Raw genomic sequence first — 112,841 nt, 5'->3', positions numbered from 1 at the left:
GGCCTGCTGCACGGCCAGCGGCACGGCCGGCACCAGCCGCTGGGTCACCTTGAGCGCATCGCGCGCGCCGCTCACCGTATCGCGCGCCTCGATCTCCCACAGCAGCGCCTGGGCGCGCGTCTGGGCCAGCTGCGCGGGCGCGGTGACGGACCACGCCACCTCGCGCGACTCGCCCGCGGGGATCTCCACGGTCTGCTGGTTCAGCTGCAGCAGCGTGGCACGCGGCGTGACCTCGACCTTCATCGCCGCCTTGGTGGTGTTGCGCAGCGTGAGCTGGGCGCGGAACTGGTCCTCCTCGCGCACCAGCGGTGGCAGGCCGCTGATGATCTGCAGGTCCTGCGTGGCGCGGATCTGCGTGGCACCGGTGCCGAACAGGCCCGTTCCCGCATCCGCCACCGCTACCACCTTGAAGGTGGTGAGCGCGTCGTTAAGCGGCACGGTCACCTGCGCCCGGCCGTTCGCGTCCAGCTGAATGGCGGGCCGCCACAGCAGCAGCGTGTCCAGCAGCTCGCGCGTGGCCGTGTGGCCGCCGCCGCCGCCCGCGGGCACGGCCTTCTTGCCGTAGTGGCGCCGGCCGATGATCTCCATCTGCGCGGTGGAAGTCTCCACGCCCCACGCCCGGCGCTGCAGCATGGCCTCCAGCAGGTTCCAGCTGGTGTTGGGCATCAGTTCCAGCAGCGCCTGGTCCACGGCGGCCAGCGCCACCTCGGCGCCGGCAGCGGGCTTGCCGTCCGGCAGCGTGGCGGTGATGGTGACCTGCGCCTTGCCGCGCACCGGGTAGCTGTCCTTATCGGCCTTGACCTGCACCGCGATCTGGTGCGCGGCATGGCCCACACGCAGCTCGGCCACGCCCAGCCGGTAGGCGGGCTTGGACAGGTCCACCATGGCCGTGGGGGCGACGTACTCGCGGCCCTCGTACCAGAAGGCGTTCCACCATTCGCGCGGCGCCTTGAAGCCCCAGGTGAAGAAGCTGTACCAGGGCACCTCGCGCAGACGCCCGCGCAGCGCCAGCACGCTCACGTAGACATTGGGGCTCCAGTCCTGCCCGATCTGTACCTGCACCGTGGGGTCCTGGCCATTGAGCTGCACCACGCGCGTGTCGATGACGCCCTCGCGTTCCACGCTGACCAGCGCCGTGGCATGGCGAAACGGCATGCGCACCTGCAGCCGCGCGGTCTCGCCGGGCTGGTAGCTCTTTTTCTCGGGCAGCACGTCGATGCGGTCATGGTCCTCGCCGCCAAACCACAGCTCGCCGCGCCGCGTGACCCAGACGGAGGACGCGGCCTGGGCCTCGTTGCCGTCCTTGTCGCGCGCGGTGACCACCAGCTCCACCTCGCCGGGCTCGTCCAGCTTGGCGTCGCACAGCAGCAGGCCGCGGCTGTCGCTTTTGCCGGTGCACACGGTGCCCAGGTCCTTGGTCTCGGTCTTGTTGTCGTAGCTGTAAAAGCCTCCCACCATGCGCTTGCGGCTGGTGGTGGTGACATGCGCGATGGCCTGCACGGCCAGTGGCACTCCGGCCTGGGGCTGGCCCTGCAGCGACAGCGCCAACGCCTGGAAGCGCACGCGGCTCGCAGCCGATGCCCAGCCCTCGGTCTTCACGCCCGCCACCACGGCGGCCGGCCACAGCGTGTGCGTGCTGCGGACCGTCTGCACCTCGCCATTGGGGTCGGCATAGGTGGCCTCCAGCACCAGGTCCTGCGCCTGGCGGGCCTGGGGCAGTTCTTCGATGGTCACGCGGCCCGCGCCGCTCTTGTCCAGCGTGAGCGCCAGCTTGTCGGCCACCACGCGCGCGTCCTGCCGCGCCGCGGGCTCCTCGTCGTCATCGCCCGCCTGCGCGCCGCGCTTGCGGGGCGGCTGGAAGCTGAAGGCGTCGAAGTCGCCGAACTGCAGGAACTTGCCGCGCACCATGGCCGACACCCGCACCGGCAACTGGCCGGCAGGGCCGCCAGACACGTAGCCCACCCGCACGTCGGCCGGCACCGAGCGCACGCGCACCAGCGGCTTGCTGTCCGCGGGCGCGATACGCCCTTCCAGCACCGGCAGGCGGAACTCCTCCACGCGGAAGCTTCCGGACTCGAACGAGCGCTCGCCCCCATTGACGTCAGCGCCGCGCAGTTCCACCTGGTACAGGCCCAGCTTGGCGGCCGGCGGCACCGCGAACTCGCTGGTGGCCGACAGGCCGCCCGTGCCAGTCTTGCGCCACTGCAGCGGCTGGGTGAACTGCTGGCCGCTGCCGACGTGGGTGATCGCCAGTTCCGACGGCCGCTCCTGCGGCAGCGCAAAGCCCTGGCGGTTCTGCAGGCGCAGCACGTGCTTCATGGACACGGTCTCGCCCGCGCGCAGCAGCGTGCGGTCGAAGATGGTGTGGGCCACGGTATCCGGGCGCGGGTCGCTGCTGGTGGGCAGGTTGAAGCGCCAGGGCTCGATGCCGCGCTGCCAGTCGCTCCAGGCAAAGGCCAGATCCTCCACCCCGTCCGCGCCGCCGTGGCGCGCGCTCACGAAGTAGGCCTGCGAGCCATCGCCGTAGTCGTCGTAGCCGTCTGCGTCGCCGCAGCGCGGCGGCTCGGGCGACAGTCCGTCAAAGCGCGCAATACCCTGCGCATCGGTCTGCGCCTGGGCCAGCAGGCGGCCCCGGCAATCGGACACGCGCACGCTCGCGCCCGGCACGGGCTGCCCCTTGTCCAGCGTGGTCACCCAGGCCAGCGCGTTCTCGCGGCCCAGCTTGAAATGCACGCCCAGGTTGGTCACCAGCGCCGCCGTGCGCACATACATGGTGCGGCCGGCGCCGTGGCGCTCGTCCAGCAGCGCGCCGCCCAGCGCCTGCGACGCCACCTCTACCACATGGAAACCCGGCGCCAGCGGTATGCCCACGACCTCGAACGGCCGCGGGTCCGCTGCCGCGGCGCGGGGCAGCTCCAGCGCCTTGGCGCCGCTCTGGCCGGCCAGCAGCGACAGCATGCGGGTCTGCACGTACTCCTTGTTCTCCTGCCCCTGCAGCGGCTGGGGCAGGGTGCTCACGCCGTCCCTGCGGGCCTGCCCACGCTCCACCAGCGCGCCGTGGTAGCGGCGCACCTTGCGCATCCAGGCGATGATCTCCGCATCGCCGCCGGGCTGCAGCGTGCGCACCCGGCCTGCCGGCGCCTCGGGGGTGGACGCGGGTTGCAGGCCCTGCACGCGCAGCGCGGGTTCCACCTTGCGCAGCGTCACGGGCAGCAGCGCGGGCGGGTGGTCCTCGGCCGGGCCTTCGGCAAAGCGCTCGACGATGCCAAAAGGCGCCGCCGCAAACTTGGCCAGCGGCGGCATGCCGCCCGTGGCCACCTTGAGCGGGAAGCTCGCCACATTGCGCGGCGCGCGCCCCGCGGCATCGCGAAAGTCCGCCGGCAGCTCCACCGTGAAGGACGTGCTCTCGGCCAGCGGCACGCCGAAGCGCACGGCATTCACCAGCGTGTCGCCCGGCTGCGCGGCCGTGCCCTCCCCTTCGCCCTCAAAGCGCGGCAGCAGCGTTTCGTAGCTGGACTTCAGACGTATGCCCGCCGCCACCTTGCGCGACACGGGTGCGTTGAACGACAGCACCATGGGACGGATCGGCAGGCACGCGGCCTGGGCGTTCTCGCGCTCGCACTGGAACTCCACGGCAAAGGGCTCGCGCACCTGGAAGGCAAAGCGCTTTTCCACCGTGTTCGCCACGCCGCTGGGCGTGGCCACGCCCTTGCCGAAGACGAGCTGCATGCGCGTGCCCGAGGTCAGGCGGCGGTTGCATGCCAGCGTGGCGTATTGCAGCGGCGCCTGCGCGGCGCGCTTGTCCAGCCCGAGGGCCTTGAGGATGTCGCCGCGCTGCGCACCTTCGACCAGGCGCACAGGCACGCGCTCGCCCACGCCGTCCAGCGCGCACCAGGCATGGCTGCGCAGGCTGTCCTGCGTGGCCGCGCCGTTCAGCTGCAGCACGAACACCTGCTCCTCGTCGATGGACTGGTAGGTGCCGGGCAGGATGCGCTGGACAAACGGGCCGCCACTATTGAATTGATAGCTTTTTGCGCCCGACAGCTCTGCGCCGGAGGCCGATTTGAACCCCGACCTGGCGGTGGCCGTGCAGCGCACGCCCGGCGGCAGGTCGCGCGCGAAGTCGAACACCCATTCGCGCTCGCCCGTCCAGCGGCCCGTGCCCTTGGCTGCATCGGCGTCGCTGCACTGCACCGTGAAGGGAGCCGGCGCCTGTGGATCGCCAAAGCGCACGGCGGCCGCGTCAAACCGCGCCACCACCTGGCGCACCTGCGCCACCTCGCCCTGGGGCGAAAAGCTGCTCACCTGCAGCGCCTGCGCGCCGCCCGCCAGCAGTGCGCCACCCGCGGCAACCCACCGTATCCATGTATTCAAGAGATCCCCCCTGCAGTGCTTTGGCCGAGCGTATCAAAGCGCTCCATGCGCCACGCGGCTGTTGCATGCGCTTACAGCCTGGGCAGACCCCGTCCCGTGCGGTGGCGCATGACGACGCGCAAAGGGGCGCAAGTCCTACCCAGGCGCCGCAAAACCGCGCGAAACATGGCGACTCGCCGCAGCGCGGCACCGTGCAACACCCACCGCCATTTCGCCCAAGGAGCGTCCATGCCACGAACCCCCGCCACCAAGCAACCCCTACCCGCCCGCCAGGCCGCGGCCCATGCGGACAGCTACCGCGGCCATGCCGGAGAACTGCAGCAGCAGGCCGCCGGCCAGCACCCGGTGCTGACCACCCAGCAGGGCATTGCGGTGCCCGACAACCAGAACACCCTGCGCCCCTCGCCGCACGGGCCGGCGCTGCTGGAAGACTTCATACTGCGCGAGAAGATCACCCACTTCGACCACGAGCGCATTCCCGAGCGCGTGGTGCACGCGCGCGGCTCCGCAGCGCACGGTTTCTTCGAGCTCACGCACTCCCTCGCGGACTACACCACGGCACGGGTACTGACCGAAGTCGGCACGCGCACGCCCGTGTTCACGCGCTTTTCCACGGTGGCCGGCGGCGCTGGATCGGTGGACACGCCGCGCGACGTGCGGGGCTTTGCCGTGAAGTTCTACACGCCCGAGGGCAACTGGGACCTGGTGGGCAACAACATCCCGGTGTTCTTCATCCAGGACGCGATGAAGTTCCCCGACCTCGTGCACGCCGTGAAGATGGAGCCCGACCGCGCCTTCCCGCAGGCCGCCAGCGCGCACGACACGTTCTGGGACTTCATCTCGCTCATGCCCGAATCCATGCACATGGTGATGTGGATCATGAGCGACCGCACCATTCCGCGCAGCCTGCGCATGATCGAGGGCTTTGGCGTGCACAGCTTCCGGCTGGTGAATGCCGCGGGCGAAAGCACCTTCGTCAAGTTCCACTGGCGGCCCAAGCTGGGCATCCAGTCCACCGTGTGGGACGAGGCGATGAAGCTGCAGGCGGCGGACAACGACTTCCACCGCCGCGACCTGTTCGAGGCCATCGAGGCGGGCGACTACCCCGAGTGGGAGCTGTCCGTGCAGCTGTTCACCGAGGAAGAGGCCGGCACGTTCCCCTTCGACCACCTGGACGCGACCAAGCTCATCCCCGAAGAGCTGGTGCCGCTGCGACCCATCGGGCGCATGGTGCTCAACCGCTGGCCCGACAACTTCTTCGCCGAGACCGAGCAAGTCGCCTTCTGCCCGGCCAACCTGCCGCCGGGCATCGACTTCAGCAACGACCCGCTGCTACAGGGGCGCCTGTTCAGCTACCTGGACACGCAACTGCTGCGCCTGGGCGGCCCCAACTTCGTGCAGATCCCCATCAACGCGCCCAAGTGCCCCTTCGCCCACAACCAGCGCGACGGCCACATGCAGATGCTCGTGCCGCAGGGCCGCGTGAACTACGAGCCCAGCAGCCTGCAGGCCGACTCGCCCCGCGCGTCGCAGGCGGCAGGCTTTCGGCACGTGGCGCAGACCGACGAAGGCAGCGGCAAGGGGCGCATTCGCCCCGAGAGCTTTGCCGACCACTACAGCCAGGCGCGCATGTTCTACCGCAGCCAGAGCCCGCTGGAGCAGGCGCACCTGGCGTCGGCGCTGGTGTTCGAGCTGTCCAAGGTACAGACGCTGCATGTGCGCGAGGGCGTGGTGGGCCATCTGCTGCACATCGACCCGCAGCTGGCCCAGCGCGTGGCCGATGGCCTGGCGCTGCCGCAGCTGCCACCCGCCCCCCCGCTGGCCGTGCCGGTGCAGGACCTGCCGCCCTCGCCCGCCCTGCGGATCATCGACCGCATGAAGCCCACGCTGCAGGGCCGCTGCGTGGGCATTCTGGTGGCCGACGGCTCCAACGGCACCACCGTGGCCAACCTGCGCAAGGCGCTGGAGAAGGCGGGCGCGCAGGTGAAGATCGTCGCGCCCAAGGTGGGTGGCGCGCTGCTCAAGGACGGCACGCAGTTGCCTGCCGACGGGCAGCTGGCAGGCACGCCCTCGGCGGTGTTCGACGCGGTGGCCTCGGTGCTGTCGCCGGAGATGGGCGCGCAGCTGGCGCGCGAGGCCGTGGCGGTGGACTGGTTCCGCGACGCCTTCGGCCACCTCAAGGCCATCGCTGCCTGCAAGGGCACGCAGGCCATCCTGCAGGCCGGCGGCATCGAACCCGACGCGGGCGTGGTGGACCCGGCCGACGCGCAGGGCTTCATCGCCGCCGCGCAGACGCGCCAGTGGGCGCGCGAGCCGCAGGTGCGCACGCTGGCGTGAACGCGGGCCTGCGCTGGCCTGCGGGGCAGCGGCCGGGGTGCGCCCCTACCGCGCCCCTACCGCGCGGCTACTGCACGCCTACTGCGCCGTGAAGCCGCTGTTGCGGATGATGCGCGCCCAGGCTGCGGTGTAGGCCTTCTGGCGCGCGGCCAGTTGCCCGGGCGCCATGTGGCCCACGGTGAGGCCCAGGGTGGTGAGCTGCTCATGCACCGCGGGCTGCGCCAGCACCTGCGCCAGTGCGGCGGAGAACTGCGCGATGAAAGCGCCGGGCGTGCCGGCCGGCGCGTAGATGCCGTAGTACGGCAGGTCCTCGAAGCCCTTGAGGCCCAGTTCGTCGAACGTGGGCACATCGGGCAGCGCGGCCTGGCGCTGCGTGCCCAGCACGCCCACCACGCGCAGCTTGCCGCCGCGGTGGTGCTCGATGAAGTCCTGCACCGATCCCACGCCCGCCGCGATCTGGTTGCCCAGCATGTCGCCGATCATGGGCGCGCTGCCGCGGTAGGGCGCGGCCACCAGGTCCAGCCGGTACTTGCGGCCTAGCAGCTTGACCAGAAACTCCGGCGTGGACGCCGGCGCCGGCACGCCCACCGCGCCCTGGCCACCCCGCGCGGCCTGGAGCCACTGCACATATTCGTTGAACGAACGCGCGGGCGTGCCACCCGAAACGGCAAACGCGTTCACGAAGGTGGCAAAGCCCGCCACCGGCACGAAGTCGCTCACCGGGTCGAAGCCGGGGTTCTTCACCACCAGCGGCAGGATGGAGAGGGTGTGGTCGTGCGTGAGGAACAGCGTGGTCCCGTCGGCCGGCGCGGCCTTGAGCACCTGCGCCGCGATCTGCCCGCCCGCGCCGGGGCGGTTGTCCACGACCACGGGGATGCCCAGCACGTCCTTGAGCTTGTCGGCCAGCAGGCGGGCGATGGCATCCGAGCCGCCTCCGGGCGGAAAGCCCACCAGGATGCGCACCGGCTTGGTGCCGTCGGCCCAGGCGGGCAACGCCGGCAGCACGCTGGCGGCAAGGGCGCGGGCCAGCAGGTGGCGGCGGTGCAGGTTCATGGTGGCTCTCCTGGGGCGGCAGGGCGATACAAATTCAGGAGCTGTTCGCGCTTGCCAGTAAAGCATTTCAGCATCAAAACATGCTAAAAACCGCTTACATCAAGCGCTGCCAGCTCCTATTCTTGACGGGCAATCAGGCGGACAGCCGCGCACGGTGGCGCGCCAGCTGCGTGCGCACCTGCGCGGGCGCGGTGCCGCCCAGGGTGTTGCGCGCGTTCAGCGAGCCCTGCAGGCTCAGGGCATCGAACACGTCCTTCTCGATCGCCGGGTGAAAGCCCTGCAGCACGGCCAGCGGCAGCTCCGACAGGTCCACGCTGTGCGACACCGCGGCCTTCACCGCGTGGGCCACGGTCTCGTGCGCGTCGCGGAACGGCAGGCCCTTCTTGACGAGGTAGTCAGCCAGGTCGGTCGCCGTGGCGTAGCCCTTGAGCGCCGCGGCGCGCATGGCCTCGGCGTTCACGGTGATGCCGCCGTCCTTGCAGCCGGTGGCGGGGTTCATCTGGCCGCCGATCATCTCGGCGAAGATGCGCAGCGTGTCCTTCAGCGTGTCCACTGTGTCGAACAGCGGCTCCTTGTCTTCCTGGTTGTCCTTGTTGTAGGCCAGGGGCTGGCCCTTCATCAGCGTGATCAGGCCCATCAGGTGGCCGACCACGCGGCCGGTCTTGCCGCGCGCCAGTTCGGGCACGTCGGGGTTCTTCTTCTGCGGCATGATCGACGAGCCGGTGGTGAAGCGGTCGGCGATCTTGATGAAGCCGAAGTTCTGGCTCATCCAGATGATGAGTTCCTCGGACAGGCGGCTCACGTGCACCATGCACAGGCTGGCGGCGGCCGTGAACTCGATGGCGAAGTCGCGGTCGCTCACGCCGTCCAGGCTGTTCTGGCACACGCCCTCCATGCCCAGCGTCTTGGCCACGCGCTCGCGGTCCAGCGGGTAGGTAGTGCCGGCCAGCGCGGCGGAGCCCAGCGGCAGCACGTTCACCCGGCGGCGCACGTCGCGCATGCGCTCGGCATCGCGTGCAAACATCTCCACGTAAGCCAGCAGGTGGTGCGCAAAGCTCACGGGCTGCGCCACCTGCAGGTGGGTGAAGCCGGGCAGGATCACCTCGACGTTCTGCTCGGCCACCTCGACCAGCGACAGCTGCAGCTCGCTCAGCAGGCCCTCGATCAGGTCGATCTCGCCGCGCAGCCACAGGCGCACGTCGGTGGCCACCTGGTCGTTGCGGCTGCGGCCGGTGTGCAGGCGCTTGCCGGCGTCGCCCACCAGCTGGGTCAGGCGCGCCTCGATGTTCAGGTGCACGTCCTCCAGGTCCAGCTTCCACTCGAACGCGCCGGACGCGATCTCCTGCGTGATCTGGGCCATGCCCTTCTGAATGTCGGCGTGGTCCTGCGCGCTGATGATGCCTTGCGCGGCCAGCATCTCGGCATGGGCCAGGCTGCCCGCGATGTCGGCCTGCCACAGGCGCTTGTCGAAGAACACGCTCGACGTATAGCGCTTGACCAGATCGCTCATGGGCTCGGAGAACAAGGCCGACCAGGCCTGGGCCTTGGTGGCGAGCTGGTCGTGGGATGGTTGCGAGGCGGAAGAAGAGGACATGGGGGCAATAATCCGGGGGTTTCGACACCCGGAACGCCCGGATGCCGCAATGCAAGAGACGCAAATTTTATCGACCCGCCCCGCTGCCCTGCCCGAAGCCGCACCGCGCAGTGCGGTACGCGGCCGCGCGCTGGTGTTCGACGCCTGCCAGGTGGGCGTGGTGCTGCGCGCCGTGCTGTTCGTGGAACTGGTGCTGGGCGTGGGCGCCTTGTTCGGCGCGGGCAGCCTGGCCGAATGGCTGGCGCGCCTGGCGCTGCTCACGGGCGGCGCGCTGCCGGCCACCCTCGCCTGGCTGATCACGGCCTGCAGCCTCAAGACGGCGCTGCAGCGCCTGCAGGAGCCGTTGCAGTACGCCGCCGGCGTGCTGCTGGGCGCACTGGCCGGCCTGCTGGCCTGCGCCATGCTGGCCCTGGCCAGCGGCCCCGCGGGCGCCCCGCCGCCGTGGCTGGCCAGCGCCGCCAGCGGCGCGCTGCTGGCGGCGCTGCTGGTCACCGCGCTGAAAATGCGCGCACGCGCGCGCACGCCCGCCGCCACTACCGCGCGCCTGACCGAGTTGCAGGCGCGCATCCGCCCGCACTTCCTGTTCAACACGCTCAACAGCGCCATTGCCCTGGTGCGCGACGAACCCGCCAAGGCCGAGGCGCTGCTGGAAGACCTGAGCGACCTGTTCCGCCACGCCCTGGTGGAGCAGGGCGAGTCCGCCACGCTGGAGGAAGAGATCGTGCTGGCGCGCCGCTACCTGGACATCGAGCAGGTGCGCTTTGGCGAACGCATGCGCGTGCAATGGGTGCTGGATGCGCGCGCCAACGCCGCGCGCCTGCCGCCGCTCTTGCTGCAGCCGCTGGTGGAAAACGCGGTCAAGCACGGCGTGGAGCCCAGCGCGCGCGGGGGCAAGCTGCGCATCGCCACCGAGCGGCGCGGCGGCCGCGTGGTGCTGACCATCACCAACACCCTGCCCGCCGATCGCCCCGCGGCCGAGGACGCGCCACGCGGCCATGGCATCGCCCAGGCGAACGTGCGCGACCGCCTGCGCCTGCTGCACGACGTGGACTGCGACTTCAGCGCCGGCGTACAGGGCGGCCTGTACCAGGTGCGCATCTCGCTGCCCGCGCCCTGAGCCCCGGGCCGCAGCACGCCACATCCACTACAGTCGACGCCCCATGCACATCCTGATCGTGGACGACGAACTCCTGGCCCGCAGCCGCCTGCGCACGCTGCTGGCCGACTGCGCCCCCCGCCACAGCGTGACGGAGGCCGCGCACGCCGCGGACGCACTGGCACAGCTCGAGGCCAGCGGCGGCCGCGCGGTGGACGTGGTGCTGCTGGACATCCACATGCCCGGCCAGGACGGCCTGGGACTGGCGCACCACATCCAGCGCCTGCCGCACCCGCCGGCCATCGTGTTCGTGACCGCCCACGCGGACCATGCGCTGTCAGCCTTCGAACTGGATGCCGTGGACTACCTGACCAAGCCCGTGCGCCTGCAGCGCCTGCAGCAGGCACTGGCCAAGGCGCAGCGCGCCGCGGCCCCCAGCGCCGCTCCCACGCGCTCGCCGCTGCCGGCACCCAGCTGCGAGGTGCTACTGATCCAGGAGCGCGGGCGCACCGAGCGCGTGCCGCTGGACGACGTGCTGTTCCTGCGCGCCGAGCAGAAATACGTGACGGTGCGCACCCTCACGCGCAGCTTCGTCATCGACAGCGCGCTGTCCGACCTGGAGGCGCGCCACGCGGGCCACTTTCTGCGCGTGCACCGCAGCACGCTGGTGGCCCGCCGCGCCATGCGCGCGCTGGAGCGCTATTACGACGCCGAGGAGGGCGAAGGCTGGGCCGTGCGCCTGCACGGGCTCACCGAGCCCCTGCCGGTCTCGCGCCGCCAGGTGGCCGGGGTGCGCGAGGCGCTGGCCACGGGTTGATACGGCTGCGGCGTTCACGGCGTTCCAGGCGCCCACACGCCCGCACCCTCTAAACGGCTGCACCCTCTGCGCGGCCGCCGGCCCTTGGACTGGCGCCGCGGTCCTCCCCGGGCAGGCATGCGCGGCGCGCACACCGGCGAACGCCCTGCCGTGCTCAATGCGCGTGCGCCAGCCCGCTCACAAAGGTCACCACCGCGATGCCGGCCGCCAGCCAGGCGATCTGCGCCAGCGTCTGCGCGGCCGAGAGGCGTTTTTGCAGCTGCGGGATCAGGTCGGCCAGCGCCACGTACACGAAGCTGCTGGAGGCGATGGCCAGGAAATACGGCAGCCCGCCGTCCCACAGCCCCACCAGGTAGTAGCCCACCAGGCCGCCCAGCGCCGTCAGCGCGCCCGCCAGCGAGACCTTGAGCAGCGCCGCGTTGCGGTGGCGGGTGCTGTGGCGCAGCACCACTAGGTCTCCGATATGGTGCGGCACCTCGTGCGCCAGCACCGACAGCGCGGCCACCACGCCCAGCCGCATGTCCGCCATGAAGGCCGAGGCGATCAACACCCCATCGCCAAAGCAGTGCACGCTGTCGCCGGTCAGCAGCGCCCAGCCGCCATGCCCGTGCTGGCCCGGGCCATGGTGGTGGTCGTGCGCGTGGTCAGGGTGGTGGTCGTGGTGGCCCTGGCCATGGATGTGCCGCTCGGACGGGCTGTGTTCATGGCCGTGGTGCCACAGCTCGGCCTTGTCCAGCAGGAAGAAGAACACCAGCCCCAGCAGCAGCGTGGCAAACAGGTCGTGCGCACTGGCCTGGCTCTCGAACGCCTCGGGCAGCAGATGCATGAAGGCGGTGGCCAGCAGCGCGCCCGCGGCCAGGCTCAGCAGGTGCTGCGGCCCCACGCGCTGGCGCGTGCCCATGCCCAGGCGCAGCAGCGCCGCCGCCACCCACACACTGCCAATGCCCGCGGCCAACGTGGCCAGGATGATCGCTATCAATGTCATAGCTGCTTGCGCTTTCTCTTATTGGCCTAGGTGCCAATTTCATTCAAAACCAAACCCTCGCCGCGCCATCAAAAAAAGCCCCGAAGGGCTTGTGTGCGTGCTGGCTGCCGCGGCTCACGCCACGCCGTGCTGCTTGAACCAGGCCAGCGTGCGCTTCCAGCCGTCCTGCGCGGCTTCCTTGCGAAAGCTCGGGCGGTAGTCGGCATGGAAGGCATGCGGCGCGTCCGGGTAGACCACGAACCGCGAGGCTTTCGCTGCGGCAGACCCTTCTGACAGGGCGCTTTTCATCTTATCAATCGTGTCAAGAGGTATGCCGGCATCTTTTTCACCATACAGACCCAGCACGGGTGCCTTGAGGATGGGCGCCAGGTCCACGGGGTGCTTGGGATTCAGGGCGCTGGCCTGCCCCACCAGACGGCCATACCAGGCCACCCCGGCCTTCACCGGGCCATGCGCGGCGTAGAGCCAGGTGATGCGGCCGCCCCAGCAAAAGCCGGTGATGCCCACGCGCTGGAGGTCACCGCCATGGGCTCCGGCCCATTGCACGGCGCCATCCAGGTCGGCCATGACCTGGGCATCGGGCACCTTGGACACCAGCTCGCTCATGAGCTTGGCGACTTCACTGTAGGCGCGCGGGTCGCCCTGGCGCGCGAACAGGTCGGGGGCAACGGCAAGGTAGCCCTCGTGCGCCAGGCGGCGGCAAACGTCGGCAATGTACTCGTGCACGCCGAAGATCTCTGAAATCACCAGCACCACGGGCAGCCCCGTCTTGCCCTGCGGCGCCGCGCGGTAGGCGCGCACGTCAAAGCCGTTCACCGCAAAGTGCACCTCCCCCGCCGTGAGCCCGTCGGCCGGGGTGGAGACCGCTGTCTGCGCCATCACCGGCGCGGCCGCGGCGGCATAGCCGGCCCCCAGCATGACGCCCAGCGCGGTGCGGCGGCTGGCGCCCGCTGCAGTGCTACGGCCGGGGACGAGTGCATCGAAGTCGTTCTGGAGATCGCTGTGCATGACGGAGGCTCCTGGCAAGGGGTGGCAAGGGTTGGGGGACGGACGCCCCCCGGCGCTGGCCAGGAGGCATGGCGTGCCAATGTAGCGGCAATGGCCGTTTTGCGCATGCGACCCGCCCGCGCCACCGCGCCAACGGGCTACAAGCGTTATCAGTGCGCCTTGTCCCAGTCGGGCCCTACGCCCACTTCGGCCAGCAGCGGTACCTGCAGCGCGGCCACGCCGGCCATCAGGCGCGGGATCTCACGGCGCAGCCAGTCCACCTCGCCCTCGGGCAGCTCGAACACCAGTTCGTCATGCACCTGCATGATCATGAGCACCTCGGGCTTGCGCGCGTCCAGCTCGCCCTGCACGGCCACCATGGCCTTCTTGATGAGGTCGGCCGCCGTGCCCTGCATGGGCGCGTTGATGGCGGCGCGCTCGGCCGCGCCGCGGCGCGGGCCGTTGGGCGAGTTGATCTCCGGCAGGTACAGGCGCCGGCCGAACACGGTCTCCACGTAGCCGCGCGCCTTGGCCTGGGCCTTGGTCTCTTCCATGTACTGCTTCACGCCGGGGTAGCGCTGGAAGTAGCGGTCGATATAGGCCGCCGCCGCCTTGGTCTCGATGCCCAGGTTCTTGGCCAGGCCGAAGCTGCTCATGCCGTAGATCAGGCCGAAGTTGATGACCTTGGCGTAGCGGCGCTGCTCGCTGCTCACCTGGTCCAGCGCCACGCCGAACACCTCGGCCGCCGTGGCGCGGTGCACGTCCAGGCCCTCGCGGAAGGCGTGCAGCAGCGCCTCGTCGCCGCTGATGTGCGCCATGATGCGCAGCTCGATCTGGCTGTAGTCGGCACTGGCAATCACGCGGCCCGCGGGTGCCACGAAGGCCTCGCGCACGCGCCGGCCCTCCGGCGTGCGGATGGGGATGTTCTGCAGGTTGGGCTCGTTGCTGGACAGCCGCCCGGTGACGGCCACGGCCTGCGCGTAGTGGGTGTGGACGCGGCCGGTGCGCGGGTCCGCCAGCGTGCTGAGCTTGTCGGTGTAGGTGCCCTTGAGCTTGCACAGGCTGCGGTGTTCCAGCAGTTTGGCGGGCAGCGGGTAGTCCTCGGCCAGCTTCTCCAGCACCTCTTCGTCGGTGCTGCGCGCGCCGGTGGCGGTCTTCTTCACCACGGGCATGCCCAGCTTGTCGAAGAAGATTTCACCCAATTGCTTGGGCGAGCCCAGGTTGAAGGGCTGGCCGGCGATGGCGTACGCCTCCTGCTCCAGCTGCAGGATGCGCTGGCCCAGCGCGTGGCTCTGGGCGGCCAGCTTGCCCGCGTCGATCAGCACGCCATTGCGCTCGATGCGAAACAAGGTCTCGCTGCAGGCCATCTCGAGCTCGTAGATGCCGCGCAGCTTGTCGTCGGCCTGCAGCTGGGGCCATAGCACGCGGTGCACATCCAGCGTCTGGTCGGAGTCCTCGCACGAGTAGGCCGCAGCCTTGTCCACCGGGACCTGGGCAAACGGGATCTGCTTGGCCCCCTTGCCGCACAGGTCTTCGTAGCTGATGCCGGTGCGGCCCGTGTGGCGCTCGGCCAGGCTGGTCAGGCCATGGGGCTTGTGCACTTCCAGCACGTAGCTTTGCAGCATGGTGTCGTGCGCATAGCCGCGCACCTGGATGCCATGGTTGGCGAACACATGCCGGTCGTACTTCACGTGCTGGCCCAGCTTGGGGCAGGCCGGATCTTCCAGCCAGGGGCGCAGGCGCTCCAGCACCTCGGCCAAGGGCAGCTGCGGCGGCGCGTCAGGGCCGTTGTGCGCCAGCGGGATGTAAGCGGCGGCTCCGGGCTCGACGCTGAAGGACACGCCCACGATCTCGGCGCGCAACTCGTCCAGCGACGTGGTCTCGGTGTCCAGCGCCGCCAGCGGCGCGGCCTTCAGGCGCGCGAGCCAGCCGTCGAGCTGCTCCCAGGTGAGGATGGTGTCGTAGGTCACCTCGCGCTGCTGCGCCTGCACGGCGACGGCGCTGGCGTCGGGCGTGGCGAAGAGGTCTCCGCTGGCGCCAGCATCCGGCACCACCGCGGACGGCAGCGCGCGTGCCAGGCTCTTGAAGCCATACTTTTGATAAAAATCGCGCAACGCGTCCGCCTGCTCAGCGCCAACAGCTATCGCATCGATAGCAGGCAGGCCATCGAGGTGCCCCGCCAAGTCGCAGTCGGTCTTGATGGTGACCAGCGTGCGCGCGGTGGGCAGCCAGTCCAGCGCCCCGCGCAGGTTCTCGCCGGCCACGCCCTTGATGGCGCCCGCGTTGGCCAGCAGCGCATCCAGCGAACCGTATTCCGTGAGCCATTTGGCGGCGGTCTTGGGGCCGACCTTGGGCACGCCGGGCACGTTGTCCACGGCATCGCCCACCAGGGCCTGGTAGTCCACCATGAGCGTCGGGGGCACGCCGAACTCGGCGGTCACGCCGGCCACGTCCCGCTTCTTGCCGTTCATGGTGTCGATGATGGTGATGTGTTCGTTCACCAGCTGGCTCAGGTCCTTGTCGCCGCTGGAGATCACCACCTGCATGCCCTGGCCGGCCGCGGTAGCAGCCAGCGTGCCGATCACGTCGTCGGCCTCCACGCCGGGGATACACAGCACCGGCCAGCCCAGCAGCCGCACCACCTCGTGGATGGGCTCGATCTGCGCACGCAGGTCATCGGGCATGGGCGCGCGGTGCTGCTTGTACTCGGGGTACAGCGCATCGCGAAAAGTGGGGCCGCTGGCATCGAAAACGCAGGCGGCGTAGTCGGCCGGGACTTCTTTCTTGAGCGCCTGCAGCATGTTGATCATGCCGCGGATGGCCCCCGTGGGTGCGCTGGCGGGATCGCCCGGCACGGCGCGCAGGTCGGGCATGGCATGGAATGCGCGGTACAGGTAGCTGGAGCCATCCACCAGCACCAGGGTCTTGGGGCGTGTCATCGGTGAATTCTCCCACGCTCATCGGCCGTGGCCGCCATCGCAATCAGCACCCCGCGCACGGGCAGGTGCAGTGGAAAGCGGCACAATCCGTCGCCATGGCCCGGCGGTGCGCCGCGCCCTCCCCTCTCCCCAAGGCTGCCCCATGAAACACCACCTGCTCGCACTCGTCGCCTGCGCCACCACCACCCTGGCGTGGGCCAACCCGGACTTCAAGAACGTGCCGCCTTCGATGCAGAAGTCGCTGCACGGCATCAGTGCCGCACAGTTTGACGGCGGCGTGCTGCGCGCGCAGATGAACAAGCCCGAGGTCACCGAGCTGGTGTACAACACCTTCGTCTTCCACAACATCTGCGCGCAGCAGTGGCACGACCCTGCGCAGTTCGCGCGCCTGGGCCTCACGCGCGTGGAGCTGTTCAACGCCGCCGGCACGCAGGGCTTTGCCTTCGATGCGCGTGGCGATGTGTGCGAGGAGATGGGCAAGCTCGGCAAGAACTTCCGCACCTTCATCGGCAAGTACACGCAGGCCTGCAGCGCCAGCACCTGCCCGCCGCAGCGCTGAGCGCGCACGCCGGCGCACGGCGCCTACAATCGCGCCATGCGCGCTCTCCACTCCACCTTCCTGCTGCTGGCCCTGGCCAGTGCTCCCGCCCTGGCTCAGAATGCAAGCCAAAATGCCATTCAGCCCAGTACGGACGGGCGCGGCCAGCTATTGGAAAGAGAGCAACAGACCGAAGGGCGCCATAACCAGCGCGTAGAGCACATCGTGGTGGAGGACGCCGGCAGCCGCGTGCAAGAGTTGCGCGTGGGCGGGCAGACGCAGAGTATCACCGTGCAACCCAAGACCGGCACGCCGCTGCCCGCGTACGAAGTGCGCTCCAACGACGGAGCCCGCGCACGCCCCGGCAACTTCAACGAGTCGGACACCGTGACCGCACCGCGCGTGTGGAACTTGCGTAATTTCTGACCGCTGCCAACGCGGCATTCTTGGGCGGCCCGTATCGCCCGCTCCTTCCCCCCGCTTTTTTCAGCACGCCGAGTGCACTGACGTACTGACCGATGGCCGTTTTCACCGAAGTCTCCACCAAAGAGGCGCGCGAATTGCTGCGCCGGCTGCAGCTGGGCAAGCTGCTTGAGCTGCGCGGCATCGAGGGCGGCATCGAGAACACCAACTACTTCCTCACCTGCGAGCAGGGCGAGTACGTACTCACGCTGTTCGAGCGCCTCACCGCAGAGCAGCTGCCTTTCTACCTGCACCTGATGAAGCATCTGGCGCACGCGGGCATCCCCGTGCCGGACCCGCAGGCCGACAAGCATGGCGAGATCCTGCACCAGGTGTGCGGCAAGCCCGCTGCGCTGGCCACCAAGCTGCGCGGCAAGAGCCAGCTCAGCCCCCAGGAAGCGCACTGCGCGGCCGTGGGCACCATGCTGGCGCGCATGCACCTGGCCGCAAGCGGCTATGAACGCCAGCAGCCCAACCTGCGCGGCCTGCCGTGGTGGAACGAGACCGTGCCGGTGGTGCTGCCGCACATCGGCGCCGAGCCGGCGGCGCTGCTGCAGTCCGAACTGGCCTACCAGAACCATGTGGCGGCCTCCAGCGCCTACGCGGCGCTGCCGCGCGGCCCCATCCATGCCGATCTGTTCCGCGACAACGTGATGTTCGAAGGCGAGGAACTCACGGGCCTCTTCGACTTCTATTTCGCGGGCGTGGACACCTTCCTCTTCGACCTGGCCGTGTGCCTGAACGACTGGTGCATCGACCTGCCCACCGGCGCGCACGCCGCACCGCGCGCCCAGGCCATGATCGACGCCTACCAGGCCGTGCGCCCGCTCACCGCGCATGAACGCGCCCTGCTGCCCGCCATGCTGCGCGCCGGGGCGCTGCGCTTCTGGATCTCGCGCCTGTGGGACTTCTACCTGCCGCGCGAGGCCGCCATGCTCAAGCCCCACGACCCCACACACTTTGAGCGCGTGCTGCGCCAGCGAGCGGCCCACCCGGTGACTCTGTAGCCGCCATGGTGCGCCGCGCGCCCCACAACAGCCACTCCACACATAACCGTTGGTTTCATCCACCGCTGCGGCCTGTGCAGCGGCAACTGGGGTAAATTCCCCCATGCGCCCGCACCGCTGCCGCGGCGCTCCACCTTCGATTTCCAATCCATGAAACTGCACATCGTCCCCGCGCGCACGGGCCTGGAATGGGTACGCCTGGGCATTCGCGTGTTCTGGCGCCAGCCCATGGCGCTGGCCGCGCTGTTTTTCATGACCATGGCGGCGATGTCGCTGGCCACCATGCTGCCGCTGATCGGCCCCGCCGTGGCGCTGGGCCTGCTGCCCTCGGCCACGCTGGCCATGATGGTGGCCGCGGCCGAGGCCAGCCAGGACCGCGTACCCACGCCCGCACTGCTGCTGGTGGCGTTTCGCACCGGCAAGCAGCGGCTGAACCACATGCTGACCCTGGGCGCGCTCTACGCCGTGGGCTTCCTCGGCCTGATGGGGCTGTCGGCCCTCGTGGACGGCGGGCAGTTCGCACGCGTGTACCTGGGCGGCGAGCCGCTGACGCGCGAGATGGCCGAGTCGGGCAGCTTCCAGGCGGCCATGTGGCTGTCGCTGCTGCTGTACGTGCCGCTGTCGCTGCTGTTCTGGCACGCGCCTGGCCTGGTGCACTGGCACAACGTGCCGCCCGTGAAGGCGCTGTTTTTCAGCATCGTCGCCTGCCTGCGCAACTTCGGGGCCTTCACGGTGTATGGGCTGTCGTGGATGGGCGTGTTCCTCGGCGCAGGCGTGGTCATCAGCCTGCTGGTCACGATGCTGAGCGCCATCGGCCTGGGCGCCGGCATGGCCGGCGGCATCATGGTGGCGACGGCGATGATGTTGGCCGCCATGTTCTTCTCGTCGGTGGTGTTCACATTCCGCGACAGCTTCGACGCGCCCCACCACGACCACGGCGACTCGTCCGCGGCAGCGTCACCCGAGCAGGATTCATAAAGCTGCGCCAGCGGAGTCGCCAGGGCGCTCCGCCCGGTCCCGTGCTTCCAGATAGTCGGACGGAGCGGGCCGAGTCCCCGCGCGCTTCGGCGCACCCGGGCGTGCCCCGAGCCAAACAGTGCGCTTGGGGTGTCTGCTCCTCGAACAAGACTCCACCCGTACCTTCGCCCTGAACAGGCAAGAAAAAACCCGCCAGAGGCGGGTTGGAAGTGCCGCGGAGCCGTCCTGCGCGCAAGGCGAGAGACGGCTCCCGTGCAAGCCGGTTAGATACCGATCGTGCCGCCGTCCTTGCGCGTCACCACCACGGTGGCCGAGCGCGGACGCTTGAGGCCCTTGTGGCTGCTGGTGATCCCAGGCTGGTTGCCGGGCCAGTAGCTGGTGAAGGTGCTGGTGGCGAAGTTGGCCTTCTCAGCATCCTCGCCCGGGTGCTGCACGTTGAAGAACAGCGTCTTGCCGTCGGGCGTGACCACCACGCCCGTGATCTCGCAGTCGAACGGGCCGACCAGGAAGCGGCGCACCGTGGCCTCGGTGGGCTTGGAGCCCATGATCGTGGCCTGGCCCTCCTTGGTGGTGACCTTGCCGCCGTCACCGACCTTGCCGGGAATAGCGGCCAGCATCATGCAGTTGGTCACATCGGTGTAGGAACCGTCGTCGGTCTGGATCCACAGCAGGCCGCCGGCATTGGCGCTGCGCTGGTCGAAATGCAGGCCATCGGGGCTGGAGAAATCGTTCACGGCGGTCAGGCCCGACAGGTTCTCGCTCTGCTTGTTGTCGCTGCGCGCGCCGAACAGGTACACGTCCCACTGGAACTTGGTACCCGCCTGGCCGCCCTCTTCCTTCCAGCGGATGATGTGGCCATTGGTGTTGCCCACGCGCGGGTTGGCGGCGTTCAGCGTGGCGGCCGTGCGCTGCGAGTTGTTGGTCATGGTCATGTACACCTCGTTGTTCAACGGGTTCACGCCACCCCACTCGGGACGGTCCATCTTGGTCGCGCCGCGGGCGTCGGCCGCCAGTCGGCAGTGCATGACCACATCGGCCTGGTCGGCGAACGGGTACAGCGCGTTGGTGGCGTCGATGCCGTTCTTGCCGAACGTCAGTTCCAGCCACTCGCCGCTGCCATCGTTGTTGAACTTGGCGGCGTACAGCGTGCCCTTGTCCAGGTACTTGGCACCGGCAGCCACGCCGCCGTTGATGTCCTTGGGGTCCCACTTGGCATCGGACACGAACTTGAACACGTACTCGTTGCGCGCATCGTCACCAGAGTAGATGACGATCGGCTCGCCGGCCTTGGCGGGTGCCGGCCATGCTCCTTCATGGTTGAAGCGGCCCAGCGCCGTGCGCTTGACGGGCTTGTTGTCGGGGCGGAAGGGGTCGATCTCCACCACCCAGCCGAAGGTGTTGAAGATGTTGCGATAGTCCTCCGCGGCGCTGGCGGCGCTCACCTTGCTGTTCCAGCGCTGGTACTGCTCGCCCTCGGCGGTGTCCCACAGGTAAGGGCTCTTGCGGTTCTCGGGCAAGCCATAGCGCTTCAGGGCCACGATTTCGGTGGCGGAGCGTTGGGCGTCGTCGCCGGCGGCACGGCCGATGACGTTCAGGAAATTCTCCTCGCACGTCAGGTAGGTGCCCCAGGGCGTGTAGCCGTTGGCGCAGTTGTTGTTCATCCCGAAGGCTTGCTTCCCGTCCGGCGAGAGCTTGTTGAACAGCTTGGCGTTGCCGGCGGCGGGGCCGCCAAAGTCCATCGGCGTGGCCGAGGTGATGCGGCGGTTGTATTTGGAGCCGCGCACCATCTCCATCTCGTTGCTGCCGCTCTTGCGCTTGACTTCCACCACGCTGGCACCGTGGGCGCGGATTTCCTTGTCCACCTGCTCGGCCGGGCGCTTTCCGTCCACCGTGATGCGCCCCGTGGGATGCAGGCCATAAGGCGCAACCACATACTCATGGTTCACGCACAGCAGGCCGCGGTCGGAGCGGCTGGGGTCGAACTTGCCGTCGTCGGACATGCCGAAGTAGTACATGCCGTCGTGGCCGTCGCCGATGCGGCGGTCATAGGACTCGGCCGTCTCGGAGCCATCGTCCTTCCAGGACTCGTCGCCATAGTGGATCGGGTCGCCCAGGGCGTGCAGGATGCTGACCTGGTAACCCTCGGGTACCGTTACCAGGTCGGCGTTGCTCTTGGCGACGGCATTGAAGTTGAGGCGGATCGGCTCGGGTGCGGGTGTTTCGTCATCGTCGCTGCCACCGCCGCAGGCGCTCAGGCTCACGCCGCCCAGCAGAGCCGCAGTAGTGGCGCCGACACCGCCCTTGAGGGCGCTGCGACGGCTCAGGCGCGCGGCCAGGACGCTGTCGATGTGCTGGTTGGACGAATGGTTGACGATTTCATTGTCGTCGTACTCGGAAACGATCGTGGTGTTCATGGGTCGTTGGACTCGGTAGTGGCAATCAAGGTCCCGCGATCCTGGAGTACGTCTGTTGCGCCCGCATGACGTGTACATGACATCTTCAAGACACCGCTTCGCACGCCGGGCCTTCCGTGCACGCGCGAGGGACACACAGGCCCACAGCGCCTGAGCGACGCGCGGGCCCGGGTCCCATCCCCTACCGCACCGGCAATGCCCCGATCACGATCTGCACGCGCCGGTTGCGCTGGCGCCCATCAGGATCGTCCCGCCCATCCGGCGTGGTATTGGGCGCGACAGGCTGGCGTTTGCCCATGCCGCGCGTGGCGATCGGCCGCCCCGTGCGCGACTGCAGCGCGGCGGCGACGGCGGCGGCGCGGCGCTGCGACAAGGCGTCGTTGTAGGCATCGCCCCCCTTGCCGTCTGTGTGTCCCACCACGTCGATGGGCGCCTGGGGGTAGCTCTTGAGCAGCTCGGCCGCCTTGTCAAGCGAGCGCGCGGCATCGGCCCGCAACTCGGCCTTGTCAAAGTCAAACAACACATCGGCAGGCAGGTCGATGGAGATGGCCTGCTCGGGCGTGGGCTGGGCCTGCAGTTCCACCAACAGCGCGCGGGTCTGCTCCAGCCGCTGCGGCGGCACCTCGGCCGCGCGCAGCAGCGTGGCCGGCCCCGCCGCCGCCTGCAGCCGGGTTTCGGTCTCGCGCGGCACCAGGCCGCCGTGCGTCACGTGCGGCTGCAATTGGGTCAGCGGGGCAGCGTCCGCTGGTTGCAAATGGGTGGGCGTCGCCGCGAGCGACTGGCTGCTGCGCCGCACTTCCAATGTCTGCGCCGCAGAGGCCACGGCGGCGCAGCACGCGGCCCACAGGACAGCCCGCCAGGCTGGCGAACACCGCACCGCCATCAGCCCGCCTGCAGCGGCAGGTCCATGGACAGCCCCGGCGCCACGATGTTGTCGCCATCGTTGCCGTCATTGAAGACCAGCTTGAGCGTGCGCGCGGTGGGCAGCACGCGGCCCAGGAAAACCAGTTGCCCATCCAGGGTCTGGCCTTCGCGGATGGTGATGTCCCGGTTGTGGTCCGGCCGCTTGACGTGCAGGCGCGCGCCGCTTTCGTCCTGCAGGTAGGTATCGGCCAGCGCCAGCATGGTGGAGTCGGTGATGCGGTTGGCAAAGGAGATGCTCACATCCAGCACCGTGGCGTCCCCCCCGATCTGCACACTCTTGACGCGCACCGTCACCCCCGCCGGTGCCACGCCTTGCACGCCCAGCGGCAAGGTGCGTGGCGCGGCCGGAGCAGCACCAGGGGGAGCCGCAACCACCGCTGCTGCGGCAGGCGCCGCCGTGGTTGTTGCCGCCGGCGCCGCAGCCGTGGCGGGGGGTGGAGCCGTGGCCGGAGTCGGTGTGGAGGCCTGCACCGCCGCCGTGCCCGCCGGATCCTTGCAGCCCACGAGCCACAACGTCGCCATGGCCACCGCCATCCAACCCAGGGTTCCTCTGTGTTCCATCCCCATCTCTACTCCTTGCGTGGTGCTTGACAGTGAACGCGCATCACAGGGGCGCTGGCGGCGTTCATTCCCAAGGAGCAATTTATTCGCGGCAATGCGTGCTACCGGGGCTTCTTGTAATCAAAAGTTATCCCGAAAAATCGATGAGGGACATGCGCTGGCCCCGTACGTCTCCAGCCCCACGCGGCATTCCCTGGGCGTGAAGCCCGCGCTGCCTCCCGATGTCGGGGAAATTTCAAGTTACTTTTGAATAAGCAAGACAGAAGGCCGCGATCTCTGGGCGAGCACTTATTCGACGATGGTGAGCTTGGCCACCGACAGCGCCAGCCACTTGGTGCCGTGGCGCGGAAAGTGCACCTGCGCCCGCGCGTCGGCGTCCGCGCCCTCGATGGCCAGCACCTTGCCCTCGCCGAACTTGGTGTGGAACACCGCCAGCCCCACGCGCAGGCCATGGCCCGGCGCCGCCTTGACCGGGGGTACGGCGGGGCTGGCGAACACTTCGGTCTTGAAGCCAAATTGACCTCTAGCGCCCGACTGGTAAGCGCGAGCAGCTCCTGAATCAGGAGCAAAAGATCCAAACCCTGCCTGGCGCGGTGTGATCCATTTGAGCGCCTCCTCGGGTAGCTCATCAAAAAAGCGGCTCTTGACGTTGTAGCGCGTCTGCCCGTGCAGCATGCGCGTCTGCGAATGGCTCAGGTACAGACGCTTGCGCGCGCGGGTGATGGCCACGTACATCAGGCGGCGTTCTTCCTCCAGGCCGTCGCGGTCGCTCATGGAGTTCTCATGCGGGAACAGCCCTTCCTCCATGCCGCCGATGAACACGCAGTCGAATTCCAACCCCTTGCTGGCATGCACGGTCATGAGCTGCACCGCATCCTGCCCCGCCTGGGCCTGGTTGTCCCCCGCCTCCAATGCGGCGTGGGTCAGGAAGGCCGCCAGCGGCGACAGCGTTTCGCCGGTGTCGGCATCCACGTTGCCAGGGGCATTCAGCATCGGCGCGTCGGGGTCCAGCCCCTGGCTGGCCGGGCTTTGCGTGAGGGCGTTGCCGTGCTCGTCCAGCGGCAGCGCGACCGCATCGCGGCCAAAGCCCTCCTGGGTGACGAAGCTCTCGGCCGCGTTGATGAGCTCGTCCAGGTTCTCCAGCCGGTCCGCGCCTTCCTTTTCGTGGCGGTAATGCTCCAGCAGGCCGCTGGATTCCAGCACCTGGCCGATGATGCCGCGCAGGTTCTGGCCCTGCGTCTGCTCGCGCAGCACTTGAACCAGGGCCACGAAGGCCCCCAGGTTGGTGCCGGCCTTGCCAGGCACCGCACTCACCGCGTCGTGCAGCGAGCAGCCACTGCTGCGCGCCGCATCCTGCAGCACCTCCAGCGTGCGCGCACCAATGCCGCGCGGCGGGAAGTTCACCACGCGCAGAAAGCTGGTGTCGTCGTGCGGGTTCTCCAGCAGGCGCAGGTAGGCCAGCGCGTGCTTGATCTCGGCGCGCTCGAAAAAGCGCAACCCGCCGTACACGCGGTAGGGCACGCTGGCGTTGAACAGGGCCGATTCGATCACCCGGCTCTGCGCATTGCTGCGGTAGAGCACAGCGATCTCCTTGCGCGGCATCTCGCCGTCCCGCACGAGCTGCTTGATCTCATCGACCATCCACTGCGCCTCGGCCAGGTCGCTGTTGGCCTCGTAGATGCGCACGGGCTCGCCCGGGCCCTGCGTGGTGCGCAGGTTTTTTCCCAAGCGCCGGCTGTTGTGGCTGATCAGCGCGTTGGCCGAGTCCAGGATGTTGCTGTAGCTGCGGTAGTTCTGCTCCAGCTTGATCTGGTGCTGCACGTCGAACTCGCGCACAAAGTCCTGCATGTTGCCCACGCGTGCCCCGCGAAAGGCGTAGATGCTCTGGTCGTCGTCACCCACGGCCAGCACGCTGCCCTGCGTGTGCAGGCGTCCGTCCACCACGTCGCCCGCCATCTGCTTGAGCCAGGCGTATTGCAGCTTGTTGGTGTCCTGGAACTCGTCCACCAAAATGTGCGCAAAGCGCCGCTGGTAATGCGCCCGCACGGGGTCGTTGTCGCGCAGCAGCTCAAAGCTGCGCAGCATCAGCTCGCCAAAGTCCACCACGCCCTCGCGCTGGCACTGCTCCTCGTACAACTGGTACAGCTCCACCTTCTTGCGCGTGTCGGCATCGTGCGCCGGCACGTCGCGCGGGCGCATGCCCTCTTCCTTGCAGCCTGCGATGAAGTAGGCCAGTTGCTTGGGTGGGAAGCGCTCCTCGTCCACATTGAACTGCTTGCACAGCCGCTTGATGGCCGAGAGCTGGTCCTGCGTGTCCAGGATCTGGAAGGCTTGCGGCAGGCCTGCCAGCTTGTGGTGCGCGCGCAGCAGGCGGTTGCACAGCCCGTGAAACGTGCCGATCCACATGCCCCGCACGTTGATGGGCAGCATGGCTGAGAGGCGCGTCAGCATCTCCTTGGCCGCCTTGTTGGTGAAGGTCACGGCCAGGATGCCGCCCGGAGTGGCCAGACCGTTCTGCAGCAGCCAGGCAATGCGCGTGGTGAGCACCCGGGTCTTGCCGGAGCCGGCGCCCGCCAGGATGAGCGCATGGCCGGCAGGCAGCGTCACGGCGGCCAGTTGCTCGGGGTTGAGGTTTTGCAGCAGCGGCTGCACCGCCTGGGACGAAACCCCGGTAGCGCCGGCACCATTGCCAGTGCCAAAAGGCGCTGGCGCGCCGGAAAACAGGTCGTGTGGGAGCATTCCGCCATTGTAGGAACGCGGCTGGCGCATGCAGCCGCTCGGGCTTTGTGGAACCATGGCACCCATGCGCTATCCACTGCTCACCCTGCTTGCCTGTCTCGCCATGCCCCTGGCGATGGCGCAGCCGCGCGCCTCCTGCTCCAGCGACGCCCAGCCCAAGCCCACGGTGCTGGTGGAGCGCTTTCTCAACGCCGACTGCGCCAGCTGCTGGGCGGAGCCACCGGCGGTCGCGGCCACCGGCCGGGATGCGCTGGTGCTCGACTGGATCGTGCCCGGCACGCAGGGCGAAGATGCACCGCTGTCTGCCGCGGCCACGCCCGATGCATTGGAACGTCTGCGGTCACTGGAACGCGAGGTGCCGCAGCGCAGCGACACCTTCGTGAGCAGCCTGCCCACGCTGCCCACCACCGCCCTGCTGCGCGTGGCCCACGGGCCCGCAGTGGCAGACTACGTGGGCGCGCATCTGCGCTTCATTCCCCCGCATGGCAAGACCCCGCGCCGCCTTCAGGTCACGCTGCTCATGCTGGAGGAAATACCCCCAGGCGCCGAGGGCAGCCCGGTCACGCGCCACCTGGTGCGCAATGTCTTTCACGGCGTGTGGGACGCGCGCGGACAGCGCCCCTCACAGGAGCGGGGCGGCTGGCTGGAGATACGCCCCATGCGCATACCCGATGGAGCGCAGCCCGAGCGCCTGCGCATGGCGGCCTGGGTGCAAGGCGATGGTGGCGACTGGGTAGGCGCCGCACACACCTACTGCGGCACGGGTCATTAAAGCGAAGGCAGCGCGGCGGGTAGAATCAATCACCGGGCCCAAGTTTCTTGCGCCCGGTTTTTTTGTGCCTGCGCACTGCAGGGACCGGCCCGGCCATCACGCCTGCGGCCCGCAAAAGCCGGAAAGCAAGCCAAGCGCCCCATCGCCCGCGAAATCCCTCGCGCGCGACCTCTACAGGAGCTTGGAACCTCATGGAAATCTTCGACTACGACAACATCCTGCTGCTGCCGCGCAAGTGCCGCGTGGAAAGCCGCTCGGAGTGCGACACCAGCGTGGAGCTGGGCGGGCGCCGCTTTCGCCTGCCCGTGGTGCCCGCCAACATGAAGACGGTGGTCGACGAGAAGATCTGCACCTGGCTGGCGCAGAACGGCTACTTCTACGTCATGCACCGCTTTGACCTGGACAACGTGCAATTCGTCAAGGACATGCATGCGCAAGGGTGCTTCGCATCGATCTCGCTCGGGGTGAAGCAGCCCGACTACGACACGGTGGAGCGCTTTGTGGCCGAGGGCATCTGCCCCGAGTACATCACCATCGACATCGCGCACGGCCACGCCGACAGCGTGAAGAACATGATCACGTACCTGAAGGCCAAAATCCCCGCGGCCTTCGTGATCGCCGGCAACGTGGGCACGCCCGAGGCCGTGATCGACCTGGAGAACTGGGGCGCGGACGCGACCAAGGTAGGTATCGGCCCTGGCAAGGTGTGCATCACCAAGCTCAAGACCGGCTTCGGCACGGGCGGCTGGCAGTTGTCGGCGCTGAAGTGGTGCGCGCGCGTGGCCACCAAACCCATCATTGCCGACGGCGGCATCCGCAGCCACGGCGATATTGCCAAAAGCGTGCGCTTTGGCGCCACGATGGTGATGGTGGGCTCGCTGTTCGCGGGCCACGAAGAATCGCCCGGCAAGACCGTGGAAGTGGATGGCGAGCTGTACAAGGAGTACTACGGCTCGGCGTCCGACTTCAACAAGGGCGAGTACAAGCACGTCGAGGGCAAGCGCATCCTGGAGCCCATCAAGGGCAAGCTGGCGGACACCCTGACCGAGATGGAACAGGACATCCAGAGCTCCATCAGCTATTCGGGCGGCAAAAAGCTCATGGACATCCGCAAGGTGAATTACGTGATCCTGGGCGGCGACAACGCTGGCGAGCACCTGTTGATGTAAATTTTTCGGCCGATGTCGCAGCGAGGCGAAAAAAATGGTGCATAATCCATGGCTGTGCTGCAACGCGGCACCTCTGAAAAGAGAGGGCTCTTAGCTCAGTTGGTAGAGCAGCGGACTCTTAATCCGTTGGTCGAGTGTTCGAGTCACTCAGGGCCCACCAAAGACAGCCAAGCCGAATCCGCAGCGCGGATTCGGCTTTTTTCATGGCGATCTGGGCTCCACGCCAGCCCGGCTCTCCCGCCCCTTCGCCCGCTTGATGCGGGCTTTCTCCTCCCCACCTATTCAGGCCCATCGCACCCCTGGCGCCCATCGCTGCGCGGCCGCCACAGCGGCGGGCCGATGCGCCACAGAACCGCCAGGAAGGCCAGGCACCAACCTGCAGCCGCCAGGGCCAGCCAACCACCTCCCCCGCCCATCCCGCCAGCGGCCGCACGCACGGCCGTCGCCGCCAGCAGCGCGGCCGCGCCCAGGGGCACCCACCGCCCGGGGTCCGGCGCGAGTCCGGCGTGGGCACGCCCAGCAATGGCGATCACCACGTAAATGCCCAGCCCCACGGCGCCCATGCCCATCAGGTGCCGGCCTGCAGCGGTACCGGGAAGGACACCCAGATGCGCCAGCCCCAGCGCGCCATAGCCCAGGGCCATGCAGGCGTACATCGCGTAGAGCAGCAGCGGAAACCGCCGGCGCCACAAGGCGGCACCGACATGCCAGTCGCCCATCAGGTGAAAGACCGCCGCCGAGGCAGCCAGCGCCAGCCAGCCCGCCAGCGCGCTCGCCGGGCGCAGGAACTCGGCCGCGGTGTACAACGTGATGCACAGTGCCGCCAGGTGGCGCCGCGGCGGGCGGGCCACGTAGGGAGCGGCACCCGGCGTGACCTCCTCGATGGCGCGGTTCACGATGCGCATCGAAATGCGGCTGGCCGCCACCACGATGAGCAACATGAGCACGCCCAGCGCCGCATGCAGCCACCGCAGCCCCGCCATGCCGCGCAGCGCATCGGCGTAGAAGCCCGCCGCCGTTCCTGCCAGAGCCAGCAGCAGCACGCCAAACGACCCGTGCCGTCGCCCTTGCGGGCTGCGCAGCGCGGGCGCCAACACCGCCAGCAGCGCCAGCGGCAGGCCCACCTGCGCCGCGGCCGCCAGCCACAACGCTGCATCGCCGGCATGGCCTGACACCCAAAACCCCAGCCGGCCACACAGCCACAGCAGCACCAGCGCGCGCAACTGGCTTCGCGTGGCGCCAGGCCCGCCGGTGAACTCCGGCAGCGCCGTCAACGCAAAGCCCGCCACCGCCGCCATGGCAAAGCCGTAGACCAGTTCATGCACATGCCACACCAGCGGCCCGCCGACCACCCCGGGCACGGGCCAGCCCAGCGCCAGCACGAAGGCCCACCAGCCCAGCAGGCCGATGGCCGCCCCCATGGTCAATACAAAGAAGGGGCGCATGCCGCACATCCAGATGGGATGGCCGCTGCGCAGCAGGTTCGCGGGGTGATTCATTTCAAAAAAAGGAGCTGCTCGCGCTTGCCCTGCAATGGCTGGCGGCATTTTTCATATCAAATTCAACAACCACTGCGCTGCGGCCCACCGACCATGGCGGCGGTGGCGTGCCACGTGCCCGCAGCCGCCACGCTGTCGTCCGCGTCCGTGGCGGAGCCCGCCCTGTCGGGCAACCCGAACGCGGTACGCACCGCGGGATGCTGCTGCAACTCCGCCGCGCAGCGGTGCACCAGCGCATCGCCACGCGCTACCGCCGCGCCGGGCGGGTGGTAGCGCGCCACGATGCGGCCCGGCGATGCGGCCATCACCAGCACCTCGTCCGCCAGCCGAACGGCTTCCATCAGGTCGTGGGTGATCAGCAGCACGGCCATGCCCGTGTGCGCCTGCCGGGCCAGCAGCAACTGGTGCAACTGGCTGCGCAGGCCCACATCCAGCGCGGCAAAGGGCTCGTCCATCAGCAGCAGCGCGGGTGCCAGTACCAGCGCGCGCGCCAGCGCGGCACGGCTTTGCATGCCGCCCGACAACTCGGCCGGGTACTGCGCCAGCGCCGCAACCGGCAGGCCCAGGGCCTGCGCCATCTCGGCGGCCTGGCGATGGCGCTCGGCTCGCGCGGCCCCTCGGGCCTTCAGGCCCAGTGCAATGTTGTCGCGGGTGGTCATCCACGGCAGCAGCCGCGGCTGCTGGAACATCACCGCGGTGGGCTGCAGGGGCTGCTCGATGCGGCCCTGCTGCGACGCCAGCAAGCCGGCGCACAGGTGCAGCAGCGTGGTCTTGCCGCAGCCCGAGGGGCCCACCAGCGCAACGATGCGCCCTGGTGGCACCTGCAAATCGATGCCTTGCAACACCATCGCCGGCCCGTAGGCGTGGTGCAGCGCCTCAATCTGCAGGCCGCTCATGTGCCGGCTCCCCGCCAACGCTCCAGCTCGCGCTTGATGGGCTCCAGCAGCGCGTACTCCAGCACCAGCAGGCTGCCCACGACGGCGCAGATCCAGGCCAGCGATGCGCCCGTGTCCAGGTGCGAGCGCGTCACCGCCAGCGCCGCGCCCACGCCGTCGCTGGTGGCCAGCAGTTCGGCCATCACGGCCACTTTCCACGACGAGCCCAGCGCCGTGATCCACGCGGGGAAGAGGTACGCCGCCACATGCGGCAGGTACAGATCGGTGAGGCGCATGCGCCAGGGCAGGCGATAGGCGCGCGCCATGTCCTTGAGGTGGTGGTCCAGCGTGCGCGTGCCCTGCAGCGCGCCGATGAACACCACCGGCAGGCAGGCCACGAACACCGTGAACACCGGCGTGCCATCCCCCGCGCCGAACCACAGCATGGCCAGCACCAGCCAGGCGATGGGCGGCATGCCCAGCAGCAGCGTGACCCAGGGCCGCGCCATCATCGAGGCCGTCATCGACAGCCCCGCCAGCAGCCCCAGCGCACTGCCCACGGTCACCGCCAGCAGCAGGCCGGCAAGCGCTCGCCGCGCGGTCACGGCCAGCTCGGGCCAGGCAACGCCCGATTGCACCAGGCCCCAGAGGGTGGCGAAGGTGGTCATCGGGTCGGGAAGGATCAGCGGGCCATACAAGCCCGCGCCCAGCTCCCACAGCGCCACGAACAGCAGCAGGCTGGCAGCCGCGCCCCAGCCGCTCCAGAGGTACGCGGGAATGCCGCGCAGCCAGCGCCAGGCAAGGCCCATGTCAGCCGCCCTCCCCCGGCTCGGGCACGTAGACCATGGAGCCGTCCTTGAGCCGGTAGGCCACGCCGGCCTTGGCGCCCTCGCCCTCCCCGATCTCGCCGCTGGCGCGGTAGCGGTCGATCTTGCGGCCGTCCTTCACGATCACCTCCATGCTGGGCTGGCCGGGGTTCTTGATGACGGTGACCGATTCGCTGCCAAAGGGATTGACCGCACTGTTGGCCACCGCCAGCAGCAGCGCCGCGATGATGACCAGGAACACATCGATGAGGTTGACGACCGAGAGGATGGGGTCATCCGTCTCCGTGTCGTCCAGCAGGCGCAGGCGGCTCATTGCACCCCCTCCATCGCCAGCGCGGCCACGGGGTCGTGCACGGGCGCCGGCGCGGGCGGCAGCACCGGCGCACCCTGTTCGATGACGGCCAGGTCCACGGCATACCAGCGCCGGCGCACGTTGACCACGGCATAACTGATGGCCGCCGCCAGCAGCGCGAGGATCACCGCCGAGAACGCCACCATGAGGTTGCGCGAGACGTCGGCCAGTTGCCCGTCGGCCAGTGCCATGAGCGCAGGCCCCATGGGGATCATGGTGGCCACCAGACCCAGCATGGGCGCCACGCGGGTGGCAATGCGGGCGAACTCCAGCCGCTTCGTGGCCAGCGCCTCCAGGTCGATCAGCGAAAGCGCCGGATTGCGCGCCCGCGCGGTGGCCAGTTCAAACCCGCCGGGCTGGCCCCGGTGGCGCTGCCACGCCTGCCATGCGAAAGCCCCCAGCGCATAGAACGCATGCACGAACAGCAGCGCGATGGCGATGAGCACGGGATAGAGGAAAAGCTGGCTGGCGACGTACATCGCCGATTCGATCGGATTGGTCATGGTGTATCGAGGTTCAATGGGATGGAACAAGGGCGCGCCGGCGCTGGCGCAGGGCGCCCGCCGCGGTGATGGCCACAAGCAGCAGCCCCAGCGCGGCCGTGGCCAGCGTGGGTCGGGGGGGCTGCACCGGCTCCACGGGTGCCAGGCGCATGCCAGTTACCGTGGGCGGCGGCGGCACGGGTTCGGGGGCCGGTTCGGGCGGGGCCTGCGGCTCTGGCACCGTCGCCGCTTGCGGGGCCAAGGCTGGCGTTGCCGTGGGACGCGCGGCGCGCGCAGGCGAGTGCAGGCCGAAGCCCATCGCGGCGGCCTGCGGCGCCCCCTCGGCAACGAAGGACGCAAAGTGCGCGTTGTCGCTGCGCACGTCGAAGCGCCGCGACAGGTCGCGCCAGCGGCTCTTGAGGGTCTGCAGCGTTTGCGCATCGGCCTGCCAGTAGCCCTGGCGCGCGGCCTCCAGCATGCGCTCGATGGTCTGCGCCAGGGCGTGCGGGTTGTGCTGCTCGAACCACGCATCCAGGCCCAGGCGGTGCTTGTCGCGCACGTAGACGTCGGCCATCTCCTGCCACTGGTCGTCGCGCACGATCTCACGCGCCACGGCCGTCCAGCCCCAGAAGTTGTTGGTGGCGTCCAGCACCTGCAGCGTGCCCGCGTAGCCTTCCTTCATCAGGCCCTGGATGTAGCCGGGGTGGAACTGGCGCGTCGCCAGCTCCTTGGCGAGAAACTGCGCCGCGCCTTCCACGCGCCCGCTGCCCGGCCCGCGCAGATTGCTGATGAGCAGCTGCGGAGCCTTGCCGTCGAGGTGGCGCACGGCCAGCGCAATGCCGCCCAGATACTGGAACGGGTCGTCGGTGGTCAGCATGCCGTAGGTATTGGAGCTGCGCGAGAGCACGGCGGCCTGCGTGCCGCGCAGGTGCTCGGCATAGAGATTGCCCGTCCCGTCCTTGCCGCCGCGTTGCGCGGCAGGCAGGCTGCCCCACTCGGACTCGTCGGGCCCGTAGGCGTACTGCATGCGCGAGAGATAGAGCTGCGCGAGCTTGCGGTCGCCCTCGGCCTTGCCCTGCCAGGTGTCGGTGGCCAGCACCGCGTCGTCCAGCCCCGTGCCGTAGCGGCCCGACTCGGAAGAGAAGATGCGTGTCTGGCCCGCGCGCAGCGCCGCGCCCTCCGCCATGCCGCGCGCGCGCAGCCGCTGGGCGATGGCGCGGGCATTGGCCGCCACGGGGTTGTCGGGCTCGTCGGCCTGCGTGGCCAGCTGCGCGGCGCGCGCAAGCTGCTGCATGGCGTTGGGGAAATGGTCGCGGTACAGGCCGGTGGCCGACAGCACCACGTCCACCCGCGCACGGGCGAGCTGCTTGCGCGGCACCAGCCGCACGCCGGTGACGCGCCCGCCCTGGTCCCACACCGGCTCCACCCCCATGAGCCACAGCGCCTGCGCCTCCAGCATGCCCTGGTGGCGCATGGTTTCCACCGACCAGAGCGAGAAGGTGACCTTGGTGGGCGCGGTGCCGCCATGCTGTTCGCGGTAGACGGCAATGAGCTGCTCGGCGGCCCGCTTGCCGGCCTCCCAGGCCTGCGGGGTAGGCACGCGCGAAGGGTCGAAGCCATACAGGTTGCGGCCCGTCGGGTAGGCGTCGGGGTTCTTGAGCGGATCGCCGCCGTAGGACGTGGGCAGGTGCCGCCCCGCCAGCACGGCGAGCAGCGCCGGCAGTTCGTTCTGTGCGCCGATGGCCTGCCACCACTGCCGCGCCTGGGCCATGTGGTCTCGCAGCGGCGCGGGCAGCGCGTCGTCGGCTTCGCCCTCCAGCAGATGGCGCGCCAGCAGGCGGTAGGGCACGGTCTGCGCCATGCGCTCGTAGTCGCCCACCAGGGCTTCGTCGATGTCCTCGGCCGGTGTGCCCGCATGGCGCGCGGCCGCCTCCCAGTAGGGGCGGCCCAGCATCAGCAGCACGGTGCCCAGGCGGTGCGCGTCGGCCGGCGCGGTGCCCAGCGTGTGCAAGCCCAGGGGCTGGGCGGTCTCGGCCAGTTCGTGCAGGTGCGCATGCAACTGGTTGACGAAGCCCGCGAAGTCGGCGCGCGCCTGCGCGGCGGTGAGGCCCATGTCGGCCACGATGCGCTGCTTCTCGGCGCCCGCCAGCAGATCGGCGGCGATGCGCTCCTTCACCGCACCCTCGTCCTGCGCCACCCAGGCGTGCAGCAGGTCGTGCAGCGCGGTGAGCCGCGCATGCAGCCCCGCGGGCTGAAACGGCGGCGTCTGGTGGCTCACGATCACCGCGCGCCCGCGCCGGCGCGCCTGCTGCGCCTCGCCGATGTTGTCGGCGATGTAGGGGTAGGCCACGGGCACGTCACCCACGGCCAGCATGCCGGGGTCGGTCACGGCCAGGCCGCGCTCCTTGCCCGGCAGCCATTCCTGGCTGCCGTGCGTGCCGAAGTGCACGAAGGCATCGCCCGCGTTCCGCCGCGCCCACAGGTACACGGCCAGGTAGTGGTGGGAAGGCCAGGCGCTGGTGGAGTGGTAGAGCGACTTCTCCTTGTCTGCCCACTTTTCGCCGCGCGGCGGCTGCGGCAGCAGCGCCACTTTGCCCAGCATGAGGCGCGGGATGACGAAGAACGCCTGGCTGCCTTCGCGCACCACCATCGACGAGTCCTCGGGCGCCCCCCAGCTCTTGTGCAGCGCATTGCGCGTGGCCGCGGGCAGCGTGGCGAGCCAGGCGCGGTATTCCTGCATCGGCAGGCGGTCGGCCAGACCATCGCGCAGCAAGGGCGCCAACATACCGTCGCGGTAGGCGGGCGCGAGCAGGCGCTGCAGCTGCGCGATCAGCGGCTGCTCGTCCGCGGCCTGGGTGTCGTAGCCCGCGCCGCGCAGCGCGGCCAGCGTGGCCTGCAGGCTGCGCGGCACGTTGAGGAACGAGGCCGACAGGTTCTTCTCCCCCGGCGGGTAATTCCAGAAGAACACGGCGATGCGCTTGTCGGCGTTCGCCTTGCGCTGCAGCGCCACCAGGTTGATCGCCTTGCCGACGACGGCGGCGGCCTGCGCGGCGATGGGCACGACCTGCTCGTCCCCCGCGCGCGTGGCGGCGGCCACTTGGATGTCCACCACGCCCGCGTACTCGGCCTGGGCCAGGTAGAAGGGCACGTCCATGAGGGCCACGCCCTGCGGGCTGGCGGCCCACGCGGCCTCGTCGCCCCGCCGGTAGGGCATGGCCTGCAGCACGGGCATGCCCAGCCGCGTGAACTCGGCGCGCCGCTCGTCGGCGTTCAACATGATCTGCGTGTTGATGAGCACGTCGGCCAGCACCGGCGTGCCCGCGCCGCCGGGCTGCAGCACGCGCGTGACGCCGCCCGGGTCGAGCATGGGCGTGTAGAACGCCAGCGCCGTGGCGCCGGCGGCTTCGATGCGCGCGATGAGGTCGTCGATAAATGCCGTCTGCATCGAGGCGATGTACTGCTGGTGCAGGGCGATGGCGATCACGGGGCGGCGCTGGCCGTCCGTGGGATCGACACCCTGCGTGCGCAGGTAGGCGGCGGGGTCGGCCGTCACCAGACCCGGCGTGCGCGGGTGGTAAATGCCGGTCTTGGGGAACACCACGGGCGCCTGCGCCGCCCCCAGCGCGTCGCGCCCCTGCAGCTGCGCCGCCAGCGTGGCGAAGAACCCCTCGAAGTTCTGGCGCCCGCCGCTGGCGTAGTAGCGCACGAGCCGCTGCGCCACGGCCTCGGGCAGGCCGCCGCCCCAGGCGGGACGCGCGTCGTACAGCCAGGCATGCGGCAGCGCCAGGGCGGGCAGCGCGCGCGTGAGCCGCGCGCGCACCTCGTCCTGCAGGTAGCTGTCGAAGAACACCGCGTCATGCCCACGCCACAGCCCGCCGTCCACGTCGGCGGGCAGGCTGCCCAGGAAGCGCACCTCCACGGTCAGCCCGTGCGGGCGCGCGATCTCGGCCAACTGATGGAACTTGCCAGCCGGTACGTTGCCCGTGGCAATGAACAGCACCGATGCCGCCTGCGCCGCGCCCGTAAGCAGCAGCATCAGGCCCATCAACCATTTTTTAAGCAAATCGGCCTCCAGCCCTTGTGTATCAAGCGCGAACAGCTATCAAAACAATACCGCCCGCGCAAAGCGTTCAGAAATCCAGCCGCGCACTCACGAAGACGCGGCGGCCCTGCTCGGCATAGCCGAACGCGGGGGACTTCTCCGCCAGGCGCAGATCGCCCAGGTTCTCCAGGCCGGCGCGCAGGTTCAGCCGCTGGTGCGCGCCAAGCGCCCAGGCGCGCCCCACGCTCGCGTTCCACAGCGTGTAAGCGGGCAGGCGCTGGCCGGAACTGGTCTGGCTGCCCGTGTACTCGGCGCCCAGCTGCGCGTCCCAGCCCGCCACGCGCCATGCCAGGCGCGAGGCCACGCTGGTGTCCGGCCGGTCGGACAGGCGCTCGCCCGTGGCCTTGTCACGGGTGCGCAGCAGCGTGGCGTCCATGCTCCAGCGCAGCGCGTCGGTGATGGCCCAGGTGAAGCCGGCCTCCAGGCCCTGGATGCGCGCCGCGTCCACGTTGTCGTAGAGGTAGGTGCGGCGCGTGCCCACCTGCTGGATCAGGCGGTAGGTGATGAGCTGCTTGACCTCGGTATGGAACGCGGTGGCGCGCAGCGACCAGGCCGGGCTGACCTGCCAGTCGGCCCCGATCTCGAAGGAGTTGGAGGTCTCCGGCTGGATGTCGGCGTTGCCCCGGAAGGTGTGCGGCCCCTCGGCGCCCACATAGTTCGGCGAGATCTGCTTGAGCGTGGGCGCCTTGAAGGCATGTCCCAGGCCACCCTTGACCACCAGCGCGGGGCTGGCCTCCCACACCAGGTAGGCGCGGGGGCTCAGCTCGGACCCGAAGATGCCGTGGTGGTCCGCGCGCAGGCCCAGCGTGGCCAGCAGGTTCGTGCCCAGCGCGAACTCGTCCTGCACGAACAGGGCCTTGTGCGACACGTCGTCGCGGCCGTTCAGCAGGCCGGAATTCACCAGCTCTTCATTGCGCCACTCGCCGCCCACGGTGACCTGGTGGCCACCCCAGCGGGTGGTGGCGTGGCCGTCCACCACATCGTCCGTCATGTCCTGCGCCCGCGTGGGGCTGACGCCGTTGGTGCGGCTGTTGCGCACGCTGATCTCGCTGCGGTAGGCGCGTGCCTGCGCCTTCCAGGCGCCTATCTCGCCCTTCCACCCCACGTGCGTCTGGCGGCGGTCGAGGTCATAGCGGTTGGCATAGGGGCGCGTGCCGCTCACGTCGTCGTAGAAGCGCCGCTCCTCGCCATCGGTCACGCCGGCCTCCAGCCGGTGGCCGGGCGCCAGGTCCAGCTCGGCGTTCAGCCCCAGGCTGCGCGGCTTGCGGCCTTCGATCTCGCTGTAGCGCGGGTCCTCGCGCTGCGCCACGGCGTCGCGGTGGGCGTACTCGGCATTCACCGACAGGCGCAGCCGGTCGTTCAGTGGGCCCGCCGCAAACAGCGAGGCGCCCCCTTCGGCCGCGGCCTCGCCGCCGGCGGGGAAGGCGGCGTTGAAGCCCAGCGAGCCGATCCAGCGGTCGCCCGGCTTGCGCGTGATGATGTTGACCACGCCGCCCAGCGCCTCGGACCCGTACAGCGCCGACATCGGCCCGCGGATGATTTCCACACGCTCGATGGCCGACACCGGCAGCCAGCCGTACTGGTAGTCGGAATGGCCGATCACGTCGTCGCTCGCGCTGATGCGCCGCCCGTCGATGAGTGTGAGCGTGTGCTTGCCCTCCAGCCCGCGCAGCGCGAGCGTCTTGCGCCCCCCCACCTGGCGCGCGCTGAAGGTGATGCCCGGCGCGCCGCGCACGGCGTCCAGCAGGTCGGCCGCGTTGCGCTCGGCGAGGTCCTGCGCGGTGATCACGGTGACGCTGGCGGGCGCCGTGCGGGCGTCCTGCTCGGTCAGTGTGGCGGTCACGGTGACGGGCGCCAGGGCGGTGGCGGCCGGGGCCTCGGCCGCGGCCTGGGCACGCGCGGCGCCCGACAGGCACAGCAAGGCGGCCAGGGCCAGCGGATGGCGACGGCAAAGGGTCACATGGATCAAGTGGTGTGGCATGAACGTCCTGAGGAAAGACCGCAGTGGCTGGACGCTGGCGCCGCATTGCTGGCGTGGGGCTGGGCGGGAGAGTGGAAAAAACCGGAGTCGGGCAGCCGCCCGCCCAGCAGCGCGGCGTCGCGCGCGAGCAGTTGCTGGAAGAAGAAGTCGACCTCGGCGCGCGCCCGCTGCGCCGGCACCGCGTCCAGCTGGCTGGTGGCCAGCGCGTCGGCCACGGCGTCGGGGGTCAGCAGGTCGATGCGTGCGGCCACCATGCGGCCGCACTCCTGGGGATGGGCGCGGCACCAGGCGACGGAGCGCGCATAGGCTGCGTCCACGGCCGCGAGCGCGGCGCCTTGCCCGCGCAGGGCGCCCACAGCGGCAATACCCGCCTGCGGGATGCGCGGCGCGCGCTGGAACACACGGCCCCATTCCTGCTGTAGATCGGCGCCGCGGTGCAGCTCGGGCGCCACCAGCCCGAGGGGAAAGGACTGCGTCTTGCGCAGCGCCAGGGACACGGCGGGCTCCGACAGCAGCGCATGGCGCACCCGGCGTGTGATGAGCAACTGCATGGCTTCCATGGGCGTGGGCACGTAGCGCACGCGGAAGTCGCGCCGCACGTCCAGCCCCTGCCGGGCGGTAAGCAGTTGCAGCATCAGATCCGGCATGTCGCCGCGGAAAGGCACGGCGATTTCCTCGCCGCGAAAATCCGCCAGCGTGCGCCGCGCGCCATCACGCGTGACGATCCACAGCGCGCCCCAGGTGGAGATGCTCAGCAGCGTGACGCCCGCGCCACGGTTGTAGAGGTTGGCCGCCACGTTGCTGGGCATGGCCAGCACATCCGCCTTGCGGCCCAAGGCCATCACGCGCAGCTGGTCGGGGTCGCGCCAGGGGGTGAACTCCACACGCTCGGCCACGCCCGCCAGCGCCTGAGTCTCGGCCATGTGGATCAGGGGCGCCGAGACGATGGCTGGCGGCCCGGCCAGCACCAGGCGGGCCAGCGGCGCGGCAGGAGCGGCAGGCGCAGCGGGAGCCGCCGCGCCCCATGCCGGCAACCCGGCGAGCGCGAACGCACCCGAGGTCTGCAGCAGGCGGCGGCGGCCCTGGTCAACGGACTGCACAGGGTTCGTCAGCATCGCATCTCCCTCAGAACTGGTAGCTCACGCCCGCCGCCACGTTGCGGCCCAGGCCCGGCAGGTAGCCCGGCTGCGCGGCCGTGGCCTGGTTGCGAATGGCATAGCTGCTGGCGTAGCGCCGGTCGGTGAGGTTGTCGGCCTGCAGGTAGGCCGTCCAGGGGCCGCTCTTCCATTCCAGCTTGAAGCCCAGCAGCGCGTAGGCGTCCTGCTCGCTGCCGGCGGTGTTGGCGTGGTCGGTGGGCGTGTCAGTGGGCATCCAGCGCAGGCTGGGACCCATGCGCCAGACACCCGCACCCGTGGCGACGCGCCACAGCACCTCGGCATTGATCAGGTGGCGCGGCACGCCGGCGATGCGGTTGCCGGCGTAGATGCCGTCTTTGAAGCGGAAGTCGCTGTACGTCCAGGAGCCACGCCAGTCGAGTGCGCCCATGCCCAGCGGCCAACTGCCCGACAGCCCTGCCTCCACGCCCTGGTGGCGCGTGCCGCCGGCGTAGTTGTAGGTGCCCACCTTGATGCCGTTGGCATCGGTGGTGCTCATGAGTTCGCCGGCCACCTGGCTGCGGTACACGGCGGCCGTCCAGTGCAGGGCACGGGCACCCTCGCCCCAGCGGCCTTGCCCACCGACCTCGAAGGTGGTGGCGCGCTGCAGGTCCAGCCGCACCAGCTCGCTGGTGGCCGCCGCGGGGGCGTTGGGCGCTACGGTGGCGGAGACGATCTCCCAGAATGTGGGCGCCTCCTGGCTGCGGCTCAAGTTGGCCCACCAGCGCACGGCCGGCGTGGGCGTCCAGTTCACCCCCACCTTGGGCGTGGAAAAGCTCCACTGCTGCTGCAGCGTGCGGCCGTCCAGGCGGCTGGCGGCGTCGCGTGTCTGGTGGCTCCAGCCCCACTGGCCGACCAGCGTCCATGCCGGCGCCAGGCGCCAGTCGGCCGCCAGCAGCGCCTGCAGGTTGTCGGCCGTGAGGTCATAGGCGCCAAAGCGCTGCAGCGCTGCCCCGTTCACGGGGCTGGTGGCGTCCAGATCGCGGTCCATGCGGCTGCGCGACCAGCCCAGCGCCGCGCGCCAGGCCAGGGGACCGGCCGTCTGCCCGCCGGCCTGCCACTGCGCACCTGCCGTGCGGCTGCGGGTGATGGTGTAGCTGGTCTGGTTGTTGAACAGGTCGTCCGTGTCCTGCCAGTAGACGCCCAGCTCCTGGCGCAGCGCATCGTCACCCCAGCGCGAGCGGTTGGCCAGGCGCAGCTGCGTGGCTTCACGGCGCGGGTCGCGGCGGTAGACGTTGAGCAACTGGTCCTGCGGCGTGGCGCCGTCGCCCATCACACCGCGCGGCTGGGTGCGCACGCGGTCCTTGGGCACGACGGTGGGGATGTCGAAGTCCAGATCGGTCCACGACAGGTAGGTGCGGTTCTCGAACCCGCCGGCGGCCTGGAACCCCACGTTGGCATGCAGCGCATCGCGCTGCGACGCCGAATGGTGGCGGTAGCCGTCGTAGCGGTCGCCGCTCACGCTGATGCGCCCATCCCACTGCGCGCCCTGCAGGCCCACGGCGCCCTGCAGCGCCTGGCGGCCAAAGCTGCCCACCTCGGTGCGCACGCGGCCCCGCTCGTCGGCGCCCGTGAGCGACTGGAAGTCCAGCTCGCCCCCGAGCGTGGTCGCGCCCGGGGTGAGCGTGTTGGCACCGCGTCGCACGCTGACCAACGCGGCGTTGCGCGGCTCCACCAGGCCGATGATGAAGGAGCCATCGGCGTCGTTCAGCGGCAGTCCGTCCTGCAACAGCAGCACGCCGCGGTTCAGCGGGTTGCTCTGGATGCCCGACCCGCGTATGGACAGGCGCGGCTGGTCCATGGCACCAAAGAAGTCCTGGATCACGATGCCCGGCTGGTAGTCCAGGGCGTCGCGCAGCGTGGCCAGGCGCGTCTCCTGCTGCGGAGTGGCCAGGTTGGTACCGCCGGGAACGCGGTCCAGGCGCTGCTGCTCCGCCGCCACGGAGGGGCGCAGCGGCGCGGCCGCTTCGGCATCGCCCTCGGCACGCACGGTCACCGTGGGCAGTTGCGCCGGAGCAGGCTCGGCCGCCATCGCCAGCGGGCACAGCAGCGCCAGGGCGGGGGCCGTCGTGCGGGTCCATGCACGAAGACTGGAACAAAGGGAAGGAAGGTGGTGCGGCGGCATGAAAGTGAGAGAATTTGAAATAAATGCGATTCATTCGTATTCTCAAAGCATGCCACCACATAACCGGAATATGAAATGACTTTTATCAACACGGCCCCGGGCGGCGCGGCGGACGCGCAACAGAGGGGCTTCAGAGAGGCGAGCAGCCTGTTGGGCGCGAACGCGCTGCTGCAGGGCTTGCCGGCGCCGGCATTGCAGGATCTGGCCCAGCATGCCCTCGCGCGCACGCACCCCGATGGGGAAACGCTGTTCCACGAAGGCGAAGCCGCTTGCCACTGCCTGCTGGTGGCGCAAGGTGCCGTGGAAGTGCTGCGCTATGACGCCACGGGCGAGGAGCGCATGCTGCACTGTTTCACCCCCGGGCAGTGGGTGGCCGAGGCGGCCATGTTCATGCCGCACGGGCTCTATCCGATGACGGCGCGCGCGCAAGGCGCCACGCGGGTCTGGCGCATTCCCCGGCAGGCGTTGCGCACGGCGTGCGAGCGCCACCCGTCGCTGGCGCTGCGGCTGCTGGAATCGCTGAGCCTGCGCCTGTACCACTGCGTGAACGAGGTGGACTGGCTCACCAGCAGCAATGCGCAGCAGCGCCTGGCCGCCTACTTGGTGGCGCGGTGCAGCGAGGGCGGCGAGCCGGTCGAGCTGCCCACCAGCCAGCGGCACCTGGCGGCGCGCCTGGGCATCCGCGCCGAGACGCTGAACCGCCTGCTTGCCCAGTGGCAGGCCAAAGGCTGGATCCGCGGCGGGCGGCGCACCTGGCGCCTGTGCGATGCGCACCAGTTGCGACAACTCGCCGCGCCCGGCACGCGCACGTTCTGACGCCCTGGCCACAGTGCCGCAACTCGGGTGGCTGGCGGCTGGCCGGAGCGCCCTCACCCACCGATAATGCGCCCACCATGCACATCCTGCGCAACGCCCGTCACCTGGCACGCCTGTTGTTGGCGTGCTTTGCCGTGTCGCTGGGCGTGGCGACGGCAGCGCCCTTCGTGCAGGCAGGCCATTTAGAGCGCGTCTGCACTGCCTCGGGCGAGGAGCGCTGGGTTGCCGCCGGCGGCAACAGCGCGGTGGGCACCAACGATGCCTCCCACCCCGCGCATGCGCTGGACTGCGCCCTGTGCCTGCCGCCCCTGCTGCCCGCTCTGGATGCACCCCCGTGGCGCGGCCTGCAGCAGCTCCCGCATGTCCCATCTGCGGATGTGGTGCGCCAGACCCATGTACCGGCGCTCAGCCGCGCGCCTTTCCCGCCGCGCGCCCCGCCTGCGGCGCCACTCGCCCTCGCACCGTTTTGAAAACGGCGGGCACGGGCCACCGTGCACCCGCACTCTTCTCGCATACCACGGCAGCGCTGACCGCCTGCCCCATCGTTTATTCAAGGATTTTTCATGTTCTCCCAATCGCTCGTCTCCCGCTTCGCCATCGCCGCCACCCTGCTCGTGGCCGGCGCAGCCCACGCCCAGGTCACCGTGCAGGACGCCTGGGTGCGCGCCACGGTGCCGCAACAGAAGGCCACCGGCGCCTTCATGCGCCTGACGGCCGCGCAGGATGCCCGCCTGGTCAGCGCCAGCAGCCCGGTGGCCGGCGTCACCGAAGTCCATGAAATGAAGCTCGTGGACAACGTGATGAAGATGCGCCCGCTGCCCGCGCTGGATCTGCCAGCCGGCCAAGCCGTGGAACTCAAGCCCGGCGGCTACCACATCATGCTGCTGGACCTGAAGCAGCCCGTCGCCCAAGGCTCAACCGTGCCCCTGACGCTGGTTTTCGAAGCCAAGGATGGCCAACGCACGACACAGGAGTTGCAGGCGCCCGTGCGCGCCGTCAGCGCCACGGCCGCGCCGGCCATGGGCCATGGCAAGCCGCACGGCGGCCATTGAGGCTCATCCGGTACGGCTGAAGGTTTTTTAGACCTCTAGCGCTTGCACAGCAAGCGCTGACAGCTATCAATAGCATAGCTTCCACACGCGCCCATCGCGGGCGCGGACGAGGGGGTTGGCCGATAATGCGGCGCTTTGCACGGCGCCTGCGTTGCGCGCCCTCCCCCGATTTCCCACACCATGCACTCTGACGCGGAACACCTGTGGCGCGCGCCGCGCTGGGCACTGGCCATCCTGCTGGCTCTGCTGGGCATGGTGGGGCCGTTCGCCATCGACACGTACCTGCCCGCCTTCCCCGCCATCGCGGGCGCGCTGCAGGCCACACCGGTGCAGATGCAGCAGACGCTGTCGGCCTACCTGTTCGCGTTCGCCTTCATGACGTTGTTCCATGGCTCCCTGTCCGACAGCTTCGGGCGTCGGCCCGTGGTGCTGTGCGGCCTGGCCGTTTTCACGCTCGCTTCCCTGGGCTGCGCGCTGTCGCAGAGCATCGGACAGTTGGTAGCGTTTCGGGCGCTGCAGGGCCTGTCGGCCGGCGCGGGCATTGTGGTGTCGCGCGCCGTGATCCGCGACATGTTCCCGCCCACGCAGGCGCAGCGCGTCATGGCGCAGGTGACGATTTTCTTCGGCGTGGCGCCGGCCATCGCGCCCATCGTAGGCGGCTGGCTGTCGGTGCACCTGGGCTGGCACAGCGTGTTCTGGTTTTTGACGGGCGTGGGCGTGCTGCTGTGGGTGGCCAACTGGCGCCTGCTGCCCGAGTCGCTGCCCGCGCACAAGCGCCAGCCGATCCACATGGGCCACCTGCTGCGCGGCTACTGGGAACTGGGCACCAGCCCACGCTTCATCCTGCTGGCGCTGGCCAGCGGCGTGCCGTTCAACGGCATGTTCCTCTACGTGCTGTCGGCCCCGGCCTTCCTGGGCGAGCTGCTGGGCCTGGGGCCCACGGAGTTCTTCTGGTTCTTCGTGATCAACATCGCCGGCATCATGGGCGGCGCCTGGGCCAGCGGCCGGCTGGCCGGTCGCATCCCGCCCAAGCGCCAGATCCGCCACGGCTTCGTGATCATGCTGGCGATGGCGCTGCTCAACCTGGGCGCCAACCTGGCGCTGGCGCCGCATGTGTCGTGGGCGCTGTGGCCCATCGGCATCTTCTCGTTCGGCTGGGCCCTGATGGTGCCCGTGGTCACGCTGCTGGTGCTGGACCTGTACCCGCAGCGCCGGGGCATGGCCTCGTCGCTGCAGGCATTCGTGGGCGCCACGGCCAACGGCCTGGTGGCGGGCGTAGTGGCGCCGCTGGTCATGCATTCAGCCCTGGCGCTGGCGGCGGCCTCACTGCTGCTGATGCTGGTGGGGCTGGTGTCCTGGATCTACCTGCACCACCGCTGGCCAGACATCGGCCGCCACACCATGCACGTGGGCTGAGAGCGGCGCGCGGCCCCGTGTGCCGCGGCGACCGGCGCCCCTGGCGCCGCAGTCGTGCAGCTTCTGCATCTACTCGCCGGGCCGGCTCGGTGCACCCAGCAACTCGCCCCTCAAGCCGCAATAGCCTGCCCTCCGAGAGGTCCACGGCCCCGGCCCGGACGAACGGGTTGTTGATCTCCTGCGCGGCCCCGGTGCGCTTCGCGGGGAGTTGGCGCGCAATAAAAAAGCCAGCCCTGGACGAGAGGGCTGGCTTGTCATGTGTTCCGCGCCGCCGGCTTAGCGGTCGTTGCGCGCCGGGCGCTTGCCGGCGCCGTGGGGTACGAACGGCTTGCCCGCGCCCTGCGGCTTGGCAAACGCGGGCTTGCGGCCAAAGTCTGCGCGGGGTGCTGCAGCGTCACCGCGGCCACCACCATGGCGGCCGGCGTCGCCAAACCGGGAGGCTTCGCCAAACCCGCTCTTGCGGCCATAGCCTTCACCGTCGCGGCGGCCGCCGAAGCTGTTGCCACGATCGCCACCGCGCGGTGCGCCATAGCCCTCGCCAGAGCGAGGGGCTGCGCCGCGCGGGCCGCGGTCGGCAAAGCCGCCACGGTCATTGAAGCCGCCACGGTCGCCGAAGCTGCCACGTGGGTCACGGTCGCCATAGCCACCACGATCACCAAAGCCGCGCTCGCTGCCGCCGCGGCCAAAGCGCTGCTCGCGCGGGCCACGGTGACCATCACGCCCGCCACGACCGCCGAAGTCGGCACGGCCACCTTGCGGGAAGCGCTGGGTAGGCTCCAGGCCTGCGACCACCTCGGCCTTGAACTGCTGGCGGCTGTAGCCCTCGATGTCGAAGATCTTGCGGCGGTCGCGGAACTCGGCAAAGGTCACGGCCAAACCGTCGCGGCCGGCGCGGCCCGTACGGCCGATGCGGTGCGTGTAGTCCTCGGCCTTCATGGGCAGGCCGAAGTTGAAGACGTGGGTGATGGTCGGCACGTCGATGCCGCGCGCGGCCACGTCGGTCGCCACCAGGATCTGCACCTGGCCATTGCGCAACGCCATCAGGCGGCGGTTGCGCAGGCCTTGGCTCAGGGCGCCGTGCAAAGCCACGGCACTGAAACCTTCCTGCTGCAGGTCATTGGCCAGACCATCGCACTCCACCTGGGTGCTGGCGAACACGATGGCCTGGTCGATGGAGGCATCGCGCAGCCAGTGGTCCAGCAGCTTGCGCTTGTGCTGCGCGTTGTCGGCCCAGTACAGCATCTGCTTGATGTTGGCGTGCTTTTCCTGCGGCGTGTCGATCTGGATCTTCTTCACCGACGCGCCGTTGTCGTGCATCACCCGCATGGCGAGCTGCTGGATGCGCGGCGCGAAGGTGGCGCTGAACATCATGGTCTGCTTGCGCTGGGCGGTGAGCTGGTTGATCTCGGCCAGGTCGTCCGAGAAACCCAGATCCAGCATGCGGTCGGCCTCATCGACCACCAGGAACTGCACCTGGTCCAGCTTGATCTGCTGCGAACGCTGCAGGTCCAGCAGGCGGCCCGGCGTCGCCACCACCAGGTTGGCATTCTGCAGCTTGGCGATCTGCAACTGGTAGGGCATGCCACCCACCACGTTGGCGATGCGCAGGCCCTTGCAGTGCTTGACCAAATCGATGGCATCGTGCGCCACCTGTTGCGCCAGTTCGCGCGTGGGGCACAGCACCAGCGCGCCGGGCGTCGCCGCCTTGAAGTTGCGCGCCTGCGTGGGGTTCTTGCGCTTGGGTCGCTTCGGGGGAGCCTCGCCACGCGCGGCCGCCTCGGCGGCGGCGCGCTCGAAGGCGGCGCGCTCAGCGACTTCGGCCTCGGCCTGTTGGCGGATCAGCGTGTGCAGCACGGGCAGCAGGAAGGCCGCAGTCTTGCCGCTGCCAGTCTGGCTGGAGACCATCAGATCGATGAAGCTCGCGTCATCGCCCGAGCCCATGGCCAAGGGAATCGCGCGAGTCTGCACCTGCGTGGGCTCGGTGTAGCCGAGGTCGGCCACAGCCTGCACCAGTTCGGGCGCAAGGCCCAGTTCGATGAAGCCGGCGGGCAGAGCGGGCGCGGCGGTGGTAGGAGAAACAGGCGCCTCAATCGAAGCGGCCATAGGGGATTGGGCAGGCGCGATCTCGCCCTGCACGTGCATGGTGTCTGTCATGTCGTATGTATGAAGCGCGCGGGTGCAACCCGCGGCGGCTTCGTCAGTGGTTCATCAAAACATCAACCATCCAACGAAACCTGCACCAGCAGTGAGAGCTGGGCGGGTGGGTCATTGACGCAGGCACTGGAACGCTGGAAACCGTTCAAGGCCCGCAACCCATTGTGAGAAGGGAGATGCGCAAGGGCTGCGCGATGCGGCCAAACCTTCAGTCGGGTTTGGGGGTCGTTTTCACGCAAGCCTGTAATTGTCGCACGATTCGGGTTTTCCCGCAAACGGGGATCAAACGGCCAGCAGATGCGTGCGGTAGTGCAGTAGTTCGTCGATGGATTCGTGCACATCGGCCAGGGCCGTATGGCGCTGCGCCTTCTTGAACGAGCTGTAGGCCTCGGGCTTCCAGCGCTTGGCCAGCTCCTTCAGTGTGCTCACGTCCACATTGCGGTAGTGGAAGAACGCCTCCAGCTTGGGCATGTACTTCACCAGGAAGCGCCGGTCCTGCCCAATGCTGTTGCCGCACATCGGCACCACGCCCTTGGGTACATAGCGCGACAGGAAGGCGAGCAGCTCGCGCTCGGCATCGGCCTCGGTGATCGTGGAGGCCCGCACCTTGTCGATGAGGCCGCTGCGGCCATGCGTGCCCTTGTTCCAGGCGTCCATGCCGTCCAGCACCGCGTCCGCCTGGTGGATGGCGAAGACCGGCCCTTCGACGCGCAGCGTGAGGTCGGCACTGGTGACGACCACGGCGATCTCCAGCAGGCGTTCGGTTTCGGGGTTGAGGCCGCTCATTTCACAGTCCAGCCAGACGAGGTTCTGGTCGGACTTGGCAAGCGCGGGAACAGTAGGGTTGGCAGTGTCAGACATGCCGGGAATTGTCGCCGATGGCCTAAACTCGCGCGCAGATGCAGCCTCCTTCCGCCTCCCTCCTCTCGCCATCTCACCTGACCACACTGGTGTTCGCCGGACTGCTGCTCGCAGGCCTTGCCTTGCGCCTGTGGCTGGCCACACGCCAGATCCGCCACGTGGCGCAGCACCGCGGCGCCGTGCCCACGGCCTTCGCCCACCGCATTCCGCTCGCCGCGCACCAGAAGGCGGCCGACTACACCATTGCCAAGGCGCGCTTCGGCCTGCTGGAAATGGCGCTGGCTACCGCCGTGGTGCTGGGCTGGACGCTGCTGGGTGGGCTGGATGCGCTGAACCAGGCGCTGCTGTCCTGGCTGGGCGGTGGCATGCTGCAGCAGTTGGCACTGCTGGCCTGCTTCGTGCTCATCGGTGGTGCCATCGACCTGCCCGTCGCGCTGTACCAGACCTTCGTGATCGAGCAGCGCTTCGGCTTCAACCAGATGACCCCGCGCCTGTGGCTGGCCGACCTGCTCAAGTCCACGCTGCTGGGCGCGGTGATCGGCCTACCGATCGCGGCGCTGATCCTGTGGCTCATGGGCGCCGCCGGACCGCTGTGGTGGCTGTGGGCCTGGGGCACGTGGATGGGCTTCAATCTGCTGCTGATGGTGGTTTTCCCGCTGTTCATCGCGCCGCTGTTCAACAAGTTCCAGCCACTGGAGGACGAATCGCTCAAGGCGCGCGTCACCGCGCTGATGCAGCGCTGCGGCTTCGCAGCCAAGGGCCTGTTCGTGATGGACGGCAGCCGCCGCAGCGCGCACGCCAACGCCTATTTCACCGGCGTGGGCAAGGCCAAGCGCGTGGTGTTCTACGACACGCTGCTCAAACAGCTGTCGCCCGGCGAAGTGGAAGCCGTGCTCGCGCACGAACTGGGCCACTTCAAGCACAAGCACATCACGCGGCGCCTGGTCGGCATGTTCGCCATCAGCCTGGCGGGCTTTGCGTTGCTGGGCTGGCTGTCCACGCGCGCGTGGTTCTACACGGGCCTGGGCGTGCAACCCAACCTGATGCTGCCGGGCGTGCCCGGCGCCGCGCCCAACGACGCGCTGGCGCTGCTGCTGTTCCTGCTTGCAGCGCCCGTGTTCACGCTGTTCGTCACACCCGTACTGGCACAGCTCTCGCGGCGCCATGAGTTCCAGGCCGATGCCTACGCCGCGGCCCAGAGCAGCGGCGGCGACCTGGCGTCCGCCCTGCTCAAGCTCTACGAAGACAACGCCTCCACGCTCACGCCCGATCCGGTGTTTGCGAAGTTCTACTACTCCCACCCTCCCGCCACGGAGCGCCTGGCGCGTCTGCCCGTGGCCTTGCAGCCATGAATTCGATGTTCCCCAAGAAAGACTGGTCCACACAAACCAGGCGCGCGCTGACAGCTACTGAAATAGTAGCAAAACTGGTCGATCTGCCGGGCTGGCAACTGTCCGGCGACGGCGCCGATGTCGCCATCGAGAAGACCTACCGCTTCGCCAATTACCACGAGACCATGGCCTTCGTGAATGCCGTGGCCTTCATTGCCCATGTGCAGGACCACCACCCCGATCTGTCGGTGCACTACGGCCGCTGCGTGGTGCGCCTGAATACGCATGATGTGGCCGGCATTTCGGCGACCGACATCGATTGCGCGACGCGCATCGATGCACTGCTCGCACCCTGAGCCCATGGCCCAAGCCCCTGCGCGCCTTGAAGGCCTGGTGGTCGCCAGCCACGGCCGCCATTGCGTGGTGGAGAGCGCGGGCGGCGAGCGCCGCATCTGCCACCCGCGCGGCAAGAAGAGCCAGGCCGTGGTGGGCGACCGCGTGCTGTGGCAGCCCGCCGCGCCCGGCCAAGGCCGCGGCCATGGCGACGAGGGCACCATCGAAAAGGTGCTGGAGCGGCGCAACCTGCTGTACCGCCAGGACGAGGTGCGCACCAAGTCGTTCGCCGCCAACCTGGACCAGGTGCTGATCCTGATCGCGGCCGAGCCTGTGTTCTCCGAAAGCCAACTCGCGCGCGCCCTCATCGCCGCAGAAGCGGCGCGCATCACGCCGTTGATCGCGCTCAACAAGAGCGACCTGGTCGAGCCGTTCGCGCGCGCCTGGGAGCGCCTGTGGCCCTACCGCCATATGGGGGGCGAGCAGGACACGCAGCACCACTACCGCGTGCTGCCGCTGTCACTCAGCGAATCGGGGGCGGTGGACCGCGACATGCTGATGCACCTGCTGGCCGGCAAGACCACGCTGGTGCTGGGCCCCTCGGGCGCCGGCAAGAGCACGCTGGTCAACCTGCTGGTGCCCGGCGCCTCGGCACAGACGGGCGAGATCTCGCAGGCCCTCAATTCGGGCCGCCACACCACCACCACCACCACGCTGTACTGGATCGACCCGCAGCGCACTACGGCGCTCATCGATTCGCCTGGCTTTCAGGAATTTGGACTGCGCCACCTCGCGCCCACCGACCTGGCGCGCTACATGCCCGACATCGCAGCCCATGCCGAGGGTTGTCGCTTCTACAACTGCACCCACCTGCACGAGCCCGGGTGCGCGGTGCAGGCCCAGGTGCGCGACGAACAAGACGCGCAGGCCATTAGCCCCCAGCGCTACCGCATCTATGGCGAGTTGTTTGCGGAGTTGAGCGAGAGCCCCTACTGAGTTTGAAGCAAAAAGTGGCTATCGCGCTTATCCAGCAAGCGCTAACAGCTATCAAATAAGGAGCATCACCCCAGCAACCGTGCGAAGGTGAGCAAGGCCAGCAGCAGCATCCACACCACGACCGAGCGCCACACCAGCCCCACCACGCTGCGCAGGTGGCCTACCTCGGGCTCGCGGCCAGGAGTACTGTCGCTGTCGCCAATGTCGGCGTCCACCTCGAAGCCCGGCTGCACCTGCGCACCTGCGCGGCTGCGCAGCGCCTCGCCGCCCAGGCGCACATTGATGGCCCCGGCGGTTGCCGCCAGCACCACGCCATCGTTGTCGTTGGGGAAGCGCTGTGCGTGGAAGCGCCAGCCCTCGATGGCCTCCTCGAAGCTGCCCACCACGGCAAAAGACAACGCCGTCAGCCGTGCGGGAAGCCAGTCGATCACCGTCCATGCCTGGGCCGCGGCCTGCTGCAGCGACTCGCTGGGCGGCTGCGTCGTCTCGCGCGCACGCGCGCCCCAGTAGCGCGACACGAACTCCGCCAGGCGGTAGAGCACCGCCCCGGTCGGGCCCAACCCCAGCGCCGCAAGGATGGAGAACCACGCCAGCACGCCAAACACATGACGGTGCGCCGCAATCACCGAGTACTCGATCACGTGGCGCACGATCTCACTGCGTGGCAGCTCGCTCACCTCCACCTGCTTCCACTGCGCCAGACGCGCCCGCGCATCGGCCGCGTCGCCCTCCTCCAGCGCGTCGCGTATACCCGTGAAATGGTGGCTGAACTGGCGAAAGCCCAGCGTCACGTAGAGCACGGCCACGTTCCAGACCAGGGCGAACGGCCACGCCAGCCAGTGCAGTAGCGCCAAGTGCACCGCCAACACCACCAGCGGCGGCACCAGCACGGCCAGTCCCCAGGCCACCCAGCCGTGGTGCGACTGCCCCGCGTCGAAGTTGCGGTTCACCGACACCGCCCAGGCACGCAGTCCGGCATGGATGGGGTTGCTGCGCGCGAGCGGTCTCGCCTGCTCGATCAGCAATGCGAACAGGATGGCAAAGAAACTCATGCGGCAATCATACTGGCGCTTGTTACAAGGCCCAACACCACGGGCGACAGCGCGGCAGCCTCGCTGCGGCGCCCCCCTTCAGGCCATCATGAAGCGGTAGAAGTTGCGCAGCATGCCAGCCGTGGCACCCCAGATGTAGCGCGTCGTCGCGCCGTCCTGGTAGGGCATGGCGAACCATTCGCGCTGCGCGCCTTGCCACTGCAGTCGGTGACGCTCGTGGTGCGCGGGGTTGAGCAGGAAGTCCAGCGGCACCTCGAACACGTCGGCCACCTCGTACGGGTTGGGCTGGAGCGCGAAGCCCGGCCGCACCAGCGCGACCACCGGCGTGACGAGGAACGAGGTGCCCGTCACATACATCGACAGGTTGCCCAGCACCTCGACCCAGTGCGGCTCCAGGCCTACCTCCTCCTGCGCCTCGCGCAGCGCGGTGGCGGCGGCATCGCGGTCTTCGGGATCGGTGCGCCCCCCCGGGAAGGCCACCTGGCCGGAATGCGTGGACAGGTGCGCCGTGCGCTCGGTGAGCAATACCGTGGGCCGATCGCGCAGCACGATCGGCACGAGGACGGCGGCGTGCGCGGGCTCGCGTTCCGCGAACTTCTTCTCGCGCTGCACCTCAGGCGTCCAGGGCGGCGGCGCGGCAAAGCGCAGGCGCAGTGCCTCCGGCGTCTGTGCATGCGGGGGCACGGCGGGTAAATGGTCGTCCACCCCTACGAGCGGCACGGTGCGCGGATCGAAGTGAGGCAGCGAGGACAGCGAAGGCAGGGCCGCCGCAGAGGACGCGCCGACAGGACGATGAGAACTCACGGGGGTTCAAAAAGAAAAAACCGCTACAGGCTTTCGCACTGTAGCGGTTTCGAGTCGCGCGGGAAGCGCAGCCGTATTTATGCGGCCACTGCAGCTGCCTTGACGCGCGAAGGCAGCTTTTCCTTGATACGCGCCGACTTGCCGCTGCGCTCGCGCAGGTAGTACAGCTTGGCGCGGCGCACGTCGCCGCGGCGCTTCACTTCGATGCTGGCGATCAGCGGGCTGTAGGTCTGGAACGTGCGCTCCACGCCTTCGCCGCTGGAGATCTTGCGCACGGTGAAGCCGCTGTTCAGGCCACGGTTGCGCTTGGCGATCACGACGCCTTCGTAGGCCTGCACGCGCTTGCGGGTGCCTTCCACCACGTTCACGTTCACGATGACGGTATCGCCAGGCGCGAACGAGGGAATGGTCTTGTTCAAGCGGGCGATTTCTTCCTGCTCGAGGATCTGGATCAGGTTCATGGTTGGTTTCCGACGATCATGTCCGCGCCAGGATTGGCAGGGCGCCCCTATTGGCGCCTTTGTGGCTATGGTTCAGGCCCACAGCGGCCGGCCAGAGGATCGAGAACAGATGATTATAGCAAGCTTGCGTTTTGCGCCAAGAGGGCCTCGTCCGCGCGCGTGAGCTGCCCGCGCTCGCGCGCGGCCTGCAGCAGGTCCGGGCGGTGGCGCGCGGTGATGAGCAGGCGCTGATCGCGCCGCCAGCGCTCGATTTGCGCATGGTGGCCGGACAGCAGCGGCGCGGGCACGGCGCGGCCGGCCCATTCCTCGGGGCGCGTGTAGTGCGGACAGTCCAGCAGCCCGTCCAGCGCGGGGTTGAAGCTGTCGAGCTGGTGGCTGCCCTCGGCGTGCAGCACGCCCGGCTGCAGGCGCGCCACGGCGTCCAGCAGCGCCATGGCCGCGATCTCGCCACCCGAAAGCACGAAGTCGCCCAGGCTGATCTGCGCATCCACGTAGGCGTCGATGAAACGCTGGTCCACGCCCTCGTAGCGTCCGCAAAGCAAGATGGCACCCGCGCCGGCGGACCAGTCCTGCACCGCGGCATGGTCCAGCCGGCGGCCAATGGGGGAGAACAGCACCAGGGGCGCCCGCGCCTGCTGGGCCTCGGCGCGATCGGCGCGGATGGCGGCCAAGCAGCGCGCCAGCGGCTCGGCCAGCATGACCATGCCGGGGCCGCCGCCAAAGGGCCGGTCATCCACGCGGCGGTAGTTGCCCTCCGCATGGTCGCGCGGGTTCCACAGCCGCACCTCTACCTGGCTCGACGCGTAGGCGCGCCGCGTCACGCCGCTGGCAAGAAACGGCTCGAACAGCTCGGGAAACAGGGTGATGACATCGAAACGCATGGCACGCGGACAACCGCCTCAATAGTCAGGTTGCCAGTCCACGGTGATGCAGCGCCCCGCCAGGTCCACTTTGTCCACATAGGCCGACACAAAGGGAATCATGCGCTCGTGCGGCTTGCCTTCGTGCTCGTAGGCTAGCACCAGCGTGGTCTGCGGCCCCGTGGGCAGCAGGTCGCGCACGGTGCCCAGCGCCACGCCCTCGCGGTTGACCACAGGCAGGCCGATCAGGTCCACCCAGTAGTACTCGTCATCGCCCGCCGCGGGGAAGTTGGCGCGGGGCACGAAGATGCGCGCGCCGCGCAGCGCCTCTGCTGCGTCACGGTCGTCCACACCCTGCGCCCAGGCGACCACCGAGTCCGAATGCGTGCGCGCCTGCCGGATGGGCAGCAGCACGGTGCCAGCGAAAAAACTCTTGGCGCCCTTTTCCGCCGGCTGCAACAGCCAGGACTTGGCGGCGAGCAGGGCCTCGGGGTTGCTGCTGTAGGGCAGCACCTTGAACCACCCTTTCACGCCCCAGGCATCGGTGATGCGGCCCACCTCCACAGCGTCAGAGGGCAGTTCGGCGGTTTCCAGGACAGGCAGCTGGGGCATGGCGGCGGGATGCGATGGTGAGGCAAAGAAAAAGGCGGGGTCCGTCAGTTGCACCAACGGAGCCCGCCCTTTTCGGGAGTGCGAACGATCAGGCGGCCTTCTGGGCGGCTTGCTTGATCAGACGGTCCACGGTGGGAGAGGGTTGTGCGCCCACGCCCTTCCAGTACGTCAGGCGGTCCTGGGCGATGCGCAGGCCTTCTTCGCCTTCCTTGGCGGAAGGGTTGTAGAAGCCCAGGCGCTCGATGAAGCGGCCGTCACGGCGCACGCGCTTGTCGGCAACGACGATGTTGAAGAACGGACGGCCCTTGGAGCCGCCGCGGGAGAGTCGAATCACGACCATAATGAATCCTTCGGGTGGTTACACAGCAGTGGCTGCGCTCTGTTTTGCGGCGTTTGAGACACGCGACTTGGCCACCCGGCCAGCGACACGCTGCAAAGTCCGCGATTATATCCACAACACAGAAAAGATGCCCCTCATCCGCGCCAGCCGGGACGAAGACGTCGCCCCCATCACCGCCATCTACACCCACCACGTGCTGCACGGCACGGGCACCTTCGAGATCGACCCGCCCACGGCGCAGGACATGGCGGCGCGTCGCGCGGATGTGCTGGCCAAGGGCCTGCCCTACCTGGTGGCTGAAGAAGCAGGCCAGGTCCTGGGCTTTGCCTACTGCAACTGGTTCAAGCCCCGCCCTGCCTACCGTTTCTCAGCCGAGGATTCGATCTATGTCGCCGACGCGGCGCGCGGCCGGGGCCTGGGACGGCAGCTGCTGGAGGCCCTCGCCATGCAGGCCGAGGCCGCCGGCGTTCGCAAGCTGCTGGCGGTGATCGGCGACTCGGCCAATGCGGGCTCCATCGGCGTGCACCGGGCCGCAGGTTTCACCGACGTGGGCGTGATGCGCTCCGTGGGCTGGAAGTTCGGCGCCTGGCGCGACATCGTGCTCATGGAAAAGCCCCTGGGCGCGGGCGATACCACCGCCCCCGAATGAAGGCGCGCCAATAATCGCGGCCATGAAGAACAAGACTGTTGCCGCGTGGCTGGCATTCCTGGGCGGCCCGCTGGGGATGCATCGCTTTTACCTGTACGGACTGGGCGACTGGATCGGCTGGCTGCTGCCGATCCCCACGGCCCTGGGCGTGTACGGCATCCAGCGCGTGCAGCAATGGGGGCAGGACGATCAGCTGAGCTGGATGCTGATTCCGCTGCTGGGATTCACGATCGCAGGCTGCGCACTGCGCGCGATTCTCTACGGTCTGATGACGCCCGAGCGGTGGAACGCGCGCTTCAACCCCGCTGCGGCGCCCGACGCCGCGCCGGGGCGGACGCACTGGTTCACGGTGTTTGCCATTGCGACATCGCTGCTGGTGGGCACGGCCGTGCTGATGGCCAGCATTGCCTTCAGCTTCCAGCGCTACTTTGAATACCAGATCGAGGAAGCGCGCAAGATTTCACAATGAGATCAGGCTCCAGCGCTTGATGGAAAAGCGCGAGCAGCTACTCAAACGATAGCAAAACCACTCCAGCCTGGCAGATCGCGGCGCCGCGCACTGCGGCGCAAAGCTGGCGCCCACCGGCTCCGCCGCCCCGCGAAGGTCAATAGAGCTGCAGGCTCACCCAATAAGCGATCGCCGCCACGAAGGCGCTGGCGGGGATGGTCAGGATCCACGCCCAGACGATGTTGCCGGCCACGCCCCAGCGCACGGCGCTAGCGCGCTGGGTGGAACCCACGCCCACGATCGCACCCGTGATGGTGTGGGTGGTGGACACGGGGATGCCCAGCGCAGTGGCGATGAACAGCGTCATCGCGCCGCCGGTCTCGGCGCAGAAGCCCCCCACGGGCTTGAGCTTGGTGATTTTCTGGCCCATGGTCTTCACGATGCGCCAGCCGCCGAACATGGTGCCCATGCCGATGGCCGCGTAGCACGAGATGATGACCCACATGGGGGGCGAGGCATCGCCCGCCGAGGCGTAGCCCGTGGCGATCAGCAGCAGCCAGATGATGCCGATGGTCTTTTGCGCGTCGTTGCCGCCGTGGCCCAGGCTGTAGGCCCCGGCGGAGACGAGCTGCAGCCGGCGGAACCACTTGTCCACGCGGTTCGGACTGGTGCGACGGAAGACCCAGGCCACGATCAGCATCATCAACGAGCCCAGCAGGAAACCCAGCATGGGCGACACGAAGATGAAGGCCACGGTCTTGAAGATGCCGCTGGCCACCAGTGCGCCCGCGCCGGTCTTGGCGATCACCGCGCCCACGATGCCGCCGATCAGTGCATGCGATGAGCTGCTGGGGATGCCGTAGTACCAGGTGATGACGTTCCAGGTGATGGCCCCCACCAGCGCGCCGAAGATCACGTGGGTGTCCACCACGCTCGGGTCCACGATGCCCTTGCCGATGGTGGCCGCCACGCTCAGGTGGAACACGAAGATGGCGACGAAGTTGAAGAAGGCCGCGAAGACCACGGCCTGCGTGGGCTTGAGCACGCCCGTGGAGACCACGGTGGCAATGGAGTTGGCGGCGTCGTGGAACCCGTTCATGAAGTCGAACACGATGGCGAGCGCCACGAGCACGACCACGATCCACAGGGCGGTTTGTACTGTTTCCATGCTGGGAATGAGGGTGCGAGCCCTGCCAGGGATGCGAAGCGCAGGCCTGCGGCCGCGCCTCAGGAGTTCTCGAGGATGATGCCCTCGATGAGGTTGGCCACGTCTTCGCAGCGGTCGGTGATGGTCTCCAGTAGCTCGTAGATGGCCTTGAGCTTGATGACCTCGCGCACGTCCGGCTCCTCGCGGAACAGCTTGCTCATGGCGCTGCGCAGCACGCGGTCGGCGTCGCCCTCCAGGCGGTCGATTTCCTCGCAGGTCTTGAGCGCGGCCTCGGCCACGGCCGGATCGGCAATGCGCGACAGCAGCTTCACCGCGTCCTGCACGCGCTCGCAGCACTTGAGGCTGAGGTCCGTCAGGCGGGTGATCTCGTCCGTCATGTGGTGGATGTCGTACAGCGCCATGGTCTCGGCCGAGTCCTGGATCAGGTCGGCCACGTCGTCCATGGTGTTGATCAGCGAGTGGATCTGCTCACGGTCGATGGGCGTGATGAAGGTCTTGTGCAGCGTGCGGTTGACCTCGTGCGTCACGCGGTCGGCGGCGCGCTCGGCGTTGTCCACGTCCTGGTTGTACTGGTCGCGCAGGTGGGTGTCGCTGTAGTTCGCCACCAGTTGCGAGAACGCCCGCGCGGCCTCGACGATGCGGTCTGCATGCTGGTTGAACATCTCGAAAAAATTGCCCTCGCGGGGCAACAGCTTTCCAAACAACATGCCGACTCCTGATCGAACCTTCTGGCGGTATATGTGACGCAGAGATGACCAAGACGTGACAAATCTGCGAAAACCGCGAGTTTAACCGGCGCTAGACAGCGCCCGGCGCACCAGGTCAAAGCGGATGCGCAGAGACCCGCGCCCCCGGCAGGGCCGGGGCGGGTCGGCTCCTACGCGCTGCGGAAGATGAAGTACACCGCCCCGACGAGGCACAGACCCGCCCAGAGGTAGTCCCATTTGAGCGGCTCGTTCAGGTAGAACACGGCGAAGGGCACGAACACCGTCAGCGTGATCACCTCCTGCATGATCTTGAGCTGCCCCACGCTGAACTGCGTATGCCCAATGCGGTTGGCCGGCACCTGCAACAGGTATTCGAACAGGGCGATGCCCCAGCTCACCAGTGCCGCCACGTACCACGGGGCGGTGGCCAGGTTCTTCAAGTGGCCGTACCAGGCCATGGTCATGAAGATGTTGCTGGCAACCAGCAGCAGGATGGTCTGGAGGGGGATGGGCAGGGATTGCAGAGCGTGCATGGCGCGGCGGATTTTACAAGCCAAATCACACTCTAGCGCATATCCATCAAGCGCTGGTAGCTATAAAAAACAAAGCACCGCCGCAGCGGTGCCTGTTCCAGCGGCCAGCGGCCGCCCTTTCACTCACCCAGATAGGCGGCGCGCACGCGCGGATCGCTGAGCAGATCCCGTCCCCCGCCGGCCATGGTGATCAGGCCGGACTCCATCACGTAGCCGCGGTCGGCAATCGCCAGCGCGCGGCTGGCGTTCTGCTCCACCAGCACGATGGTCACGCCCAGGGCATACACGTCGCGCACCACCTCGAAGATCTTGTCCACCATGATGGGCGACAGTCCCATGGAGGGCTCATCCAGCAGCAGCACCTTGGGCTGGCTCATCAGCGCGCGGCCCATGGCCAGCATCTGCTGCTCGCCTCCGGACATGGTGCCCGCCAGCTGGTCCTTGCGCTCGCGCAGGCGCGGGAAGATGGTGAACATCTTTTCGATGTCGGCGGCAATGCCCGCCTTGTCGTCGCGCGTGTAGGCGCCCATGAGCAGGTTCTCGGTGATGGTCATGCGCGCGAACACGCCGCGCCCCTCGGGCACCATCACCAGCCCCTGCTTGACCAGGTCCCACGCGCCCTTGCCCTTGATGCTCTGGCCCAGGTACTCGATGTCGCCATCGTTCATGCCCAGTGTGCCGGTGATGGCCTTCATGGTGGTGGTCTTGCCCGCCCCGTTGGAGCCGATCAATGTGACCAGTTCGCCCTCGCGCACCTCGAAGTCCACCCCCTTGACGGCCTGGATGCCGCCGTAGGCCACCTTCAGGCCCTTGACCTGCAATAGAACTTTGTTGGATTTTTCGGCCATGTCTTGCGTCCTTCAGTGCCCGCCGGTGCCCAGATAGGCCTCGATCACTTTTTCGTTCTTCTGCACGTCGGCAGGGGTTCCCTCGGCAATCTGCTTGCCGTAGTCCAGCACCGTGACACGGTCACACAGGCCCATCACCAGCTTCACGTCATGCTCGATGAGCAAGATGGTGCGGTTGTCGTTGCGGATGCGGTCGATCAGCTCGCGCAGTTGCACCTTCTCGGTGGCGTTCATGCCGGCGGCGGGTTCGTCCAGCGCGATCAGTTGCGGATCGGTGGCCAGGGCGCGCGCGATCTCCAGGCGGCGCTGGTCGCCGTACGACAGCGTGCGCGCCTTGAAATCGGCGTACTTGCCGATACCCACGTAGTCCAGCAGCTCCTGCGCGCGCTTGGCGATGGCCGCCTCCTCCTCCTTGAAGCTCTTGGTGCGGAAGATGGCCCCGAAGAGCCCGGAATGCGTGCGGATGTGCCGCCCCACCATCACGTTCTCCAGCGCCGTCATGTCGGCGAACAGTCGGATGTTCTGGAAGGTGCGCGCAATTCCCGCCTTGGCCACCAGGTGCACGGCGCGGGGCTCGTAGGGCTGACCCGCCAGTTCAAAACTGCCCGCATCGGGCGTGTACAGGCCGGTGATGACGTTGAAGAACGTCGTCTTGCCCGCGCCGTTGGGGCCGATCAGGCCATAGACCTGGCCGCGCTGGATGGTGATGCCCACGTCGGACAGCGCCTGCAGGCCGCCAAAACGCTTGGAGATGCCCGCGACCTTCAGCACCACTTCTTTCGATGTATCTGCCATGTTGTTGCTCTAGCGGTGGTGTCAGGACTTCTGCGCAAGGCTCTTGCCATGCTCGGGCGCGGGCCACAGGCCCCGCGGGCGCAGCAGCATCACGATGATCATGGCCAAGGCGATCAACAGTTGGCGCAGGATGGACGAGTCCAGCCGCCCGTCGGTCATCGCCTGCAGCGGGCCGGCCACGTAGCGCAGCACCTCGGGCAGCGCGGACAGCAGCACGGCACCCAGGATCACGCCGGGAATGTGGCCGATGCCGCCCAGCACCACCATGGCAACGATCATCACCGACTCCATCAGGCTGAACGACTCGGGCGAGACGAAGCCCTGGAACGCGCCGAACATGGCGCCGGCCACGCCGCCGAACGAAGCGCCCATGCCGAAGGCCAGCAGCTTCATGTTGCGCGTGTTGATGCCCATCGCCTTGGCGGCGATCTCATCTTCGCGGATGGCCATCCACGCGCGCCCAATGCGCGAATCCTGCAGGCGATAGCACACCAAAATGGTGACCAGCACCAGGAACAGGAACAGGTAGTAGTACAGCGTGACGGAGTTGATGTCGTAGCCGAACAGCTCCAGCCGCTTGCCCAGGTCCAACCCGAAGATCTTCACCGAATCGATCTGCCCCAGGCCCTTGGGGCCGTTGGTGATGTTGACCGGGTGGTCCAGGTTGTTCATGAAGATGCGGATGATTTCGCCAAAGCCCAGCGTCACGATGGCCAGGTAGTCGCCGCGCAGCTTGAGCACCGGTATGCCCAGCAGCACGCCGGTGCATGCCGCCAGCACCAGGGCCAGCGGGATCACCATCCACAGCGACATGTGCAACCCGGTGGGGAATTGCGCGGCGAACCACGCGAAGTTGTCCGCCAGGTGCGGCGAGGCCAGCAGGCCGAACATGTAGGCGCCCACGGCATAGAAGGCCACGTACCCCAGGTCGAGCAGGCCGGCGTAACCCACCACGATGTTCAGGCCCAGCGCCAGCATCACGTACAGCAGGGCCAAATCGGCGATGCGCACCCATGCGTTGCCGAAGTACTGCAGCACCAGGGGCAGAACCAGCAGCGCAATGCCGCCCAGGATCCATTGGATCTTGTGGTTTTTCATGGTCGTTGGCTCCTCAGGCGCGGTCGGCTACACGCTCACCCAGCAGGCCCGAGGGGCGCAGCGTCAGGATGATGATGAGCACGATAAAGGCGAAGATGTCGGTGTAGTGGCTGCCCAGCACGCCACCAGTCAGGGTGCCGATGTAGCCGGAGCCGATGGCCTCGATGAGCCCCAGCAGAAGTCCGCCCACCACGGCGCCGGCCAGGTTGCCGATGCCGCCGAACACCGCCGCGGTGAACGCCTTCAGCCCCGGCAAGAAGCCCATGGTGTGCTGCGCCGTGCCGTAGTTGGAGGCCCACATGATGCCGGCGATGGCGGCCAGCACCGCGCCGATGATGAAGGTGGCCGAGATCACCATGTCGGGCTTCACGCCCATGAGCGCGGCCACGCGCGGGTTCTCTGCCGTGGCGCGCATGGCGCGGCCCAGCCGTGTGTAGTTGACCAGGTAGACCATGGAAGCCAGCGCCACCACCGTCACGCCCAGGATCAGCACCTGCGTGGTGGTGATCACCGCGCCGCCCACCTGGAACGGCTGGGTGGGTAGCAGCGTGGGGTACGGTTTGTAGTTGGGCTTCCAGATGATCATCGCCAGCGTCTGCAACAGGATAGACATGCCAATGGCGGTGATCAAGGGGGCCAGGCGCGGGCTGTTGCGCAGCGGCCGGTAGGCGACTTTTTCGATGGTGAAATTGAGTACCGCCGCCACCACGCAGGCGATCAGCGTGGCCAGCAGCAGAATGAGCCAGCCGGGCGCGCCCGGCATGGCCTCCTGCATGAGGCCGATGCAGCTCCAGCTGGTCAGCGCGCCGACCATGAGCACTTCCCCGTGCGCGAAGTTGATGAGCTGGATGATGCCGTACACCATGGTGTAGCCCAAGGCTATCAAGGCGTACATGCTGCCCAGAACCAGACCATTGATGATCTGCTGCAGCAAGATGTCCATATGTTGAGTCCTTTGTATCGACTATTGACGTGCACACCAGCCAAGCACCGCGAATCGATGCAGCCTTGTGGGCCCGTTCGCCATCTAGCAAAAAACCCGCCAGGCAAGGGTCTGCGCGGGTTTGTGAAGAAATTGTAGTCAGAGGAAACACGCCGTCCCTACCACGTTTGGACGGGGTTTTCCCTTGATTGGAGGGCGCATCAGGCGGGTGCCGCGCGCATTAGAAATATTGATGATTGCGACGCGATCAGGGAATGCGCTTATTCCCAACGGCCATGGATTGGGCTGAACAAAGCCGTGCAACGGGACCGTGGTCGGCCCGCCGCTAGCCCCTCACACAAGAAGCCACTCGAAGCCTAGGCGTCTGGGGGCACGTCGTCGGGGCCACCCTGCGCTGCCGCATTGCGCGCGCGCAGTTCATCGAGCTTCTGGCCGATCTTGATCTCCAGCCCGCGCGGCACCGGTGCGTAAAAGCCCGGCGGATCCATGCCATCGGGCAGGTAGTTCTCGCCCGCGGCAAAGCCGCCCTCTTCGTCGTGCGCGTAGCGATAGTCCTTGCCGTAGTCCAACTGCTTCATGAGTTGGGTGGGCGCATTGCGCAGGTGCAGCGGCACGGGGCGCGTGCCGTCCTGCTTCACGAAGGCGCGGGCCTTGTTGTAGGCCATGTAGCCCGCATTGCTCTTGGGCGCCACGGCGAGGTAGATGACGGCCTGCGCCAGCGCCAACTCGCCCTCAGGGCTGCCCAGGCGTTCATAGGTCTGCGCAGCGTCGTGCGCGATCTGCATGGCGCGCGGATCGGCCAGACCGATGTCCTCCCAGGCCATGCGCACGATGCGCCGCGCCATGTAGCGGGGGTCCGCCCCGCCGTCGAGCATGCGCACCAGCCAGTACAGCGCAGCATCGGGATCGGAGCCGCGCACCGACTTGTGCAGCGCGCTGATGGTGTCGTAGAACTGTTCGCCACCCTTGTCGTAGCGGCGCATGCGCTCGCCCAGCACCTGCAGCAGCCAGGCGTCTTCAATGCGCTCGATGCCCGCCTGGCTTGCGGTGACCTCCAGGGTTTCCAGCGTGTTGAGCAGGCGCCTCGCATCCCCGTCGGCATAGGCGATGAGGCGCTCCAGCGCTGCATTTTCAATAGCTGGTAGCGCTTGCAGCGCCTGGGCCTTGGCCACAATTTGCTTTAAGTCGTCGCTGCCCAGAGGCTGCAGCACATAGACCGCGGCACGCGACAGCAGGGCCGAGTTGACCTCGAACGAAGGGTTCTCGGTGGTCGCCCCCACGAAAGTGAACAGGCCGCTTTCCACATGCGGCAAGAACGCGTCCTGCTGGCTCTTGTTGAAGCGGTGCACCTCGTCCACGAAGACGATGGTGCGCTGCTGCATCAGCCCATCGCGTGCGCTCTCGGCCAGCTGCACGGCATCGCGAATGTCCTTCACGCCGCCCAGCACGGCACTGATGCTGATGAACTGCGCATCGAACGCCTCGGCCATCAGGCGCGCAATCGTGGTCTTGCCCACGCCGGGCGGCCCCCACAGGATGCAACTGTGCGGGCGGCCCGATTCAAACGCCAGCCGCAGCGGCATGCCCGGCCCCAGCACATGCTGCTGGCCAATGACCTCGGCCAGCGAACGCGGACGCAGACGTTCGGCCAAGGGCTGGTGGGCCAGCGGGGAAGCACGACTCATAGCGTATCGAGCGGGCTCAACACCCCGCGCCCGCCCCTGTTCAAGACATGGGTGTAGATCATGGTGGTACTCACATCCTTGTGACCCAGCAACTCCTGCACGGTACGGATGTCGTAACCTGCCTGCAGCATGTGGGTGGCAAAAGAATGCCGCAGCACATGCGGTGTGCAGGGCTTGTCGATGCCCGCGCGGCGCGCAGCCAGCGCCACGGCCTTCTGCACCGACTGCTCCAGCAGGTGATGGCGCCGCTGCACGCCCGAGCGCGGATCCACCGAACGCACCGCGCTGGGGAATACGTACTGCCATCCCCAAGCCGTGGCTGCATTCGCGTACTTCACGGCCAACGCATCAGGCAACCACACGGCACCAAGACCCGCATCCAAGTCCTTGCGGTGCAGCGCACGGGCGCGCTCCATCTGCTCGCGCAACGGTGTGATCAGATTCTCGGGCAGGACGGTCACACGATCCTTGTTCCCCTTGCCTTCGCGCACGATCAGTTCACGCCGTTCGAACTCCACATCCTTCACGCGCAGGCGCAGTGCCTCCAGAATGCGCATCCCCGTGCCGTACAGCAGCGAGGCAACCAGCCACTGCGTGCCCTGCAGGTGCATCAGCAGCTCGCGCACCTCGCGCTGCGTCAACACCACCGGCAGGCGGCGCGCCTTGCGGGCCGAAACAATCTCATCCAGCCAGGGCAAGTCTTGCTGCAGCACCTCTTTGTAGAGAAACAAAATGGCGGCCTTGGCTTGGTTCTGCGTAGAGGCGGACACATTGCGCTCAACAGCCAGGTGGGTCAGAAAAGCGGTGACCTCCGGTGCCCCCATCTCGCGCGGATGGCGCTTGTCATGGAACAAGATAAAGCGGCGCGCCCAATCCACGTAAGCCTGCTCGGTGCGAATGGAATAGTGCAGCACCCGGATGCGCTCGCGCATCGACTCCAGCAGCCGGGGCGGCTGTCGCACGGCGGGTTGGCGTGAAACGGAAGGCGCATCCATCCGTGAAATTTTAGGCGGTCTAAATTACCGCTGCCATGGGCGTTTATGGAGAGGCTTGACAGCCTGCTTGACTTAGGCCGCGGCCGGTCGATAGCATGCAGAGATCTAATTCTAGTTAGGAATATGGTTTTCCTCGCAATCACTACAAAAGGCTTGGCAGAAGCACTCGACTTGGCAAAGTCAAACTCATCTCCCGTTTGGTGCGGCTCAGACGCCATAGGTGAAGCCGAATACTCAAGCCGAACGGGCGCCAATCTTTCACGGTTTATTTACCCACTATCCGGTCAGCCAGCATCAGTCATTGAGGGTGCACTTGAAACAATCGCTGAACACCACCCTGGAGAAACCATTTGGGTTGAATCCCATGTCGCGCCCTAACCCGGCGGTCAAGCGGATCTGCCTTCGGCAGCCCGCTTACCTTGTTCGTTAGCCGCTCATGCAAGCTCGTGCATTCGCCCTTCGCCCTGCAGCTGTCCTAATCTTGCTGCCGGCCGTCGCCCAATGGGGAGCGGTGCTCGAAATTGCTGCGCGTGGCCTATGGCAGTGGCTCAAGTTCGCTGGGTACGGTGGCGGTGGAGCGGCAAGTGTTTCGTGGGCAGGCGCACAATTCTTCCTCATGGCTTCTGTCGCGCTCGCGGGTGCCTATGCGGTGCTTATGCATGTCGGTAGTCGCTCAGCACGCATAGGCTTTGCATCAACATTGGTTGGAGGGTTTGTCCTTGCGGTCCTGCTGTTATCGCCACTTGTCGTCATGCGCGGCTAATTCACCCTTCCAGCGGACCACCTTCGGCGGCCGCTGAACTCAGGGCGTTAGGCCTCAGAGCGAAAATCGTGCGTATCCGTCGCTTCAATCCTGGCGAAGAGCTGGCCCTCTTCGAGATCTACCACTCCGCAATTCATCTTGTCGCCTCTCGTGACTACACAGAAGTGCAGCTGAACGCATGGGCGCCCGCCGATCTGGATCAAGACCTTTGGAAGAACAAGATTCGCGGAATCAATCCGTTTGTTGCAGAGATTGACGGTAAGCCTGTTGGCTACGCCGATGTTCAAGAAAACGGGTACATCGATCACTTCTTTGTCTCAGGTCGGCATCCTCGCCAAGGCATTGGAAAGGCGCTGATGGCAGTGCTTGAGTCTGAAGCAAGACAACTCGGGGGCGCAGAACTCACATCTGACGTCAGTCGCACTGCCCAGCCGTTCTTTCACAGCTTCGGGTTCGAGGTCGTCGAGCAGCGAACACCTGTCATCCGTGGCGTCGCAGTCCCGAATGCATTGATGCGCAAGGTTCTCAAAGGGTCGCATGCATCTGCGGCCTAACCCCTCAGTCATGGGGACGTCTTGCGCATTCGTGCAAGCGCCCCTTACCTTGAACGTTAGAGATCACGCAATTTCAGCACTGCCATGAATACTTCTTCCGCAAACAAAAAAATCGTCGCGCGCTTCAATCGCGAGGTCATTGAGCAAGGCGACATGCACGCATTCAACGAACTGGTGGCCTCCGACTTCGTCAACCACACTGCACCACCAGATACGCCCAAAGGGCCCGATGGCTTCGCTGCATTCTTTACAGACATCCTTCGTCCAGCCCTTCCTGATCTGACCGTCGAGTTGCACGATCAAATCGCCGAAGGAGACAAGGTCGTAACTCGGAAGACGATTTCCGGTACTCACCAAGGCGTGTTCCTCGGAGTTCCTCCCACCGGGCGCCGCATCACCATCCGCGTGACTGACATCGTTCGTATAAAGAATGGCCAGTACGTTGAGCACTGGGGCAACGCCGATCTTCATGGGGCTATTGCCCAGATGAAGTAGCAGCCGTGCCAAGTGAGCTCTAAGCCTCAATGGAGAGAACGTCACCCGGCAAACCGGGCGCCGCCTTTCATCGCCAACGTAGGCCGCCTCAATACCCGCATATGACCACCAACGCTGACCCGCACAACATTGCTGATTACGCGCAAAACACGTGTCGCCTCGTTCCTGGGCTATTGGACATGCGGCGTATGGCTGCGCTGCTGCTTGCAGAACATACGCCATTCAACGGCAGAGTTCTTGTTGTGGGCGCAGGCGGTGGTTTAGAGCTCAAGTGTTTTGCCGAAGCCCAGCCAGGCTGGCACTTCGAAGGCGTCGACCCCTCTTCGGAGATGCTTCAGCTGGCCCGATCAACCCTTGGCGAACTGATGTCACGCATCCGACTGCACGAGGGTTATGTTGATGTTGCGCCCCAAGATCCCTTCGACGCTGCATCCTGTCTTCAGACACTGCATTTCACAACAGCACCAGAGCGGCTGAGAACGTTGCAAGAGATCCACCGACGTTTGAAACCGGGGGCGCCGCTGGTTGTCATGCATCTGAGCTTTGATCAAGAGCCCGAATTACGAAATGCCTGGCTTTCCCGCTACGCAGCATTTGCGACCTCTTCGGGCGTAGACCCTGCGAAGGCTCAAGCTGGTGCGCGAGCAATAGGTGAGCGGCTGGAAATTCTGTCGCCGATGCAGGACGAAGAACTGATGCGCAAAGCCGGCTTCAAGCGCGTTTCCTTGTTCTACGCCGCTTTTACGTTCCGTGGGTGGGTAGCCTATGCCTAACAATTGGCGTGGCTGGGGCTGCCTGACCAATTGGACAAGCCGACGCCCGCAAACTCCGCTTGCGGCTGCCCTCCCTGCTTCGCAATCCGGCGCGGCTTACCGCGAGCATTAGACGTTGGTTCGTGGCAGCAGTCGCGTGCATGCGCTACGCTAGCATGCGTTGCCGCCACTGTGCAGCGCGGCTGAGTTCAGGTGTTAGCTCTTCCTGTCGCCCGTATCTGTACCCCACCATGCCCATCCGCATCGTCCGCCTCGGCACTCCCCGCGCACGCGACGAAGGCACGCGCATCGGCACCGTGCGCCGCCCGCCGCGCGGCGTGCCCAAGGAGCAGTTCGCGGCGCAGGACTGGTATGACGTGTGGTACCCCAACCTCTCGCCCAGTCCCGAGACCGTCAAGCGCGCCCAGGCCGCGCAGACGCCCAAGGAATGGGCCGCCTTCACCCAGCAGTTCCGCCAGGAGATGGCCACGCCGGAGAACCGCCACACCATCGCGCTGCTGGCCGCGCTGTCGCAGCACAACAATTTCTCGGTGGGCTGTTACTGTGAGGACGAGGCGCGCTGCCACCGCTCGGTGTTGCGCGCGCTGCTGTCCGAAGCCGGCGCACGCATTGCGGACTGATGGCGAAGCCACCGCGCAACGAATTGCCGGGTAATGCATTGCCGCGCAACGGACTGCCGCGCGACGAAACACGCCGCGACGAGCCGCTGGATGCGCTGCTGCGCCGCGTGCGCGCCTGCACGATCTGCGCGCCCTACCTGCCGCTGGGCCCACGCCCCGTGCTGCAGGCCGATGCACGCGCGCGCCTGCTGATCGTGGGGCAGGCACCGGGGCGCAAGGTGCATGCCTCGGGCATCCCCTTCGATGATGCGAGCGGCGAGCGCCTGCGCACGTGGCTGGGGCTGACTCGCGAGACTTTCTATGACCCGGCGCGCGTGGCCATCGTGCCGATGGGCTTTTGCTATCCGGGCCGTGGCGCCTCGGGCGATGCACCGCCCCGCCCCGAATGCGCCCCCGCGTGGCGCGTGCCGCTGCTGGCGCGGCTGCCGAACATCGCGCTGACCGTGGCCGTGGGCCAATACGCGCTGGCCTGGCATCTGGCCGCGTGCCGCGGGCAGCCGCTGGGGGAAACCGTGCGCGGCACCTGCACCCTGTCGGATGCGCCCGTCCTGGCCCTGCCGCACCCCAGCCCGCGCAACAACGGTTGGCTCAAGCGCCACCCGTGGTTCGAGTCCGAGTTGCTGCCGCTGGTGCGGGCACGCGTGGCGACCGTGCTGGCGGTTTAGAGCAAAACAGGGCTCTAGCGCTTACCCCATAAGCGCTAGCAGCTATCGAAACAGAAGCATTTACTGCGAGAGCACATCCGCCCCCGCGGGCGGCTTGAACTGGAAGGTGCCTGCCGGCAGCGCCGGGTTGAGCTGCATGCCGGTGAAGCGGATCAGCGAGCGCTGCCCAAAGCTGTCCAGGATGTCCAGCGCCGCCAGTTGCTCCCCCGCGAAGCCCACGCGCACGCTCTTGAGCTGGCCATCCTTGGCCTTGGGCGTAGCCAGCACCCACTGCAGGCCGTCCTGCTCGGGCGCCGACTCCAGCGCGAAGTCGGCGCGCAGCGCCGCCAGGTCGGGCGCGGACGCGAGCAGCGCCGCGGGCGTGCTGCCCAGCGCCTTGGATTGCGTGCGCTGGGTCACCTGGTTCAAGTCCGCGTCGTACAGCCACAGGGTCTGCCCATCGGCCACGATGAGCTGCTCGAACGGCTTGCGGTAATGGAACTTGAAGCGCCCCGGACGCTGGAACTCAAAACTGCCGCTGGAGGTCTTGGTGCGGCCCGCCTGGCCGTCCTTGGGCGGCGAGGTCACGGTCTGCGTGAACTCGGACCGGCCGCTCTGTGCGGACTTCATGAAGGTTTCAAGGCTTTTCAGGCCGTCAGCCCAGGCGCAACCGGCGCCAGCAGCTATCAAAATCGCAGCAAATATTTTCTTCAACACCATTTCTCCATGCAAGCGGTTGCGTGGGCAGCGGGCCAGGGAGCGTGCCCAGGCAGCTTTACTCGCTGCGCGCGGGCACCAGCACCTCGCGCTGGCCGCTGGCGGTGAGTGCGCTCACCAGGCCGGCCTTCTCCATGTCTTCGAGCAGGCGCGCGGAGCGGTTGTAGCCAATGCGCAGCTTGCGCTGCACGTAGGAGATGCTGGCCTTGCGGTCTTTCAGCACCACCTCCACGGCCTGGTCGTACATGGGGTCCTTCTCGCCGCCGCCTTCGCTGTCGCCAAAGCCGAAGCCGCTGTCGTCGCCCTCGACGGTACCGCCTTCCAACACCCCTTCGATGTAGTCCGGCTCCCCTTGTTCCTTCAAGTAGCTGACGACGCGGTGCACCTCGTCATCGGAGACAAAGGCGCCGTGCACGCGGATGGGCAGGCCCGTGCCGCTGGCCATGTAGAGCATGTCGCCCATGCCCAGCAAGGCCTCGGCGCCCATCTGGTCCAGGATGGTGCGGCTGTCGATCTTGCTGCTGACCTGGAAAGCGATACGCGTGGGGATGTTGGCCTTGATCAGGCCGGTGATCACATCCACGCTGGGGCGCTGCGTGGCCAGAATCAAATGGATGCCGGCAGCGCGCGCCTTCTGCGCCAGGCGGGCGATGAGCTCCTCGATCTTCTTGCCCACGACCATCATCAGGTCGGCCAGCTCGTCGATCACCACCACGATGTGCGGCAGCCGCTCCAGCGGCTCCGGGCTCTCCGGTGTGAGGCTGAAGGGGTTGGGGATATGCTCCTCGCGCGCCTTGGCGTCGTCTATTTTCGTGTTGTAGCCCGCGAGGTTGCGCACGCCCAGCTTGCTCATGAGCTTGTAGCGGCGCTCCATTTCGGCCACGCACCAGTTCAGCCCGTGGGCTGCCTGCTTCATGTCGGTGACCACCGGCGCGAGCAGGTGCGGAATGCCCTCGTAGACCGACATTTCCAGCATCTTGGGGTCGATCATCAGCAGGCGCACGTCGCGCGCCTCGGCTTTGTAGAGCAGCGAGAGGATCATGGCGTTGATCCCCACCGACTTGCCCGAGCCCGTCGTGCCCGCCACCAGCACGTGCGGCATCTTGGCCAGGTCCGCCACCACGGGCGCGCCCACGATGTCCTTGCCCAGGCCCATGGTCAGCAGGCTCTTGGCGTCGTGGTAGACCTGCGAGCCCAGGATCTCCGACAGGCGGATGGTCTGGCGTTTGGCGTTGGGCAGTTCCAGCGCCATGAAGTTCTTGCCAGGAATGGTCTCGATCACGCGGATGGACACCAGCGACAGCGAACGCGCCAGGTCCTTGGCCAGGTTCACGATCTGCGAGCCCTTCACGCCCGTGGCGGGCTCGATCTCGTAGCGCGTGATCACCGGGCCGGGCATGGCGGCCACCACGGTGACATCCACGCCGAAGTCCTTGAGCTTCTTCTCGATCAGGCGGCTGGTCATCTCCAGCGTCTCGGGCGACACGGTCTCCTGGCGCGCCTGCGCCGCGTCCAGCAGGTCCACCTGCGGCAGGTTGCTGTCGGGCATCTCGCTGAACAGGGGTTTCTGGCGCTCCTTCACCACGCGGGTGCTCTGCACCACATCGGACAGCACGGGCTCGATGATGGTGACAGGCTGCGGGTGCTGCACCTCAATCTCGTGGCGCTCTTCCTGCACCACTTCCTCGCGCTCGCGCGCGGCGCGCCGTCCCACGGCCACGTCCTTGGCCTTCTCGCGCCGCGCCCGGCCGCGCTGCACCAGCGCATCGATGCGCCCGCCCAGGCGCTCGGCCAGATGCCCCCAGGAGAAACGGAACACCAGCGCCGCGCCCAGCACGACCACCACCACGCCGGCCAGGCCCGAGCCCGTGAACCCGAGCCAGCGCACGGCCAGCGGGCCCGTCATATAGCCCAGCATGCCGCCCGCATGGCCGGGCAGCAGGGCTTCGAACCGGTACAGCCGCGACCATTCCAGTGCCGTACTGGCGCACAGCAGCAGCGCCAGGCCGCCCCAGAATACGCCGCGGCGCTGCCACGGCGCGTGGCCTGCGGCGCCATCGCCGCGCATCCAGCGCGCCAGCGACGCAAACCAGGCGCGCACGCCCGCGGCGACGCACCACCAGACGGAAAAGCCCAGCACGAAGTAGCTGCCGTCAGCGAGCCACGCCCCGAGCCTGCCCACCCAATTGGACAGCGGCTGTCCGTTGCCCGCACCCGATGTGGACCAGGCCGCATCCTGCGCGGAATAGCTCACGAGGGCCAGCAGCCAGAACACCAGGCCCAGCAGGCCCAGCACCAGGCCAATCTCATGGCCGAAGCGCGCCGCGCCGGTGCGTGGCGCCGACTTGCTGGAGGAAGAAGCGTTCAGGGTGTTGAGGGAGTACGTCATGGGATAAGAGCGCGCAAGCTTACCCCATGCCGACGACGCGTCTGTGCGCCGTGCGCTGCGTGTGGCAGCCCGTCCCAGGCCTGCCGGCTGCGCGCCTTTTTGTCACTGCGCTGCGCCAGCGCAAAGGCCGATACGCCCGCCCCGGCCGTGTTATTCATGGCTTCTTACAATGGCCGCGATTGAAAACCCGACCGCAGGCGCCCGCGCGGACCGGTTGATACTGGGGGGCCCGGCCCCAGGTTCTTACGGGGCACGCCGGTCGCCCGGCATAACAAAACCTTACTTTTCAGCCATGTCCACTACCCAACACGCCAAAGTCATGATCCTCGGCTCCGGCCCGGCGGGCTACACCGCCGCGGTGTACGCCGCGCGCGCCAACCTCAACCCCGTGCTCATCACGGGCCTGGCCCAGGGCGGCCAACTCATGACCACGACCGAGGTGGACAACTGGCCCGCCGACGTGCACGGCGTGCAGGGCCCCGAGCTGATGCAGCGCTTCCAGGAACATGCCGAGCGCTTCAAAACGCAGATCGTGTTCGACCACATCAGCCAGGTGGACCTGTCCAAGCGCCCCTTCACCCTTACTGGCGACAGTGGCACCTACACCTGCGACTCCCTCATCATCGCCACGGGTGCATCGGCCAAGTACCTGGGCCTGCCCTCCGAAGAAGCCTTCATGGGCAAGGGCGTGTCCGCCTGCGCCACCTGCGACGGCTTCTTCTATCGCGAACAGGACGTGTGCGTGGTCGGCGGCGGCAACACCGCCGTGGAGGAAGCGCTGTACCTGTCCAACATCGCCCGCAAGGTGACGCTGGTGCACCGCCGCGACAAGTTCCGCGCCGAGCCCATCCTGATCGACAAGCTCATGGAGAAGGTGGCGGCCGGCAAGATCGAGCTCAAGACCTTCTTCACGCTGGACGAAGTGCTGGGCGACGCCACCGGCGTGACCGGCATCCGCCTCAAGCACACCGAAGATAGCCACACCGAGGACATCGCGCTGCAAGGCTGCTTCATCGCCATCGGCCATGCGCCCAACACCGACATCTTCCAGGGCCAGCTGGCGATGGAAAACGGCTACATCGTGACCCAGGGCGGCCTCAAGGGCTTTGCCACGCAGACCAGCGTGCCGGGCGTGTTCGCCGCCGGCGACGTGCAGGACCATGTGTACCGCCAGGCCATCACCAGCGCCGGCACGGGCTGCATGGCCGCGCTGGACGCGCAGCGCTTCCTGGAACAACAGGAATAACGCACTAAGCCCTGCCCAACCGGCTCCTGCAGGTTTCGGCATGCAGGGGTTTTTTGATATTCGGGCTATAATGCGCGGCTTTGCCAAATCCTGCGCCTGCAAATTGCAGCGCAAAGGCTGCGGCGACCGGGTTACCGCCACCCGTTCAAACTGGCGAGGTGAGGCTGACCGGCACGCTCCTGCTCTCGCGGGACTTCAGCGCCGGCAGCCGTTGCAACTATCGGAGTGTCCTGATGGCACGCGTATGTGAAGTAACGGGCAAGAAGCCCATGGTGGGAAACAACGTCTCCCACGCCAACAACAAGACCAAGCGCCGTTTCCTGCCCAACCTGCAGTACCGCCGTTTCTGGGTGGAAAGCGAGAACCGTTGGGTGCGCCTGCGCGTGTCCAGCGCCGCTCTGCGCCTGATCGACAAGAACGGTATCGACTCCGTGCTCGCAGACATGCGTGCCCGTGGCCAAGCCTAATTTCCTCAAGGAGAACAACCATGGCTTCCAAAGGCGGACGCGAAAAGATCAAGCTGGTGTCCACGGCCGAAACCGGTCACTTCTACACCACCACCAAGAACAAGAAGACGATGCCTGAGAAGATGTCGATCATCAAGTTCGACCCCAAGGCTCGCAAGCACGTCGAGTACAAGGAAGCCAAGCTGAAGTAATTCGGCCCGGCTCCTGTCAAAAAGCCGCCCGGCGTTGCGCCCGGCGGCTTTTTTCATGTCCAGCGTGGGCATAAAAAACCGCGGCACCCTTCCGGGTCGCCGCGGTACTGCGGTCACAGCCAGCCGCCGCGTCGCTCAGGCGTGGGCCGCGCGCAGCTTCAGCGAGAACTCCTTGAGCGCCGCGATGCCGCTGGCCTCGGCCCGCTGGCACCAGGCTTGCAGGTCTGCGGTCAGCTGATCGCGCGACTGCGAGGTGTTGAGCCAGAGCTGGCGCAGCTCCTCGCGCATGGTGACCATCTTGTCGAGTACGGGGTGCGCTGCACGCACTTCGGCCAGCGTCGGCTGGGCCTGCGCAGGGACCTTCTCGGCGTCGCGGTGCAGCCAGCGCTTGGCGCGCTTGAGGGCCGACACATCGGCCTTGCGCGCCTTGAGCGCGGCGATCTCTTCCTTGCAGGCTTGGCGCACGCCCCGTGCATAGCCAGCCATGACCTCGTAGCGGTTGGCGATGAGCGCCTCCAGCGTCTTTTCGTCCGCCACCGGCTTCACGGCGCCCAGGCGCAGCTTGGGCGGCACCTTCTTGACTTTGGCCCAGCCCAGGCGCTGCAGCGCGCTGATGTAGAGCCACCCCACATCGAACTCGTACGGTTTGACCGAGAACTTCGCGGCCGTCGGATAGGTGTGGTGGTTGTTGTGTAGTTCTTCACCGCCGATCACAAGGCCCCAGGGCACGAGGTTGGTGGAGGCATCCTGCGCCTCGAAGTTGCGGTAACCCCAATAGTGACCCACGCCGTTGACCACGCCCGCGGCCCAGAACGGGATCCACGCCATCTGCACAGCCCACACGGCGGCGCCCACGGCGCCGAACAGCACCAGGTTGATGACCAGCATCAGCCCCACGCCCTGCCAGGTGAAGCGGCTGTAGACGTTGCGTTCCATCCAGTCGTCCGGCGTGCCATGGCCGAACTTCTTCAGCGTCTCGGCGTTGGCCGCCTCGGCGCGGTACAGCTCGGCCCCGCGCCACATCACGGTGCGCAGGCCACGCGTCTGCGGGCTGTGGGGGTCATCGGGCGTCTCGCACTTGGCGTGGTGTTTGCGGTGGATGGCCACCCATTCCTTGGTGACCATGCCCGTGCCCAGCCACAGCCAGAAGCGGAAGAAATGCGCAGGCACAGGCCCCAGGTCCAGCGCACGGTGCGCCTGCGAGCGGTGCAGGAAGATCGTCACCGCCGCGATCGTGATGTGGGTGGTGGCCAGGGTGTAGAGCACGATCTGCCACCAGGCCAGGTCCCACACGCCATGCGCCAGCCAGTCGAGCGCGGTATTCCACGCGGCGCCATCAAACAACATACAAACCTCGATCCACTATCCAATACCGCCGCGCAGCCGGCGGCGTTCCACATTGTCGGGCGCCGTCTCCGCGGACCGGAACATATGCCCGGCCGCCAGGATGGCTTCGCGTTGCGTGCCAGCGCGTAGGAAAGTTACGCGCGCCGGGTCCAGACGGCAGCGAAGAAACCGTCCGTCTGGTGCAGATGAGGCCACAGCCGCAGATATCCAGTGCCGCTGGCGCCGCCATGGCACAGGCGTGCGGCATCGGGCACCTTCAGCTGCGTGAGCAGCGCGCCGGCGTCCTGCGGCTCGAAATCGGCATGCGCCGCGCCGAAGGCTTCGGCGATGGCCTCGTTTTCCTGCGGCAGCACGCTGCACGTGGCATAGACCAGCCGCCCGCCAGGTTTGACCAGGCGCGCCGCGCTTTCCAGGATGGCGGTCTGCTTGCCGGCCAGCTCCCGCAGCGCCTCGGGCGATTGGCGCCACTTCAGGTCGGGGTTGCGGCGCAGCGTGCCCAGGCCCGAACAGGGCGCATCCACCAGCACGCGGTCGATCTTGCCGGCCAGGCGTTTTACGCGCTCGTCGCGCTCGTGGGCGATGGCCGCGGGGTGCACGTTGGACAGGCCCGAGCGCGCCAGGCGGGGCTTGAGCGCCTCCAGCCGGTGGGCCGACACGTCGAAGGCGTACAGCCGCCCCGTGCTGCGCATGGCCGCGCCGATGGCCAGCGTCTTGCCGCCGGCACCGGCGCAGAAGTCCACCACCATCTCGCCGCGCTTGGCGTCCAGCAGCAGCGCGAGCAACTGCGAGCCCTCGTCCTGCACCTCGATAGCGCCGCGCGTGAACGCGTCCAGCTTGGTGAGCGCAGGCTTGCCGGCGATACGCAGTCCCCAGGGAGAGTAGGGTGTCACTACCGATTTGATAGCTGCTTGCGCAAGCTCCTTCTGCACCTGGTCGCGTTTTTCCTTCAAGGCATTGACGCGCAGGTCCAATGGCGCAGGCTGCGCCAGGCTGTCGGCCAGGGCCCAGAAGCCGCTCTCGCCCAGCTGCTCCTTGAGCGGTGCCACCAGCCATTCGGGCAGGTTGTGGCGGTGCGGCGCCAGCAGGTCTTCAGGACGCACGGCGTCGCACTGGTCCAGCCAGGACTTTTCCTGCTCGGTCAGGGCGCTCTTGACGAAGTCGCGCGGGCCGTGAAAGCCCAGGATGGCCAGGCGCCGTTCCTTGGGGCCCGCGCCCGAGCGCGCGAGCTGCTCGAACAGCAGCTTCTTGCGCAGGACGTTGTAGACGGTTTCGGCCAGCGTGGCGCGCTCGCGCGGGCCCAGGCCGCGGTGCTCGCGGAAGTAGCGCGAGACCACGGCGTCGGCCGGGTGTTCAAAAGTAAGGACCAGCCTGACGAGTTCCGCGCAGGCGTCCACAAGGGCTTTGGGATGCATGGCGCGATTGTCCCATCTCGCGCCCGCATCATCCGCCGCCGCCTCAAGCCCCTCCGGGCCCGGCGTGCACAGGTTCGAACGCCTGGCGCTCGATGTCCTCCAGCGCCGCCGTGTCACCGGCCGCGAGCACCAGCACCTGTCCCGGCAGTTCCAACTCGCTCTCCAGACGGCGGCACAGGGCAAAGCGCGCCTGCGCATCCAGACCGCGCAATTGCACGAACAGCAGGTAGGTGCGCCGCTGGGGCATGGCGCGCAGTTGCTTGCACACCAGCCAGGCGCGCGCCACCGCGCGGTGCACGGCCAATTCGGCCTGCAGCTCGCCGAGCTCGAACGCGCTCAGATCGTGGCGCGTCACGCGCTGGAAGAAGGGCGTGTCGTACAGCTCCTCCAGGGCGGCATCCTCCACCTCCTCCGCCTGGCGCACGCGCTCGCGCCAGCGCTTGAGGGCCTCGGCGTCATAGTCCCCACCGGCCTCGGCACGCTGCTCCAGCGCCTGCACCGCGCCCCGGGCCGCACCCCAGCGATGGGTGGGACTGCAGTCCCACAACGCCTCACAGCAGCGCAGGCGCCCTGCCACGTCCTGTGGCGCCAGGCTGTCGGCCAGCCCGAGCAGCGCACCCACATGGGCGGGTTCGCGCGCCAGCACGCGCTCGTACAGCGGCTGCACGGCGGCCTGCGGGTCCAGCCGGCGCATCAACCGCGCCAGCTCCACGGTCTCGGTGGCGCTGTTGCCGGCCTGGGTGGACTGCAGGGTGCGCACGCGCTCCTGCGCCCGCTGCAGGCGGGCGTGGTGCTGCTTCCACACCGTGGCGTTGGCCTTGCACCACTGGTCATCGAAGTGCGCCAGCCAGCCGCGCGCCTGCGCCCCCAGCAGCGACAGCGCCCCGCGCTGCGACCACGGCGGCAGCGTGGGGCGCCCACCTGTGAGCGCCTCCACCCGGTCGCGCAGCACGGGATGGGTGTCGTCCACGCCGCTCAGGCGCCGTACCGCTTCGCGCAGCGCCGTCTGGGCGAAGGCCGGCTCCGGCGGCAGTGCCAGCAGGCGCTGCAGGGCGCCGTAGGGCCCGGCGGGCAGCGGTTGGGACAGCGCGCCCTGCCAGTGCTGACGCCAGAACTGCTCGCCCAGCCAGGCGCCCTTGATCTCGACCTCGGTGAGCGCGGCGGCCACCTCATCCTGGCCCAGCAGGCGCGCGGCGATGCGGTCGGCCTCGTATTCGTCCTGGCGGGCCAGAGCGAAGGTCTTGGCGGCAAAGCGCGGCCAGTACCAGTCCAGGAACGCCCGCGTGGCCACGGCCATGGGGCCCGCATCGTCCTGCATGCCCTCGTGCAGGCGGTGCCAGCTCAGGCGGGTGCGGTAGATCCAGGCCGCAAAGCGCCCGTGGTCGCCGCGCAGGTGGCCGTATTCGTGGGCCAGCACCGCCAGCAGGCGCTTTTTGTCCAGCGCCATGAGCAGCGGCAGACCGAGCGTGAGCTGATTGCGCGCACCACCCAGCATGCCCCAGCGTGCCTCCTGGCGGATGCTGGCGTTGAAGTCGTCGTCCAGATACACCTCGTGGATGGGCGGCCCCTTGATCTTGCGGCGGATGCGCTCCAGCGCATCGAACAGTGCCGGCGCCTCACGCGCGGTGATCTGTACGCCCTGGGGCGGGCTGCGCGGCACCCACAGCGCACGCAGGCTCAGCCACAACAGGCCGCACGCGGCCATCACAATCCATACCCAGGCGAAGCGGAACTTGCCGTGGAGGAGTTGGGGCACCACCCACACCAGCATGCCCACGGCCAGCGCCAGGCAGCCCAGCACCCAGGCGTAGCCCAGCGCCGCAAAGGCGGCCACGCCGCGGCGGTAGGCACGGCTGTCGGCGGCGCTGGCCATCTCGCTCATGCGCACCATGTGTATGAAGTCCGCCTTCTCCATCAACCGCCCTCCCGTTGTGATGCGTATTTTTTCTACCGCGAATGCTATCCATGAACGATGAACTGCCACCCCTGGTTTGCACACCCCCCGGCCGCTATCGCCACTACAAAGGCGGACTGTACGAGGTGCTCGGCACGGTACGCCACAGCGAGACGCTGGAGCCCATGACCCTGTACCGCGCGCTGGCCGGCGAGCAGGGCCTGTGGGTGCGCCCGGCCGCCATGTTCAACGGGACGGTGGTGGTCGATGGCCGCGAGCAGCCGCGCTTCGCCGCGTGCGCGGGCACACCCGAGGATTGAAGACAAATACGGCCCTTGCGCTTGTCCATCAAGCGGTAGCAGCTCCTCTTTCAATAGCAAACACCACCTACTGGCTGCGCGCGCGGCCCGGCACCCCTGCCCTCCCTTGTCCTACGCCGGTGCCCAAAGGCGGGCACTACGGTGTAGTCACGACGACAAGCGGCGGCGTGCGCAGGCGAGCCCCGTGCGCCGCGGAAAGGAGCCTTTCATGGACTATCTGCTGCAGGGAATGTTTGGCGAGCGGTCGCTGACCAAGGTGGCCGCCGTGTTCAACGACCGCGCCGACGCGCAGGCGATGGTGGCGCGGCTGCAAAGCCTGCCCGGTATGGCGCCCGGCCAGGTGCGCATGCTGGGGCCGGAGGATGCGCGGGAAGACCATGCCGAGCACTTCGGCCGCACGCTGGAGCCGGAGCAGCGCGGTATCTTCCGCACGATGATCCGTGCCCACGTGGTGACCGGTTTCGCGGGCGGCGTGCTCGGCCTGCTGCTCTACGCGTGGCTGCGGCGCTCGGGCACCCCGCTGATCGTCAGCAGCCCACTGCTGGCCTTCATCGCCGTGGTGGGCTTTTGCACCACCTTCGGCCTGTTGGCCGGCGGCCTGGTGACCATGCGCCCTGACCACGTGGGGCTGATCACCGAGGTGCGGGAAGCCCTGGAGCAGGGCCGCTGGGCGGTGGTGGTGCACCCGACCGACACCGCGCAGACACGGCAGGCGCGCGCGTTGCTGCAGGATGGCGGCGGCGCGCAGGTGGCGCGCACGCTGTGAGCGTGCCGCCCGGGCGGATTGCAAGCAAATCACGCTCCAGCGCACGCCCCATCAGCGCTAACAGCTATCGATTCGCGAGCAATTGCGCCAGTACGGCGCGTGGATAGATCAGGTGTTCCTGCGTGAGCACGCGAGCGGCCAGCGCGTCGGCCGTGTCGCCCGGCAGCACGGGCACCACCGCCTGGTCCAGGATGGGGCCCACGTCCAGTTCTGCCGTGACCTCGTGCACCGTGCAGCCGGCGAACCTGCATCCGGCGTCGATGGCGCGCTGGTGCGTGTGCAGGCCCGTGAAGGCCGGCAGCAGCGAGGGGTGGATGTTGACCAGCCGGCCCGCGAAGTGGTCCACGAACCCGGGGGTGAGAATGCGCATGAAGCCGGCAAGCACCACCAGGGACGGCTCGTAAGCGTCGATGGCCTGGGCCAGCGCGGTGTCGAACGCCTCGCGCGAGGGATAGTCCTTGTGGTCCAGCACCTGGGTGGCAATGCCCTGCTCGCGCGCCAGCGCCAGGCCCTTGGCGTCGGCCTTGTTGCTCAGCACTGCGGCCACACGGATGCCGTGGCGGCCCGCCCAGTCCTGCTGCTGCGCGGTGCGCACGATGGCCGCCATGTTGGAGCCGCCGCCGGAGATCAAAATCACGATGTTCTTCATTTGCCGGAAATTATCCCCTGCCCATGCCCTTTGACGCCCGCACCCGCCCCCTGACCGCGCCGCAAGCGCGCGTGCTTGCCACGCTGCTGGAAAAGTCCCGCACCGTGCCCGACAGCTATCCCCTCACCCTCAACAGCCTGCTGGCCGGCTGCAACCAAAAGAGCAGCCGCGATCCGGTCATGCAGCTCACCGAGAGCGAGGTGCAGCAGGCGCTGGATGATCTGCGCCAGCAAACGCTGGTGCTGGAGATCGGCGGCGCGCGCGTGGCGCGCTGGGAGCACAACTTCACCCGCGGCGTGGGCGTGCCCGACCAGTCCGCCGCGCTGCTGGGCCTGCTGATGCTGCGCGGCCCGCAAACCGCGGGCGAGCTGCGCATCAATGCCGAGCGCTGGCACCGGTTTGCCGATATCTCCTCGGTCGAGGCCTTCCTGGACGAGCTGCAGTCGCGCTCCGATGACAAGGGCGGGCCGCTGGTCACGCTGCTGCCGCGCGCACCGGGCGCGCGCGAGCCGCGCTGGGCCCACCTGCTGTGCGGCCCGGTGGATGCCAGCCTCGTGCAGACAGCCAGCCTGCCCGCCACGCGCAATGAGGAAGACGGCGCACTGGCCCAGCGCGTACAGGCCCTGGAGGAAGAAGTCGCCACGCTGCGCGCCACCGTGCAGCGCCTGTGCGAGCAACTGGGCGTGGCCGAGCCCTGACCGCCAAGACCCCGCCCCTGTCACGGTTCGGACAGGGCTGAAAAGCACGCCCGTGCTACAACGGCGGCTTCACAGGAGACAGCACATGGACCTTGCATTCACCCCCGAAGAGCAGGCATTCCGCGAGGAAATTCGCGCCTGGGTGCGCACCCACCTGCCCCAGGACATCGCACACAAGGTGCACAACGCCCTGCGCCTGACCAAGGACGACATGCAGCGCTGGGCCAAGATCCTCGGCGCCAAGGGCTGGCTGGGCTACGGCTGGCCCCGGGAGTTCGGCGGACCCGGCTGGAATGCCGTGCAAAAGCACTTGTTCGAAGAGGAATGCGCCCTCGCCGGCGCGCCGCGCATCGTGCCCTTCGGGCCGGTCATGGTGGCGCCGGTGATCATGGCCTTTGGCAGCAAGGAGCAGCAGCAACGCTTCCTGCCCGGCATCGCCAGCGGCGAAGTCTGGTGGAGCCAGGGCTACAGCGAGCCGGGTTCGGGCTCGGACCTGGCCAGCCTCAAGACCCGCGCCGAGCGCGTGGGCGACAAGTACATCGTCAACGGCCAGAAGACCTGGACCACGCTCGGCCAGTACGGCGACTGGATGTTCAACCTGGTGCGCACCAGCACGGAAGGCAAGCCGCAGACGGGCATCAGCTTCCTGCTGCTGGACATGAAGTCGCCCGGCGTCACCGTGCGGCCCATCAAGCTGCTGGATGGCGAGTGCGAGGTCAACGAGGTGTTCTTCGACAACGTCGAGGTGCCTGCCGACCAGCTCATCGGCGAGGAGAACAAGGGCTGGACCTACGCCAAGCACCTGCTCAGCCATGAGCGCACCAACATCGCCGACGTGAACCGCGCCAAGCGCGAGCTGGAGCGCTTGAAGCGCATCGCCAAGGCCGAGGGCGTGTGGGACGACATGCGCTTTCGCGACCAGATCGCGCTGCTGGAGGTGGACATCGTCGCGCTGGAGATGCTGGTGCTGCGCGTGCTGTCGATGGAAAAGAGCGGCAAGAACCCGCTGGACATCGCCGGCCTGCTGAAGATCCGCGGCAGCGAGATCCAGCAGCGCTATGCAGAGCTGATGATGCTGGCTGCCGGCCCGTTCGCCCTGCCCTTCATCGAGGAAGCCATGGAAGCCGGCTGGCAGGGCGACTTCCCTGGCGGCGTGGCCGCCAACGCCCCGCTCGCCTCCACCTACTTCAACCTGCGCAAGACCACGATCTACGGCGGCAGCAATGAAGTGCAACGCAATATCGTCGCTCAGACCGTGCTGGGTTAAGGAGACAAGACCATGGATTTCAACTTCTCCGACGACCAGCAGCAACTGCGCGACGCCGTACGCCGCTGGGTGGACAAGGGTTACGGTTTCGAGCGCCGCCGCGCCATCGTGGCCGCAGGTGGATTTGACCGCGCCGCTTACAACGAGTTGGCCGAACTGGGCCTCACGGCCCTCACCGTGCCCGAGGCCCACGGCGGCCTGGGCCAGGGCGCCGCGGATGCCATGGTGGCCATGGAAGAGCTGGGCCGCGGCATCGTGCTGGAGCCGCTGGCGCATGCGTTCATTGCGGCCCGCGTGCTTAGCGAATGCGCCGACGACAACGTGCAGTCCGCCTGGCTACCGCGCATCGCCAGCGGCGAAGCCCTGGTGGTGCTGGCCCACCAGGAGCGCAAGGCCCGCTACCGCCTCGACGTTTGCGAGGCAAAAGCGGCTGCAGCGCCCGGTGGATATGCGCTCACAGCTATCAAAAGCGTAGTTCCGGCGGGCGACCAGGCGGATGCCTTCCTCGTGCCCGCACAGCTCGATGGCCGCATCGCGCTGTTCCTGGTGGAACGCAGCGCCGCCGGCGTGGCCACGCGCGGCTACCTCACGCAGGACGGCAGCCGCGCCGCCGAACTGTCGCTGACCCAGGCGCCCGCCACACTCGCCACCGCCGACGGCCTGGCCGCGCTGGAGCTGGCCGTGGACACCGGCATTGCCGCCGCCTGCGCCTACGCCGTGGGCGCCATGGAGCAGACCCTGGCCATCACCGCCGACTACATGAACCAGCGCAAGCAGTTCGGCGTGCCCATCGCCAGCTTCCAGGCGCTGCGCCACCGCATCGCCGACATGAAGATGCAGCTGGAACTGGCGCGCTCCATGAGCTACTACGCCAGCCTGAAGCTGGGCGAGGAAGCCGGCGAGCGCCGCCGCGCCCTGGCCCGCGCCAAGGTGCAACTGGGCCAGTCCATGCGCTTCGTCGGCCAGCAGGCGGTGCAGTTGCACGGCGGCATCGGCGTGACGGACGAGTACATCATCAGCCACTACTTCAAGACGCTCACGCAGCTGGAGATGTCGTGGGGCGACACGCTGCACCACGTGGGCGAGGTGGGCGCGCGCATGCAGGACACGGCGGGGGTGTTTGCCTAAGGGCCCGAAGCAGCGCTTCTCGGAGGCATCTCCGCTGGCTTAGCGCTTGCGGGGATACAGCTGTGTGCGGATGCTCTGCTTGCGTGCATAGCGCACTACGAACGCGTGCGTTGCACGGCACGAAGATCGCTGCCTTTCTGGACACCGCCGCCGAATCCAGTGCCTGGCGCGCAGTTTTTGGCTTGAACTAGGAAGCCGCACAGCGCATGGCCCACCTGCACTGCGCAGACGTGCAGGCGGCCGCATTGGCGTCGGCGAAACGCGCTTTACGCTCCGCCGCCGGCGGCTTCCACGCTTCCCGGATAATGACGGGTTTTCCGTTTAGCGCCCTAACGCGCAGCACCTTTTTGCCATGAGCGCCACTGCCCCCCACGCTGACCCCATCCGCCAGTACCTCGAGACCGCCCGCACCCAGATCGCCAAAGGTGAACTCCGCCAGGCTGCCGAGACCCTGAACAAGGCCCAGAAGAAGTCGCCCAACGACGCGCGCGTCTTCATGCTGGCCGGCCTGATGGCGGAGAAGGCAGGCAACGTCAAGGGCGCCTTCGAAGCCCTGCGCAAGAGCGTCGCCCTGGCACCTACATGGGGCCCGGGTCTGCTGGAGCTGGCGCTGCTGCTGGCGCGACAGAACCAGTTCCAGGAAGCCGTGGAGACGGCCGAGAAGGTGGCCAAGCTGGAGCCCAAGAACCTGTTGGTGCTGGCCGGGGTGGTGGACATTGCGCACCGTGCGGGCCACGCTGAAATGGCCGTGCGCCATCTGCGTCGCGGTCTGGAGCTGGTGCCGGGCGACGTGCAGTTGCGCCGCCTCCTGGCCGCCGACCTGGAAGGCCTGGGGCAACACGCCGAAGCACTGGATGTATGGAACGGCTTGATCGCGCAGGATCCCAAGGACCAACAGGCGCTGCTGGGCCGCGTGAAGACCCTGCTGGCGGCAGGCAAGCCCGCCCAGGCCGCGGCCGATACCACCACGTTGCTTGAGTTGGCGCCCGGCGATTCCGTGTATGCCTATTACAGCGCGCTGGCCCATGGCGTTACCCCGCCGCACCAGCCTGTCGAGTTGAACCGCCATCTGTTTGAGGGCCTGGCCGAGGTCTACGACCAGCACACGGTACGCGGTCTGCGGTACCAACTGCCGAAAATCGTGGCCGACAAGATCCTGGCCCGCTACCCCGATAAGCACCTGAATGTGCTAGACCTGGGCTGCGGCACGGGGCTGCTGGGTGTGTGCCTGGGCCGCATCGACGGATTCCTGATCGGCGTGGATGTTTCCACCAAGATGATCGAGCAGGCCCATCGCCACCGCGTGTACGACCGGTTTCACACCGTCAACCTGCTGGATGCCCTGCGCGAGACGCCGGGCGACATCTATGAGGTAATCACCGCCCTGGACGTCTTCATTTACACCGGCGAGCTGGTGGAAGCCATTCCCAACGCGCATCGCATTCTGCTGCCGGCCGGGGACTTTTACTTCTCCTGCGAGGCCGCCCCGGAAGAAGGTACCGACCTCGTGCTGCAGTCCAATGGCCGCTATGCCCACAAGCGCAGCCATGTGCAGGCGCTGTGCCGCCAAGCGGGCTTTGAATCGGTGGAGATCGAAGACCTGACGCTGCGCTACGAAGGCGGCGAGCCTGTGCAAGGCTTCCTGGTCAAGGCCCGCAAGGCGGCTGCTTAAGAAGCCCAGCCAGCCTCATCAAAAAACGCGGCCTTGGCCGCGTTTTTTGTTACCCGCCAACGTCAGCTCAACAGCCGCGACGACTTGGGCACGTGGGCCATGAGGAACTCCATCTGGTCGGCCAGGATGCGCCGGTTGCGCAGGATGAAGTCTTCCCACAGGCTGGGTACGTAAGGCGTGTACAGCAGCGGCATATGCGCCTGCTCGGGCGTACGCGGGCCCTTGCGGTGGTTGCAGGGGCGGCACGAGGTGACCACGTTCATCCAGTGGTCCACGCCGTTCCTGGCAAACGGCACGATGTGCTCGCGGGTCAGGTCCTGTTCCTGGAAATGCCCTCCGCAGTAGGCGCACACGTTGCGGTCGCGTGCGAACAGCTTGGCGTTGGTGAGGCTGGGGTAGAGGTCGAAGGGGTTGATGTTCGGCACGCCACGCGTACCGATGATGCTGCTCACCGCGATCTGTGACTGCTCGCCGGTGATGGCGTTATGGCCACCGCGAAACAGCGCGACCTGCGCGCCGATCTCCCAGCGCACCTCGCCCGCGGCGTAGTGCGTGACCGCCTGCTCCAGCGTTATCCAGGATTGCGGCAGCCCCTGGGCCGACAGCTTCAAGACCTTCACAACACGCCTCCTGCCATGGAACACAAGAATCGGAACGTTGATGTCTCGCCGGTCGCACTGTGCAGCGCAGCCGGTAGCGCACAATATACTCTTTTTCATGACAAATTGGCGTCAAGCGCTTGATGGACTTGCGCCAGCCGCTATCAAAAGAAAAGCACTGCGATGAAGATCTTCCGCGGCTTCCATCACCCGGACGTGGCACCCGCCTGCGCCCTCACCATCGGCAATTTCGACGGCGTGCACCGCGGCCACCAGGCCATGCTGGCCCTGCTGAACAGCGAGGCGCAGCACCGCGGCGTGCAAAGCTGCGTGCTGACCTTCGAGCCGCATCCGCGCGACTACTTCGCCGGGGTGCACAAGCGCCCGGATCTCGCGCCCGCGCGCATCGGCACGCTGCGCGACAAGCTGTCCGAGCTGGCGCGCTGCGGCGTGCAGCAGACCATCGTGCTGCCGTTCAACGAAAAGCTGGCACGCCAGGCACCCCAGGCCTTCATCGACGATGTGGTGGTGGGCGGCCTGGGTGCGCGCTACCTGCTGGTGGGCGACGATTTCCGCTTCGGCGCCCAGCGCGCGGGGGACTACGCCATGCTGGACACCGCCGGCCGCGAGCGTGGCTTCGAGGTGGCGCGCATGAACAGCTACGAGGTGCACGGGCTGCGTGTTTCCAGCTCCGCCGTGCGCGACGCCCTGGGCGCCGGCGACATGGAGGAAGCCACTCGCCTGCTGGGGCGCCCGTACGCGATCTCTGGCCACGTGGTGCATGGACGCAAGCTGGGCCGGTCGCTGGGCCGCTCCGCCGCCAGCGGGCCTCACCAGGACGGCTTTCGCACGCTGAACCTGCGCTTTGCGCACTGGAAACCGGCCGCCAGCGGCATCTTCGCGGTACTGGTGCACGGGCTGGACGCCGAGCCCCTGCCCGGTGTGGCCAACCTGGGCGTGCGCCCGTCGCTGGACCCGAGCGACGTGAACGGCGGGCGCGTGCTGCTGGAGACGCATTGCCTGCAGTGGCCCGCTCACCTGGGGGCCGAGGGGGCCTACGGTAAAATCGTGCGCGTGGAACTCCTGCACAAACTGCACGACGAGCTGAAGTACGACAGCCTGGGCGCCCTCACAACCGGCATCGCCAAGGACTGCGATGACGCCCGCGCGTACTTCGCATCCTCCCACGCAGAGACCCGTCGCCAGACCACACGCGACCGAATTTGACGGGGCCGCCTTCGCCCCGCCAGCGCTTGGCGGGCCGCGCCAGCCCCGCCCTTGTCCTGCCCCCGTGTTTGCCTTTCGGGCCACGCCCGGAACGCCCTTGACCTGAAGGTTCCCATGTCCGATTCCAACCCCAAGAACGCCCCCGCCAGTGCCTACCGCGGCACGCTGAACATGCCCGACACGCCCTTCCCCATGCGCGGCGACCTGCCCAAGCGCGAGCCGGGCTGGGTCAAGGAATGGGACGACAAGGGCATCTACAAGAAGCTGCGCGACGCCCGCAGCGGCGCGCCGAAGTTCATCCTGCACGACGGCCCGCCGTACGCCAACGGCCAGCTGCACATCGGCCACGCGGTGAACAAGATCCTGAAGGACATGATCATCAAGGCGCGCCAGCTCGAGGGCTTTGACGCGATCTACGTGCCGGGCTGGGACTGCCACGGCCTGCCGATCGAGAACGCCATCGAAAAGCTGCACGGCCGCAACCTGCCGCGCGACGAGATGCAGGCCAAGGGCCGCGCGTTTGCCACCGAGCAGATCGCGCAGCAGATGGTGGACTTCAAGCGCCTGGGCGTGCTGGGGGACTGGGACAACCCGTACAAGACCATGAATTTTGCGAGCGAGGCCGGCGAGATCCGCGCGCTCAAGAAGGTCATGGAGCGCGGTTTCGTGTACCGTGGCTTGAAGCCCGTGTACTGGTGCTTCGACTGCGCCTCGTCGCTGGCGGAGTTCGAGATCGAATACCAGGACAAGAAGAGCCAGACGCTGGACGTGGCGTTCAAGGCACATGAGCCGGCCAAGCTGGCCGCTGCCTTCGGCCTGCCCGCCCTGTCCAAGGACGCCTTCGCGGTCATCTGGACCACCACCGCCTGGACCATTCCCGCCAACCAGGCACTGAACCTCAATCCCGAGCTGCCGTACGCGCTGGTAGACACCGAGCGCGGCCTGTTCATCGTGGCCGAATCACTGGTCGAGGCCTGCATGACGCGCTGGGGCCTCACGGGCCAGGTGCTGGCCGTGGTGCCCGGCGAAAAGCTCGCGGGCCTGGAGTTCGAGCATCCGCTGTACGACATGGACGCGGGCTACCGGCGCCTGTCGCCCGTGTACCTGGCCGACTACGCCACTGCCAGCGATGGTACGGGCCTGGTGCACTCCTCGCCCGCCTATGGCGTGGACGACTTCAACTCCTGCGTCGCCCACGGCATGGCCTACGACCAGATCCTGAACCCCGTGCAGGGCAACGGCACCTACGCGGCGGACTTTCCGCTGTTCGGCGGCCAGCACATCTGGAAGGCCGTGCCCGTCATCATCGACGCACTTAAGGTCGCCGGCCGCCTGCTGAACACCACCACCATCACCCACAGCTACCCGCACTGCTGGCGCCACAAGACGCCCGTGATCTATCGCGCCGCGGCGCAGTGGTTCGTGCGCATGGACGAGGGCGAGGGCGTATTCACCGACCCGGCGCAGAAACCCGCACAGACCCTGCGCCAGATCGCGCTGGAAGCCATCGAGCACACGGCCTTCTACCCGGACAACGGCAAGGCCCGCCTGCGCGACATGATTGCCGGGCGGCCCGACTGGTGCATCTCGCGCCAGCGCAGCTGGGGCGTGCCGATCCCGTTCTTCCTGCACCAGGACTCGGGCGAGCTGCACCCGCGCACCATGGAGATCATCGACCGGGCCGCAGAGATCGTCGAGCAGGGCGGCATCGAAGCCTGGAGCCGTGTGACGGCCGAGGAGATCCTGGGCGCGGAGGACGCCAAGCACTACACCAAGAGCACCGACATCCTGGAAGTGTGGTTCGACTCCGGCTCCACCTTCTGGCATGTGATGCGCGGCACGCACCCCACCATGCACCATGACCAGGGTCCCGAGGCCGACCTGTACCTCGAAGGCCATGACCAGCACCGCGGCTGGTTCCACAGCTCGCTGCTGCTGGCCAGCGCCATCTTCGGGCGCGCACCCTACCGCGGCCTGCTCACGCACGGCTTCACGGTGGACGGCCAGGGCAAGAAGATGAGCAAGTCGCTGGGCAACACGGTCTCGCCGCAGGAGGTGAGCGGCAAGCTGGGCGCCGAAATCATCCGCCTGTGGTGTGCCGCCACCGACTATTCGGGCGACCTGGCCATCGACGACAAGATCCTGGCGCGCGTGGTGGACGCCTACCGCCGCATCCGCAACACGCTGCGCTTCTTGCTCGCCAACGTGAGCGACTTCGACCCGGCCCAGGACGCCGTGCCGTTCGAGCAGATGCTGGAGATCGACCGCTACGCCCTCTCGCGCGCGGCGCAGCTGCAGCAGGACATCCTGGCGCACTACAAGGTGTACGAGTTCCACCCCGTGGTCGCCAAGCTGCAGCTGTACTGCTCGGAAGACCTGGGGGGCTTTTACCTCGACGTGCTCAAGGACCGCCTGTACACCACGGCGCCCAAGAGCCTGGCGCGCCGCAGCGCGCAGACCGCCCTCTACCAGATCACCCATGCCATGCTGCGCTGGATGGCGCCTTTCCTGTCCTTCACGGCCGAAGAGGCATGGAAGGTGTTCGGCCAGTCCGAGACCATCTACCTGGAGACCTACCAGACCATTCCCACGGCCGACGAGGGCCTGGCCGCCAAGTGGGAACGCCTGCGTGAGATCCGCGACGCGGTGAACAAGGAGATCGAGACCGTGCGCGCTGCCGGAACCGTGGGCTCGTCGCTGCAGGCTGTGGTCACGCTCACTGCCGCGCCCGAAGACCATGCGCTGCTGGCCAGCCTGGGCGACGATCTGAAGTTCGTGCTCATCGTTTCAGCTACACATTTGGCAGCTGGCAGCGCCCTGCAGATCAGCGTTGCGGCCAGTTCCGATGCCAAGTGCGAGCGCTGCTGGCACTACCGTGCCGACGTGGGCCAGAATCCCGGGCACCCCACGCTCTGCGGGCGCTGCGACAGCAACTTGCATGGCGCCGGTGAAAACCGGGTGCACGCCTGATGGCGCGCGCCGCTGTATCCCGCAGTGCCAGCCTGTGGCCCTGGTTGGCCTGGGCCGTGCTGCTCGTCATTGCCGACCAGTTCACCAAGACGCTGATCCTGGGCTACTACCGCCTGGGCGACGCGACCTACGTGACCAGCTTCTTCAACATCGTGCGGGCGCACAACACCGGGGCGGCGTTCTCCTTCCTGGCCGATGCCGGGGGATGGCAGCGCTGGCTGTTCACGGGCATTGCGCTGGCAACGGCGGTCTTTATCCTGTGGCAGCTGCGCGCCCACCCGGGGCAGAAGCTGTTCTGCTTCGCGCTGTCCAGCATCCTGGGCGGTGCCATCGGCAACGTGGTGGACCGCCTGCAGCATGGCTACGTCGTGGACTTCCTGGACTTTCACCTGCGCGGCTGGCACTTCCCCGCGTTCAACGTGGCCGACTGCGCCATCACCGTGGGTGCGGCCTGCCTGATCCTGGACGAGCTGCTGCGCGTGCGCCGCACCGGCTGACACCCGCCTGGGCGCAACCACGGCGCCCGTTCGCGGGTATGCTGCGCTGTTTCATGGTCGCACGACGACCCGTTGGAAGAGCCCAAGCCCACCCATGAAACACCTGCTGAATCTGCTGGCCGCCATTGCCCTGCTGGTCTGGGGCACGCACCTCGTGCGCACCGGCGTGCTGCGCGTGTTCGGCGCCAATCTGCGCACCATGCTGGCGCGCAGCATGGGCAACCGCTTCTCCGCCGCGCTCTCGGGCATGGGTGTGACGGCGCTGGTGCAGTCCAGCACCGCCACCTCGCTCATGACCTCGTCCTTCGTGGGCCAGGGCCTGATCACGCTGCCCGCGGCGCTGGCCGTGATGCGCGGCGCCGACGTGGGCACCGCGCTCATGTCCGTGCTGTTCTCGCTGGACCTGTCGTGGCTGTCGCCGCTGTTCATCTTCGTAGGCGTGGTGCTGTTCATCGCGCGCCAGGCCGGCACCGCCGGGCGCGTGGGGCGCGTGCTTATCGGCCTGGGGCTGATGCTGCTGGCGCTGGAGATGGTGATGCAGGCCAGCGGCCCCATGCTGGCCTCGCCCGTCATCAAGATGGTGCTGGGCTCGGTGCGCAGCGACATTGCGCTGGAGATCATCCTGGGCACGGTGCTGGCCGTGCTGGCCTACTCCAGCCTCGCCATCGTGCTGCTGATCGCGGCCATGGCCGCCTCGCACGTGGTGCCGCTGGACGTGGCCCTAGGCCTGGTGCTGGGCGCCAACCTGGGTAGCGGCCTGGTGGCGGTACTGACCACCGCCAAGTCGGCCGTGGAGGTGCGCCAGGTGACCGTGGGCAACCTGGTGTTCAAGGTCCTGGGCGTGCTGCTGGTGGCCCCGTTCATCGGGCTGTGGCTGCGGCACCTGCAGCCGCACATGCCGGGTACGGCCCAAGGCGTGGTGCTGTTCCACCTGGCCTACAACATCCTCATCAGCGTGGGCTTCATCGGCTTCACGCAATGGGTGGCGCGCGCCGTGGCGTGGCTTCTGCCCAAGCCCGAAAGCGCGCAGCGCCGCCGCCCGCAGCACCTGGACCCGTCCGCGCTGTCCACGCCCTCGCTGGCCATCTCCTGCGCGGCGCGCGAGGCCCTGTACCAGGCCGACGTGGTGGAGACCATGTTGCTGGGCGTGCTGCAGGTCATACGCCACAACGACCAGGACCTGGCCGAACGCCTGCGCAAGATGGACGACGAGGTGGACGAGCTGTACTCCGCCATCAAGTACTACCTGACGAAGATCTCGCGCGAGGCCCTGGGCGAGGAAGAAAGTCGCCGCTGGGCCGACATCATCAGCTTCACCATCAACATGGAGCAGGTGGGCGACATCATCGAGCGCGTGCTGCAGGACATCGAGGACAAGAAGATCCGCAAGGGCCGCGACTTCTCCGAGGCCGGCATGGCCGAGATCACCGAACTGCACCAGCGCCTGATAGACAACCTGCGCCTGGGCATGAGCGTGTTCCTGAACGGCAACCTGCGCGACGCGCAGCGCCTGTTGGAGGAGAAGGTGCGCTTTCGCGACCTGGAGCGCGCCTACGCCGCCAGCCACCTGCTACGGCTGTCGGACGGCACGGTGCCGGCCATGGAGACTAGCTCGCTGCACATCGACCTGATCAGCGACCTCAAGCGCATCAACTCGCACATCTGCTCCATCGCCTACCCCATCCTAGAGTCGGCCGGCGCGCTGGCCCCCAGCCGCCTCAAGGCCCTGCGCGCGGCGCCCGCGCCGCTGAACGATCACCCCTGAGGCGCTGCCGCCTGGGGACGGCGCGCATAGCGCTGCGCCAACACCGCGCACACCATGAGCTGCATCTGGTGGAACACCATCAGCGGCAGCACGATGGCGCCCGCGGCCTCTGAGGGGAACAGCACCTTGGCCATGGGTACGCCGCTCACCAGGCTCTTCTTGGAGCCACAGAACACGATGGTGATCTCATCCTCCTTGGAAAAACCCAGGCGCCGCGCCAGCCAGGTGGTGGCGGTGAGCGCCAGCCCCAAGATCACCGCGCACACCACCAGCAGGCCGGCCAGCGCGGGCAGCGGCAACTCGCGCCACAGGCCGCCCACCACGGCTGCGCTGAATGCGGTGTAGACCACCAGCAGCACCGAGCCCTGGTCCACGTACTTGAGCGTCGCCGCGTGGCGGCTGATGAAACCGCCGATCCACGGCCGCAGCAGGTGCCCCGCAACGAAGGGCAGCATCAGCTGCAGCATGATGCGACCGATGCTGCCCAGTACATCCTGCTGCACCGTGCCCGAGGCCTGCGGCAGCACCACGCCCACCAACAGCGGGGTGATCACGATACCCAGCAGGGTGGAGGCCGAGGCGCTGCAAATGGCCGCCGCCATGTTGCCGCGCGCCACCGCCGTGAACGCGATGGCCGACTGCACCGTGGCCGGCAGCACACACAGGAACAGCACGCCGGTGTACAGCTCTGGCGTCACCAGCGGCTGCAGCACCGGCCGCAGCACCAGGCCCAGCACCGGAAACAGCATGAAGGTGCTGGCCACCACCAGCAGGTGCAATCGCCAGTGGCCGATGCCTGCGATCACGGCCTCGCGCGACAGCTTGGCGCCATGCATGAAGAACAGCAGCGCCACCACGCCCACGGTGGCCTTCTCGAAAAACGCGCCCACGGCGCCGGATGCAGGCAGCAGGCTGGCCAGCGTGACGGTGGCCACGAGGGCAAGGGTGAAGTTGTCGGGCAGCAGACGGGAACGGGCCATGGTGTGCGAGGAGCGGTGGAGAAAGCGTGCCGTAGTGCGGCGAGCCTGCCGGCGCAGGCATGAGGCCTGGATTGTCGGGCATGTGCCCCTATGGCGTCGGCGCGCCGCATGTTCTCCAGTCCGCTGCACAGGCAACCGCCGCGGCGGCGCTTCACTAACGAATGAAATCGCTGTCTAACGCTTGTCCATTATGCGGTAACAGCTATTGTTTTAATAGCAAATCACCAACCATAGAAACCGGCCAGCACCAGCGCCGCCTCCGGCGTGAACGCCCCTCGGGCCAGGCGCTCGTGCACCTCGCCATGGGTCAGGCATTCGAAGTGCGCCACTTCGCCATCCTGGTTCACCGGCACCACGCCCTCGGGCACGGTAGCGTGGAACCAGTCGATGCGCTCCACCATGTAGCCGATGCCACCCGCCTCGCTGCTGGGCTGCGCAAACTGCACCTGGCCGCCGGCTGCCAGGGCCTGCAATTGCTCCAGGCGCAGCCCGGCCTCCTCCCATGTCTCGCGCGCCAGGGCTTCATGCAGGCTGTCGGCCGCGGACACCATGCCGCCCATCAGCGTGTCCCACTGGCCGGGGTTGTTGGGCTTGGTGAAGGAGCGCTGCTGCACCCACAGGGCGCCCCCCGCAGTGCAGCCCACCAAGTGCACGGCCTGCGTGGCCAGGCCCAGCACGCGCACGGCCCCGCGCTCCACGGTCGCCAGGCGCCGGCCATCGGGCGTGCACACGGCCAGTTGCTCGTCGCGCCAGGGGCCGCAGCAGCCCGCCGTGCGCAGCGCATGGGCCAGCGCATTCAGCGCCGCCGTGGCCTCCTGCGCCGGCAGGGCCCAGGCGGGTTGCCCTTGATGCTCTACTTGTGATAGCTGCCAGCGCTTGTCCAGTAACCTTTGAATGCCAATCTGGTCAAAAATCGCGGCATCCACCGACCCCACGCACTCGCGCCCCAACAGCAGCGGCACGCGCGGTGCCACTGGCGGGCACTGCGCCTGCCGGCGTGCGGCGGCCACCCAGGCGGGCGCCGGCTGGCTGGGCGCCGTCATTCCAGCGTGAGGATGGTGGAGCCCGTAGTCTTGCGCGCCTCCAGGTCGCGGTGCGCCTGCTGCACGTCGCGCAGCGCATAGCGCTGGGCAATGTGGATCTTCACCTGGCCGCTGGCCACCACGGCGAACAGGTCGTCCGCCATGGCCTGCGTGGCCTCGCGCGTGGTGATGTGGCTGAACAGCGTCTGGCGCGTGACGTACAGCGAGCCCTTGGCGCCGAGCATGCCGGGTGCGAACGGCGCCACGGGGCCCGACGCGTTGCCGAAGCTGGCCATCAACCCGAAGGGACGCAGGCAATCCAGCGACTTGTCCCAGGTGTCCTTGCCCACGGAGTCGTACACCACCTTCACGCCGCGCCCGCCGGTGATCTCCTTGACCCGGGCGGCGAAGTCTTCCTTGGCATAGTTGATGGCGTAGGCCGCGCCGTTGTCCAGCGCCAGCTGGCACTTGGCGTCCGATCCTGCGGTGCCGATGAGCTGCAGGCCCAGGGCCTTGGCCCACTGGCAGGCGATCAGGCCCACGCCCCCCGCGGTCGCATGGAACAGCACAAAATCGCCGGGCTCCAGCCCTTCGACGGGGCGGGTTTTCTTCAGCAGATACTGGGCGGTCAGGCCCTTGAGCATCATGGCCGCACCGGTCTCGAAGCTGATCGCATCGGGCAGCTTGCACACGCACTTGGCGGGCATCACGCGCACTTCGCAGTAGCTACCGGGCGGCTGGCTGGCGTAGGCCGCGCGGTCGCCCACGCGCAGGTGCGTGACGCCCTCGCCCACCGCCTCGATCACGCCCGCGCCCTCCATGCCGATGCTGGCCGGCATGTTCAAGGGGTACAGGCCGGTGCGGTGGTACACGTCGATGAAGTTCAGGCCCACCGCGCGGTGGCGGATGCGCACCTCGCCCGGGCCGGGCTCGCCGACCTGCACGTCGACGATCTGGAGTTCTTCGGGGCCGCCGTGCTGGCGGATCTGAACGGCGAGGGTCATGGGAATGGGTCTCCTGGAATGATTGCAAGCGAACGCCGCAGATGCTGCCATGATTTGCCAGCCCTTGCCGTGCGCGGGACACACACGGGAGGACGCCGACTGTCACGCCTTTCGCTTACAGTTGCTGCCCCTATGACCCAACGACTCTCACCGGGCACGATTGCGATGCTCGTGGCCGCGCCGCTGCTATGGGCCGGCAATGCCGTGGTCGGCCGCGCGCTGAACACGCTGATCCCGCCCATCACCCTGAACTTCGTGCGCTGGCTGCTGGCGTTTGCGTTGCTGCTGCCACTGGCCTGGCAGGTACTGCGCCCCGGCAGCCCGCTGTGGCCGCACTGGCGCCGCTATGCGCTGCTGGGCCTGCTGGGCATCGGCAGCTACAACGCGCTGCAGTACCTGGCGCTGCAGACCTCCACGCCGCTGAACGTGACGCTGGTGGGCTCGGGCATGCCGGTATGGATGCTCATCATCGGCGCGCTGTGCTTCGGCGTGCCGGCCTCGCGCAGGCAAATAGCGGGGGTGCTGTTGTCGGTGGCCGGCGTGGTGCTGGTGCTCAGCCGCGGCAGCTGGGAGCAGTTGCTGGCGCTGCGCCTGGTGCCGGGCGACCTGTACATGGTGGCGGCCACCATCTCCTGGTCGTTCTACAGCTGGCTGCTGGTGCGCACCAGCGAGCCGCGCGAACTGCGCGGCGACTGGGCGGCCTTCCTCATGGCGCAGATGATCTTTGGACTGGGCTGGTCGGGCGCCTTTGCGGGTGCGGAATGGTCACTGGGCGCCACGCAGATCACCTGGGGCTGGCCGCTGGCCGCTGGCCTGGCCTTCATCGCCGTGGGCCCGGCCATCCTGGCCTATCGCTTTTGGGGCGTGGCGGCGCAACGCGCGGGGCCGGTGGTGGGGGGATTTTTCATCAACCTCACACCGCTGTTCGCGGCAGTGCTGTCCACGGTTTTCCTCGGAGAAGCGCCGCACCTGTACCACGCCCTGGCGTTCGCGCTGATCGTGGGTGGCATCGTGGTGTCGTCGCGCAGGGCCTAGGCCGGCGCGCGCACAGGCGTCAGTGCGCTGCTGCAGGCTGCGCCTGCGGCGCGTCGCCGTAGCGGGCCTGCAGCACCTCCACCGGCATGGGGTGCGCCAGCAGGTAGCCCTGGTACACGTCGCAGCCATGCAGCGCGAGAAAGCTGCGCTGTTCCTCTGTCTCTACCCCCTCGGCCACCACTTCCAGATCCAGGTTGCGCGCCATGCCCAGGATGGTCTGCACCACCACATCGTCGCTGCGACTCTCGCCCAGGTGGTGCACGAAAGTGCGGTCGATCTTCAGCCGATGCAATGGCAGCCGCGTGAGGTAGGCCAGTGAAGAGTAGCCCGTGCCGAAATCATCCACAGCGAAACGCACACCCTTGGTGCGCAGCTGGTGCATTTTGGCGATGGAGTCTTCCACGTCCTCCAGCACCAGGGATTCGGTAAGTTCCAACTCCAGCCGGTGCGCCGGTGCGCCGCTGCGCAGCAAGAGTTGCGACAGCTGCTCCACGAAGTCGGGGCTGCGGAACTGGCGCGCGCTCACATTCACGCTCAGCGACAGCTCGCGCAGCCGCGGCGATGCCTGCCAGCGCGCCAGCAGCTCGCAGGCGCTGGCCAGCACCCAGCGGCCCAGGGGCACGATGAGCTCGCTGTCCTCCGCCACGCCGATGAACTCCGCAGGCAGCACCAGGCCGCGCTCCGGGTGCTGCCAGCGCAGCAGCGCCTCGACCCCCACCACGGCGCCGTCGCGCGTGAACTGGGGCTGCAGGTGCAGCAGGAACTGCCCTTCGCGCAGCGCATCCTGCAGGTCCGACTCCAGCCGCGCACGCGCGCTCAGCGCCACCTGCATGCGAGGGTCGAAGAAGCACACCGCGTTGCCGCGCTGCGCCTTGACCTGGTACATGGCGATGTCCGCCTGCTTGAGTACTTCGGCCGCAGTCTGCAGCACGCTGCCGAACAGCGCGGCGCCCACGCTGCAGCTGCCGTGGTAGCTCTGTCCCGCGATCGGATAGGGCTGCGCCAGCAGTTGCACGACCTTCTCGGCCACGGCGCGCACCTGCTCGCGGGCGCGTTCCGCCTCGGTCGCCAGGCCGGCCAGCAGCACCACGAATTCGTCCCCGCCCAGGCGCGCCACGATGTCGCCCACGCGCACGCCGCTTTCCAGGCGGCGGGCCACCTGCTGCAACAGGTAGTCCCCGATCTCGTGGCCCAGGGTGTCGTTGAGGGTCTTGAAGTGGTCCAGGTCGATGAACAGCACCGCGCCATGCGTGCCCGTACGCACCGCCGATGCGCTGGCATCGCCCAGCTGATCCAGCAGCAGGCGCCGGTTGGGCAGGCCGGTGAGCTGGTCGTAGAACGCCAGGTGTTCCACCTCGGCCGTGGCCAGCCGCAGGTCGGTCACGTCGTGGTAGATGATGACCACGCCGCCATCGGCCGTGGCGCGCTCGGTGATCTGCACGTAATGGCCGTTTGGCAAAAGCTGCTCCACCCCGCCTCGCGGCGTGCACTGCTGCTGCAGGCGCTCCTCCACCCACGCGCGCTTTTCCTCCGCGCTGGCGCCGGGCAGGTGGTAGTGCACGGTCGTCTCCAGCACGCGGCGAAACGGCACGCCCTCCCCGATGGTGCTGACGAGCCAGGGGAACATCTCCTCGAAGCGCAGATTCCACTGCACCACGCAGCGCTGTGCGTCCAACAACACGAAGCCGCTCACCATGGCTTCGAGCGCCTGGTCCAGCGTGGCCTTGGAGCGCGCCACCACCCGCCGCGCACTGTGCATGCGCCGCAGGTACAGGGCGACCACGCTTCCCGCGGCCACCACCGTGGCCGCAAACAGCAGCGCGCCGAACAGCACCGTCAGCGCCTCCTGCCGCCAGCCCGCCAGCGCCGCGTCGCGCGGCAGGCTGACGGTGGCCCACAGATCGGGGTAGATAAGCGGACGCGCCACCACCATGGCCGGCTTGCCCGACAGCCGTGCGCTGGCCTGCCATGCGTGCACGCCATCGTCCGCGCTGCCTTCCTGCAGGGCCGGCGCTGCGCGCTCCTGGCGCTCCACGGTCCCCTGTGGCGCCTCCACGCCCAGCAGCAGCACGCCTTGCGTGCGCTCCAGCGTCACTTCCATGTCGGGAACCTCCAGCCCCTGCATCAGCACCGCCACCAGCGCTTCCGTCGGCACCTGCGCGACGACCAGCAGCGGCGTGCCGTCGCCCATGCGCAACTGGCGCGCCATGTACAGCACCCGCTCGGAACTGGTAGGACTCACCACGGGTTGGCTGACGGACAGCGTGGCCACCGCGGGCGCGAGGGCGGCCGCCAGGAAGCCTTCGGGCAGCTCCACGCCGTCCAGTTCGCCGGTGGACGCCGAAGATGCCAGCACGGCGCCCCGCGCATCGAGCAGCGCCACGTAGCGCAGCAGGAGGTTCTGCCGCGCCACGCCGCGCAGCAGCGTGTCGGCCGCCGCCACGTCAAGGCCCGCACGGTCGCGTGCGCGCAGGGCCAGCAGCTCTTCCGTATGCGCCAACAGCACGTCGAAAGAGAGCAGCGTGCGGTTCATGCCCGCCTCCGCCCCCGCGGCAAAACGGGTGACGCGCGCCTCGGCAACGTCCAGCGCGTCCGCGCGCGTATGCCACAGCAGCACGGCCACCGCCACCGCCAGCCCTGCGAGCAGCGCAGCCACCACCCCCCAGGTGATCAGGTGCAGGCGCCTGCCGGGCATGGGCTTCATGGCTGCACCGGCGCACTCATGCGGCGCGCAGGACCGATGGTGCGATCCCAGATATCACGGCAGCGGGCTCCGCAGCGCCGGACCCAGCGCGGCAGCACCACGGTGTTGAAGATGGTCTCGCGCCGCGCCTCGTCCTGCGCGCGCACCGGCACCAGCGCCATGGCGCCCTGGCGCCCCGTGGTGCAGCTGGGGCTCCCGACATTGCAGGCCAGGCCCTGCTCGGTCTCGCCCTGGGCACTGAGCCACACGGCCGTCTCCAGCTTGGGCAGCTCGGCCTGCAGCAGCTGGCGCAGATCGGCGGGCAGCGCCTGCCAGGCCGCGCGATTGGCCGCAAACACCGCCATGCCCCAGCTGATGGGCATGGGATAGAGATAGGCCGCATGTGCGTGCAGACCGAGGATGTTGCCCGACATGCTGGCGGTGACGGCGCATTCGCTGGCGCCCGCCTCCATGCTCTTGACCACCTGTGCGAACGGCACGCGCTGGGGCTTGGCGCCCAGTGCCGCAAAAAAGTCGCCCTGCGCGGCCGAGGACACCCGCACATGCCTTCCGCGCAGGTCATCCAGGCCCAGCAGCGGGTCCTTGCAGAACAGCACCTGCGCCGGGTAAACGTAAACCGCCAGCAGCTCCACGCCATGCTCCTCGCGCAGGGCTTTCTCCAGGTACGGACGGAAGGCCGCGAGCGAAGCGCGCAGCGTCGCCAGGTCCGGATTCAGCCCCGGCAGGTCCACGGCGGTGTACTGGGGGTACTGTGCCGACAGGGAGCTCATGAGCACCGTGCCGAAGGGCACCACGCCCAGTTGCAAGAGGCGCAGCATCTCCATGCCCGGAACGCCGGCACGGTCAAAGGGCACGATATCGGCGCGGTAGCGGCCCTCGCTCAGGCGCGGCAAATCGCGCGTCCAGAAGGGCGCCTCCAGTTGCGTGTACTGCGTGACGCCGGCCAGCCCTCCCACCACGCGCAGGCGCAACGGCGCGGCATCGGCCGCGGGCGTGTCCGGCGCGCCGGCGTGCGCGGCCGCGCACAGCAGCGCCGCGCCCCACAAGGCCAGCCGCCCGCGCAGTGCGGGGCAGCGCATCCGTCGTCCCAGCAGTTGCATGCAACACCCTTTCGGCACCTGAGCCCTGCAGCCGCCCGCCCCCATCGCGGCGCGGGGCATGGCGGTCGGTCGGAGCGTTCTCGCCCGTTGTGGTCTGGCGCGTTCCTCAGAAGGTGCCGGGATAGGCACCGCCGTCGGCCAATACGTTCTGCCCCGTCATATAGCCCGCGTGCACGCTGCACAGGAAGGCACAGATTGCGCCGAACTCCTGCGGCGTACCGAAACGGCGCGCCGGGATGGCGCCTTGCTGGGCGCGGCGCACTTCATCAAGGCTCTTGCCGGTCTTGCCGGCCGCGGCCTGGAGGGTGCCCGCGAGCCGGTCGGTATCGAACTTGCCCGGCAGCAGGTTGTTGATGGTGACGCCCTGCGCGGCAATGGCGCTGCGCGCTGCGCCGGCCACAAAGCCGGTCAAGCCGCTGCGCGCGCCATTGGACAGGCCCAGGATGTCGATGGGGGCCTTCACTGCGCTGGAGGTGATGTTGACGATGCGGCCAAAGCCCCGCTGCGCCATGCCGTCCACCGTGGCGCGGATCAGTTCGATGGGCGTGAGCATGTTGGCATCCACCGCGCGCATCCAGGCATCGCGGTCCCACTCGCGGAAATCGCCGGGCGGGGGGCCGCCGGCGTTGGTGACCACGATGTCGAAGTCCCGGCCCGGCCCGCCAGCTATGGAAAAAACGGCTGCGCGCCCCTCTGAGGTGGTGATGTCGGCCGCCGCAGCCAGCACCGTGGGTTGGTTGCCATTTTGGCCTCTAACGCCCGACGCATCTGCGCCAATAGCTATCAAATCAGAAGCAGTGCGCTGCAATTCACCGGCATTGCGGGCGTTGATCACCACGTTCACGCCCTCGCGCACCAGCGCCTCGGCGCAGCCGCGGCCCAACCCCTTGCTGGCCCCGCAGACCAGCGCCCATTTACCCGCGATACCCAGATCCATACCGTACTCCATCGCCGCCGGAGGCGGTTCCTGCAAAACAATTTGAAACGATCATAGTGGACCCTGCGCACACCCGCATCAGGACCACCGCCCGCGTCGAACACCGCGCGGGGCACGAAAACCCGTCCTCCGTCCCAGGGAATGACCATCAACCGAACCGTCAGACGCGCGCGGCCATGACGGGTGTTGCATCGATCATGCCTGTGTACCACCATGCCAGGGCCCGCGTGCTGGAAGGCGATTCTCTTCGGCGCGCCTGAGCAGCGGCTGCAGCGCCGTCGGGTGCCGCCCAGGCAGCCGGCGCTGGCGCCCAGTACCTACTCCTTCTGCGTTTTCACCCGATGCGTCGCCGCACCAACCCGCCACTGTAGACGAGATACACCGCATCGCCCGCCAGGAAGACCGGCGACCGCGGCATCGCAGCGGGCGGGCACCGCGCGGCGGTTGTCGGCGCGACACGCGGCTGCGTAGCCGGCAGCTACGTTGGAGGCAGGCCGGAACGCGCCCCCCACCAAAGCATCCCTCACCCTTCCAACGCTTGTCGCCCAAGCGCCACCAGCGCCCCTTGTAGGAGCATCTGCACCACTGCCCCGTTGCCGCCACGCATAAAAAAAGCGCCCCGGAAAGGGGCGCCTTGCGAGGGGTGCCCTGGCACATGCCAGGGCGGCCATCTGCGTCAGTCCTCGACGAACGCTTCCTCGCGCTTCTTGCTCACCGCGGGCAGCAGCACGATGACCAGCAGCAGGGCCGCGGCCGCCAGCAGGCCGGCAGAGATGGGGCGCGTGACGAACACGCTCCAGTCGCCACGCGACAGCAGCAGCGCACGGCGCAGGTTTTCTTCCATCATCGGACCCAGGATGAAGCCCAGCAGCAAGGGAGCGGGTTCCACCCCCAGCTTGTAGAACAGGTAGCCGATGACACCAAATCCGCCCACCATCCACACGTCGAATGTGTTGTTGTTGGTGGAGTACACCCCCACCGCGCAGAACAGCACGATGGACGGGAACAGCCAGCGATAAGGCACGGAGAGCAGCTTGATCCACATGCCGATCAGCGGCAGGTTCAGGATCACCAGCATGGCGTTGCCGATCCACATCGAGGCGATCAGGCCCCAGAACAGCTCGGGGTTGCTGGTCATCACCTGCGGGCCGGGCTGGATATTGTGGATGGTCATGGCACCCACCATCAGCGCCATCACGGCGTTGGGCGGAATGCCCAGCGTCAGCAGCGGGATGAAGGAGGTCTGCGAACCCGCGTTGTTGGCCGACTCGGGAGCCGCCACGCCGCGGATGTTGCCCTTGCCGAACGGAACCTCACCGGGATGGAGCTTGGTCTTCTTCTCGATCGTGTAGGCCGCAAAGGCCGACAGCAGCGCGCCGCCGCCGGGCAGGATGCCCAGGGACGACCCCAGGGCCGTGCCGCGCAGCATGGCGGGGAGCATGCGCTTGAAGTCCTGTGCCGTGGGGAACAGGCCGTGCACCTTGGCGGCAAACACTTCGCGCTCGTCGTCGGGCTTGGACAGGTTGGCGATGATTTCGCCGTAGCCGAACACGCCCATGGCGATCACGGTGAAACTGATGCCGTCGGTCAGCTCGGGGATGTCGAAGCTGTAGCGGGCCACGCCAGAGTTCACGTCCGTGCCCACCAGGCCCATCAACAGGCCCAGCACGATCATGGCGACGGCCTTGAGCAGCGAGCCCGAAGCCAGCACCACGGCACCGATCAGGCCCAGCACCATCAGCGAGAAGTACTCGGCGGGGCCGAACTTGAAGGCCACTTCCGTCAGCGGGGGCGCAAAGGCCGCCAGGATCAACGTACCCACGCAGCCCGCGAAGAACGAGCCAATGCCGGCAGCCGCCAGTGCCGGGCCCGCACGGCCCGCGCGCGCCATCTGGTAGCCGTCGATCACGGTCACCACGGAGGACGACTCGCCCGGCAGGTTCACCAGGATGGCGGTGGTGGAGCCGCCGTACTGCGCGCCGTAATAGATGCCAGCGAGCATGATCAGCGCGGCCACGGGCGGCAGCGCATAGGTGGCAGGCAGCAGCATGGCGATGGTGGCCACGGGGCCCACGCCGGGCAGCACGCCGATCAGCGTGCCCAGCAGACAGCCGATGAAACAGTAGATCAGGTTCTGGAACGTAAACGCGACGCCAAAACCCATCGAGAGGTGTTCAAACAATTCCATGGTCTAGATCTCCGAATCAACCCACGATGAAGCTAGGCCAGACGGGGAACTGCAGAGCCAGCCCCCAGATGAATGCCACGTAGCTGCCCACGGCCAGAATGGTGGCCAGGATGAACACTTCCTTGAAGTGGAACTGGTTGCCCGCCAGGCTGGCCACGAAAGTCAGGCCGTAGATGGCAACGATCAGGCCCATGGCCGGCACGCCGAAGCTGGGCAGGCCCGCCAGCAGCACGCCGAACAACAGGTTGGCGGAAATGATGAAGAAGATCTGCTTCCACGCCCACTTGCCGATCTTGTCGCCGTCCACCGTCTCAACCACGGTGGCCTTGAACATGATGGCCGCGCCGATGATGCCCAGCAGAATGCCCAGCAGCAGGGGGAAGTAGCCCGGGCCCATGCGGGCGCCGGTTCCTACGCTGTAGGTGGTGGCGCCCCAGGCAAAACCACCGCCGACGACGAGGAACATGAGGCCGGAAAAGAAATCTTTCTGACTCTTGATTTTCACGAATGTCTCCCAAAAGGAACGCGACGGGCGATTGTGGAGTGTCAGGCAGCGTTTCTCGATGTGGATTCCACCTACCGGTAGATACAAGTTTTCCCTAGAGGCAACACCCCCTGGAACTGCCCTTCGGCACGGCACCGACCGCTGCGCGGCGTCGAAGGTGGCGCGAGGCCCTGGTCAGGCCGGGCCTGCGCCGCAGGAGCGCGGACATACCGCCTTCCACCGCGTTGTGAAGGATGGGCGCGCGCCTGATGCATGCGGCGAAACGGCGCATCTGCTGCGCCGCGATGGCAGAGGTGTGGGTCTACTCGAGCGGCGGGGTGGCGGCGATGACTTCCTCGAACGTGGTCACGCCTTCGGCCGCGCGCAGCGCGCCCGCCAGGCGCAGCGGGCGCATGCCGTCCTGCACGGCCTGGCGGCGCAGCGCGTCGATGGAGGGCGATTGGTTCACCTGGGTCTTGAGCGCCTCGCTCACGGTGAGCAGTTCATAAAGCCCCATGCGGCCGCGAAAGCCCGTCATGCGGCACTCCACGCACCCCACGGGCTTGTAGGCACGATAGCCCCCGTTGATCTTCCAGGGGCGGATCATGTCGGCCAGCGCCTCGGGGTCGGCTGCCTCGTCCACCTGCCGGCAGTGCCGGCACAGCGTGCGCACCAGGCGCTGCGCCAGTACCCCCAGCAGCGTGGCGTTGATGAGGTACGGCGGCACGCCCAGCTCCATGAGGCGCGTGACGGCGCTGGGCGCGTCGTTGGTGTGCAGGGTGGAGAACACCAGGTGACCCGTGAGCGCGGCCTGCACGGCCATGTCGGCCGTGGCCAGGTCACGGATCTCGCCCACCATGATCACGTCCGGGTCCTGGCGCATGAGGGCACGCAGCCCTTCGGCGAAGGTGAAGTCCAGCTGCGGCTGCACCTGCGTCTGGTTGAAGCTGGGCTCGATCATCTCGATCGGGTCCTCCACCGTGCTCACGTTCACCTCCTCGGTGGCCACGCGCTTCAAGGTGGAGTACAGCGTGGTGGTCTTGCCCGAGCCCGTGGGTCCGGTCACCAGGATGATGCCGTGCGGGCGCTTAACGAGTTGCTCCCAGCGCTGCGCATCGTGCGCGGTGAAACCCAGCGCGTCCAGGTCCTTCACGGCGTTGTCGGGGTCGAAGATGCGCATCACCATCTTCTCGCCGAAAGCGGTGGGCAGCGTGGACAGGCGCATTTCCACCTCGTCGCCACGCGGGTTGCGCGTCTTGATGCGGCCGTCCTGCGGGCGGCGCTTTTCCACCACGTCCATGCGGCCCAGCAGCTTCACGCGCGCCACCATGGCATTGAGCACGCCCATGGGCATCTGGTAGACGGCATGCAGCACGCCGTCGATGCGAAAGCGGATCACGCCCTGCTCGCGGCGCGGCTCCAGGTGGATGTCGCTCGCGCGCTGGTCGAAGGCGTACTGCCACAGCCAGTCCACCACGCGCACCACCCCCTGGTCGTTGGCGTCCAGCTGCTTGTTGGTCTTGCCCAGCTCCACGAGCTGCTCGAAGCTGCTGCCCGCGGCGCCGCCGCCGGCCTTCTGCGCCTCGCGCACCGACTTGGCCAGCGCGTAGAACTCCGCCGTGTAGCGCGTGATGTGCTGGGGGTTGGCCAGCACGCGCCGCACCGTGCGCCGGGACTGGCGCTCCACCTCGGCCACCCAGTCATGCAGGAAGGGCTCGGCCGTGGCCACCACCACCTCCTTGGAGGTCACCTGCACCGGCAGCACCTTGTGGCGCTCGGCGTAGCTCGCGCTCATGGCGTCGGCCACACGGCCCACGTCCACCTTCAGCGGGTCGATGCGCAGAAACGCCAGGCCGCAGCGCTGGGCCACGTATTCGGTGAGGATGTCCACGTCCAGCGGCTTGCCGTCGCTGGCGCGCAGCATGGCCACGTTGCCCAGCCGCACCAGCGGGTGCTGGCTGCTTTCGGCCTGCGAGCAGCGTGCGATGGTGCGCTGCGCCTGCTCGGCGGTGATCACGCCATCGGCACGCAGCCAATCGACGATGAGCCGCCACTGCAACGGGCCGGTGGGCCCGCCGGCGGCCGTGGGGGGGGATGCGGGCAATGCTTCGGCAGTCATGGTGCGAGTGGCGGCAGAGGTCAGGCGACCGGTTTGAATACGCGCAGCCACTTGGTGGCCGGCAGGTCCCAGCGGGCCTGCACGCTTTCGGCGCGGGCCAGCAGCTCGGCACGTTTAGGCCGCGTGGGCGTGCGCTGGGCCAGCACCACGGTATTGCCCTCGCGCGTGGGCTTGAAGGCCCAGAGCGCGTCGGCGCCAAAGGCCTCGGCGAGCTTGTCCAGGCTGCGCTCGTAGCTGGAGGCGCGGCCGAACAGGTTCACCGTGAGGCAGCCGTCCAGCGTCAGCAGCGCACGGCAGTCGGCATAGAACTCCGCGCTGTCCAGCACCGGCGCAGCGGCCTCATGGTCGTACAGGTCCACCGCCAGCGCGTCCACCGTGCCGTGCCATTCGGGCTTCTTGATTTCCTGGGCCGCGTCGGCCAGCACCACACGCTGCATGGGGCCGTCGGGCGGCAGCTTGAACCAGGCGCGGCAGACGGCCTCCACGCGCGGGTTCAGCTCGACCACGGTGCAGCACATGCGCAGCTTCTTGCGGCAGAACTTGGTGATGGCGCCGGCCCCCAGGCCCAGTTGCATCGCGTGGCGCTTGGCCACGCTGGCGGGCTCCACGAACAGCAGCCAGGCCATCATGCGTTGCACGTATTCCAGTTCGATCTCGAACGGCTGCGCGATGCGCATGGAGCCCTGGATCCACGGCGTGCCCAGGTGCAGATGGCGTACTTCGCCATCATCGGAGACGCTCACCTCGGGCAGTTCGGTGGCGGCGGTTTTCTTGCGGGTCAAATCGTTATACCAATCCAAAAGTCGCCAGGGCCTCGCCCCAGGCGTGCAGTTTTTTCTCGAAGCTCCACGACGCGTTGGCCGGGCTGGTGGACGGCAGGCGCAGCGATGGCATCGGCGCATCTGCCTTCAGCCCCAGGCTGGCGCGCACGGCCTTGGCGTGGCGGAAGCTTTCCCCGCCATTGTGGGCGATGGCGGCCAGCCCCGGCGCGCGGGCATGCAGGCCGGCGAAGTCGTTGACCTGCGCGTTGCGGATGCTGGTATCCAGGCTGCCCTCGCGCTCGCAGGCGGCATACACGTCCCACAGGCCCAAGCCGCGGGCTAGCAGCCAGTCGCAGCGCGCGGCGTACTGGTCGCGGCCCGGCAGCGGATGCTGCGGCCACAGCGCCGCCAGGATGCGCCAGAACTGGTTCTGCGGATGGCCGTAATACTGCTGCGCGGCGAGCGATGCCACACCGGGGAAGCTGCCCAGCACCAGCACCCGCGTGCCGGAGCCCACCACGGGCGGCAGGCCGACCAGACGACCGGCGGACAGCACTACCGTTTTTTTCTGCGCAGCCACCGGCCCTCCATTACTATTGTTTGTATAGCTGCTTGCGCTTGCTGCATAAGCCTTGAAGCCCGAAAGTAATCAAACCTGTGCCAACAGTTCAGCCAGCCGTGGCAACGCTGCGCAAGCGTTGGCGCGCGTGGCATGGGCCAGTTCTGTGCTGGAGATGCCGCGCAGCTGCGCCACCACCGCACCGATGCGCGGTAACTGTGCAGGCGTGTTGCGTGCGGGCGGGCGGCCAGCGGCGCGCTCGGCCGCGGTCACGTAGAGCCAGTGCGGCGGAATGTCGGGCGCATCGGTCTCCACCACCAGCGCGTCGAGCGGCAGTTCGGTGGCCAGGCGGCGCAACTGCAGCGCACGGTCGAAGGTGACCGCGCCGCCAAAGCCCAGCTTGAAGCCCAGATCGATGAAGGCCTGCGCCTGCTGCAGGCTGCCGTTGAAGGCATGGGCGATGCCGCCGCGCACCGGCAGCTCGCGCAGCGCCTTGAGCAACTGGTCCGCCGAGCGGCGCACATGCAGGATCACGGGCAGGTCGAACCGGCGCGCCAACTGCAGCTGCGCCCGGTAGAAGTGCTGCTGGCGTCCCCTGTCCAGATGGGGCACGAAGAGGTCTAACCCGATTTCGCCAACGGCCACCAGGCGCGGGTCGTCCTGGTACTGCTCCAGCGCGCGCGCCAGGGCGGGCAGGTCTTCGTCGCCTGCGACGGGAGTGAACAGGGGATGGATGCCCAGCGCATAGCTGTCGCCGTGGCGGTGCGCCAGGTCCCGCACGGCCTGCAGATTGGCGAGTTCCACCGCGGGCAGCACGCAGTGGGCCACGCCGGCCTGCGCGGCGCGTGCACGCTCGGCATCTGCGAGCGCTGCGCCGCCGTGATCTGCAAATTCATCCAGGTGGCAATGGGTGTCGATCCAGACGTCCATGCGCCGGATCATGCCACCGCACGCCCCCAGCGCCGGTCCGCAGTGTCTCAGTGCGTTTCAGCGCCAATGCCCTGCGGATCGGTCGGCGACGCATCGGTGACGCCGGAACTGCTGTGCCCCATCAGCCCTTCTTGCTCAGCGGGCAGGTGTTCATGCCCAGCAGCGAGTACGCAGGGCAGGTGCCCGCCAGGCCGGTCAGCAGTGGCACCACGCCCAGCCAGCCCCACCAGCCCACGGTGCCCGTGGCCGCCAGGCCGATGAGCACCAGACCCACCGCGATGCGCAGCCCGCGGTCCCAACCCCCAACGTTGTGTTTCATGACACTTCTCCTAGTTGACGAAAAAACGGTACCTCTGCGCAGCGACGCGGCCGCTCAGGGGCAGAAGATGTCCTTGAGCGCAGCCACGAGCTTTTCCGCCGCCGGGTCGGCAATGCGGTAGTACAGAGTCTGCGCGTCCCGGCGGAAGGTCACCAGCCCCTCGTCGCGCATGCGCGCCAGGTGCTGCGACAGCGCGGACTGGCTCAGGCGCACTTGCTCCAGCAGCGTGCCCACGGAGGCCTCGCCCTGCTCGATCAGCAGGCACAGCACGAGCAACCGGTGCTCGTTGCCCACCGCGCGCAGCAGCGCGGCCGCGCGCGCGGCGCCCTGCTGCATGAATTCCAGGTCGGCGGTAGTGGCCACCTGCGCTCCTTGTTGATAAATATCTAAATTAACGTATGCTAATTTAGTAGATACTAATAAGCGTGTCAACAGCGCCGAGCTGGCGCATTCCTTTCACCACCAGGAGTTCCACCATGACCTCGTCCACCGACTACAAGGCCCTCACGCGCGAAATCTCTAGCAACGTCAGCGAGCTGCGCAACAGCGTTCCGCAGGTGATGCAAGGTTTCAACGCGCTGGGCAAGGCGGCTCTCGCGGGCGGCGCCATCGACGCCAAGACCAAGGAGCTGATCGCGCTGGGCATTGGCGTGGCCGCGCGCTGCGATGGCTGCATCGGCTTTCACACCCAGGCCCTGGCACGCCTGGGCGCCACGCGCGCCGAGGTGCACGAGGTGCTGGGCATTGCGGTGTACATGGGCGGCGGCCCCGCCCTGATGTACGCAGCCAATGCCGTGGCCGCGTTCGACGAGTGCGCCCCCGCGCAAGCGCCCGCCGCGACGGCCTGATTTACTATTGAAAATATAGCTGCCAGCGCTTGTCCAGCAAGCGCTGGAGGCCGTTTTAGCTCAAAGCACCGGAGGCCAAGCGCACGACGCGGTCGCACCGCGCGGCCAGCGATTCATCGTGCGTGACCATCACGAAGGCGGTGCCCTGCTCGCGCGCTAGCTGCAGCATGAGGGCGAACACGGCATCGGCGGTCGCACGGTCCAGGTTGCCGGTGGGCTCGTCGGCCAACACGCAGGCCGGCTGCGTGACCAGCGCCCGCGCGATGGCCACGCGCTGGCGCTCGCCACCCGACAACTCCGCCGGGCGATGGTGCACACGCTCGCCCAGGCCCACGGCCTGGAGCATGCGCACCGCCCGCTCGATGCACTGCGCGTAGGGCTCGCGGCGGATGCGCAGCGGCATGGCCACGTTGTCCTGGGCGCTGAACTCGGGCAACAGGTGGTGGAACTGGTAGATGAAGCCCAGGTGCGCATTGCGCAGGCGCCCCTGTTGCGCGGGCGATAGCGCCTGCAGCGCCTGCCCCTGGAGCGTGACGGTGCCAGCGCTGGGCGCGTCCAGCCCCCCCAGCAGATGCAGCAGCGTGCTCTTGCCCGAGCCCGACGCCCCCACGATGGCCAGCGTCTCGCCGGCGTGCACTGCCAGATCCACGCCCTTGAGCACGGTGACGTCCAGCCGGCCCTCGGTAAAGCGTTTGGTCAGGCCTTGCGCCTGCAGCACCACTTGCCCATTACTCATAGCGCAGCGCCTCCGCGGGGTTCACGCGGCTGGCGCGCCAGCTCGGGTACAGGGTGGCCACGAAGGCCAGGATCAGGGAAATGACGGCAATGGGCACGATGTCGCTGCTTTGCGGGTCGCTGGGCATCTTGCTGATGAGGTAGATGTCCTTGGGCAGGAAGCTGGCGTTCAGCGCCCGCTCGATGGCGGGCACGATCACGTCGATGTTGAAGGCCACGCCCAGGCCCAGCAGCAGGCCGGCCAGCGTGCCGATCACGCCCACCATGGCGCCCTGCACCATGAACACGCCCATGATGCTGGCGGGGCTGGCGCCCAGCGTGCGCAGGATGGCGATGTCCGCGCGCTTGTCGGTCACGGTCATCACCAGCGTGGACACCAGGTTGAATGCCGCCACCGCGACGATCAGCGTGAGGATGATGAACATCATGCGCTTTTCCAGCTGCACGGCCGCGAACCAGGTGCGGTTCTGCTGCGTCCAGTCGCGGATCAACAGGTTGCCCGAGAGGCTGTGCGCCAGTTGCTGCGTGACTTCGGGTGCGTCATGCAGGTTCTTGAGCTTCAGGCGCACGCCGGTCGGCCCTTCCAGGCGGAAGATGCGCTCGGCATCCTCGTGGTGCAGCATCACCAGCGCAGAGTCGTATTCATAGTGGCCCGAATTGAAGGTGCCCGCCACCGTCATCTGCTTGAGGCGCGGCACCACGCCCGCAGGCGTGACCTGGCCGGCCGGGGCAATCAGCGTGACCGCATCACCCGCGCGCACGCCCAGCTGGCGCGCCAGCTCACTGCCCAGGATCACGCGGAACTCGCCCGGCACCAGGGCCTTCAGGCCCTCCAGATTCTCGGCGGCCAGGTCGGTCACCTCGGCCTCGTGCGCGGGGTCGATGCCGCGCACCAGCGCGCCCTTCATGTCCTCGCCACGCGCCAGCAGCGCCTGGGCGGCGACGAAGGGCGCGGCGCCCACCACGTTCGGATTGGCCCGCGCCTCGGCCAACGTGCGCGGCATGTCGGGCAGCGCTGCTCCGCCCGGCGCGAAGATCTCGATGTGCGAGACCACGCTGAGCATGCGGTCGCGCACCTCTTTCTGAAAGCCGTTCATCACGGACAGAACGATGATGAGTGCCGCCACCCCCAGCGATATGCCCAGCATGGACACGCCCGAGATGAAGGAGATGAAGCCGTTGCGCCGCGTGGCCCGGCCTGCCCGGGTGTAGCGCCAGCCCAGGGCCAGTTCGTAGGGAATTTGCATGGAAGCGCGATTGTGTCATCGACCCGGGCCCGCGGCGCGGGCTCAGGGCAGCAACGCGCGGCGGCCTCAGCGCAAGCCGGGTGCCGCAGGGGCTGACGCGCCAAGGCCGCCTGCCCTGCGCGGCGCCAGCCCGCGGCTCAGCGGCCCGTTTCCGTCAGATAGGCCTTGCGCGCAGCCACCGCGGTGTCTGCGAAGTCGGAGAACACGCCATCCACGCCCAGGCGGTAGAACTGCAGGTACTCGGCCTGGGGGTCGCCCTTGTAGTCGAAGGCCAGGCGGCGGTTTTCGTTGCGCATGGTCCAGGTGTGGACCATCAGGCCCAGCTTGTGTGCGTCGGCCACCAGGCGGGTGGGGGTGCTGCTGGAAGCGTCGGCGTAGTTGACCACGCCATCCTTGTTCACGTCGACCATCTTGCCGTCGGCGCCAAAGGTGCCCTTGACCGGCACGATGTAGGGCTTCCAGGGGCCCACGCCGTCGGCGTACTTGGCGATCTCGGCCAGGCCCGCCGGCGTGACCATGGAAGCGAACAGGTCCTTGCGGCCCGCGCGTGTCCAGTCGTAGGGGCGGTCGTATGGCGCCTCGAAGGTGACCGCGCCGGTCTTGAAGTCGTAGTCGTTGCCATCCACCAGCTGGATGAGGCGCACCTGGGTCTTGGTGCGCAGGTACTTGAGGTTGGCCGTCTCGAACGACTGCAGGATGACCGGCGAATCCTTCTTGGTGTAGCCGTACTCGGCCAGGATGGCCAGCAGGCGGTCTTCGAGCTTGAGGCCCGCATCTTCATGGTAGGTGGGGTGCTTGGTCTCGGGATAGACGCCGATCACGCGGCCCACCTTGCCGCCCTCGGTCTTGGCCAGGTCCAGCACCTCGCGCAGCGTGGGGATCTGGAACTTGCCGTTATAGGACTGGTCTCGCTCGGCCAGCGGCTGGATGGCGCGCAGGGTCTTCAGTTCCGCCAGCGTGAAGTCGGTGGCGAACCAGCCTTCTTCTTCCACGCCGTCGACCATGCGCTTGGTCTTGCGGCTGGCGAACTCGGGACGGCTGGCCACATCGGTGGTGCTGGTGATGTTGGGTTCGTGGCGTGCCACCAGGTGGCCGTCCTTGGTGGCCACCAGATCGGGCTCGATGAAATCCGCCCCCATCTGGATGGCCAGCGCATAGCTCTCCAGCGTGTGGTCCGGGCGGTAGCCCGAGGCGCCGCGGTGCCCCACCACCAGCGGAGCCTGGCCGCTCAGCGTCGGCAGCGGTGCGGGGTCGTCGCCGCCGCCACAGGCGGTCGCCAGCAGGGAGGCACTCATCGCAATGATCAGGGGAAGACGGTGAGAAGACATGGGCATCCTTGGCCGTAAAAGTGAGCGATCCAGTCTCTGTTGCACTTGTGACGCTTGCATGACGCTGTGGGTTTTGCGCCCACCGTCATCGGGTGCATCCGGGACAATACACCCCTATGTCGGACATGCCCCATTTACTCATCCCGCTGGCCGCCAGCCCGGCCCAGGGATGCCAGCAGGCGCTTGAAGGCCTGGAACTGCCCCAGTTGGACCGGCTGTTGGCCCGCCTGTCCAGCACCGGCCTGGACGCTGGCGCCGAGACGGACTTCGCCCCGCCCCACGAACGCGCCCTGGCCCGCCACCACGGCCTGCCCGCCACCAGCGAGGGCACCACGCCCTGGGCCGCGTGGCACCAGCACCAGCAGGTCAGCGCTCCCCATGCGGCCACCAGCGCCTGGGCCTTCATCACCCCTTGCCACTGGCAGGTCGGTGCCGACCATGTCACGCTGGGCGACCCGGCGCGGCTGCAGCTGGACGAGGCCGCTTCGCGTGCGCTGCTCGCCATCGTGGCGCCCTGGTTTGCCGAGGACGGCATCACGCTCGCCTACGACCAGCCGACGCGCTGGATCGCGCAAGGTGCAGTGTTCGACAACCTGCCCACCGCGTCGCTGGACCGCGTGATACAGCGCGACGTGCGCGCCTGGATGCCCGACCCCGCTCGCGCGCGCCTGCTGCACCGCCTGCACAGCGAGATGCAGATGCTGCTGTACACCCACCCCTTCAACGACGCACGCGCGGCCCAGGGCCTGCCGCCGGTCAATGCCTTCTGGGTGCACGGCGCAGGCGCCCTGCCCCAGCCACCCGCCCCCGTGCCGGCGCCCGAGATGCCCACCACCCTGCTGGACGCTGCGCTGCGCGAGGACTGGCACGCCTGGCGCCAGGCCTGGGCCGCGCTGGACGCCGGCCCCGTGGCGCGCCTGGCCGCGCATGTGGCGGGCGGCGGCGCGGCGCGCCTCACGCTGTGCGGCGAACGCGGCGCACAGTCCTGGCATACGGCGCCGCGCAGCCTGGGCCAGCGCATTCAGAGTCTTTTCAAGCCCCAGCGCTTTTCCAGCGTGCGCGAGCAGCTATGAAAATAGTAGCTAGAGACATCCCACCGCGCGTGGTCTGGGCACTGGAGCAGGCCGGCGTGCACCCGCTGCTGGCACGCCTGTACGCGGCGCGCGGCATCCGCGCCAAGGAGGAGCTGGACGACGCCCTCGCCCGCCTGCTGCCGCCCGACACCCTCAAGGGCGCGCACGAAGCCGCTGCCCTGCTGGCCGACGCCATCACCCAGGACAAGCGCCTGCTCATCGTGGCCGACTACGACTGCGACGGCGCCACTGCGTGCGCAGTGGGGGTGCGCGGCCTGCGCCTGCTGGGCGCACGCCA

General features: G+C 68.0%; 100 protein-coding genes and 1 tRNA gene (2 of these 101 running past the window's edge). 41 read left to right on the top strand and 60 right to left on the bottom strand.

The window, feature by feature from the left end; genetic code table 11:
- On the bottom strand, window positions 1-4,374 hold the 5' portion of the coding sequence (locus AC1PPL_RS03995; protein WP_479972697.1) for an alpha-2-macroglobulin family protein. Its footprint begins 1,647 nt before the window's first position; the window shows 4,374 of its 6,021 coding nt (coding positions 1-4,374); it begins with the start codon at window positions 4,372-4,374; its stop codon lies beyond the left edge, outside the window.
- A 228-nt stretch (window positions 4,375-4,602) separates the two neighbouring features.
- Here AC1PPL_RS03995 and AC1PPL_RS03990 point away from each other — a divergent pair, with 228 nt between their 5' ends.
- A complete protein-coding gene (locus tag AC1PPL_RS03990) occupies window positions 4,603-6,711 on the top strand; it encodes a catalase (RefSeq protein WP_103737405.1) in 2,109 nt (702 codons plus the stop codon).
- 78 nt (window positions 6,712-6,789) lie between these two features.
- On the opposite strand, the gene AC1PPL_RS03985 is transcribed toward AC1PPL_RS03990, so the two are convergent.
- Both AC1PPL_RS03985 and argH read right to left on the bottom strand, forming a co-directional pair.
- Window positions 6,790-7,764, bottom strand: coding sequence for a Bug family tripartite tricarboxylate transporter substrate binding protein (locus AC1PPL_RS03985; RefSeq protein ID WP_479972696.1), 975 nt, complete (start codon window positions 7,762-7,764; stop codon window positions 6,790-6,792).
- Between the two features lie 133 nt (window positions 7,765-7,897).
- Window positions 7,898-9,358 carry an argininosuccinate lyase gene (argH, locus tag AC1PPL_RS03980; RefSeq protein WP_011806431.1) on the bottom strand — a complete coding sequence of 487 codons (1,461 nt, stop codon included), beginning with the start codon at window positions 9,356-9,358 and terminating at the stop codon, window positions 7,898-7,900.
- A gap of 49 nt (window positions 9,359-9,407) precedes the next feature.
- On the opposite strand from argH, the gene AC1PPL_RS03975 reads away from it, so the two are divergent.
- On the top strand, window positions 9,408-10,475 hold the full coding sequence (locus AC1PPL_RS03975) for a sensor histidine kinase (RefSeq protein WP_479972695.1): 1,068 nt from the start codon (window positions 9,408-9,410) through the stop codon (window positions 10,473-10,475).
- A gap of 43 nt (window positions 10,476-10,518) precedes the next feature.
- Entirely contained in the window at window positions 10,519-11,271 is a 753-nt protein-coding gene (locus tag AC1PPL_RS03970; protein WP_479972694.1) for a LytR/AlgR family response regulator transcription factor, read from the top strand.
- A gap of 154 nt (window positions 11,272-11,425) precedes the next feature.
- On the opposite strand, the gene AC1PPL_RS03965 is transcribed toward AC1PPL_RS03970, so the two are convergent.
- The 3 genes from AC1PPL_RS03965 to polA all read right to left on the bottom strand — a co-directional run bounded on the left by AC1PPL_RS03965 (window position 11,426) and on the right by polA (window position 16,182).
- Complete coding sequence (locus AC1PPL_RS03965; protein ID WP_088886206.1) at window positions 11,426-12,256, bottom strand: ZIP family metal transporter; 831 nt, start codon at window positions 12,254-12,256, stop codon at window positions 11,426-11,428.
- 114 nt (window positions 12,257-12,370) lie between these two features.
- The gene (locus AC1PPL_RS03960) at window positions 12,371-13,264 is read right to left on the bottom strand and encodes a dienelactone hydrolase family protein (RefSeq protein WP_011806435.1); all 894 of its coding nucleotides are present in this window, start codon (window positions 13,262-13,264) and stop codon (window positions 12,371-12,373) included.
- Window positions 13,265-13,413: 149 nt separating this feature from the next.
- Window positions 13,414-16,182, bottom strand: a complete 2,769-nt coding sequence (polA, locus tag AC1PPL_RS03955) for a DNA polymerase I (RefSeq protein ID WP_479972693.1) — start codon at window positions 16,180-16,182, stop codon at window positions 13,414-13,416.
- A 142-nt stretch (window positions 16,183-16,324) separates the two neighbouring features.
- On the opposite strand from polA, the gene AC1PPL_RS03950 reads away from it, so the two are divergent.
- From AC1PPL_RS03950 to AC1PPL_RS03935, 4 genes are all read left to right on the top strand, one after another.
- Window positions 16,325-16,741, top strand: coding sequence for a hypothetical protein (locus tag AC1PPL_RS03950; RefSeq protein ID WP_088886204.1), 417 nt, complete (start codon window positions 16,325-16,327; stop codon window positions 16,739-16,741).
- Window positions 16,742-16,777: 36 nt separating this feature from the next.
- Window positions 16,778-17,146 carry a hypothetical protein gene (locus AC1PPL_RS03945; protein WP_088886203.1) on the top strand — a complete coding sequence of 123 codons (369 nt, stop codon included), beginning with the start codon at window positions 16,778-16,780 and terminating at the stop codon, window positions 17,144-17,146.
- Between the two features lie 92 nt (window positions 17,147-17,238).
- The gene (locus AC1PPL_RS03940) at window positions 17,239-18,189 is read left to right on the top strand and encodes a homoserine kinase (protein ID WP_479972692.1); all 951 of its coding nucleotides are present in this window, start codon (window positions 17,239-17,241) and stop codon (window positions 18,187-18,189) included.
- A 150-nt stretch (window positions 18,190-18,339) separates the two neighbouring features.
- Window positions 18,340-19,167 (top strand): BPSS1780 family membrane protein, encoded by an 828-nt coding sequence (locus tag AC1PPL_RS03935; protein WP_287925771.1) that lies wholly within the window; start codon window positions 18,340-18,342, stop codon window positions 19,165-19,167.
- A gap of 263 nt (window positions 19,168-19,430) precedes the next feature.
- On the opposite strand, the gene AC1PPL_RS03930 is transcribed toward AC1PPL_RS03935, so the two are convergent.
- The 4 genes from AC1PPL_RS03930 to AC1PPL_RS03915 all read right to left on the bottom strand — a co-directional run bounded on the left by AC1PPL_RS03930 (window position 19,431) and on the right by AC1PPL_RS03915 (window position 25,805).
- Window positions 19,431-21,581 (bottom strand): PhoX family protein, encoded by a 2,151-nt coding sequence (locus AC1PPL_RS03930; protein ID WP_479972691.1) that lies wholly within the window; start codon window positions 21,579-21,581, stop codon window positions 19,431-19,433.
- A gap of 181 nt (window positions 21,582-21,762) precedes the next feature.
- Window positions 21,763-22,464, bottom strand: coding sequence for an OmpA family protein (locus tag AC1PPL_RS03925; protein WP_123675863.1), 702 nt, complete (start codon window positions 22,462-22,464; stop codon window positions 21,763-21,765).
- Window positions 22,464-23,066 (bottom strand): hypothetical protein, encoded by a 603-nt coding sequence (locus AC1PPL_RS03920; RefSeq protein ID WP_479972690.1) that lies wholly within the window; start codon window positions 23,064-23,066, stop codon window positions 22,464-22,466. Before AC1PPL_RS03920 ends, AC1PPL_RS03925 begins: the two co-directional genes overlap by 1 nt.
- 288 nt (window positions 23,067-23,354) lie before the next feature.
- On the bottom strand, window positions 23,355-25,805 hold the full coding sequence (locus tag AC1PPL_RS03915) for a UvrD-helicase domain-containing protein (protein WP_479972689.1): 2,451 nt from the start codon (window positions 25,803-25,805) through the stop codon (window positions 23,355-23,357).
- A 64-nt stretch (window positions 25,806-25,869) separates the two neighbouring features.
- Between AC1PPL_RS03915 and AC1PPL_RS03910 the strand changes: the two genes are divergently transcribed.
- From AC1PPL_RS03910 to AC1PPL_RS03900, 3 genes are all read left to right on the top strand, one after another.
- Window positions 25,870-26,577, top strand: coding sequence for a hypothetical protein (locus tag AC1PPL_RS03910; RefSeq protein WP_479972688.1), 708 nt, complete (start codon window positions 25,870-25,872; stop codon window positions 26,575-26,577).
- A gap of 191 nt (window positions 26,578-26,768) precedes the next feature.
- Window positions 26,769-27,746 carry a GMP reductase gene (locus AC1PPL_RS03905; protein ID WP_047349831.1) on the top strand — a complete coding sequence of 326 codons (978 nt, stop codon included), beginning with the start codon at window positions 26,769-26,771 and terminating at the stop codon, window positions 27,744-27,746.
- Between the two features lie 84 nt (window positions 27,747-27,830).
- Window positions 27,831-27,906, top strand: a tRNA-Lys gene (locus AC1PPL_RS03900).
- Between the two features lie 118 nt (window positions 27,907-28,024).
- Here the strand turns inward: AC1PPL_RS03900 and AC1PPL_RS03895 are convergent.
- The 9 genes from AC1PPL_RS03895 to AC1PPL_RS03855 all read right to left on the bottom strand — a co-directional run bounded on the left by AC1PPL_RS03895 (window position 28,025) and on the right by AC1PPL_RS03855 (window position 41,143).
- A complete protein-coding gene (locus AC1PPL_RS03895) occupies window positions 28,025-29,245 on the bottom strand; it encodes an NnrS family protein (protein WP_479972687.1) in 1,221 nt (406 codons plus the stop codon).
- Window positions 29,246-29,307: 62 nt separating this feature from the next.
- Entirely contained in the window at window positions 29,308-30,141 is an 834-nt protein-coding gene (locus AC1PPL_RS03890) for an ATP-binding cassette domain-containing protein (protein WP_479972686.1), read from the bottom strand.
- Entirely contained in the window at window positions 30,138-30,929 is a 792-nt protein-coding gene (locus AC1PPL_RS03885; protein ID WP_015914019.1) for an ABC transporter permease, read from the bottom strand. The genes AC1PPL_RS03890 and AC1PPL_RS03885 overlap by 4 nt, the downstream gene beginning before the upstream one ends.
- Window position 30,930: 1 nt before the next feature.
- Window positions 30,931-31,260, bottom strand: a complete 330-nt coding sequence (locus tag AC1PPL_RS03880) for a DUF2149 domain-containing protein (protein ID WP_015914020.1) — start codon at window positions 31,258-31,260, stop codon at window positions 30,931-30,933.
- Complete coding sequence (locus AC1PPL_RS03875) at window positions 31,257-31,802, bottom strand: MotA/TolQ/ExbB proton channel family protein (RefSeq protein WP_015914021.1); 546 nt, start codon at window positions 31,800-31,802, stop codon at window positions 31,257-31,259. The genes AC1PPL_RS03880 and AC1PPL_RS03875 overlap by 4 nt, the downstream gene beginning before the upstream one ends.
- Window positions 31,803-31,815: 13 nt before the next feature.
- The gene (gene cobN / locus AC1PPL_RS03870) at window positions 31,816-35,826 is read right to left on the bottom strand and encodes a cobaltochelatase subunit CobN (RefSeq protein ID WP_479972685.1); all 4,011 of its coding nucleotides are present in this window, start codon (window positions 35,824-35,826) and stop codon (window positions 31,816-31,818) included.
- A gap of 85 nt (window positions 35,827-35,911) precedes the next feature.
- Window positions 35,912-37,864, bottom strand: coding sequence for a TonB-dependent receptor plug domain-containing protein (locus tag AC1PPL_RS03865; RefSeq protein WP_479972684.1), 1,953 nt, complete (start codon window positions 37,862-37,864; stop codon window positions 35,912-35,914).
- The gene (locus AC1PPL_RS03860) at window positions 37,849-38,979 is read right to left on the bottom strand and encodes an ABC transporter substrate-binding protein (protein ID WP_287984310.1); all 1,131 of its coding nucleotides are present in this window, start codon (window positions 38,977-38,979) and stop codon (window positions 37,849-37,851) included. The genes AC1PPL_RS03865 and AC1PPL_RS03860 overlap by 16 nt, the downstream gene beginning before the upstream one ends.
- 10 nt (window positions 38,980-38,989) lie before the next feature.
- Window positions 38,990-41,143, bottom strand: a complete 2,154-nt coding sequence (locus tag AC1PPL_RS03855) for a TonB-dependent receptor family protein (protein ID WP_479972683.1) — start codon at window positions 41,141-41,143, stop codon at window positions 38,990-38,992.
- Between the two features lie 75 nt (window positions 41,144-41,218).
- On the opposite strand from AC1PPL_RS03855, the gene AC1PPL_RS03850 reads away from it, so the two are divergent.
- From AC1PPL_RS03850 to AC1PPL_RS03835, 4 genes are all read left to right on the top strand, one after another.
- A complete protein-coding gene (locus AC1PPL_RS03850) occupies window positions 41,219-41,959 on the top strand; it encodes a Crp/Fnr family transcriptional regulator (RefSeq protein ID WP_479972682.1) in 741 nt (246 codons plus the stop codon).
- 77 nt (window positions 41,960-42,036) lie between these two features.
- Window positions 42,037-42,429, top strand: a complete 393-nt coding sequence (locus tag AC1PPL_RS03845; protein WP_252102158.1) for a DUF2946 family protein — start codon at window positions 42,037-42,039, stop codon at window positions 42,427-42,429.
- A 93-nt stretch (window positions 42,430-42,522) separates the two neighbouring features.
- Window positions 42,523-43,011, top strand: coding sequence for a copper chaperone PCu(A)C (locus tag AC1PPL_RS03840; protein WP_103737388.1), 489 nt, complete (start codon window positions 42,523-42,525; stop codon window positions 43,009-43,011).
- A 180-nt stretch (window positions 43,012-43,191) separates the two neighbouring features.
- Window positions 43,192-44,427, top strand: a complete 1,236-nt coding sequence (locus AC1PPL_RS03835; protein WP_287966342.1) for a multidrug effflux MFS transporter — start codon at window positions 43,192-43,194, stop codon at window positions 44,425-44,427.
- Window positions 44,428-44,703: 276 nt separating this feature from the next.
- Here AC1PPL_RS03835 and AC1PPL_RS03830 read toward each other — a convergent pair whose 3' ends face one another.
- Both AC1PPL_RS03830 and orn read right to left on the bottom strand, forming a co-directional pair.
- The gene (locus AC1PPL_RS03830; protein WP_088886187.1) at window positions 44,704-46,581 is read right to left on the bottom strand and encodes a DEAD/DEAH box helicase; all 1,878 of its coding nucleotides are present in this window, start codon (window positions 46,579-46,581) and stop codon (window positions 44,704-44,706) included.
- Window positions 46,582-46,863: 282 nt separating this feature from the next.
- Complete coding sequence (gene orn, locus AC1PPL_RS03825) at window positions 46,864-47,442, bottom strand: oligoribonuclease (RefSeq protein WP_015914031.1); 579 nt, start codon at window positions 47,440-47,442, stop codon at window positions 46,864-46,866.
- 38 nt (window positions 47,443-47,480) lie between these two features.
- On the opposite strand from orn, the gene AC1PPL_RS03820 reads away from it, so the two are divergent.
- Genes AC1PPL_RS03820 through rsgA form a run of 3 tightly spaced genes read left to right on the top strand, consistent with a single transcriptional unit; the run spans window position 47,481 to window position 50,102 of the window.
- Window positions 47,481-48,794: a M48 family metallopeptidase gene (locus AC1PPL_RS03820; protein WP_287806302.1), complete on the top strand. Its 1,314-nt coding sequence runs from the start codon at window positions 47,481-47,483 to the stop codon at window positions 48,792-48,794.
- On the top strand, window positions 48,791-49,129 hold the full coding sequence (locus tag AC1PPL_RS03815; RefSeq protein WP_287806299.1) for a 4a-hydroxytetrahydrobiopterin dehydratase: 339 nt from the start codon (window positions 48,791-48,793) through the stop codon (window positions 49,127-49,129). Before AC1PPL_RS03820 ends, AC1PPL_RS03815 begins: the two co-directional genes overlap by 4 nt.
- A 4-nt stretch (window positions 49,130-49,133) precedes the next feature.
- Window positions 49,134-50,102 carry a ribosome small subunit-dependent GTPase A gene (rsgA, locus tag AC1PPL_RS03810; RefSeq protein ID WP_041838880.1) on the top strand — a complete coding sequence of 323 codons (969 nt, stop codon included), beginning with the start codon at window positions 49,134-49,136 and terminating at the stop codon, window positions 50,100-50,102.
- A gap of 65 nt (window positions 50,103-50,167) precedes the next feature.
- Here the strand turns inward: rsgA and AC1PPL_RS03805 are convergent, their stop codons facing one another.
- The 6 genes from AC1PPL_RS03805 to rpsP all read right to left on the bottom strand — a co-directional run bounded on the left by AC1PPL_RS03805 (window position 50,168) and on the right by rpsP (window position 54,231).
- Window positions 50,168-51,154: a CobD/CbiB family protein gene (locus AC1PPL_RS03805; RefSeq protein ID WP_287924275.1), complete on the bottom strand. Its 987-nt coding sequence runs from the start codon at window positions 51,152-51,154 to the stop codon at window positions 50,168-50,170.
- Between the two features lie 78 nt (window positions 51,155-51,232).
- Window positions 51,233-51,958 carry a CoA pyrophosphatase gene (locus AC1PPL_RS03800; protein WP_369799245.1) on the bottom strand — a complete coding sequence of 242 codons (726 nt, stop codon included), beginning with the start codon at window positions 51,956-51,958 and terminating at the stop codon, window positions 51,233-51,235.
- Window positions 51,959-52,035: 77 nt separating this feature from the next.
- Entirely contained in the window at window positions 52,036-52,419 is a 384-nt protein-coding gene (rplS, locus tag AC1PPL_RS03795; protein WP_011806470.1) for a 50S ribosomal protein L19, read from the bottom strand.
- Window positions 52,420-52,532: 113 nt separating this feature from the next.
- Complete coding sequence (trmD, locus tag AC1PPL_RS03790) at window positions 52,533-53,300, bottom strand: tRNA (guanosine(37)-N1)-methyltransferase TrmD (protein WP_479972681.1); 768 nt, start codon at window positions 53,298-53,300, stop codon at window positions 52,533-52,535.
- 18 nt (window positions 53,301-53,318) lie between these two features.
- The gene (gene rimM, locus AC1PPL_RS03785) at window positions 53,319-53,891 is read right to left on the bottom strand and encodes a ribosome maturation factor RimM (protein WP_252102154.1); all 573 of its coding nucleotides are present in this window, start codon (window positions 53,889-53,891) and stop codon (window positions 53,319-53,321) included.
- Between the two features lie 88 nt (window positions 53,892-53,979).
- The gene (rpsP, locus tag AC1PPL_RS03780; protein ID WP_011806473.1) at window positions 53,980-54,231 is read right to left on the bottom strand and encodes a 30S ribosomal protein S16; all 252 of its coding nucleotides are present in this window, start codon (window positions 54,229-54,231) and stop codon (window positions 53,980-53,982) included.
- Between the two features lie 127 nt (window positions 54,232-54,358).
- Between rpsP and AC1PPL_RS03775 the strand changes: the two genes are divergently transcribed.
- Together AC1PPL_RS03775 and AC1PPL_RS03770 are read left to right on the top strand one after the other, a co-directional pair.
- Window positions 54,359-54,880, top strand: a complete 522-nt coding sequence (locus tag AC1PPL_RS03775) for an N-acetyltransferase family protein (RefSeq protein WP_479972680.1) — start codon at window positions 54,359-54,361, stop codon at window positions 54,878-54,880.
- A 22-nt stretch (window positions 54,881-54,902) separates the two neighbouring features.
- The gene (locus AC1PPL_RS03770) at window positions 54,903-55,349 is read left to right on the top strand and encodes an NINE protein (protein WP_123675844.1); all 447 of its coding nucleotides are present in this window, start codon (window positions 54,903-54,905) and stop codon (window positions 55,347-55,349) included.
- Window positions 55,350-55,485: 136 nt separating this feature from the next.
- On the opposite strand, the gene AC1PPL_RS03765 is transcribed toward AC1PPL_RS03770, so the two are convergent.
- From AC1PPL_RS03765 to AC1PPL_RS03725, 9 genes are all read right to left on the bottom strand, one after another.
- Entirely contained in the window at window positions 55,486-56,496 is a 1,011-nt protein-coding gene (locus tag AC1PPL_RS03765) for an inorganic phosphate transporter (RefSeq protein ID WP_011806476.1), read from the bottom strand.
- Window positions 56,497-56,555: 59 nt separating this feature from the next.
- On the bottom strand, window positions 56,556-57,203 hold the full coding sequence (locus AC1PPL_RS03760) for a DUF47 domain-containing protein (RefSeq protein ID WP_011806477.1): 648 nt from the start codon (window positions 57,201-57,203) through the stop codon (window positions 56,556-56,558).
- Window positions 57,204-57,373: 170 nt separating this feature from the next.
- Window positions 57,374-57,736, bottom strand: coding sequence for a DMT family protein (locus AC1PPL_RS03755; RefSeq protein WP_011806478.1), 363 nt, complete (start codon window positions 57,734-57,736; stop codon window positions 57,374-57,376).
- A gap of 119 nt (window positions 57,737-57,855) precedes the next feature.
- Window positions 57,856-58,584 carry an ABC transporter ATP-binding protein gene (locus AC1PPL_RS03750; protein ID WP_011806479.1) on the bottom strand — a complete coding sequence of 243 codons (729 nt, stop codon included), beginning with the start codon at window positions 58,582-58,584 and terminating at the stop codon, window positions 57,856-57,858.
- 12 nt (window positions 58,585-58,596) lie between these two features.
- Window positions 58,597-59,379, bottom strand: coding sequence for an ABC transporter ATP-binding protein (locus tag AC1PPL_RS03745; RefSeq protein ID WP_011806480.1), 783 nt, complete (start codon window positions 59,377-59,379; stop codon window positions 58,597-58,599).
- A gap of 21 nt (window positions 59,380-59,400) precedes the next feature.
- Window positions 59,401-60,477: an ABC transporter permease subunit gene (locus AC1PPL_RS03740; RefSeq protein WP_015914041.1), complete on the bottom strand. Its 1,077-nt coding sequence runs from the start codon at window positions 60,475-60,477 to the stop codon at window positions 59,401-59,403.
- A gap of 13 nt (window positions 60,478-60,490) precedes the next feature.
- Window positions 60,491-61,420: a branched-chain amino acid ABC transporter permease gene (locus AC1PPL_RS03735; protein WP_011806482.1), complete on the bottom strand. Its 930-nt coding sequence runs from the start codon at window positions 61,418-61,420 to the stop codon at window positions 60,491-60,493.
- A gap of 356 nt (window positions 61,421-61,776) precedes the next feature.
- Entirely contained in the window at window positions 61,777-63,105 is a 1,329-nt protein-coding gene (locus AC1PPL_RS03730) for a replication-associated recombination protein A (RefSeq protein WP_270174149.1), read from the bottom strand.
- On the bottom strand, window positions 63,102-64,100 hold the full coding sequence (locus AC1PPL_RS03725; protein WP_479972679.1) for an integron integrase: 999 nt from the start codon (window positions 64,098-64,100) through the stop codon (window positions 63,102-63,104). The genes AC1PPL_RS03730 and AC1PPL_RS03725 overlap by 4 nt, the downstream gene beginning before the upstream one ends.
- Before the next feature lie 831 nt (window positions 64,101-64,931).
- On the opposite strand from AC1PPL_RS03725, the gene AC1PPL_RS03720 reads away from it, so the two are divergent.
- The 5 genes from AC1PPL_RS03720 to AC1PPL_RS03700 all read left to right on the top strand — a co-directional run bounded on the left by AC1PPL_RS03720 (window position 64,932) and on the right by AC1PPL_RS03700 (window position 67,970).
- Complete coding sequence (locus tag AC1PPL_RS03720) at window positions 64,932-65,417, top strand: GNAT family N-acetyltransferase (protein WP_479972678.1); 486 nt, start codon at window positions 64,932-64,934, stop codon at window positions 65,415-65,417.
- A gap of 84 nt (window positions 65,418-65,501) precedes the next feature.
- Window positions 65,502-65,912 (top strand): ester cyclase, encoded by a 411-nt coding sequence (locus tag AC1PPL_RS03715; RefSeq protein WP_088886174.1) that lies wholly within the window; start codon window positions 65,502-65,504, stop codon window positions 65,910-65,912.
- 101 nt (window positions 65,913-66,013) lie between these two features.
- Complete coding sequence (locus AC1PPL_RS03710; RefSeq protein ID WP_479972677.1) at window positions 66,014-66,685, top strand: class I SAM-dependent methyltransferase; 672 nt, start codon at window positions 66,014-66,016, stop codon at window positions 66,683-66,685.
- Window positions 66,686-66,915: 230 nt separating this feature from the next.
- Complete coding sequence (locus AC1PPL_RS03705) at window positions 66,916-67,305, top strand: DUF488 domain-containing protein (RefSeq protein WP_015914045.1); 390 nt, start codon at window positions 66,916-66,918, stop codon at window positions 67,303-67,305.
- A complete protein-coding gene (locus AC1PPL_RS03700) occupies window positions 67,305-67,970 on the top strand; it encodes a uracil-DNA glycosylase family protein (RefSeq protein ID WP_287983055.1) in 666 nt (221 codons plus the stop codon). The genes AC1PPL_RS03705 and AC1PPL_RS03700 overlap by 1 nt, the downstream gene beginning before the upstream one ends.
- Window positions 67,971-68,030: 60 nt before the next feature.
- Here AC1PPL_RS03700 and lolA read toward each other — a convergent pair whose 3' ends face one another.
- Both lolA and AC1PPL_RS03690 read right to left on the bottom strand, forming a co-directional pair.
- On the bottom strand, window positions 68,031-68,669 hold the full coding sequence (gene lolA, locus AC1PPL_RS03695; RefSeq protein WP_015914047.1) for an outer membrane lipoprotein periplasmic chaperone LolA: 639 nt from the start codon (window positions 68,667-68,669) through the stop codon (window positions 68,031-68,033).
- A 55-nt stretch (window positions 68,670-68,724) separates the two neighbouring features.
- A complete protein-coding gene (locus AC1PPL_RS03690; RefSeq protein WP_015914048.1) occupies window positions 68,725-71,055 on the bottom strand; it encodes a DNA translocase FtsK in 2,331 nt (776 codons plus the stop codon).
- A 292-nt stretch (window positions 71,056-71,347) separates the two neighbouring features.
- Here AC1PPL_RS03690 and trxB point away from each other — a divergent pair, with 292 nt between their 5' ends.
- The 3 genes from trxB (at window position 71,348) to rpmG (ending at window position 72,959) form a co-directional block, all read left to right on the top strand.
- Window positions 71,348-72,301 (top strand): thioredoxin-disulfide reductase, encoded by a 954-nt coding sequence (gene trxB / locus AC1PPL_RS03685; RefSeq protein WP_479972676.1) that lies wholly within the window; start codon window positions 71,348-71,350, stop codon window positions 72,299-72,301.
- A gap of 233 nt (window positions 72,302-72,534) precedes the next feature.
- Window positions 72,535-72,768: a 50S ribosomal protein L28 gene (rpmB, locus tag AC1PPL_RS03680; RefSeq protein ID WP_003058229.1), complete on the top strand. Its 234-nt coding sequence runs from the start codon at window positions 72,535-72,537 to the stop codon at window positions 72,766-72,768.
- 20 nt (window positions 72,769-72,788) lie between these two features.
- Window positions 72,789-72,959 (top strand): 50S ribosomal protein L33, encoded by a 171-nt coding sequence (gene rpmG / locus AC1PPL_RS03675; RefSeq protein ID WP_011806495.1) that lies wholly within the window; start codon window positions 72,789-72,791, stop codon window positions 72,957-72,959.
- 135 nt (window positions 72,960-73,094) lie between these two features.
- On the opposite strand, the gene AC1PPL_RS03670 is transcribed toward rpmG, so the two are convergent.
- The 3 genes from AC1PPL_RS03670 to AC1PPL_RS03660 form a co-directional block, all read right to left on the bottom strand.
- Window positions 73,095-74,306: a DesA family fatty acid desaturase gene (locus AC1PPL_RS03670; RefSeq protein ID WP_479972675.1), complete on the bottom strand. Its 1,212-nt coding sequence runs from the start codon at window positions 74,304-74,306 to the stop codon at window positions 73,095-73,097.
- Window positions 74,307-74,440: 134 nt separating this feature from the next.
- Complete coding sequence (locus AC1PPL_RS03665) at window positions 74,441-75,718, bottom strand: RsmB/NOP family class I SAM-dependent RNA methyltransferase (protein WP_015914051.1); 1,278 nt, start codon at window positions 75,716-75,718, stop codon at window positions 74,441-74,443.
- A 43-nt stretch (window positions 75,719-75,761) separates the two neighbouring features.
- Window positions 75,762-77,633 carry a M48 family metalloprotease gene (locus tag AC1PPL_RS03660; RefSeq protein WP_479972674.1) on the bottom strand — a complete coding sequence of 624 codons (1,872 nt, stop codon included), beginning with the start codon at window positions 77,631-77,633 and terminating at the stop codon, window positions 75,762-75,764.
- A 50-nt stretch (window positions 77,634-77,683) separates the two neighbouring features.
- On the opposite strand from AC1PPL_RS03660, the gene AC1PPL_RS03655 reads away from it, so the two are divergent.
- Window positions 77,684-77,932: a DUF1653 domain-containing protein gene (locus AC1PPL_RS03655; RefSeq protein WP_479972673.1), complete on the top strand. Its 249-nt coding sequence runs from the start codon at window positions 77,684-77,686 to the stop codon at window positions 77,930-77,932.
- A gap of 208 nt (window positions 77,933-78,140) precedes the next feature.
- Complete coding sequence (locus tag AC1PPL_RS03650) at window positions 78,141-78,698, top strand: hypothetical protein (RefSeq protein WP_479972672.1); 558 nt, start codon at window positions 78,141-78,143, stop codon at window positions 78,696-78,698.
- Between the two features lie 64 nt (window positions 78,699-78,762).
- Here AC1PPL_RS03650 and purN read toward each other — a convergent pair whose 3' ends face one another.
- Complete coding sequence (gene purN / locus AC1PPL_RS03645) at window positions 78,763-79,347, bottom strand: phosphoribosylglycinamide formyltransferase (RefSeq protein ID WP_479972671.1); 585 nt, start codon at window positions 79,345-79,347, stop codon at window positions 78,763-78,765.
- Between the two features lie 23 nt (window positions 79,348-79,370).
- Here purN and AC1PPL_RS03640 point away from each other — a divergent pair, with 23 nt between their 5' ends.
- The 4 genes from AC1PPL_RS03640 (at window position 79,371) to AC1PPL_RS03625 (ending at window position 84,112) form a co-directional block, all read left to right on the top strand.
- A complete protein-coding gene (locus AC1PPL_RS03640; RefSeq protein ID WP_479972670.1) occupies window positions 79,371-80,045 on the top strand; it encodes a YceH family protein in 675 nt (224 codons plus the stop codon).
- A gap of 85 nt (window positions 80,046-80,130) precedes the next feature.
- Window positions 80,131-81,312, top strand: coding sequence for an acyl-CoA dehydrogenase family protein (locus AC1PPL_RS03635; protein WP_015914057.1), 1,182 nt, complete (start codon window positions 80,131-80,133; stop codon window positions 81,310-81,312).
- A 12-nt stretch (window positions 81,313-81,324) separates the two neighbouring features.
- The gene (locus AC1PPL_RS03630; protein WP_479972669.1) at window positions 81,325-82,440 is read left to right on the top strand and encodes an acyl-CoA dehydrogenase family protein; all 1,116 of its coding nucleotides are present in this window, start codon (window positions 81,325-81,327) and stop codon (window positions 82,438-82,440) included.
- A 352-nt stretch (window positions 82,441-82,792) separates the two neighbouring features.
- Window positions 82,793-84,112: a tetratricopeptide repeat protein gene (locus AC1PPL_RS03625; protein WP_479972668.1), complete on the top strand. Its 1,320-nt coding sequence runs from the start codon at window positions 82,793-82,795 to the stop codon at window positions 84,110-84,112.
- 62 nt (window positions 84,113-84,174) lie between these two features.
- On the opposite strand, the gene AC1PPL_RS03620 is transcribed toward AC1PPL_RS03625, so the two are convergent.
- The gene (locus AC1PPL_RS03620; RefSeq protein ID WP_011806507.1) at window positions 84,175-84,732 is read right to left on the bottom strand and encodes an HNH endonuclease; all 558 of its coding nucleotides are present in this window, start codon (window positions 84,730-84,732) and stop codon (window positions 84,175-84,177) included.
- 162 nt (window positions 84,733-84,894) lie between these two features.
- Between AC1PPL_RS03620 and AC1PPL_RS03615 the strand changes: the two genes are divergently transcribed.
- From AC1PPL_RS03615 to AC1PPL_RS03600, 4 genes are all read left to right on the top strand, one after another.
- Window positions 84,895-85,938, top strand: coding sequence for a bifunctional riboflavin kinase/FAD synthetase (locus AC1PPL_RS03615; RefSeq protein WP_088886164.1), 1,044 nt, complete (start codon window positions 84,895-84,897; stop codon window positions 85,936-85,938).
- Window positions 85,939-86,052: 114 nt separating this feature from the next.
- Window positions 86,053-88,908, top strand: coding sequence for an isoleucine--tRNA ligase (gene ileS / locus AC1PPL_RS03610; protein WP_479972667.1), 2,856 nt, complete (start codon window positions 86,053-86,055; stop codon window positions 88,906-88,908).
- On the top strand, window positions 88,908-89,405 hold the full coding sequence (gene lspA / locus AC1PPL_RS03605; protein WP_103737064.1) for a signal peptidase II: 498 nt from the start codon (window positions 88,908-88,910) through the stop codon (window positions 89,403-89,405). Before ileS ends, lspA begins: the two co-directional genes overlap by 1 nt.
- 94 nt (window positions 89,406-89,499) lie before the next feature.
- On the top strand, window positions 89,500-91,170 hold the full coding sequence (locus tag AC1PPL_RS03600) for a Na/Pi cotransporter family protein (protein WP_123676253.1): 1,671 nt from the start codon (window positions 89,500-89,502) through the stop codon (window positions 91,168-91,170).
- Here AC1PPL_RS03600 and AC1PPL_RS03595 read toward each other — a convergent pair.
- From AC1PPL_RS03595 to AC1PPL_RS03585, 3 genes are all read right to left on the bottom strand, one after another.
- Window positions 91,161-92,150, bottom strand: a complete 990-nt coding sequence (locus tag AC1PPL_RS03595) for a bile acid:sodium symporter family protein (protein ID WP_015914063.1) — start codon at window positions 92,148-92,150, stop codon at window positions 91,161-91,163. The genes AC1PPL_RS03600 and AC1PPL_RS03595 overlap by 10 nt on opposite strands.
- Before the next feature lie 221 nt (window positions 92,151-92,371).
- Complete coding sequence (locus AC1PPL_RS03590; RefSeq protein WP_479972666.1) at window positions 92,372-93,193, bottom strand: NUDIX hydrolase; 822 nt, start codon at window positions 93,191-93,193, stop codon at window positions 92,372-92,374.
- Window positions 93,190-94,176 (bottom strand): quinone oxidoreductase family protein, encoded by a 987-nt coding sequence (locus AC1PPL_RS03585; protein WP_479972665.1) that lies wholly within the window; start codon window positions 94,174-94,176, stop codon window positions 93,190-93,192. Before AC1PPL_RS03585 ends, AC1PPL_RS03590 begins: the two co-directional genes overlap by 4 nt.
- 132 nt (window positions 94,177-94,308) lie before the next feature.
- Here AC1PPL_RS03585 and AC1PPL_RS03580 point away from each other — a divergent pair, with 132 nt between their 5' ends.
- Entirely contained in the window at window positions 94,309-95,211 is a 903-nt protein-coding gene (locus AC1PPL_RS03580; RefSeq protein ID WP_270174168.1) for a DMT family transporter, read from the top strand.
- A gap of 19 nt (window positions 95,212-95,230) precedes the next feature.
- Here AC1PPL_RS03580 and AC1PPL_RS03575 read toward each other — a convergent pair whose 3' ends face one another.
- The 11 genes from AC1PPL_RS03575 to AC1PPL_RS03525 form a co-directional block, all read right to left on the bottom strand.
- A complete protein-coding gene (locus AC1PPL_RS03575) occupies window positions 95,231-97,915 on the bottom strand; it encodes a bifunctional diguanylate cyclase/phosphodiesterase (protein WP_479972664.1) in 2,685 nt (894 codons plus the stop codon).
- Window positions 97,912-98,994 carry a TRAP transporter substrate-binding protein gene (locus tag AC1PPL_RS03570; protein ID WP_088886156.1) on the bottom strand — a complete coding sequence of 361 codons (1,083 nt, stop codon included), beginning with the start codon at window positions 98,992-98,994 and terminating at the stop codon, window positions 97,912-97,914. Before AC1PPL_RS03570 ends, AC1PPL_RS03575 begins: the two co-directional genes overlap by 4 nt.
- A gap of 127 nt (window positions 98,995-99,121) precedes the next feature.
- Window positions 99,122-99,952, bottom strand: coding sequence for an SDR family oxidoreductase (locus AC1PPL_RS03565; RefSeq protein ID WP_479972663.1), 831 nt, complete (start codon window positions 99,950-99,952; stop codon window positions 99,122-99,124).
- A gap of 676 nt (window positions 99,953-100,628) precedes the next feature.
- Window positions 100,629-102,140: a tripartite tricarboxylate transporter permease gene (locus AC1PPL_RS03560; protein ID WP_252102122.1), complete on the bottom strand. Its 1,512-nt coding sequence runs from the start codon at window positions 102,138-102,140 to the stop codon at window positions 100,629-100,631.
- A 16-nt stretch (window positions 102,141-102,156) separates the two neighbouring features.
- On the bottom strand, window positions 102,157-102,645 hold the full coding sequence (locus tag AC1PPL_RS03555; RefSeq protein ID WP_088888468.1) for a tripartite tricarboxylate transporter TctB family protein: 489 nt from the start codon (window positions 102,643-102,645) through the stop codon (window positions 102,157-102,159).
- Window positions 102,646-102,946: 301 nt separating this feature from the next.
- The gene (gene tfpB, locus AC1PPL_RS03550) at window positions 102,947-104,743 is read right to left on the bottom strand and encodes a type IV pilus assembly ATPase TfpB (protein ID WP_011806518.1); all 1,797 of its coding nucleotides are present in this window, start codon (window positions 104,741-104,743) and stop codon (window positions 102,947-102,949) included.
- Window positions 104,744-104,763: 20 nt separating this feature from the next.
- A complete protein-coding gene (locus AC1PPL_RS03545) occupies window positions 104,764-105,525 on the bottom strand; it encodes a class I SAM-dependent methyltransferase (protein WP_011806519.1) in 762 nt (253 codons plus the stop codon).
- A 4-nt stretch (window positions 105,526-105,529) separates the two neighbouring features.
- Entirely contained in the window at window positions 105,530-106,060 is a 531-nt protein-coding gene (locus tag AC1PPL_RS03540) for a DNA-deoxyinosine glycosylase (protein WP_479972662.1), read from the bottom strand.
- 93 nt (window positions 106,061-106,153) lie between these two features.
- Entirely contained in the window at window positions 106,154-106,993 is an 840-nt protein-coding gene (locus AC1PPL_RS03535) for a TatD family hydrolase (RefSeq protein ID WP_172208160.1), read from the bottom strand.
- A gap of 121 nt (window positions 106,994-107,114) precedes the next feature.
- Window positions 107,115-107,312: a YgaP family membrane protein gene (locus AC1PPL_RS03530; protein ID WP_011806522.1), complete on the bottom strand. Its 198-nt coding sequence runs from the start codon at window positions 107,310-107,312 to the stop codon at window positions 107,115-107,117.
- A 54-nt stretch (window positions 107,313-107,366) separates the two neighbouring features.
- Window positions 107,367-107,648, bottom strand: coding sequence for an ArsR/SmtB family transcription factor (locus AC1PPL_RS03525; RefSeq protein WP_172209352.1), 282 nt, complete (start codon window positions 107,646-107,648; stop codon window positions 107,367-107,369).
- 140 nt (window positions 107,649-107,788) lie between these two features.
- Here AC1PPL_RS03525 and AC1PPL_RS03520 point away from each other — a divergent pair, with 140 nt between their 5' ends.
- Window positions 107,789-108,160, top strand: coding sequence for a carboxymuconolactone decarboxylase family protein (locus AC1PPL_RS03520; RefSeq protein WP_011806524.1), 372 nt, complete (start codon window positions 107,789-107,791; stop codon window positions 108,158-108,160).
- A gap of 55 nt (window positions 108,161-108,215) precedes the next feature.
- On the opposite strand, the gene lolD is transcribed toward AC1PPL_RS03520, so the two are convergent.
- From lolD to AC1PPL_RS03505, 3 genes are all read right to left on the bottom strand, one after another.
- On the bottom strand, window positions 108,216-108,896 hold the full coding sequence (lolD, locus tag AC1PPL_RS03515) for a lipoprotein-releasing ABC transporter ATP-binding protein LolD (protein WP_479972661.1): 681 nt from the start codon (window positions 108,894-108,896) through the stop codon (window positions 108,216-108,218).
- Entirely contained in the window at window positions 108,889-110,142 is a 1,254-nt protein-coding gene (locus AC1PPL_RS03510; RefSeq protein WP_015914075.1) for a lipoprotein-releasing ABC transporter permease subunit, read from the bottom strand. Before AC1PPL_RS03510 ends, lolD begins: the two co-directional genes overlap by 8 nt.
- Window positions 110,143-110,279: 137 nt before the next feature.
- The gene (locus AC1PPL_RS03505; protein ID WP_287744979.1) at window positions 110,280-111,470 is read right to left on the bottom strand and encodes a glycerophosphodiester phosphodiesterase; all 1,191 of its coding nucleotides are present in this window, start codon (window positions 111,468-111,470) and stop codon (window positions 110,280-110,282) included.
- A gap of 116 nt (window positions 111,471-111,586) precedes the next feature.
- Between AC1PPL_RS03505 and AC1PPL_RS03500 the strand changes: the two genes are divergently transcribed.
- On the top strand, window positions 111,587-112,543 hold the full coding sequence (locus tag AC1PPL_RS03500) for a phosphoglycerate mutase (protein ID WP_479972660.1): 957 nt from the start codon (window positions 111,587-111,589) through the stop codon (window positions 112,541-112,543).
- On the top strand, window positions 112,540-112,841 hold the start of the coding sequence (recJ, locus tag AC1PPL_RS03495; RefSeq protein WP_479972659.1) for a single-stranded-DNA-specific exonuclease RecJ. The gene runs 1,423 nt beyond the window's last position; 302 of the gene's 1,725 nt are visible here — the first part of the coding sequence; its start codon is at window positions 112,540-112,542; its stop codon lies off the right edge, out of view. Before AC1PPL_RS03500 ends, recJ begins: the two co-directional genes overlap by 4 nt.

The organism is Diaphorobacter sp. B2A2W2 (assembly GCF_056730635.1).
The sequence above is the reverse complement of the archived record's forward strand: the minus strand, read 5'-3'. Positions and strand labels throughout refer to the sequence as shown.

Bases quoted from the DNA above. Each gene is read 5' to 3' on its own strand.
- AC1PPL_RS03850 (WP_479972682.1), top strand. From the start codon at position 41,219: ATGACTTTTATCAACACGGCCCCGGGCGGCGCGGCGGACGCGCAACAG.
- AC1PPL_RS03735 (WP_011806482.1), bottom strand. From the start codon at position 61,420: ATGGACATCTTGCTGCAGCAGATCATCAATGGTCTGGTTCTGGGCAGC.
- AC1PPL_RS03710 (WP_479972677.1), top strand. From the start codon at position 66,014: ATGACCACCAACGCTGACCCGCACAACATTGCTGATTACGCGCAAAAC.
- AC1PPL_RS03585 (WP_479972665.1), bottom strand. From the start codon at position 94,176: ATGACCCTCGCCGTTCAGATCCGCCAGCACGGCGGCCCCGAAGAACTC.
- AC1PPL_RS03930 (WP_479972691.1), bottom strand. From the start codon at position 21,581: ATGAACACCACGATCGTTTCCGAGTACGACGACAATGAAATCGTCAAC.
- AC1PPL_RS03740 (WP_015914041.1), bottom strand. From the start codon at position 60,477: ATGAAAAACCACAAGATCCAATGGATCCTGGGCGGCATTGCGCTGCTG.
- lolD (WP_479972661.1), bottom strand. From the start codon at position 108,896: ATGAGTAATGGGCAAGTGGTGCTGCAGGCGCAAGGCCTGACCAAACGC.
- AC1PPL_RS03915 (WP_479972689.1), bottom strand. From the start codon at position 25,805: ATGCTCCCACACGACCTGTTTTCCGGCGCGCCAGCGCCTTTTGGCACT.
- orn (WP_015914031.1), bottom strand. From the start codon at position 47,442: ATGTCTGACACTGCCAACCCTACTGTTCCCGCGCTTGCCAAGTCCGAC.
- AC1PPL_RS03855 (WP_479972683.1), bottom strand. From the start codon at position 41,143: ATGCCGCCGCACCACCTTCCTTCCCTTTGTTCCAGTCTTCGTGCATGG.
- AC1PPL_RS03570 (WP_088886156.1), bottom strand. From the start codon at position 98,994: ATGCGCTGCCCCGCACTGCGCGGGCGGCTGGCCTTGTGGGGCGCGGCG.
- AC1PPL_RS03865 (WP_479972684.1), bottom strand. From the start codon at position 37,864: ATGCCACACCACTTGATCCATGTGACCCTTTGCCGTCGCCATCCGCTG.
- AC1PPL_RS03650 (WP_479972672.1), top strand. From the start codon at position 78,141: ATGGACTATCTGCTGCAGGGAATGTTTGGCGAGCGGTCGCTGACCAAG.
- AC1PPL_RS03580 (WP_270174168.1), top strand. From the start codon at position 94,309: ATGACCCAACGACTCTCACCGGGCACGATTGCGATGCTCGTGGCCGCG.
- AC1PPL_RS03560 (WP_252102122.1), bottom strand. From the start codon at position 102,140: ATGGAATTGTTTGAACACCTCTCGATGGGTTTTGGCGTCGCGTTTACG.
- AC1PPL_RS03730 (WP_270174149.1), bottom strand. From the start codon at position 63,105: ATGAGTCGTGCTTCCCCGCTGGCCCACCAGCCCTTGGCCGAACGTCTG.
- AC1PPL_RS03920 (WP_479972690.1), bottom strand. From the start codon at position 23,066: ATGGAACACAGAGGAACCCTGGGTTGGATGGCGGTGGCCATGGCGACG.
- AC1PPL_RS03715 (WP_088886174.1), top strand. From the start codon at position 65,502: ATGAATACTTCTTCCGCAAACAAAAAAATCGTCGCGCGCTTCAATCGC.
- AC1PPL_RS03525 (WP_172209352.1), bottom strand. From the start codon at position 107,648: ATGCAGCAGGGCGCCGCGCGCGCGGCCGCGCTGCTGCGCGCGGTGGGC.
- AC1PPL_RS03705 (WP_015914045.1), top strand. From the start codon at position 66,916: ATGCCCATCCGCATCGTCCGCCTCGGCACTCCCCGCGCACGCGACGAA.
- AC1PPL_RS03660 (WP_479972674.1), bottom strand. From the start codon at position 77,633: ATGGAGAAGGCGGACTTCATACACATGGTGCGCATGAGCGAGATGGCC.
- AC1PPL_RS03600 (WP_123676253.1), top strand. From the start codon at position 89,500: ATGAAACACCTGCTGAATCTGCTGGCCGCCATTGCCCTGCTGGTCTGG.
- AC1PPL_RS03815 (WP_287806299.1), top strand. From the start codon at position 48,791: ATGAATTCGATGTTCCCCAAGAAAGACTGGTCCACACAAACCAGGCGC.
- AC1PPL_RS03845 (WP_252102158.1), top strand. From the start codon at position 42,037: ATGCACATCCTGCGCAACGCCCGTCACCTGGCACGCCTGTTGTTGGCG.
- AC1PPL_RS03890 (WP_479972686.1), bottom strand. From the start codon at position 30,141: ATGAGCGGCCTGCAGATTGAGGCGCTGCACCACGCCTACGGGCCGGCG.
- AC1PPL_RS03925 (WP_123675863.1), bottom strand. From the start codon at position 22,464: ATGGCGGTGCGGTGTTCGCCAGCCTGGCGGGCTGTCCTGTGGGCCGCG.
- AC1PPL_RS03590 (WP_479972666.1), bottom strand. From the start codon at position 93,193: ATGACGGCGCCCAGCCAGCCGGCGCCCGCCTGGGTGGCCGCCGCACGC.
- AC1PPL_RS03985 (WP_479972696.1), bottom strand. From the start codon at position 7,764: ATGAACCTGCACCGCCGCCACCTGCTGGCCCGCGCCCTTGCCGCCAGC.
- trxB (WP_479972676.1), top strand. From the start codon at position 71,348: ATGTCCACTACCCAACACGCCAAAGTCATGATCCTCGGCTCCGGCCCG.
- lspA (WP_103737064.1), top strand. From the start codon at position 88,908: ATGGCGCGCGCCGCTGTATCCCGCAGTGCCAGCCTGTGGCCCTGGTTG.
- rpmB (WP_003058229.1), top strand. From the start codon at position 72,535: ATGGCACGCGTATGTGAAGTAACGGGCAAGAAGCCCATGGTGGGAAAC.
- AC1PPL_RS03935 (WP_287925771.1), top strand. From the start codon at position 18,340: ATGAAACTGCACATCGTCCCCGCGCGCACGGGCCTGGAATGGGTACGC.
- AC1PPL_RS03880 (WP_015914020.1), bottom strand. From the start codon at position 31,260: ATGAGCCGCCTGCGCCTGCTGGACGACACGGAGACGGATGACCCCATC.
- ileS (WP_479972667.1), top strand. From the start codon at position 86,053: ATGTCCGATTCCAACCCCAAGAACGCCCCCGCCAGTGCCTACCGCGGC.
- AC1PPL_RS03940 (WP_479972692.1), top strand. From the start codon at position 17,239: ATGGCCGTTTTCACCGAAGTCTCCACCAAAGAGGCGCGCGAATTGCTG.
- purN (WP_479972671.1), bottom strand. From the start codon at position 79,347: ATGAAGAACATCGTGATTTTGATCTCCGGCGGCGGCTCCAACATGGCG.
- AC1PPL_RS03965 (WP_088886206.1), bottom strand. From the start codon at position 12,256: ATGACATTGATAGCGATCATCCTGGCCACGTTGGCCGCGGGCATTGGC.
- AC1PPL_RS03945 (WP_088886203.1), top strand. From the start codon at position 16,778: ATGCGCGCTCTCCACTCCACCTTCCTGCTGCTGGCCCTGGCCAGTGCT.
- AC1PPL_RS03905 (WP_047349831.1), top strand. From the start codon at position 26,769: ATGGAAATCTTCGACTACGACAACATCCTGCTGCTGCCGCGCAAGTGC.
- AC1PPL_RS03635 (WP_015914057.1), top strand. From the start codon at position 80,131: ATGGACCTTGCATTCACCCCCGAAGAGCAGGCATTCCGCGAGGAAATT.
- AC1PPL_RS03835 (WP_287966342.1), top strand. From the start codon at position 43,192: ATGCACTCTGACGCGGAACACCTGTGGCGCGCGCCGCGCTGGGCACTG.
- AC1PPL_RS03760 (WP_011806477.1), bottom strand. From the start codon at position 57,203: ATGTTGTTTGGAAAGCTGTTGCCCCGCGAGGGCAATTTTTTCGAGATG.
- rpsP (WP_011806473.1), bottom strand. From the start codon at position 54,231: ATGGTCGTGATTCGACTCTCCCGCGGCGGCTCCAAGGGCCGTCCGTTC.
- AC1PPL_RS03805 (WP_287924275.1), bottom strand. From the start codon at position 51,154: ATGAGTTTCTTTGCCATCCTGTTCGCATTGCTGATCGAGCAGGCGAGA.
- AC1PPL_RS03860 (WP_287984310.1), bottom strand. From the start codon at position 38,979: ATGCTGACGAACCCTGTGCAGTCCGTTGACCAGGGCCGCCGCCGCCTG.
- AC1PPL_RS03840 (WP_103737388.1), top strand. From the start codon at position 42,523: ATGTTCTCCCAATCGCTCGTCTCCCGCTTCGCCATCGCCGCCACCCTG.
- AC1PPL_RS03970 (WP_479972694.1), top strand. From the start codon at position 10,519: ATGCACATCCTGATCGTGGACGACGAACTCCTGGCCCGCAGCCGCCTG.
- AC1PPL_RS03750 (WP_011806479.1), bottom strand. From the start codon at position 58,584: ATGGCCGAAAAATCCAACAAAGTTCTATTGCAGGTCAAGGGCCTGAAG.
- tfpB (WP_011806518.1), bottom strand. From the start codon at position 104,743: ATGACTGCCGAAGCATTGCCCGCATCCCCCCCCACGGCCGCCGGCGGG.
- AC1PPL_RS03505 (WP_287744979.1), bottom strand. From the start codon at position 111,470: ATGTCTTCTCACCGTCTTCCCCTGATCATTGCGATGAGTGCCTCCCTG.
- AC1PPL_RS03625 (WP_479972668.1), top strand. From the start codon at position 82,793: ATGAGCGCCACTGCCCCCCACGCTGACCCCATCCGCCAGTACCTCGAG.
- AC1PPL_RS03990 (WP_103737405.1), top strand. From the start codon at position 4,603: ATGCCACGAACCCCCGCCACCAAGCAACCCCTACCCGCCCGCCAGGCC.
- rplS (WP_011806470.1), bottom strand. From the start codon at position 52,419: ATGAACCTGATCCAGATCCTCGAGCAGGAAGAAATCGCCCGCTTGAAC.
- AC1PPL_RS03960 (WP_011806435.1), bottom strand. From the start codon at position 13,264: ATGCACAGCGATCTCCAGAACGACTTCGATGCACTCGTCCCCGGCCGT.
- AC1PPL_RS03615 (WP_088886164.1), top strand. From the start codon at position 84,895: ATGAAGATCTTCCGCGGCTTCCATCACCCGGACGTGGCACCCGCCTGC.
- AC1PPL_RS03820 (WP_287806302.1), top strand. From the start codon at position 47,481: ATGCAGCCTCCTTCCGCCTCCCTCCTCTCGCCATCTCACCTGACCACA.
- AC1PPL_RS03755 (WP_011806478.1), bottom strand. From the start codon at position 57,736: ATGCACGCTCTGCAATCCCTGCCCATCCCCCTCCAGACCATCCTGCTG.
- AC1PPL_RS03950 (WP_088886204.1), top strand. From the start codon at position 16,325: ATGAAACACCACCTGCTCGCACTCGTCGCCTGCGCCACCACCACCCTG.
- AC1PPL_RS03665 (WP_015914051.1), bottom strand. From the start codon at position 75,718: ATGCATCCCAAAGCCCTTGTGGACGCCTGCGCGGAACTCGTCAGGCTG.
- AC1PPL_RS03690 (WP_015914048.1), bottom strand. From the start codon at position 71,055: ATGACGTACTCCCTCAACACCCTGAACGCTTCTTCCTCCAGCAAGTCG.
- AC1PPL_RS03885 (WP_015914019.1), bottom strand. From the start codon at position 30,929: ATGGGCCTTGCCTGGCGCTGGCTGCGCGGCATTCCCGCGTACCTCTGG.
- AC1PPL_RS03530 (WP_011806522.1), bottom strand. From the start codon at position 107,312: ATGAAACACAACGTTGGGGGTTGGGACCGCGGGCTGCGCATCGCGGTG.
- AC1PPL_RS03895 (WP_479972687.1), bottom strand. From the start codon at position 29,245: ATGAATCACCCCGCGAACCTGCTGCGCAGCGGCCATCCCATCTGGATG.
- rsgA (WP_041838880.1), top strand. From the start codon at position 49,134: ATGGCCCAAGCCCCTGCGCGCCTTGAAGGCCTGGTGGTCGCCAGCCAC.
- AC1PPL_RS03630 (WP_479972669.1), top strand. From the start codon at position 81,325: ATGGATTTCAACTTCTCCGACGACCAGCAGCAACTGCGCGACGCCGTA.
- AC1PPL_RS03745 (WP_011806480.1), bottom strand. From the start codon at position 59,379: ATGGCAGATACATCGAAAGAAGTGGTGCTGAAGGTCGCGGGCATCTCC.
- polA (WP_479972693.1), bottom strand. From the start codon at position 16,182: ATGACACGCCCCAAGACCCTGGTGCTGGTGGATGGCTCCAGCTACCTG.
- argH (WP_011806431.1), bottom strand. From the start codon at position 9,358: ATGTCCTCTTCTTCCGCCTCGCAACCATCCCACGACCAGCTCGCCACC.
- AC1PPL_RS03910 (WP_479972688.1), top strand. From the start codon at position 25,870: ATGCGCTATCCACTGCTCACCCTGCTTGCCTGTCTCGCCATGCCCCTG.
- rimM (WP_252102154.1), bottom strand. From the start codon at position 53,891: ATGCCCCAGCTGCCTGTCCTGGAAACCGCCGAACTGCCCTCTGACGCT.
- AC1PPL_RS03520 (WP_011806524.1), top strand. From the start codon at position 107,789: ATGACCTCGTCCACCGACTACAAGGCCCTCACGCGCGAAATCTCTAGC.
- AC1PPL_RS03830 (WP_088886187.1), bottom strand. From the start codon at position 46,581: ATGACAGACACCATGCACGTGCAGGGCGAGATCGCGCCTGCCCAATCC.
- AC1PPL_RS03510 (WP_015914075.1), bottom strand. From the start codon at position 110,142: ATGCAAATTCCCTACGAACTGGCCCTGGGCTGGCGCTACACCCGGGCA.
- AC1PPL_RS03595 (WP_015914063.1), bottom strand. From the start codon at position 92,150: ATGGCCCGTTCCCGTCTGCTGCCCGACAACTTCACCCTTGCCCTCGTG.
- AC1PPL_RS03670 (WP_479972675.1), bottom strand. From the start codon at position 74,306: ATGTTGTTTGATGGCGCCGCGTGGAATACCGCGCTCGACTGGCTGGCG.
- AC1PPL_RS03770 (WP_123675844.1), top strand. From the start codon at position 54,903: ATGAAGAACAAGACTGTTGCCGCGTGGCTGGCATTCCTGGGCGGCCCG.
- cobN (WP_479972685.1), bottom strand. From the start codon at position 35,826: ATGGGCCTGATGCTGCTGCTTACGGGCGCGGCGCAGGCGGCATCGGTG.
- AC1PPL_RS03875 (WP_015914021.1), bottom strand. From the start codon at position 31,802: ATGACCAATCCGATCGAATCGGCGATGTACGTCGCCAGCCAGCTTTTC.
- AC1PPL_RS03565 (WP_479972663.1), bottom strand. From the start codon at position 99,952: ATGGATCTGGGTATCGCGGGTAAATGGGCGCTGGTCTGCGGGGCCAGC.
- AC1PPL_RS03535 (WP_172208160.1), bottom strand. From the start codon at position 106,993: ATGGACGTCTGGATCGACACCCATTGCCACCTGGATGAATTTGCAGAT.
- AC1PPL_RS03655 (WP_479972673.1), top strand. From the start codon at position 77,684: ATGAACGATGAACTGCCACCCCTGGTTTGCACACCCCCCGGCCGCTAT.
- AC1PPL_RS03575 (WP_479972664.1), bottom strand. From the start codon at position 97,915: ATGAAGCCCATGCCCGGCAGGCGCCTGCACCTGATCACCTGGGGGGTG.
- AC1PPL_RS03765 (WP_011806476.1), bottom strand. From the start codon at position 56,496: ATGGAAACAGTACAAACCGCCCTGTGGATCGTGGTCGTGCTCGTGGCG.
- AC1PPL_RS03500 (WP_479972660.1), top strand. From the start codon at position 111,587: ATGTCGGACATGCCCCATTTACTCATCCCGCTGGCCGCCAGCCCGGCC.
- AC1PPL_RS03775 (WP_479972680.1), top strand. From the start codon at position 54,359: ATGCCCCTCATCCGCGCCAGCCGGGACGAAGACGTCGCCCCCATCACC.
- AC1PPL_RS03700 (WP_287983055.1), top strand. From the start codon at position 67,305: ATGGCGAAGCCACCGCGCAACGAATTGCCGGGTAATGCATTGCCGCGC.
- trmD (WP_479972681.1), bottom strand. From the start codon at position 53,300: ATGCGTTTCGATGTCATCACCCTGTTTCCCGAGCTGTTCGAGCCGTTT.
- AC1PPL_RS03725 (WP_479972679.1), bottom strand. From the start codon at position 64,100: ATGGATGCGCCTTCCGTTTCACGCCAACCCGCCGTGCGACAGCCGCCC.
- AC1PPL_RS03975 (WP_479972695.1), top strand. From the start codon at position 9,408: ATGCAAGAGACGCAAATTTTATCGACCCGCCCCGCTGCCCTGCCCGAA.
- AC1PPL_RS03640 (WP_479972670.1), top strand. From the start codon at position 79,371: ATGCCCTTTGACGCCCGCACCCGCCCCCTGACCGCGCCGCAAGCGCGC.
- rpmG (WP_011806495.1), top strand. From the start codon at position 72,789: ATGGCTTCCAAAGGCGGACGCGAAAAGATCAAGCTGGTGTCCACGGCC.
- lolA (WP_015914047.1), bottom strand. From the start codon at position 68,669: ATGGTGTTGAAGAAAATATTTGCTGCGATTTTGATAGCTGCTGGCGCC.